The sequence below is a fragment of the Pelomonas sp. V22 genome (assembly GCF_030014915.1).
Lineage (GTDB): Bacteria > Pseudomonadota > Gammaproteobacteria > Burkholderiales > Burkholderiaceae_C > JAUASW01.
This window is the reverse complement of sequence record NZ_JAGIXS010000001.1, coordinates 620,830-732,077: the sequence shown is the minus strand read 5'-3', so window position 1 is coordinate 732,077 and position 111,248 is coordinate 620,830. Positions and strand designations below refer to the sequence as shown.

General features: G+C 67.4%; 105 protein-coding genes and 3 tRNA genes (2 of these 108 only partly in view). 68 read left to right on the top strand and 40 right to left on the bottom strand.

Translation table 11 applies throughout. The features are described from left to right. The 3 genes from J7U46_RS03265 to J7U46_RS03255 form a co-directional block, all read left to right on the top strand. Positions 1–19, top strand: the end of a protein-coding gene (locus tag J7U46_RS03265) for a biopolymer transporter ExbD (protein ID WP_282823396.1). It extends 407 nt beyond the left edge of the window; 19 of the gene's 426 nt are visible here — the last part of the coding sequence; its start codon lies off the left edge, out of view; the stop codon is at positions 17–19. Positions 20–34: 15 nt separating this feature from the next. Then, positions 35–472 carry a biopolymer transporter ExbD gene (locus J7U46_RS03260; protein ID WP_282823395.1) on the top strand — a complete coding sequence of 146 codons (438 nt, stop codon included), beginning with the start codon at positions 35–37 and terminating at the stop codon, positions 470–472. A 70-nt stretch (positions 473–542) separates the two neighbouring features. After that, positions 543–1,799: a hypothetical protein gene (locus tag J7U46_RS03255; RefSeq protein ID WP_282823394.1), complete on the top strand. Its 1,257-nt coding sequence runs from the start codon at positions 543–545 to the stop codon at positions 1,797–1,799. An 89-nt stretch (positions 1,800–1,888) separates the two neighbouring features. Here the strand turns inward: J7U46_RS03255 and J7U46_RS03250 are convergent, their stop codons facing one another. From J7U46_RS03250 to J7U46_RS03220, 7 genes are all read right to left on the bottom strand, one after another. Next, the gene (locus J7U46_RS03250) at positions 1,889–2,647 is read right to left on the bottom strand and encodes a 3-hydroxyacyl-CoA dehydrogenase (RefSeq protein WP_282823393.1); all 759 of its coding nucleotides are present in this window, start codon (positions 2,645–2,647) and stop codon (positions 1,889–1,891) included. Positions 2,648–2,737: 90 nt separating this feature from the next. Next, on the bottom strand, positions 2,738–3,391 hold the full coding sequence (adk, locus tag J7U46_RS03245) for an adenylate kinase (protein ID WP_282823392.1): 654 nt from the start codon (positions 3,389–3,391) through the stop codon (positions 2,738–2,740). A 146-nt stretch (positions 3,392–3,537) separates the two neighbouring features. Beyond that, positions 3,538–4,293, bottom strand: coding sequence for a 3-deoxy-manno-octulosonate cytidylyltransferase (gene kdsB / locus J7U46_RS03240; protein WP_282823391.1), 756 nt, complete (start codon positions 4,291–4,293; stop codon positions 3,538–3,540). After that, on the bottom strand, positions 4,290–4,493 hold the full coding sequence (locus J7U46_RS03235; protein WP_282823390.1) for a Trm112 family protein: 204 nt from the start codon (positions 4,491–4,493) through the stop codon (positions 4,290–4,292). Before J7U46_RS03235 ends, kdsB begins: the two co-directional genes overlap by 4 nt. Continuing rightward, complete coding sequence (lpxK, locus tag J7U46_RS03230) at positions 4,486–5,514, bottom strand: tetraacyldisaccharide 4'-kinase (RefSeq protein ID WP_282823389.1); 1,029 nt, start codon at positions 5,512–5,514, stop codon at positions 4,486–4,488. The genes J7U46_RS03235 and lpxK overlap by 8 nt, the downstream gene beginning before the upstream one ends. Continuing rightward, positions 5,511–5,927, bottom strand: coding sequence for a biopolymer transporter ExbD (locus J7U46_RS03225; protein WP_282823388.1), 417 nt, complete (start codon positions 5,925–5,927; stop codon positions 5,511–5,513). Before J7U46_RS03225 ends, lpxK begins: the two co-directional genes overlap by 4 nt. Before the next feature lie 3 nt (positions 5,928–5,930). Then, positions 5,931–6,608, bottom strand: a complete 678-nt coding sequence (locus tag J7U46_RS03220; protein ID WP_282823387.1) for a MotA/TolQ/ExbB proton channel family protein — start codon at positions 6,606–6,608, stop codon at positions 5,931–5,933. Between the two features lie 334 nt (positions 6,609–6,942). Between J7U46_RS03220 and xseA the strand changes: the two genes are divergently transcribed. Beyond that, positions 6,943–8,235 (top strand): exodeoxyribonuclease VII large subunit, encoded by a 1,293-nt coding sequence (xseA, locus tag J7U46_RS03215; RefSeq protein WP_282823386.1) that lies wholly within the window; start codon positions 6,943–6,945, stop codon positions 8,233–8,235. Between the two features lie 60 nt (positions 8,236–8,295). Further along, positions 8,296–8,877 (top strand): Fe-Mn family superoxide dismutase, encoded by a 582-nt coding sequence (locus J7U46_RS03210; protein ID WP_282823385.1) that lies wholly within the window; start codon positions 8,296–8,298, stop codon positions 8,875–8,877. Between the two features lie 43 nt (positions 8,878–8,920). Here J7U46_RS03210 and J7U46_RS03205 read toward each other — a convergent pair whose 3' ends face one another. Continuing rightward, a complete protein-coding gene (locus J7U46_RS03205) occupies positions 8,921–9,373 on the bottom strand; it encodes a DUF192 domain-containing protein (protein WP_282823384.1) in 453 nt (150 codons plus the stop codon). Between the two features lie 59 nt (positions 9,374–9,432). Here J7U46_RS03205 and J7U46_RS03200 point away from each other — a divergent pair, with 59 nt between their 5' ends. From J7U46_RS03200 to J7U46_RS03160, 9 genes are read left to right on the top strand one after another with little or no spacing between them, the layout of a single operon-like run. After that, on the top strand, positions 9,433–11,646 hold the full coding sequence (locus J7U46_RS03200; protein WP_282823383.1) for a cation-translocating P-type ATPase: 2,214 nt from the start codon (positions 9,433–9,435) through the stop codon (positions 11,644–11,646). Between the two features lie 14 nt (positions 11,647–11,660). Beyond that, entirely contained in the window at positions 11,661–11,831 is a 171-nt protein-coding gene (ccoS, locus tag J7U46_RS03195; RefSeq protein ID WP_282823382.1) for a cbb3-type cytochrome oxidase assembly protein CcoS, read from the top strand. Positions 11,832–11,887: 56 nt separating this feature from the next. Further along, positions 11,888–13,327 (top strand): cytochrome-c oxidase, cbb3-type subunit I, encoded by a 1,440-nt coding sequence (gene ccoN, locus J7U46_RS03190; RefSeq protein ID WP_282823381.1) that lies wholly within the window; start codon positions 11,888–11,890, stop codon positions 13,325–13,327. A gap of 12 nt (positions 13,328–13,339) precedes the next feature. Then, the gene (gene ccoO, locus J7U46_RS03185) at positions 13,340–13,957 is read left to right on the top strand and encodes a cytochrome-c oxidase, cbb3-type subunit II (protein WP_282823380.1); all 618 of its coding nucleotides are present in this window, start codon (positions 13,340–13,342) and stop codon (positions 13,955–13,957) included. Between the two features lie 17 nt (positions 13,958–13,974). Continuing rightward, positions 13,975–14,136: a CcoQ/FixQ family Cbb3-type cytochrome c oxidase assembly chaperone gene (locus J7U46_RS03180; protein ID WP_282823379.1), complete on the top strand. Its 162-nt coding sequence runs from the start codon at positions 13,975–13,977 to the stop codon at positions 14,134–14,136. Then, a complete protein-coding gene (ccoP, locus tag J7U46_RS03175; RefSeq protein WP_282823378.1) occupies positions 14,129–15,037 on the top strand; it encodes a cytochrome-c oxidase, cbb3-type subunit III in 909 nt (302 codons plus the stop codon). Before J7U46_RS03180 ends, ccoP begins: the two co-directional genes overlap by 8 nt. A gap of 7 nt (positions 15,038–15,044) precedes the next feature. Continuing rightward, a complete protein-coding gene (gene ccoG / locus J7U46_RS03170; RefSeq protein WP_282823377.1) occupies positions 15,045–16,451 on the top strand; it encodes a cytochrome c oxidase accessory protein CcoG in 1,407 nt (468 codons plus the stop codon). A gap of 20 nt (positions 16,452–16,471) precedes the next feature. Continuing rightward, positions 16,472–16,705 (top strand): hypothetical protein, encoded by a 234-nt coding sequence (locus J7U46_RS03165; RefSeq protein ID WP_282823376.1) that lies wholly within the window; start codon positions 16,472–16,474, stop codon positions 16,703–16,705. Beyond that, positions 16,702–16,983, top strand: a complete 282-nt coding sequence (locus J7U46_RS03160; RefSeq protein WP_282823375.1) for a hypothetical protein — start codon at positions 16,702–16,704, stop codon at positions 16,981–16,983. Before J7U46_RS03165 ends, J7U46_RS03160 begins: the two co-directional genes overlap by 4 nt. Before the next feature lie 211 nt (positions 16,984–17,194). Here the strand turns inward: J7U46_RS03160 and fnr are convergent, their stop codons facing one another. Continuing rightward, positions 17,195–17,938 (bottom strand): fumarate/nitrate reduction transcriptional regulator Fnr, encoded by a 744-nt coding sequence (gene fnr, locus J7U46_RS03155; protein ID WP_282824948.1) that lies wholly within the window; start codon positions 17,936–17,938, stop codon positions 17,195–17,197. Between the two features lie 125 nt (positions 17,939–18,063). On the opposite strand from fnr, the gene hemN reads away from it, so the two are divergent. The 4 genes from hemN to icd all read left to right on the top strand — a co-directional run bounded on the left by hemN (position 18,064) and on the right by icd (position 23,868). Beyond that, complete coding sequence (hemN, locus tag J7U46_RS03150) at positions 18,064–19,467, top strand: oxygen-independent coproporphyrinogen III oxidase (protein WP_282823374.1); 1,404 nt, start codon at positions 18,064–18,066, stop codon at positions 19,465–19,467. A gap of 4 nt (positions 19,468–19,471) precedes the next feature. Then, positions 19,472–20,158 carry a sulfite exporter TauE/SafE family protein gene (locus J7U46_RS03145; protein WP_282823373.1) on the top strand — a complete coding sequence of 229 codons (687 nt, stop codon included), beginning with the start codon at positions 19,472–19,474 and terminating at the stop codon, positions 20,156–20,158. A 120-nt stretch (positions 20,159–20,278) separates the two neighbouring features. Next, a complete protein-coding gene (locus J7U46_RS03140) occupies positions 20,279–22,516 on the top strand; it encodes an NADP-dependent isocitrate dehydrogenase (protein WP_282823372.1) in 2,238 nt (745 codons plus the stop codon). A gap of 98 nt (positions 22,517–22,614) precedes the next feature. Beyond that, positions 22,615–23,868, top strand: coding sequence for an NADP-dependent isocitrate dehydrogenase (icd, locus tag J7U46_RS03135; protein WP_282823371.1), 1,254 nt, complete (start codon positions 22,615–22,617; stop codon positions 23,866–23,868). 90 nt (positions 23,869–23,958) lie between these two features. Here the strand turns inward: icd and J7U46_RS03130 are convergent, their stop codons facing one another. Then, a complete protein-coding gene (locus tag J7U46_RS03130) occupies positions 23,959–24,222 on the bottom strand; it encodes a cold shock domain-containing protein (RefSeq protein WP_282823370.1) in 264 nt (87 codons plus the stop codon). Between the two features lie 214 nt (positions 24,223–24,436). Between J7U46_RS03130 and clpS the strand changes: the two genes are divergently transcribed. Continuing rightward, a complete protein-coding gene (clpS, locus tag J7U46_RS03125; protein ID WP_282823369.1) occupies positions 24,437–24,793 on the top strand; it encodes an ATP-dependent Clp protease adapter ClpS in 357 nt (118 codons plus the stop codon). Next, positions 24,790–27,114 carry an ATP-dependent Clp protease ATP-binding subunit ClpA gene (clpA, locus tag J7U46_RS03120; RefSeq protein ID WP_282823368.1) on the top strand — a complete coding sequence of 775 codons (2,325 nt, stop codon included), beginning with the start codon at positions 24,790–24,792 and terminating at the stop codon, positions 27,112–27,114. The genes clpS and clpA overlap by 4 nt, the downstream gene beginning before the upstream one ends. 23 nt (positions 27,115–27,137) lie before the next feature. On the opposite strand, the gene J7U46_RS03115 is transcribed toward clpA, so the two are convergent. From J7U46_RS03115 to J7U46_RS03095, 5 genes are all read right to left on the bottom strand, one after another. Continuing rightward, on the bottom strand, positions 27,138–27,905 hold the full coding sequence (locus J7U46_RS03115; RefSeq protein WP_282823367.1) for a M90 family metallopeptidase: 768 nt from the start codon (positions 27,903–27,905) through the stop codon (positions 27,138–27,140). Between the two features lies 1 nt (position 27,906). Next, positions 27,907–28,677: a UDP-2,3-diacylglucosamine diphosphatase gene (locus tag J7U46_RS03110; protein ID WP_282823366.1), complete on the bottom strand. Its 771-nt coding sequence runs from the start codon at positions 28,675–28,677 to the stop codon at positions 27,907–27,909. Then, complete coding sequence (locus J7U46_RS03105) at positions 28,664–29,167, bottom strand: peptidylprolyl isomerase (RefSeq protein WP_282823365.1); 504 nt, start codon at positions 29,165–29,167, stop codon at positions 28,664–28,666. Before J7U46_RS03105 ends, J7U46_RS03110 begins: the two co-directional genes overlap by 14 nt. Beyond that, a complete protein-coding gene (locus tag J7U46_RS03100; protein WP_282823364.1) occupies positions 29,164–29,751 on the bottom strand; it encodes a peptidylprolyl isomerase in 588 nt (195 codons plus the stop codon). The genes J7U46_RS03105 and J7U46_RS03100 overlap by 4 nt, the downstream gene beginning before the upstream one ends. 66 nt (positions 29,752–29,817) lie before the next feature. Continuing rightward, positions 29,818–30,360, bottom strand: coding sequence for a tetratricopeptide repeat protein (locus J7U46_RS03095; RefSeq protein WP_282823363.1), 543 nt, complete (start codon positions 30,358–30,360; stop codon positions 29,818–29,820). A gap of 237 nt (positions 30,361–30,597) precedes the next feature. Between J7U46_RS03095 and cysS the strand changes: the two genes are divergently transcribed. The 6 genes from cysS (at position 30,598) to J7U46_RS03065 (ending at position 36,507) form a co-directional block, all read left to right on the top strand. After that, entirely contained in the window at positions 30,598–31,977 is a 1,380-nt protein-coding gene (gene cysS / locus J7U46_RS03090) for a cysteine--tRNA ligase (RefSeq protein WP_282823362.1), read from the top strand. A gap of 4 nt (positions 31,978–31,981) precedes the next feature. Further along, positions 31,982–32,632, top strand: a complete 651-nt coding sequence (locus J7U46_RS03085; RefSeq protein ID WP_282823361.1) for a DNA-3-methyladenine glycosylase — start codon at positions 31,982–31,984, stop codon at positions 32,630–32,632. 79 nt (positions 32,633–32,711) lie between these two features. Next, positions 32,712–33,683, top strand: coding sequence for an acetyl-CoA carboxylase carboxyltransferase subunit alpha (locus J7U46_RS03080; protein ID WP_282823360.1), 972 nt, complete (start codon positions 32,712–32,714; stop codon positions 33,681–33,683). 4 nt (positions 33,684–33,687) lie between these two features. Further along, entirely contained in the window at positions 33,688–34,986 is a 1,299-nt protein-coding gene (gene tilS / locus J7U46_RS03075) for a tRNA lysidine(34) synthetase TilS (RefSeq protein WP_282823359.1), read from the top strand. 110 nt (positions 34,987–35,096) lie between these two features. Beyond that, positions 35,097–36,368 carry an aspartate kinase gene (locus J7U46_RS03070; RefSeq protein ID WP_282823358.1) on the top strand — a complete coding sequence of 424 codons (1,272 nt, stop codon included), beginning with the start codon at positions 35,097–35,099 and terminating at the stop codon, positions 36,366–36,368. A gap of 46 nt (positions 36,369–36,414) precedes the next feature. Continuing rightward, positions 36,415–36,507, top strand: a tRNA-Ser gene (locus J7U46_RS03065). 35 nt (positions 36,508–36,542) lie between these two features. On the opposite strand, the gene J7U46_RS03060 is transcribed toward J7U46_RS03065, so the two are convergent. Together J7U46_RS03060 and J7U46_RS03055 are read right to left on the bottom strand one after the other, a co-directional pair. Next, positions 36,543–37,430, bottom strand: coding sequence for a methyltransferase domain-containing protein (locus tag J7U46_RS03060; RefSeq protein ID WP_282823356.1), 888 nt, complete (start codon positions 37,428–37,430; stop codon positions 36,543–36,545). 2 nt (positions 37,431–37,432) lie between these two features. After that, positions 37,433–38,245: a class I SAM-dependent methyltransferase gene (locus tag J7U46_RS03055; RefSeq protein WP_282823355.1), complete on the bottom strand. Its 813-nt coding sequence runs from the start codon at positions 38,243–38,245 to the stop codon at positions 37,433–37,435. Positions 38,246–38,452: 207 nt separating this feature from the next. On the opposite strand from J7U46_RS03055, the gene J7U46_RS03050 reads away from it, so the two are divergent. The 3 genes from J7U46_RS03050 to J7U46_RS03040 all read left to right on the top strand — a co-directional run bounded on the left by J7U46_RS03050 (position 38,453) and on the right by J7U46_RS03040 (position 42,710). Then, positions 38,453–38,986, top strand: coding sequence for an OsmC family protein (locus J7U46_RS03050; RefSeq protein ID WP_282823354.1), 534 nt, complete (start codon positions 38,453–38,455; stop codon positions 38,984–38,986). 9 nt (positions 38,987–38,995) lie between these two features. After that, positions 38,996–39,985 carry an AraC family transcriptional regulator gene (locus tag J7U46_RS03045; protein WP_282823353.1) on the top strand — a complete coding sequence of 330 codons (990 nt, stop codon included), beginning with the start codon at positions 38,996–38,998 and terminating at the stop codon, positions 39,983–39,985. Between the two features lie 112 nt (positions 39,986–40,097). Continuing rightward, complete coding sequence (locus tag J7U46_RS03040) at positions 40,098–42,710, top strand: diguanylate cyclase (protein WP_282823352.1); 2,613 nt, start codon at positions 40,098–40,100, stop codon at positions 42,708–42,710. Positions 42,711–42,716: 6 nt separating this feature from the next. Here J7U46_RS03040 and J7U46_RS03035 read toward each other — a convergent pair whose 3' ends face one another. From J7U46_RS03035 to J7U46_RS03025, 3 genes are all read right to left on the bottom strand, one after another. Further along, on the bottom strand, positions 42,717–44,864 hold the full coding sequence (locus tag J7U46_RS03035) for a penicillin acylase family protein (protein ID WP_282823351.1): 2,148 nt from the start codon (positions 44,862–44,864) through the stop codon (positions 42,717–42,719). 5 nt (positions 44,865–44,869) lie between these two features. Beyond that, positions 44,870–45,667: a DUF72 domain-containing protein gene (locus J7U46_RS03030; RefSeq protein ID WP_282823350.1), complete on the bottom strand. Its 798-nt coding sequence runs from the start codon at positions 45,665–45,667 to the stop codon at positions 44,870–44,872. Between the two features lie 97 nt (positions 45,668–45,764). Then, positions 45,765–47,237, bottom strand: a complete 1,473-nt coding sequence (locus J7U46_RS03025) for a PLP-dependent aminotransferase family protein (RefSeq protein WP_282823349.1) — start codon at positions 47,235–47,237, stop codon at positions 45,765–45,767. A gap of 74 nt (positions 47,238–47,311) precedes the next feature. On the opposite strand from J7U46_RS03025, the gene J7U46_RS03020 reads away from it, so the two are divergent. Both J7U46_RS03020 and J7U46_RS03015 read left to right on the top strand, forming a co-directional pair. Further along, complete coding sequence (locus J7U46_RS03020) at positions 47,312–47,926, top strand: FMN-binding negative transcriptional regulator (RefSeq protein WP_282823348.1); 615 nt, start codon at positions 47,312–47,314, stop codon at positions 47,924–47,926. After that, positions 47,926–48,366: a GNAT family N-acetyltransferase gene (locus J7U46_RS03015; protein WP_282823347.1), complete on the top strand. Its 441-nt coding sequence runs from the start codon at positions 47,926–47,928 to the stop codon at positions 48,364–48,366. The genes J7U46_RS03020 and J7U46_RS03015 overlap by 1 nt, the downstream gene beginning before the upstream one ends. Before the next feature lie 59 nt (positions 48,367–48,425). Here J7U46_RS03015 and J7U46_RS03010 read toward each other — a convergent pair whose 3' ends face one another. Continuing rightward, a complete protein-coding gene (locus J7U46_RS03010) occupies positions 48,426–50,111 on the bottom strand; it encodes an electron transfer flavoprotein-ubiquinone oxidoreductase (protein WP_282823346.1) in 1,686 nt (561 codons plus the stop codon). Between the two features lie 212 nt (positions 50,112–50,323). On the opposite strand from J7U46_RS03010, the gene J7U46_RS03005 reads away from it, so the two are divergent. From J7U46_RS03005 to J7U46_RS02995, 3 genes are all read left to right on the top strand, one after another. Next, positions 50,324–51,106 (top strand): SDR family oxidoreductase, encoded by a 783-nt coding sequence (locus tag J7U46_RS03005; protein ID WP_282823345.1) that lies wholly within the window; start codon positions 50,324–50,326, stop codon positions 51,104–51,106. Between the two features lie 4 nt (positions 51,107–51,110). After that, positions 51,111–51,758, top strand: coding sequence for a YceH family protein (locus J7U46_RS03000; RefSeq protein WP_282823344.1), 648 nt, complete (start codon positions 51,111–51,113; stop codon positions 51,756–51,758). Between the two features lie 95 nt (positions 51,759–51,853). Next, on the top strand, positions 51,854–51,991 hold the full coding sequence (locus J7U46_RS02995) for a hypothetical protein (RefSeq protein ID WP_282823343.1): 138 nt from the start codon (positions 51,854–51,856) through the stop codon (positions 51,989–51,991). Positions 51,992–52,028: 37 nt separating this feature from the next. Here the strand turns inward: J7U46_RS02995 and J7U46_RS02990 are convergent, their stop codons facing one another. Next, a complete protein-coding gene (locus J7U46_RS02990; protein WP_282823342.1) occupies positions 52,029–53,579 on the bottom strand; it encodes a hypothetical protein in 1,551 nt (516 codons plus the stop codon). Between the two features lie 164 nt (positions 53,580–53,743). Beyond that, entirely contained in the window at positions 53,744–56,542 is a 2,799-nt protein-coding gene (locus tag J7U46_RS02985) for a TonB-dependent receptor (RefSeq protein ID WP_282823341.1), read from the bottom strand. A gap of 283 nt (positions 56,543–56,825) precedes the next feature. Between J7U46_RS02985 and J7U46_RS02980 the strand changes: the two genes are divergently transcribed. The 7 genes from J7U46_RS02980 to J7U46_RS02950 all read left to right on the top strand — a co-directional run bounded on the left by J7U46_RS02980 (position 56,826) and on the right by J7U46_RS02950 (position 64,734). Next, positions 56,826–58,124, top strand: coding sequence for a cyanophycinase (locus J7U46_RS02980; protein ID WP_282823340.1), 1,299 nt, complete (start codon positions 56,826–56,828; stop codon positions 58,122–58,124). Positions 58,125–58,136: 12 nt separating this feature from the next. Next, the gene (locus J7U46_RS02975) at positions 58,137–59,252 is read left to right on the top strand and encodes a succinylglutamate desuccinylase/aspartoacylase family protein (protein ID WP_282823339.1); all 1,116 of its coding nucleotides are present in this window, start codon (positions 58,137–58,139) and stop codon (positions 59,250–59,252) included. Between the two features lie 18 nt (positions 59,253–59,270). Beyond that, on the top strand, positions 59,271–60,659 hold the full coding sequence (locus J7U46_RS02970) for a YfcC family protein (protein ID WP_282823338.1): 1,389 nt from the start codon (positions 59,271–59,273) through the stop codon (positions 60,657–60,659). After that, positions 60,646–61,656: a helix-turn-helix domain-containing protein gene (locus J7U46_RS02965; RefSeq protein ID WP_282823337.1), complete on the top strand. Its 1,011-nt coding sequence runs from the start codon at positions 60,646–60,648 to the stop codon at positions 61,654–61,656. Before J7U46_RS02970 ends, J7U46_RS02965 begins: the two co-directional genes overlap by 14 nt. Further along, positions 61,653–62,711: an arginine N-succinyltransferase gene (locus J7U46_RS02960; protein WP_282823336.1), complete on the top strand. Its 1,059-nt coding sequence runs from the start codon at positions 61,653–61,655 to the stop codon at positions 62,709–62,711. The genes J7U46_RS02965 and J7U46_RS02960 overlap by 4 nt, the downstream gene beginning before the upstream one ends. Then, the gene (locus J7U46_RS02955) at positions 62,708–63,448 is read left to right on the top strand and encodes an arginine N-succinyltransferase (protein ID WP_282823335.1); all 741 of its coding nucleotides are present in this window, start codon (positions 62,708–62,710) and stop codon (positions 63,446–63,448) included. Before J7U46_RS02960 ends, J7U46_RS02955 begins: the two co-directional genes overlap by 4 nt. A gap of 80 nt (positions 63,449–63,528) precedes the next feature. Then, positions 63,529–64,734: an erythromycin esterase family protein gene (locus J7U46_RS02950; RefSeq protein WP_282823334.1), complete on the top strand. Its 1,206-nt coding sequence runs from the start codon at positions 63,529–63,531 to the stop codon at positions 64,732–64,734. Between the two features lie 13 nt (positions 64,735–64,747). On the opposite strand, the gene J7U46_RS02945 is transcribed toward J7U46_RS02950, so the two are convergent. Then, on the bottom strand, positions 64,748–65,293 hold the full coding sequence (locus J7U46_RS02945; protein WP_282824946.1) for a LuxR C-terminal-related transcriptional regulator: 546 nt from the start codon (positions 65,291–65,293) through the stop codon (positions 64,748–64,750). Then, a complete protein-coding gene (locus tag J7U46_RS02940; RefSeq protein WP_282823333.1) occupies positions 65,290–65,691 on the bottom strand; it encodes a PaaI family thioesterase in 402 nt (133 codons plus the stop codon). The genes J7U46_RS02945 and J7U46_RS02940 overlap by 4 nt, the downstream gene beginning before the upstream one ends. Positions 65,692–65,848: 157 nt before the next feature. Between J7U46_RS02940 and J7U46_RS02935 the strand changes: the two genes are divergently transcribed. Next, positions 65,849–66,556 carry a CoA transferase subunit A gene (locus J7U46_RS02935; RefSeq protein WP_282823332.1) on the top strand — a complete coding sequence of 236 codons (708 nt, stop codon included), beginning with the start codon at positions 65,849–65,851 and terminating at the stop codon, positions 66,554–66,556. A gap of 2 nt (positions 66,557–66,558) precedes the next feature. Then, positions 66,559–67,197 (top strand): 3-oxoacid CoA-transferase subunit B, encoded by a 639-nt coding sequence (locus tag J7U46_RS02930; protein ID WP_282823331.1) that lies wholly within the window; start codon positions 66,559–66,561, stop codon positions 67,195–67,197. A 70-nt stretch (positions 67,198–67,267) separates the two neighbouring features. On the opposite strand, the gene J7U46_RS02925 is transcribed toward J7U46_RS02930, so the two are convergent. Next, entirely contained in the window at positions 67,268–67,789 is a 522-nt protein-coding gene (locus J7U46_RS02925) for a PEP-CTERM sorting domain-containing protein (RefSeq protein WP_282823330.1), read from the bottom strand. A 274-nt stretch (positions 67,790–68,063) separates the two neighbouring features. On the opposite strand from J7U46_RS02925, the gene J7U46_RS02920 reads away from it, so the two are divergent. The 4 genes from J7U46_RS02920 (at position 68,064) to ggt (ending at position 73,720) form a co-directional block, all read left to right on the top strand. Next, positions 68,064–69,821 carry a DUF1800 domain-containing protein gene (locus J7U46_RS02920; RefSeq protein ID WP_282823329.1) on the top strand — a complete coding sequence of 586 codons (1,758 nt, stop codon included), beginning with the start codon at positions 68,064–68,066 and terminating at the stop codon, positions 69,819–69,821. A gap of 7 nt (positions 69,822–69,828) precedes the next feature. Next, entirely contained in the window at positions 69,829–71,220 is a 1,392-nt protein-coding gene (locus tag J7U46_RS02915) for a DUF1501 domain-containing protein (RefSeq protein ID WP_282823328.1), read from the top strand. A 261-nt stretch (positions 71,221–71,481) separates the two neighbouring features. Next, on the top strand, positions 71,482–71,931 hold the full coding sequence (locus J7U46_RS02910; RefSeq protein ID WP_282823327.1) for a hypothetical protein: 450 nt from the start codon (positions 71,482–71,484) through the stop codon (positions 71,929–71,931). 7 nt (positions 71,932–71,938) lie between these two features. Next, positions 71,939–73,720 (top strand): gamma-glutamyltransferase, encoded by a 1,782-nt coding sequence (ggt, locus tag J7U46_RS02905; protein WP_282823326.1) that lies wholly within the window; start codon positions 71,939–71,941, stop codon positions 73,718–73,720. Here ggt and ubiM read toward each other — a convergent pair. From ubiM to J7U46_RS02890, 3 genes are read right to left on the bottom strand one after another with little or no spacing between them, the layout of a single operon-like run. After that, positions 73,707–74,912: a 5-demethoxyubiquinol-8 5-hydroxylase UbiM gene (ubiM, locus tag J7U46_RS02900; protein WP_282823325.1), complete on the bottom strand. Its 1,206-nt coding sequence runs from the start codon at positions 74,910–74,912 to the stop codon at positions 73,707–73,709. The genes ggt and ubiM overlap by 14 nt on opposite strands. A 55-nt stretch (positions 74,913–74,967) precedes the next feature. Beyond that, entirely contained in the window at positions 74,968–75,453 is a 486-nt protein-coding gene (locus J7U46_RS02895) for a disulfide bond formation protein B (protein WP_282823324.1), read from the bottom strand. A gap of 3 nt (positions 75,454–75,456) precedes the next feature. Continuing rightward, positions 75,457–75,927 carry a RidA family protein gene (locus J7U46_RS02890; RefSeq protein WP_282823323.1) on the bottom strand — a complete coding sequence of 157 codons (471 nt, stop codon included), beginning with the start codon at positions 75,925–75,927 and terminating at the stop codon, positions 75,457–75,459. A 74-nt stretch (positions 75,928–76,001) separates the two neighbouring features. On the opposite strand from J7U46_RS02890, the gene J7U46_RS02885 reads away from it, so the two are divergent. Continuing rightward, positions 76,002–78,395 carry a DNA internalization-related competence protein ComEC/Rec2 gene (locus J7U46_RS02885; RefSeq protein ID WP_282823322.1) on the top strand — a complete coding sequence of 798 codons (2,394 nt, stop codon included), beginning with the start codon at positions 76,002–76,004 and terminating at the stop codon, positions 78,393–78,395. Between the two features lie 74 nt (positions 78,396–78,469). On the opposite strand, the gene J7U46_RS02880 is transcribed toward J7U46_RS02885, so the two are convergent. From J7U46_RS02880 to J7U46_RS02860, 5 genes are all read right to left on the bottom strand, one after another. Then, the gene (locus J7U46_RS02880; RefSeq protein WP_282823321.1) at positions 78,470–79,729 is read right to left on the bottom strand and encodes an amidohydrolase; all 1,260 of its coding nucleotides are present in this window, start codon (positions 79,727–79,729) and stop codon (positions 78,470–78,472) included. A 144-nt stretch (positions 79,730–79,873) separates the two neighbouring features. Then, positions 79,874–80,989 (bottom strand): lytic murein transglycosylase B, encoded by a 1,116-nt coding sequence (mltB, locus tag J7U46_RS02875; RefSeq protein ID WP_282823320.1) that lies wholly within the window; start codon positions 80,987–80,989, stop codon positions 79,874–79,876. 24 nt (positions 80,990–81,013) lie between these two features. Then, the gene (locus tag J7U46_RS02870; RefSeq protein WP_282823319.1) at positions 81,014–83,047 is read right to left on the bottom strand and encodes a DUF3488 and transglutaminase-like domain-containing protein; all 2,034 of its coding nucleotides are present in this window, start codon (positions 83,045–83,047) and stop codon (positions 81,014–81,016) included. Further along, positions 83,044–84,024: a DUF58 domain-containing protein gene (locus J7U46_RS02865; protein ID WP_282823318.1), complete on the bottom strand. Its 981-nt coding sequence runs from the start codon at positions 84,022–84,024 to the stop codon at positions 83,044–83,046. Before J7U46_RS02865 ends, J7U46_RS02870 begins: the two co-directional genes overlap by 4 nt. Further along, positions 84,024–84,971 carry a MoxR family ATPase gene (locus J7U46_RS02860; protein WP_282823317.1) on the bottom strand — a complete coding sequence of 316 codons (948 nt, stop codon included), beginning with the start codon at positions 84,969–84,971 and terminating at the stop codon, positions 84,024–84,026. The genes J7U46_RS02865 and J7U46_RS02860 overlap by 1 nt, the downstream gene beginning before the upstream one ends. Positions 84,972–85,000: 29 nt before the next feature. Here J7U46_RS02860 and J7U46_RS02855 point away from each other — a divergent pair, with 29 nt between their 5' ends. The 4 genes from J7U46_RS02855 to J7U46_RS02840 all read left to right on the top strand — a co-directional run bounded on the left by J7U46_RS02855 (position 85,001) and on the right by J7U46_RS02840 (position 89,686). Next, positions 85,001–85,936, top strand: a complete 936-nt coding sequence (locus J7U46_RS02855) for a histone deacetylase family protein (RefSeq protein ID WP_282823316.1) — start codon at positions 85,001–85,003, stop codon at positions 85,934–85,936. A 49-nt stretch (positions 85,937–85,985) separates the two neighbouring features. Continuing rightward, positions 85,986–87,248 (top strand): mechanosensitive ion channel domain-containing protein, encoded by a 1,263-nt coding sequence (locus J7U46_RS02850; protein WP_282823315.1) that lies wholly within the window; start codon positions 85,986–85,988, stop codon positions 87,246–87,248. Positions 87,249–87,276: 28 nt separating this feature from the next. After that, a complete protein-coding gene (locus J7U46_RS02845) occupies positions 87,277–88,020 on the top strand; it encodes a hypothetical protein (RefSeq protein ID WP_282823314.1) in 744 nt (247 codons plus the stop codon). A gap of 142 nt (positions 88,021–88,162) precedes the next feature. After that, on the top strand, positions 88,163–89,686 hold the full coding sequence (locus J7U46_RS02840; protein ID WP_282823313.1) for a methyl-accepting chemotaxis protein: 1,524 nt from the start codon (positions 88,163–88,165) through the stop codon (positions 89,684–89,686). Between the two features lie 11 nt (positions 89,687–89,697). Here J7U46_RS02840 and J7U46_RS02835 read toward each other — a convergent pair whose 3' ends face one another. From J7U46_RS02835 to J7U46_RS02820, 4 genes are all read right to left on the bottom strand, one after another. Continuing rightward, positions 89,698–90,717, bottom strand: coding sequence for an NAD(P)-dependent alcohol dehydrogenase (locus tag J7U46_RS02835; RefSeq protein ID WP_282823312.1), 1,020 nt, complete (start codon positions 90,715–90,717; stop codon positions 89,698–89,700). A gap of 85 nt (positions 90,718–90,802) precedes the next feature. Continuing rightward, positions 90,803–91,687: a c-type cytochrome gene (locus J7U46_RS02830; protein ID WP_282823310.1), complete on the bottom strand. Its 885-nt coding sequence runs from the start codon at positions 91,685–91,687 to the stop codon at positions 90,803–90,805. Between the two features lie 123 nt (positions 91,688–91,810). After that, positions 91,811–93,355, bottom strand: coding sequence for a fumarate hydratase (locus J7U46_RS02825; protein WP_282823309.1), 1,545 nt, complete (start codon positions 93,353–93,355; stop codon positions 91,811–91,813). 75 nt (positions 93,356–93,430) lie between these two features. Beyond that, entirely contained in the window at positions 93,431–94,063 is a 633-nt protein-coding gene (locus J7U46_RS02820; protein ID WP_282823308.1) for a TIGR00645 family protein, read from the bottom strand. Between the two features lie 154 nt (positions 94,064–94,217). Between J7U46_RS02820 and acs the strand changes: the two genes are divergently transcribed. From acs to J7U46_RS02805, 3 genes are all read left to right on the top strand, one after another. After that, complete coding sequence (acs, locus tag J7U46_RS02815) at positions 94,218–96,179, top strand: acetate--CoA ligase (protein ID WP_282823307.1); 1,962 nt, start codon at positions 94,218–94,220, stop codon at positions 96,177–96,179. A gap of 115 nt (positions 96,180–96,294) precedes the next feature. Continuing rightward, a complete protein-coding gene (locus J7U46_RS02810; RefSeq protein WP_282823306.1) occupies positions 96,295–97,839 on the top strand; it encodes a hypothetical protein in 1,545 nt (514 codons plus the stop codon). A 272-nt stretch (positions 97,840–98,111) separates the two neighbouring features. Beyond that, positions 98,112–100,064, top strand: coding sequence for a hypothetical protein (locus tag J7U46_RS02805; protein WP_282823305.1), 1,953 nt, complete (start codon positions 98,112–98,114; stop codon positions 100,062–100,064). Between the two features lie 66 nt (positions 100,065–100,130). Here the strand turns inward: J7U46_RS02805 and J7U46_RS02800 are convergent, their stop codons facing one another. Beyond that, complete coding sequence (locus J7U46_RS02800; RefSeq protein WP_282823303.1) at positions 100,131–100,454, bottom strand: c-type cytochrome; 324 nt, start codon at positions 100,452–100,454, stop codon at positions 100,131–100,133. A gap of 120 nt (positions 100,455–100,574) precedes the next feature. Here J7U46_RS02800 and J7U46_RS02795 point away from each other — a divergent pair, with 120 nt between their 5' ends. Further along, positions 100,575–100,823 carry a TIGR04438 family Trp-rich protein gene (locus J7U46_RS02795; RefSeq protein WP_282823302.1) on the top strand — a complete coding sequence of 83 codons (249 nt, stop codon included), beginning with the start codon at positions 100,575–100,577 and terminating at the stop codon, positions 100,821–100,823. 21 nt (positions 100,824–100,844) lie between these two features. Here the strand turns inward: J7U46_RS02795 and ilvD are convergent, their stop codons facing one another. Continuing rightward, on the bottom strand, positions 100,845–102,524 hold the full coding sequence (gene ilvD / locus J7U46_RS02790; protein ID WP_282823301.1) for a dihydroxy-acid dehydratase: 1,680 nt from the start codon (positions 102,522–102,524) through the stop codon (positions 100,845–100,847). Positions 102,525–102,623: 99 nt separating this feature from the next. On the opposite strand from ilvD, the gene J7U46_RS02785 reads away from it, so the two are divergent. From J7U46_RS02785 to soxX, 12 genes are all read left to right on the top strand, one after another. Beyond that, positions 102,624–103,550 (top strand): LysR family transcriptional regulator, encoded by a 927-nt coding sequence (locus J7U46_RS02785; protein ID WP_282823300.1) that lies wholly within the window; start codon positions 102,624–102,626, stop codon positions 103,548–103,550. A gap of 72 nt (positions 103,551–103,622) precedes the next feature. Further along, positions 103,623–104,621, top strand: a complete 999-nt coding sequence (locus J7U46_RS02780; RefSeq protein WP_282823299.1) for a tetratricopeptide repeat protein — start codon at positions 103,623–103,625, stop codon at positions 104,619–104,621. Between the two features lie 60 nt (positions 104,622–104,681). Beyond that, entirely contained in the window at positions 104,682–105,491 is an 810-nt protein-coding gene (gene lgt, locus J7U46_RS02775) for a prolipoprotein diacylglyceryl transferase (protein ID WP_282823298.1), read from the top strand. A gap of 3 nt (positions 105,492–105,494) precedes the next feature. Next, a complete protein-coding gene (dnaQ, locus tag J7U46_RS02770; protein WP_282823297.1) occupies positions 105,495–106,211 on the top strand; it encodes a DNA polymerase III subunit epsilon in 717 nt (238 codons plus the stop codon). Between the two features lie 83 nt (positions 106,212–106,294). Then, positions 106,295–106,369 (top strand) — tRNA-Val (locus tag J7U46_RS02765). An 86-nt stretch (positions 106,370–106,455) separates the two neighbouring features. After that, positions 106,456–106,530: transfer RNA gene (locus J7U46_RS02760), tRNA-Val, on the top strand. Between the two features lie 161 nt (positions 106,531–106,691). Next, the gene (gene soxC, locus J7U46_RS02755) at positions 106,692–108,068 is read left to right on the top strand and encodes a sulfite dehydrogenase (protein WP_282823296.1); all 1,377 of its coding nucleotides are present in this window, start codon (positions 106,692–106,694) and stop codon (positions 108,066–108,068) included. Further along, entirely contained in the window at positions 108,052–109,122 is a 1,071-nt protein-coding gene (locus tag J7U46_RS02750) for a c-type cytochrome (RefSeq protein ID WP_282823295.1), read from the top strand. Before soxC ends, J7U46_RS02750 begins: the two co-directional genes overlap by 17 nt. Positions 109,123–109,163: 41 nt before the next feature. Beyond that, on the top strand, positions 109,164–109,634 hold the full coding sequence (soxY, locus tag J7U46_RS02745) for a thiosulfate oxidation carrier protein SoxY (protein ID WP_282823294.1): 471 nt from the start codon (positions 109,164–109,166) through the stop codon (positions 109,632–109,634). Between the two features lie 45 nt (positions 109,635–109,679). Further along, the gene (gene soxZ, locus J7U46_RS02740) at positions 109,680–109,991 is read left to right on the top strand and encodes a thiosulfate oxidation carrier complex protein SoxZ (RefSeq protein ID WP_282823293.1); all 312 of its coding nucleotides are present in this window, start codon (positions 109,680–109,682) and stop codon (positions 109,989–109,991) included. A gap of 75 nt (positions 109,992–110,066) precedes the next feature. Continuing rightward, a complete protein-coding gene (gene soxA / locus J7U46_RS02735) occupies positions 110,067–110,876 on the top strand; it encodes a sulfur oxidation c-type cytochrome SoxA (RefSeq protein WP_282823292.1) in 810 nt (269 codons plus the stop codon). A gap of 22 nt (positions 110,877–110,898) precedes the next feature. After that, a protein-coding gene (gene soxX / locus J7U46_RS02730) for a sulfur oxidation c-type cytochrome SoxX (protein WP_282823291.1) crosses the window boundary here: on the top strand, positions 110,899–111,248 show its 5' portion. It continues 286 nt past the right edge of the window; only the first 350 of its 636 coding nucleotides appear in the window; the start codon lies at positions 110,899–110,901; its stop codon lies off the right edge, out of view.

Here is a 111,248-nt window from a genome sequence, read left to right as displayed (position 1 = left end):
GCCTCCGGCTCGCAACTGAAGCTAGGAGCCAAGCATGGGAATGAATGTAGGTAGCTCTTCGGGTAGCGACGAACCCGAAGTCATGATGGACGTCAACACGACGCCCCTGATTGACGTGATGCTGGTGCTGCTGGTGATGCTGATCATCACCATCCCCATCCAGCTGCACTCGGTGAACCTGGACATGCCGCCGCCGAACAACCAGACGCCCCCGAAGGAGCCGACGGTCGTTGAGCTGTTCATCGACTTCGACGGTGTCGTCAGCTGGAACGGCGTGCCGGTGGCCAGCATGGCCGAACTCGACAGCCGCCTGGGCGAACAAGCCCAGATGGCCGTGGCCGATCAAGCCGAAATCCACATCAAGCCGAACAAGCTGGTGGAGTATGGTGTGGTCGCCGCGGTGATGGCCTCGGTGCAGCGCCATGGTTTGACCAAGATGGGCATGGTTGGCAACGAACAGTTTGCCAAGTGATTGCCATCAAGCTTTGATGAACGCGCTGCCCGCAAGGGCCGCGCGTTTTTACTTTCGGGAGATATTCGAGATGAAACTCAAGACTCTGGCCGCAGTCGCCGTTGGCGCCGCAGCCTTCGTGATCGGCGCCACGCCTGAAGGTGGCGTCGGCTTTGCGCAAGCCCAGGCCCAGGCTGAAGGCGTGCGCCCCGAGGTCGGCAAGCACCTGAAGGATGCCCAGGCCCTGATCAAGGCCACCAAGTACAAGGAAGCCCTGGCCAAGGTGCGTGACGCCGAAGGCGTGGCCGGCCGCAACGCCACGGAGAACGCCACCATCGAGCAGATGCGCATGGCGGCTGCCTCGGGCGCTGGCGATGCCGACCAGGTCGTCAAGGGCTTCGAGGCCCTGAAGGCCGCCGGCAAGATCGACGCCGCCAGCCAGGTCCGCACGATGGAAACCATCGCCGGCACCTACCTCCGCGCAGGCAATTCGGCCAAGGCGCTGGAATGGGCCAACAAGTACTTCGCAGCAGGTGGCGCCAGCCCCGCCATGAAGCAGGTGCAGCTGAACGCTCAAGTGAAATCGGGCGACATGGCCACCGTGTTGAAAGACGCCATGGCCGACCTGAAGGCCGATGAAGCCGCCGGCCGCATGCCGTCCAAGGACAAGCTGGACCTGGCCCACTTCGCAGCGCTGAAGCAGAAGGACAACGCCGCTGTTGCCCTGATTGAAGAGAAGAAGCTCAACTTCTACCCGACCAAGGAAATGTGGACCCAGGTCCTGGCCGGCCTGACCCAGAAGAAGTACTTCTCCGACAAGTACACGCTGGACGTCTACCGCCTGAAGCTGGTCACCGGCAACATCAGCAAGGCCGACGACTACATGGAAATGGCCCAGCTGGCCGCCCAGGCCGGTTATCCGGACGAAGGCAAGAAGATCGTCGAGAAGGGCATCGCCGCTGGCGTGCTGGGTCAGGGTGCCGAGGGTGCCCGCCACAAGCGCCTCGCCGACCTGCTGGGCAAGAAGATCGCCGACGCCAAGGCCGCTTCGGCCGAAGCCGAGAAGGTGGCTTCCGAGTCCAAGGACGGCACGCCGCTGGTGTCGCTGGGTCTGGCCACGGCCTTCCGCGGTGACACGCTGAAGGGCACTCAGCTGATCAAGTCCGCCATCGACAAGGGCGTCAAGAGCACCGAGGACGCCAACCTGTACCTGGGCCTGGCCTACTACAACGGTGGCGAAATCGGCAAGGCACAAGCCGCATGGAAGGCTGCCTCGCGCGGCAGCTCCAACAATGCCGCTTCCGAGCTGGCCCGCCTGTGGGTGATCCAGACGCGCGGCGCCAAGTAAGCAGCTCGCCTTAGACAGGCAAGACGCTGAAATGCAAACGGGCCCCTCGGGGCCCGTTTTTCATTGTCGCGCTGTCGCGGCTTCTGGCATCACTTCGGCGCCAGGCGGATCGCGCCGTCCAGGCGGATCACTTCGCCGTTCAGCATCTCGTTGGTGACAATCTGGTGCACCAGCTTGGCATAGTCGGCCGGCGTGCCCAGGCGCGAAGGGAAGGGCACGTTAGCGGCCAGCGCGTCCTGCACTTCTTGCGGCATGCCGAACAGCATCGGCGTGCCGAAGATGCCGGGAGCGATGGTCATGTTGCGGATGCCGTTGCGGGCCAGATCGCGGGCGATGGGCAGGGTCATGCCGACCACGCCGCCCTTGGAGGCGGCATAGGCCGCCTGGCCGATCTGGCCGTCGTAGGCGGCCACCGAGGCCGTCGAGATCAGCACGCCGCGCTCTCCGGTGGCTTCTGGCTCGTTCTTGGCCATGGCTTCGGCGGCCAGGCGGATCATGTTGAAGCTGCCGATCAGGTTGACCGTGATGGTCTTGGTGAAGCTGGCCAGCGGATGGGCGCCGTCCTTGCCCACGGTCTTGGTGGCGGGCGCGATGCCGGCGCAGTTGACGAGGCCCATCAGTTTGCCCAGCGACAAGGCCTTGGCGACGACGGCCTGGCCGTCGGCCTCCTGGCTCACGTCGCAGCGCACGAAGGCGCCGCCCAGCTCGGCCGCAATGGCCTCGCCGCGTTCGGCCTGCAAGTCGGCGATCACGACCTTCGCGCCTTCGCGCGCCAGCATGCGTGCCGTGCCTTCACCCAGGCCCGAGGCGCCGCCGGTGACGATGAATACTTTGCCTGCGATGTCCATGTCTCTTCCTTACGTTGACGTAAACGTCAATTGTCGACCAATAAAAAGGCCGCTGGAAGGCGGCCTTTCGGATTTCGATGCGGGGGCGACTCAGGCGAGCGCTGCCAGCGCGCGGCCGGTGATCTCGTCGACCGTGCCAATGCCTTCGATGCGGCGGTACTGCGGCGCCTGGGTGTCGCCCGCTGCGGCCCAGCCCGAGTAGTAGTCCACCAGCGGGCGCGTCTGGGCCGAGTAGACCTCGAGGCGCTTCTTGACGGTCTCTTCCTTGTCGTCGTCGCGCTGGACCAGGTCCTCGCCGGTGACGTCGTCCTTGCCTTCAACCTTGGGCGGGTTGAACTTGACGTGGTAGGTGCGGCCCGAGGCCGGGTGCGAGCGGCGACCGCTCATGCGCTCGATGATGGCCTCGAAGGGCACGTCGATCTCGAGCACATAGTCCAGCTTGACGCCGGCGGCCTTCATTGCGTCGGCCTGCGGAATGGTGCGAGGGAAGCCGTCGAACAGGAAACCCTGGGCGCAATCAGGCTGGGCGATGCGTTCCTTGACCAGGCTGATGATCAGGTCGTCGCTGACCAGGCCGCCCGACTTCATCACGGCATCGGCCTGCAGACCCAGCGGCGTGCCCGCCTTGACCGCCGCGCGCAGCATGTCGCCGGTGGAGATTTGCGGGATGCCGAACTTTTGGCAGATGAAGGCTGCCTGGGTGCCTTTGCCGGCGCCGGGGGCGCCCAGAAGAATCAGTCGCACGGGGTCTCCTCAATACTCAGGGCAGGGCGCCATACAGGTAAAGCGCCCCGCAAAACTGCGCGCGAGGATAGCATGGGCCGCCCTGCACCAAGCTGACGCGCGCGCCGATTGACGCTGGCTGGAAACTCGCCCGCCAGCCGCTCGGTTCAATGGCCGGCCGTGATCAGGGCGCGCACGCGCTCCAGGTCTTCGGGGGTGTCGACGCCAGGGCCGGGGCGCTCGCTGCTCACATGCACCGCAATGCGCTCGCCGTGCCACAGCACCCGCAGTTGCTCCAGCGATTCGATGCGCTCGAGCGGGCTGACCGAGAGCGTCGGGAAGCGGCGCAGAAAGGCCGCGTGATAGGCGTACAGGCCCACATGGCGCAGCGCGGCGCCGGGCTGCGGGCCGGGCGGCGAGGCCGCATCACGCCACCAGGGGATGGGCGCGCGCGAGAAGTAGAGGGCCGTGCCACGCAAATCAGTCACCAGCTTGACCACATTCGGATTCGCGAACTCGGCCGCGTCCTCGAGCGCATGGGCCACGGTGCTCATCACACAGTCGGTCCGGGCCTGCAACTGGGCAGCGCAGGCATCGATCATGGCGGGCGCGATCAGTGGCTCGTCGCCTTGCACGTTGACGACCAGGTCCGTGCCATCGAGGCTCAGCAACTCACAGGCCTCGGCCAGGCGGTCGCTGCCCGAGGGATGGTCGGCCCGCGTGGCGATGGCCTCGACGCCATGGGCCGTACAGGCCGCCAGCACCTCGGGCGCATCGGTGGCCACGACGACGCGACTGGCCTTGGAGAGCGCCGCACGGCGTGCCACGCGCACGATCATCGGCAGGCCGGCGATGTCGGCCAGCGGCTTGTTGGGCAGGCGCGTGGACGCGAGCCGGGCAGGGATGACGACGGTGAAGCTCATCGCGCGGCGTTGAGCGCTTCCATCTCGGCCGCGTCGATGGCGCGGGCCTCGTTTTCCAGCATCACCGGAATGTCGTCGCGCACCGGGAACGCCAGGCGGTCGGCGTGGCAGATCAGCTCGCGCTGGCCTTCGCTGCGGTGCAGGGTCAGCGGGCCCTTGCACAGGGGGCAGACCAGCAGTTCCAGCAATCGGTTATCCATGATTCGAAAGTCTCGGCTTGAGGCGTTCGAGCAAGGCCTGCTCGAACGCGGGTTCGGGTCGGAAGTCTAGCGCCACCACCCAGACCCGCGTGCTGCCCACAGCCTCCCGGCGCAGCTTGACGGCATCCTTCTCGGTGACCAGCACCTCGGCCGTGTCTACAGGCCAGGGCAGGGGGCTGAAGCTGGCGTGATCGGGCAAGGGCAACTCGGCGATCTGCAGCTGCTGCTCGCGCAGCATCGCAAAGAAGCGCTGCGGCTGGGCCATGCCGGCGGCGGCCAGCAGTGGCCGGCCTTGCAACGATTCCAGCGTGGCCATCTCAGCCGGCTGGCCCTGCCACCAGTCCTGCAGGCTGACCGCGCCGCTGAGCCTGCGCCGGCCCAGGAAGCCGGGCAGCGCGGTGCTCGGCGCGGCGGCGTTGTAGAGCACGAGGCTGTTGTCCGGCACTTGCTCGCAGGCCGGCTGGCGCAGCGGGCCTGCGGGCAGCAGGCGGCCGTTGCCGATACCGCGCTCGTCGAACACCAGCACCGACAGCGCGCGCGGCAGGCGCAGGTGCTGCAGGCCATCGTCGCTGATCAGCACTTGCAGTTGTGGATGGGCGGCGAGCAAGGCCTCGGCGGCGGCCACGCGGTCGCGGCCCACGGCTACCGGCACCTTGCCTCGCAGATGGATCAGGAGCGGCTCGTCGCCGACCTCTGTGGCGAGGCTGTCGCTGCCAATCAGCCTCGTGCCTTCTTCATCGCTGCGGCCATAGCCGCGCGAGATCACGCCGGCTCTGATACCTTCACGTTGCAGCAGGTCGAGCAAGCCCAGCGTGGTCGGTGTTTTGCCTGCACCGCCGACGATCCAGTTACCGACGACGATGACCGGCACGGGCAGTTCCGCGACCTTCTTGACGCCGAAGCGGTAGAGCCCATTGCGCAGTGCCAGCAGGCCGCCATAAAGCCAGCCCAGCGGCCGCAGTGCCAGCGCGAGCAGCCCGCCCTCGCTCCAGGCGCGCTGGACCCGCGCCTCCAGACTCACTGCGTCGAGCCCTGGGTGGCGAAGCTCAGCCGGTTGAGACCGGCGCGGCGCGCCCCGTCCATCACATTGATCACCGACTGGTGGGCCGCGGCCGCATCGGCCGAGACGATCACCACCGCATCAGCATTGCCATTGGCGGCGGCGCGCAAGGCGGCCGCCAGCAGTTCGGGCGTGCGCCCGTCCACCAGCTGCTTGTTGATCGCATAGCGGCCATCAGCTGCCACGGCCACGATGACTTCGGTGGGCCGGTCCTTGAGCTTCTCCGCATTGGCCGTCGGCAGATTGACCTGCAGCTCGGTGAACTTGCTGTAGGTGGTCGACAGCATCAGGAAGATCAGGATCACCAGCAGCACGTCGATGAAGGGGATCAGGTTGATCTCCGGCTCCTCGGCGCGACGATGTCTGAACTTCATGGCTCAGCCCTTGTTGTTGCCATTGCCATTGCCATTGCCGTTGCCAGGGGCCACAGGCGGCTGCTGGATCGCAAAGCGCATCAGGTGGCCGAGCATGCGGTCACTGGACTGTTCCAGCTCCAGGATGATTTCCTCGACCTGGCCCCGGAAGTAGCGGTAGAACATCAGCGAGGGGATGGCCACGATCAGGCCGAAGGCCGTGTTGTAGAGCGCGATCGAGATGCCATGCGCGAGCTGCGCCGGGTTGCCGCCGCTCGGGCCTTGGCTGCCGAAGATCTCGATCATGCCGACCACCGTGCCCAGCAGGCCCAGCAGCGGTGCCGCCGTGGCGATGGTGCCCAGCGTGTTCAGGTAGCGCTCCAGTTGGTGGATGGCGCTGCGGCCGGCCAGCTCGAAGACCTGGCGCAGCTTGTTCTCGGTGATGCGCGGTTCGACGATGACGGCGCGCACACCGCTGGCCAGCACCTCGCCGAGCACGGAGTTGTCGGCCAGCTTCTCCACCACATCCGCGCTGGGCAGGCTGTGGCTGGTGACGCTCAGCACCTCGTCCAGCAGGCGCGGCGGCGTGACGCGGCGGCGGCGCAGGCTGGAGATGCGTTCGATGACCAGGGCCAGGGCCACCACCGAGCACAGCAGGAGCGGGTAAATCGGCCAACCAGCGGCTTGTATGATCGAAAACAAGGGCGTCCCTCCGAGGCTTGCGATGCAGCTGCCGGCCCGGTGCCGGCGTTCAGCGCGCGATTATGGGCCCAAGCCGCAGCCGCTTTCGGCCGGGTGAACCCGCCAACAATCCACCGATGCTGTGGATAACTTTGTGGGCAAATTTGCGCGCAACTGTCGCGAAGCACGCAGGAATGCGCCCTGGAACAGAATGCCTCATTCTTGAGCAGGAAAAAGGTCTTGAGATTCAAGCAGTTACCCCCTCGTGACAAGTCCGTGACACCGGACATGGCCCGCCAGCCCAGTATTGGCGCGGCTGTGGAGTTCTGGACCCGCGCCAGCAATGGCTTTGCGCATGATTGAGCCCTTCAAAGCCGCGCCGCAACGTGTGGTCTGGGGGGTGGCGGGCCTCCTGGCGGCCGTCTCGGACAGCCTGCAGGCGCGCTTCTCCGTCGTCACCGTGCAGGGCGAGATCTCGGGTTTTACCCGGGCGGCCAGCGGCCACTGCTACTTCAGCCTGAAAGACGCCGAGGGCAATGCCCTGATGCGCTGCGCCATGTTCCGCCGGGCGGCCGGCATGCTTGGCTTTGTGCCGCGCGATGGCCAACTGGTGGAGTTGCGCGGCCGCCTGGCCTTGTACGAGCCGCGCGGCGAGCTGCAGTTCGTGGCCGAGGCCATGCGCCAGGCCGGTGCCGGCGCGCTCTTCGAGCAGTTCCTGCGGCTCAAGGCCCAGCTGGAAGCCGAAGGCCTTTTCGACGCCAGCCGCAAGCGCGAGCTGCCGGCCTTCCCCCGCCGCCTGGGCGTGATCACCTCCACCGCCGGCGCAGCCCTGCATGACGTGCTGACGGCGCTGGCCCGGCGCGCGCCGCAAGTCGATGTCATCATCTATCCGAGCCCGGTGCAGGGCGCGGAAGCGCCGGCCGCCCTGATCAAGGCCCTGCGCACGGCCAATGATCGAGCCGAGGTTGATGCCCTGATCCTGTGCCGTGGTGGCGGTTCGATGGAAGACCTCTGGGCCTTCAACGACGAGCGCCTGGTGCGCATGGTGGCGGCCTCCGACATGCCGCTCATCTGCGGCGTCGGCCACGAGACCGACATCACGCTTTGCGACCTGGCGGCCGACTTGCGCGCGCCCACGCCCACGGCCGCTGCCGAGCTGGCAGCGCCGGAGCGCGAGGTCTGCCTGGCCGAGTTGGCCGGCCTGGCCCGCGCGCTGCAGCGCCGCGTGCAGCAGCGGCTCGACGGTGCGGCCCAGCGGCTCGACCGCGCCGGCCTGCGGCTCGCCCGTCCCGGCCAAGCGCTCGGACAGCAGCGCCGCCGCCTGGCCTTGCTGGCCCAGCGCTGGGGCCAGGTCTTGCCCACGCGCCAGCAGATCCAGCAGCAGAAGCTGGAGGTGCTGGACGCCCGTCGCGGTCGCGCCTTGCCGACGCATCTGCAAACGCAGGAGCGCCGGCTGGACAGCCTGCAGGCCCGCCTGGCCGCGCTCGACCCGGCCCGCGTACTGGCGCGCGGCTATGCCTGGCTGGACGACGGTTCCGGCAAGGCGCTGACCTCGGTCACTCAGCTGCAGCCAGGCCAGCAGGTCAAGGCCGTGCTCGCCGACGGCACGGCCGACCTCGATGTCGTCCGTACAGACAAAAGGGTTTGAGGATCGCTGCCTACAATCGGCGCCGACCTGCGTCACCCCCCAACATCACAAGGAGTTGATATGGAACACACCCTGCCCGCACTGCCCTATGCCAAGGACGCCCTGGCACCGCACTACAGCGCCGAGACGCTGGAGTTCCACCACGGCAAGCATCACAACGCCTATGTGGTGAACCTGAACAACCTGCAGAAGGGCACCGAGTTCGAGAGCAAGACGCTGGAAGAGATCGTCAAGACCTCGAGCGGCGGCATCTACAACAACGCCGCCCAGATCTGGAACCACACCTTCTTCTGGAACTGCATGAAGCCGGCGGGCGGCGGTGCTCCGAGCGGCGCGCTGGCTGATGCCATCAACGCCAAGTGGGGCAGCTACGACGCCTTCAAGGAAGCTTTCGTGAAGAGCGCCGTCGGCAACTTCGGTTCGGGCTGGACCTGGCTGGTGAAGAAGGCCGACGGCTCGGTCGACATCGTCAACACCGGTGCCGCCGGCACGCCGCTGACCACCGCCGACAAGGCCCTGCTGACCGTCGACGTGTGGGAACACGCCTACTACATCGACTACCGCAACCTGCGCCAGAAGTTCGTCGAGACCTTCCTCTCGAACCTGGTGAACTGGGAATTCGCTCAGGCCAACTACGCCTGATCGGGTTTGCCCCAAAAGAAAGCCGGCCTCGCGCCGGCTTTCTTCATTGCCCCCAGGGCTTGCCGCGCAGCTTCGTGCCGGGCTTGATGCCCTTCTTGGCAAACCAGCCGGTGTTCATCTCGAGCGCATAGCGCACCGGCTTGGCCGAGCAGTGCGAGTCCAGCGTCTGGGCCTTCATCTCCTCGATGTTGACGATGGTGCCGTCGTCGGCGATGAAGGCGATGGACAGCGGCAGCAAGGTGTTCTTCATCCAGAAGCACTGCGGCTGCGGCTGCTCGAACACGAAGAGCATGCCGTTGTTGGCGGGCATGCTGGGCCGGTGCATCAGGCCGATGGCGCGCTGCTCGTCGGACTGCGCCACCTCGGCCTGGATCAGGTGCATGCCGGCGCCGAGCTGGATGCTGGGCAGTTGCTGGGCATGGTCCTGGGCCGACACCCCGCTGCAGGCCAAGGCGAGGGCGAGGCCGGCCCCGGCGCGAGTCTTGATTTGAATCATGTGGAAATCATGCAGTTTGTGTAGATTATGGAGCGACGCACTTGTTGCGTTCGCCCTCAATGACTGCACCCAGCATCGCCATTCCAGCCCCTCCTGACGATCCGGCCCTGCTGGCGCCCTTCACGCGCTGGGAGGGTGAGCAGGCGCTATCTGCCTTGCAGCTCTCGGGCCTGCATTGCGCGGCCTGTGCCGGCATCGTCGAGCGGGCCTTGCTGGCCGAGCCCGGCGTGTTGGCCGCCACGGTGCATGCGGCCGCAGCGCGGCTGAGCCTGCGCTGGCAGCCCGGCCAGACCACGCTGGCCCGCTTGGTGGCGGCCATAGAGAAAGCCGGCTATGGCGCCGTGCCCGATGTGGCCGCCGAGGCCCGCCAACTGCGCCAGCGCGAGCAACGCCAGGCGCTGTGGCGGCTCTTTGTGGCCGGCTTCATGATGATGCAGGTGATGATGCTCGCCGCACCCATCTACTGGGCCGAGCCCGGCGAGATGGCGCCCGACCTGGTGCGCCTCTTGCAATGGGGGGAATGGGTGCTGAGCCTGCCAGTGCTGTTGTTCTCGGCCACGCCTTTCTTTAGCGGTGCCTGGCGGCAACTGCGCCAGCGCCAGCTGGGCATGGACGTGCCCGTGGCCCTGGGCCTGATCGTGGCCTTCGTGGCCAGCAGCGGCGCCACCTTCGAGCCCGGCGGTTTGTTCGGCCACGAGGTCTATTTCGATTCACTGACCATGTTCGTCAGCTTCCTGCTGGCCGGGCGCTACCTCGAGTTGCGCTGGCGCCATCGCGCGGCTGAGGAGCTGGAGCGTACGGCGGTCAAGCTGCCCGAGCTGGCCGAGCGCCTCGATGCCGAAGGCCGCAGCGAGCAGATCCATCCGAGCCGGCTGCGCGCCGGTGACCTGCTGCGCGTCTGCGCGGGCCAGGCTTTTGCGGCCGATGGTCGGGTGGAGCAGGGCTGCAGTGCCGTGAACGAGGCCTTGCTCAATGGCGAGTCCTTGCCGGTGGCCAAGGGCCCGGGCGACGGCGTGGTCGCCGGCAGCCTCAATCTCGATGCTCCGCTGCTGGTGCGCGTGGAGCGCGTCGGTACCGACACCCGCTATGAGGCGATCGTGCAGTTGATGCGCGAGGCGCTGAGCCAGAAGCCGGCCGGCGTGGCGCTGGCCGAACGCGTGGCCGGACCTTTCCTGTGGGTCGTTTTGCTGCTGGCCGCGTTGGCGGCAGCCTGGTGGTCGTGGCATGAACCGGGGCGTGCGGTCTGGGTGGCGGTTTCGGTGCTGATCGTCACCTGCCCCTGCGCACTGTCGCTGGCGGCGCCGGCGGCCCGCGTGGCAGCCACCGGCGCGCTGGCGCGACGCGGCTTGCTGCTGCGCCGCACCGAGTTGCTGGAGGCGCTGGCGGAGATCGACATGCTGGTGCTGGACAAGACTGGCACACTGACCGAGGAGCAACTGCAGCTGCGCCAGCAATGGCTGGCCGAGGGCGCCGACGCCGGCTTGCCCGCGCAGGCTGCGGCACTGGCGGCACAGTCGCGCCATCCGCTGTCGCAGGCGCTGTCGCGGGCCTGGCCCGAAGCGCAGGCCGACTGGCGCGACGTGCGCGAACTCCCGGGCCGAGGTCTCGAGGCTTTTGACCTGAGCGGCCGTCTCTGGCGCCTTGGCGCGCCAGCCTGGGTGGGCGAGGGGCGCGATCCCTCGGACGGTCGGGCGCAGTTGGCATTCGGTAAAGAGGGTCAGGTCTTGCTGTGGCTGCAGTTCGATGAACAGTTGCGAGCCGGCGCCGCCGAGGCCATGGCGGCCTGGCATGCCGCCGGCGTGCAAACCCTGCTGCTGTCGGGCGACGCGCCCGAGCGGGTCGAGCGTGTGGCGGCGGCGGCCGGCGTGCAGCGCTGCATCGCCGGCGCCAGCCCCGAGCGCAAGCTGGCTGTGGTGGCCGAGCTGCAGGCCGCTGGCCACAAGGTCTTGATGGTCGGCGATGGCATCAACGATGCGCCGGTGCTGGCGCGTGCAGATGCCAGCGTGGTGATGGGGCAGGGCGCCTTGCTGGCCCGGGCCGAAGCCGATGCCGTCTTGATCAGCGAACGGCTGGCCGAGCTGCCGCGCGCGCGCCTGCTGGCCCTGCGCATGCGCCGCGTGGTTGTACAAAACCTGGCCTGGGCGGCGCTCTACAACCTGGCTTGTGTGCCCTTGGCGCTCACCGGCTGGCTGCCGCCCTGGGCGGCGGGCCTCGGGATGGCGCTGAGCTCGCTGGCCGTGGTGGCCAATGCCCTGCGTCTGAGCAGAAACTGAACTGGAAGCGAGCGATGGAATCCCTTTACCTGCTCGTCCCACTGTCGGTGCTGTTGGTGCTGGTGCTGATCGGCTTGTTCGGCTGGGCGCTCAACAGTGGCCAGTTGGACGACCTGGAGCGCGAAGGCGGGCGAATTATTGACGATGACTTGCCGGTGGTTGATGGCGATCAAGGCTCGCGCTGAGCGGCCACCGAACAATTCCTTTCATTGAAGCGCATTGACTGAAAAGGAGTGTGGCAATGGCCCAAACTGCGCCGAGTACGGCGATCAACTACGAGGACGGACCGGTCCGCGCATTCGCGCTGGCGGCGGTCCTCTGGGGCGTGGTCGGAATGTTGGTGGGCGTGATCATCGCCGCCCAACTGGCCTGGCCCGATTTTCTGGGAGGCATCTCCTGGCTCAGCTACGGCCGCCTGCGGCCGCTGCACACCAATGCGGTGATTTTTGCCTTTGGGGGCTGCGCGCTGTTCGCCACGTCCTACCACGTGGTTCAGCGCACCGGCCAGACGCGGCTGTTTGCGCCTGGCCTGGCCTGGTTCACCTTCTGGGCCTGGCAGTTGGTGATCGTTGCTGCAGCAGTTTCGCTGCCACTGGGCATCACCAGCGGCAAGGAGTATGCAGAGCTGGAGTGGCCGGTTGATCTTTTGATCACCGTCGCCTGGGTCAGCTATGCCATCGTGTTCTTCGGCACCGTGGGCACGCGCAAGATCCGCCACATCTACGTGGCCAACTGGTTCTTTGGCGCCTTCATCATTGCCGTGGCGCTCCTGCACCTGGTCAACAGCGCGGCACTGCCTGTGAACCTCTTCAAGAGCTACTCCGCCTACGCCGGCGTGCAGGACGCGATGGTGCAGTGGTGGTACGGCCATAACGCCGTCGGCTTCTTCCTGACCGCCGGCTTCCTCGGGATGATGTACTACTACATCCCCAAGCAGGCTGGCCGTCCGGTCTACAGCTACCGCTTGTCCATCGTCCACTTCTGGGCGCTGATCTTCACCTACATGTGGGCGGGCCCCCACCACCTGCACTACACGGCGCTGCCGGACTGGGCGCAGAGCGTGGGCATGGTGTTCTCGCTGGTGCTGCTGGCGCCGAGCTGGGGTGGCATGATCAACGGCATCATGACCCTGAGCGGGGCCTGGCACAAGCTGCGTGACGACCCCATCCTGAAGTTCCTGATCGTCTCGCTGTCCTTCTATGGCATGTCGACCTTCGAGGGTCCGATGATGTCGATCAAGACGGTCAACGCGCTCTCGCACTACACCGACTGGACCGTCGGCCACGTGCACAGCGGTGCGCTCGGATGGGTGGGCCTCATTTCGATGGGCTGCCTGTACCACCTGATCCCGCGCATGTATGGCCGCACCGAGATGTTCAGCAAGCGCGCCATCGAGCTGCACTTCTGGATCGCGACCCTGGGCATCGTGCTCTACATCGCCGCGATGTGGATTGCCGGCGTGATGCAAGGCCTGATGTGGCGTGCGGTCAATCCGGACGGCACCCTGGTCTACACCTTCGTCGAGAGCGTCAAGGCCACCTATCCGTTCTATGTCGTGCGCCTCACCGGCGGCCTGCTGTACCTCAGCGGCATGCTGATCATGGCCTGGAACGTGGTGAAGACCGTGCAGGCTGGCAAGACCACGCCGGTGGCCGTGCCGCCCGTGCTGGCCCACGCCTGAGGAGAACAATCAATGGCAAGCAAAACCGTTTCCGGTCACGAGAAGATCGAGACCAGCAATTTCCTGATGATCGTGTTGGTGCTGCTGACGGTCATCGTCGGTGGCATCGTCGAGATCGTGCCGCTGTTCTTCCAGCGTTCCACGACGCAGCCTGTAGCCGGCCTCAAGCCCTACACGGCGCTGCAGGTGGCAGGCCGCGACATCTACGTGCGCGAAGGTTGCTACAACTGCCACTCGCAGATGATTCGCCCTTTCCGCGCCGAGACGCTGCGCTATGGCCACTACTCGCTGGCCGGCGAGTTCGTCTACGACCGGCCATTCCAGTGGGGCAGCAAGCGCACCGGACCCGATCTGCAGCGCGTGGGTGGCAAGTACAGCGATGAATGGCATCGCATCCACCTGACCAACCCGCGCGACCTGGTGCCCGAGTCCAACATGCCGGCCTACCCCTGGCTCGCCAAGAGCCCGGTCGACGCGAGCGACATGGGCAAGAAGCTGAGCGTACTGCGCACCCTCGGCGCGCCTTACAGCGACGAGGAAGTGGCCGGTGCTGCCGAAGCCGTCAAGGGCAAGACCGAGCTGGAAGCCGTGATCGCCTACCTGCAGGTGCTGGGCACCTCGGTGAAATAAGCAAGCGAGGCCCTGTCATGGATCTCAACCAAATTCGAATCGTCGTGACCCTGCTGTCGCTGGCCTGCTTCGGCGCCATCGTGTGGTGGGCTTACCAGCGCGCGCGCAACTTCGATGAAGCTGCCGCACTGCCGTTTGCCGACGAACAGCCGGGCTCGCAAGGAGCAAGCAATGAGTGATTTTGTTTCTGCCAGCTGGTCCTGGTTCGTGGCTGGCGCCACGATCGTGGGTCTGGTGCTGTGCCTGCTTTTGCTGATCATCGCGGCGCGACGCCGTGTGATGGCCAATGACAACACCACCGGCCACGTCTGGGACGAAGACCTGCGTGAGCTGAACAACCCGCTGCCGCGCTGGTGGATGGGCCTGTTCGTGCTGACTGTGGTGTTCGCCGGTGTCTACCTGGCGCTCTATCCTGGCCTCGGCGCCATGGCCGGCAGCCTCGGCTGGAGCAGCGAGGGCCAGCACCAGCAGGAGATGAAGAAGGCTCAGGAAGCCATGGCCCAGGTCTACGCCAAGTACCAAGGCCAGCCTGCTGAGAAGCTGGCCCAGGATCCGCAGGCGATGGGCATTGGCGAGCGCCTGTTCGCCAACAACTGCGCGGGTTGCCATGGCTCCGACGCCAAGGGCAGCAAGGGCTTCCCGAACCTGACCGACGACGACTGGCTCTATGGCGGCAGCCACGAGACCATCGTCCAGACGATCGGCAAGGGCCGCCAGGGCCAGATGCCGCCCATGGCGGCAGCCGTGGGTGGTGCCGAAGACGTGAAGAACGTCGCCAACTATGTGCTGAGTCTCTCGGGCAGCCCGCACAACTCGATCGCTGCGCAACTGGGCAAGGCCAAGTTCGGTGCCTGCGCCGCCTGCCATGGCATGGACGGCAAGGGCAACCAGGCCCTGGGCGCCCCCAACTTGACCGACAAGATCTGGCTGCACGGCTGGGGCGAAGAGGCGGTGATGCGCATGATCAACGAGGGCAAGACCAACCAGATGCCGGCCCACGAGTCGCGCTTGAGTCCTGACCAGATTCACGTGCTCGCAGCCTATGTCTGGTCGCTCTCGCACAGCGGGGCCAAGCAGTAAGTTCCCGATGAATCAGTCCGAAGATTCCAGCGTCCAGGTCATCTCGCTGTACAAGGCCCAGGACAAGATCCATCCGCGTGCCGTCCACGGCTGGTTCGCGGCCTGGCGCTGGGCGCTGGTGTGGGGCACGCAGCTGCTGTTCTACGGCCTGCCTTGGCTGGAATGGAACGCCCGCCAGGCCGTGCTGTTCGACCTCGGCAGCCGGCGCTTCTACATCTTCGGCCTGGTCCTGTATCCGCAGGACTTCATCTACCTGACGGCGCTGCTGATGATCTCGGCCTACGCGCTGTTCCTGTTCACAGCGGTGGCCGGGCGACTGTGGTGCGGTTATGCCTGCCCGCAGACGGTCTACACCGAGATTTTCATGTGGGTGGAGAAGCTCTTCGAGGGTGACCGCCAGGCCCGCATCAAGCTCGACAAGTCGCCCTGGAACTTCAACAAGCTCTGGCGCAAGAGCGGCAAGCAGGTCGCCTGGATAGGCCTCGGCTTGTGGACCGGCTTCACCTTCGTCGGCTACTTCACGCCGATCAAGCTGCTGGCGGCCGAGGTGATGGGCTTCGGCCTCGGTCCCTGGGAGACCTTCTGGGTGCTGTTCTACGGCTTCGCCACTTACGGCAATGCTGGCTACATGCGCGAGCAGGTCTGCAAGTACATGTGCCCGTACGCACGCTTCCAGAGTGCGATGTTCGACAAGGACACGCTGATCATCAGCTACGACGCCGAGCGGGGCGAGCCGCGTGGCTCGCGCAGCAAGAAGGCGGATCCCAAGGCCGAAGGCCTCGGCTCCTGCATCGACTGCACGCTGTGTGTTCAGGTCTGCCCGACTGGCATCGACATCCGCAAGGGCCTGCAATACGAGTGCATAGGCTGCGCGGCCTGCATCGACGTCTGCAACGACGTGATGGACAAGATGAGCTACCCGCGCGGCCTGATCCGTTACGACACCGAGAACGGTCTGTCGCAGCACCTGACCAAGCTGCAGCTGATACGGCGCATGTTCCGGCCGCGCGTGCTGGTCTATTCGGCCGTGCTGCTGCTGGTCTGTGCCGCCCTGGTGTACAGCCTGGCTACGCGCGCCCCGGTGCGCATGGACGTGGTGCGTGACCGCGCCAGCCTGGCCCGCATCGTCGAGGATGGCCTGGTCGAGAACGTGTACCGCGTGCAGCTGATGAATGCCACCGAACAGCAGCAGACGCTGCGGCTTGATGCGCGCGGTCTGCAGGGCCTGAAGCTCGCAGCACCGATGAATCTCACGCTGGCGCCGGCCGAGGCGCGCTGGGTCACGGTGTCCCTGCGCCTGCCGCCCGAGGCCGCCGCAGCGGCGGGGGCTGGCGCTCAGCACATCGAGTTTGTCCTGGACGGCGCGGGTGCGGCCCCGCTGGCCGAGAAATCCACCTTCGTGGTGCCACGATGAGTGCAAAACAAGGAGTCCCCATGTCCGACGCAACGACTGCAGCTCAGCCCTGGTGGCGTTATCGATTCATGTGGCTGGTGCTGGGTGGTCCGGCTGCGGTGGTGGTGGCGAGCTTCGCCACGCTGACCCTGGCCATCACCCATCCCGACCCGGTGATCGAGCAGGCCTCGCGGCCCTCGGCCGACGGTATCGACGATGCTGCCCAGCAGCCGGCGATGCGGGCGCGCAACCACGCGGCCACGGGCGGCCAATGAGCACCGAGCCGGTCAGCGGGCGGGGCCTCGCCATGGTCGTGCTGTGGCCGGCCTTTCTGATGGCCGGCGTGCTGGAGGCGCTGATCTTCGCCGGGGTCGATCCCAGCGACCTCTGGGTCAGCGAACGGCTGGGCCTCTCAATCCAGGGCACCTACACGCTGTGCTTCCTGGTGCTGTGGCTGGTGATCAGCATCGCCTGCGGCATCAGCGTGCTGCTGGCTCGCTTGCCGGATGAAGAAGAAAAGGGGCGCCGAAACGCCCCTCACTGGCCCCGCTGAAACGGAGCCCCTCGTCGAAGGTGTACCTTGGCCGGCCAACCGGCAAGCATGCCGGTTGGCGCTTGCCAGCCGCGATCGAGCGCGCAGGCGCTTGATCGGTGCGAGCTCGCTCCCCCGAGGGGACGGCGATGCTCGCCGGATCGACCGGCAAGCACATCGCCAATGCGGGCCGGCTTGGGAGCGGCCCGGCGCTCGGTCCGCGAAGTTTCCGCTAGTTGGCGGCGCAGTTCGTGCCGTTGACCAGCTGTTGCAGGCCCGGCAGGTTGACGATGCGGATCTGGCGCTGCTTCACCTCGAGCAGGCCGTCTTCCTGGAACTTGGAGAAGGTGCGGCTGACCGTCTCGAGCTTGAGGCCGAGGTAGCTGCCGATTTCTTCGCGCGTCATGCGCAGCACCAGGCTGGAGGCCGAGAAGCCGCGGGCCTGCAGGCGCTGCGTGAGGTTCAGGAGGAAGGCGGCGAGGCGCTCTTCAGCGCGCATCGAGCCGAGCAGCAGCATCACGCCATGGTCGCGCACAATCTCGCGGCTCATGATCTTGTGGAACTGGCGCTGCAGCTCGTTGAACTCGCGCGAGAGTTCTTCCAGGCGGCTGAACGGAATCACGCAGACCTGCGAATCCTCCAGCGCCACGGCGTCGCAGCTGTGGCGGTCGCCGCTGATGCCGTCGAGGCCCAGCAGCTCGCCGGCCATCTGGAAGCCGGTCACCTGGTCGCGGCCGTCTTCCGAGGACACGCAGGTCTTGAAGAAGCCGGTGCGCACCGCAAAGATCGACTGGAAGACGTCGCCGGTGCGGAACAGGGCCTCGCCGCGCGGCACCTGCTTGCGCTGGCCCACGAGGCTGTCGATCTGGTCGATGTTTTCCTGGCTCAGGCCCACCGGCAGGCACAGCTCGCGCAGATTGCAGCTGGAGCAGGCGACCTTGAAGGGTTCGGGCTTGATGGGGCTGGTGGCGGTCATGGCACTCGTGGCGGTGTCGGTCAACATGATGATCCTCAATGTGTGGGCCATTGTTCGTTGCCGCACCCGCAGGGAGATTGATGCGGATCAAGTCTCATCCCTGTGCGCTTGGCAGAGTAGCGTTCATGGTCAAGACGCTTCATGAAACACCCGCCGGCATCGATGCCGACCTGCTGCGCCGCTTCGACGTTGCCGGGCCCCGCTACACCTCCTACCCGACCGCTGATCGCTTTGTCGAGGCCTTTGGCGAGACCGAGTACATCCAGGCACTGGAGCAGCGCAAGGCCATGGTCGGCGGCAGCGCGCCGCTGTCGGTCTATGTGCACATTCCGTTCTGCGAATCGGTCTGCTATTACTGCGCCTGCAACAAGGTGATCACCAAGCACCACGAGCGGGCCGGCGAGTATCTGGTGGCCCTGCGCAAGGAGCTGGCGCTGACGCTGCGCCACCTGGACCGCCAGCCGCAGGTGTCGCAACTGCACTTCGGCGGCGGCTCGCCGACCTTTCTGAATGATGGCGAGCTGGAGGCCTTGATGGCCGACCTGCGCCAGGCCTTCCGCCTGCAGCCGACGGCAGAGGTGTCCATCGAGGTGGACCCGCGCACCGTCAACGCGGAACGCCTGGCTCATCTGCGCAAGATCGGCTTCAACCGCCTGTCCTTCGGTGTGCAGGACTTCGATCCCGAGGTGCAGAAGGCGGTGCACCGCATCCAGAGCCATGACAGCGTCGTGAGCTTGATGAAGGAGGCGCGCGCGCTCGGCTTCGAATCGATCAACGTGGACCTGATCTACGGCCTGCCGTTGCAGACGCCAACCTCGTTCGCCCGCACGGTGGCCCAGGTGTCGGCCCTGAAGCCGGACCGCATCGCGCTCTACGGCTATGCTCATCTGCCGCAGCGATTCAAGCCGCAGCGCCGGATTGACGCGGCCGAGCTGCCGCAGGCGGCCGACAAGATCCAGATGCTCGCTGGCGCCATCGGCGGCTTTCTTTCGAACGGCTACAGCTACATCGGCATGGACCACTTCGCGCTGTCCACCGATTCGCTGGCCGTGGCCAAGCGCCAGGGGCGGCTGCATCGCAACTTCCAGGGCTACAGCACGCAGCCGGATTGCGACCTGATCGGCCTTGGCGTCTCCAGCATCGGCCGCGTGGGCGCCACCTACAGCCAGAGCGTCAAGACGCTGCCCGAGTACTACGACGCGCTGCGGCAGGATGAGCTGCCGGTCACGCGCGGCCTCGCGCTGAACCGGGACGACCTGGTGCGCCGCGCCGTCATCATGGCGCTGATGTGCCAGGGTCGGGTGGAGTTCGAGTCCATCGAGCTGGCGCATCTGGTCGACTTCAAGCGTTACTTCGCACCCGAGCTGGAGCGGCTGCGCGCATTGTCCGAGACTGGCATGGTGGAGCTGGAAGACGGCGCCATCCAGGTGACGGCCCTGGGCTGGTACTTTGTGCGCGCCGTGGCCATGGTGTTCGACCGCTATCTGCAGGCTGATCAGCAGCGCGCGCGGTTCTCGCGCATCATCTGAACCCATGCTCGATCTCGCACTCGCCGGCTCGGCCCTGATGATGGGCCTGGCCGGCACGCCCCATTGCCTGGCCATGTGCGGCCCGGCGGCTGCGGCCTGCGGAAGCGGCGGGCGCAGTGCGGCAGGCGCGTTCCAGCTGGGCAGGCTGCTCAGCTATGCGCTGGGCGGTGCCGTGGTGGCGGCGAGCGTGGGCGCCCTGGCCTGGCTGGGCGGCGCAGCGGCCTGGTTGCGGCCGTTGTGGCTGCTGGTCCATGGCGCGGCCCTGTTGCTCGGCCTCTATTTGCTGGTGTTCGCACGGCAGCCGGCCTGGCTCAGCCGGATCGGCCGGCAGGCCGAAGTGGCGACGCTGGCGCCGCCGGGGGCAGGGCGGGTCGTGCTGTCGGCGCCGGCACGCTCGGGCCTCGTGGGCCTCGCGTGGGTGGCCTGGCCCTGCGGTCTCTTGCAATCGGCGTTGCTGACAGCCGGCCTCGCCAGCGGACCGGCGGCGGGTGCCCTGGTGATGGCCTCTTTTGCTGCGGCTTCGGGCGCGGGCCTGGCGCTCGGCCCGGGCCTGCTGCTGAAGGCCGTGGGCGCCCGGGGCATGGCCTGGGCGGTGCGTGCTGCCGGCCTGGCGCTGATCGCGGCCTCCGGCTGGGCCCTGGGGCACGGTGTCTGGCTGCAGGTCGCGGCGCTCTGCGGCCTGCCCGTCTGAGCTGCCGATCAAGGCCAAGACTTATATAAGACTTGGACCCGCAGCCCACGCACCTGCCCTAGAATCGCCGCTCTAGTTGTTCACCCTCGGGCCTGTTTGATGGGCCGATCTGGATACCTCATGACTACTCAGCAACCGACCATCATCTACACCCTGACCGACGAAGCGCCGCTGCTGGCCACGGCCTCGTTCCTGCCCATCGTCCGTGCGTTCGCGGCACCGGCGGGCATCAACGTCGAGACCAGCGACATCTCGGTGGCCGGCCGCATCCTGGGCCAGTTCCCCGAATGCCTGTCCGAAGACCAGCGCGTGACCGACAACCTGGCGGCCCTCGGCAAGCTGACGCTCAAGCCCGAAGCGAACATCATCAAGCTGCCCAATATCAGCGCTTCGGTGGCCCAGCTGAAGGCCGCCATCAAGGAGCTGCAGGACAAGGGCTACAAGATCCCCGACTTCCCCGAGAAGCCCGAGACCGACGAGCAGAAGGACATCCGCGCCCGCTACAACAAGTGCATCGGGTCGGCCGTGAACCCGGTGCTGCGCGAAGGCAACTCCGACCGCCGTGCTCCCAAGGCTGTCAAGGAATACGCCCGCAAGAACCCGCACAGCATGGCCGACTGGAGCCAGGCCTCGCGCTCGCATGTCTCGCACATGCATGCCGGCGACTTCTATCACGGCGAAAAGTCGATGACGCTGGACCGCCCGCGCAACGTCAAGATGGAGCTGATCACCAAGAGTGGCAAGACCATCGTCTTGAAGCCCAAGGTGGCCCTGCTGGACCGCGAGGTGATCGACAGCATGTTCATGAGCAAGAAGGCCTTGCTGGACTTCTATGAGAAGGAAATCGAAGACGCGCGCCAGACCGGCGTGATGTTCTCGCTGCACGTCAAGGCCACGATGATGAAGGTCTCGCACCCCATCGTGTTCGGCCACTGCGTGCGCATCTTCTACCGTGAGGCTTTCGAGAAGCACGGCAAGCTGTTCGACGAACTGGGCATCAACGTCAACAACGGCATGGTCGATCTGTACAACAAGATCGCCACGCTGCCGCAGAGCAAGCAGGACGAGATCAAGCGCGACCTGCACGCCTGCCACGAGCACCGCCCCGAGCTGGCCATGGTCGACTCGGCCAAGGGCATCACCAACTTCCACTCGCCTAATGACATCATCGTCGACGCCTCGATGCCCGCGATGATCCGCAACGGCGGCAAGATGTGGGGCGCCGATGGCCGCCTGAAGGACGTGAAGGCCGTGATGCCGGAGTCGACCTTCGCCCGCATCTACCAGGAGATGATCAACTTCTGCAAGTGGCATGGCGCCTTCGATCCGAAGACCATGGGCACGGTCCCGAACGTCGGCCTGATGGCCCAGCAGGCCGAGGAATACGGCTCTCACGACAAGACCTTCGAGATCTCCGAAGACGGCGTCGCCAACATCACCGACCTGGACAGCGGCGAAGTGCTGATGAGCCAGGACGTGGAGCAGGGCGACATCTGGCGCATGTGCCAGTGCAAGGACGCCGCGATCCGCGACTGGGTCAAGCTGGCCGTCAACCGCGCCCGCAATTCGGGCATGCCGGTGGTGTTCTGGCTGGACCAGTTCCGCCCGCACGAGGCCCAGCTGATCACCAAGGTCAAGATGTACCTGCATGAGCACAACACGCAGGGCCTGGACATCCAGATCATGAGCCAGGTGCGTGCGATGCGTTACACGCTCGAGCGCGTGATCCGTGGCCTCGACACCATCAGCGCGACCGGCAACATCCTGCGCGACTACCTGACCGACCTGTTCCCCATCATGGAGCTGGGCACGTCGGCCAAGATGCTGTCCATCGTGCCCTTGATGGCCGGCGGCGGCATGTACGAGACGGGTGCTGGTGGCTCGGCTCCTAAGCATGTGCAGCAGCTGGTGGAAGAGAACCACCTGCGCTGGGATTCGCTGGGCGAGTTCCTCGCCCTGGCCGTGAGCCTCGAGGACCTGGGCCTGAAGAACAACAACGCCCGCGCCAAGCTGCTCGCCAAGACGCTGGACGCCGCCACAGGCCAGCTGCTGGACAACAACAAGAACCCCAGTCCCAAGACCGGCCAGCTGGACAACCGCGGCAGCCAGTTCTACCTGTCGCTGTACTGGGCCCAGGCCCTGGCTGCGCAGACCGAGGACGCCGAGCTGGCCGCCAAGTTTGCGCCGCTGGCCAAGACCTTGGCCGAGAAGGAAGCCGCCATCGTGGCCGAACTGGCGGCGGTGCAGGGCAAGCCGGTCGACATCGGCGGCTACTACCTGCCCGACATGGCCAAGCTGTCGGCTGTGATGCGCCCGAGCGCGACCTTCAACGCTGCGCTGGCCTCGGTGGCTGGCTGATCGCGCGCTGATCGCCAGATGCAAGCCGGCCCTCGTGCCGGCTTTCTCATATCAGGCCCGCGCTAGAATTTTTTCGATCATTTCGGAGACGCTTCCCCATGTACCAGCACATCAAGGTCCCTGAGCAGGGCGCCAAGATCACCGTCAACGCCGACATGTCGCTTAATGTGCCGGACGAGCCCATCGTTCCCTACATCGAGGGCGACGGCACTGGCTTCGATATCACGCCGGTGATGCTCAAGGTCGTCGATGCGGCCGTGGCCAAGGCCTATGGCGGCAAGAAGAAGATCCACTGGATGGAGGTCTACGCTGGCGAAAAGTCGACCAAGGTCTATGGCCCTGACGTCTGGCTGCCGGAAGAAACGCTGGCCGCGCTGCGCGAGTTCGTGGTCTCGATCAAGGGCCCGCTGACGACGCCGGTGGGCGGCGGCATCCGCTCCTTGAACGTGGCGCTGCGCCAGGAACTGGACCTCTACGTCTGCCTGCGCCCGGTGCAGTACTTCAAGGGCGTGCCCTCGCCGCTGAAGGAACCCGAGAAGACCAACATGGTCATCTTCCGCGAGAACTCGGAGGACATCTACGCCGGCATCGAGTACGAGGCCGAGAGCGCACAGGCCAAGAAGCTGATCACGTTCCTGCGGGAGGAGATGGGCGTCAAGAAGATCCGCTTCCCCGAGACCTCGGGCATCGGCATCAAGCCAGTCTCACGAGAAGGCACCGAGCGCCTGGTGCGCAAGGCGATCCAGTACGCCATCGACAACGACAAGCCCAGCGTCACCATCGTGCACAAGGGCAACATCATGAAGTACACCGAGGGTGGCTTCCGTGACTGGGCCTATGCGCTGGCGCAGAAGGAATTCGGTGCCGAGCTGATCGATGGCGGCCCCTGGTGCCGTCTGACGAATCCGAAGAGTGGCAAGACCATCACGATCAAGGATTCGATTGCCGACGCCTTCCTGCAGCAGATCCTGCTGCGCCCGGCCGAGTACTCGGTCGTTGCCACCTTGAACCTGAACGGCGACTACATCTCCGACGCGCTGGCGGCCCAGGTGGGCGGCATCGGCATTGCGCCGGGCGCCAACATGTCGGACTCGGTGGCCTGCTTCGAGGCCACGCATGGGACGGCACCCAAGTACGCCGGCAAGGACTACGTGAACCCCGGTTCCGAGATCCTGTCGGCCGAGATGATGCTGCGCCACATGGGCTGGACGGCAGCGGCCGACCTGATCATCAGCGCGCTGGAGAAGGCCATCGCCAGCAAGAAGGTGACCTATGACTTCGCCCGCCTGATGGACGGCGCGACCCAGGTGTCTTGCTCGGGCTTCGGCCAGGTCATGATCGACCACATGTGAGTCGCAGGCAGCCCGCTCTCGTGGGTTGCGATTCGCCAGCAAAAAGGCCCGCTTGCAGCGGGCCTTCGTCTTGATGCCTGACTTCTCGCCTCAGGCGGCGGCGCTCAGGCTGGACTCCTGCGCAGTGGGCGGTGGCATCTCGCCTTCGCCTTCCACCGGCGTGATGTTCTGCGCCAGCTGGCCCTTGGGGCCTTGCACCAGCTCAAAGGTCACGCGTCCACCCTGTCGCAGCGTGCGGAAACCCTCCATCTTGATCGCCGAAAAATGAGCGAAAACATCTTCGCCACCTTGTTCGGGTTCAATGAAGCCAAAGCCTTTGGCATCGTTGAACCATTTGACGGTTCCTGATTGCATACTTTCTCCAATTCTCCATCCCGGTGTCTAACGCACCGAGGCGGATTCTCAAAGGCTTGTCAGCGTCGTGTCAATCTCGTAGCGACCCGGAGGGCCCACCCGTATGGGTGGTGCGAAAGCTGGCTATCGACACTTGTGCCTAAGGCCGGCGTCCCCAGATGGGTTAGCAGCCGGTGGCGGGCGGCGCCCTGGCCCAATCGATAGAATTGAAGCCATGTCAGAGACCCCCCGTCAGCCGCCTGCGCCCCCTGTCGTCAAACCCGGCCGGGAGGACGTGGACGGCACGACCACGCTGGAGCGCGTGCCGCAGAAAACCGAGCCGCCGCGCCTCTACCAGGTGCTGCTTCTGAATGACGATTTCACGCCGATGGAGTTTGTCGTGATGGTGTTGCAGGAATTTTTTCGCCACGATCTGGATACGGCGACCCAGATCATGCTCAAAATCCATCACGAGGGGCGGGGCGTCTGCGGTGTGTTCACCAAGGACGTGGCCGCTACGAAAGTTGAATTGGTGCTGGCTGCCGCGCGGCGTGCAGGCCATCCCTTGCAGTGCATTATGGAGGCCGCATGATTGCCCAAGAGCTTGAAGTCAGCCTGCACATGGCGTTTGTCGAAGCACGCCAGCAGCGCCACGAGTTCATCACCGTGGAACACCTGCTGATGGCCCTGCTGGACAACCCCAGCGCGGCCGAAGTGCTGCGCGCCTGTTCGGCCAATATCGAAGACCTGCGCAAGAGCCTGTCGCAGTTCATCAAGGAAAACACGCCTACGGTGGGCGGTACCGATGAAGTCGATACCCAGCCCACGCTTGGATTCCAGCGCGTGATCCAGCGCGCCATCATGCATGTGCAGTCCACCGGCTCCGGCAAGAAGGAAGTGACCGGCGCCAACGTGCTGGTGGCCATCTTCGGCGAGAAGGATTCGCACGCCGTCTATTACCTGCACCAGCAGGGTGTGACGCGCCTGGACGTGGTGAACTACATCGCCCACGGCATCAAGAAGAGTGAGCCGCCCGAGCCCCCGAAGGGCTCGGAAGGCAATGGCAGCGGCCAGGAAAGCAGCGAGCGCGAGGAAGCTGAGCCGCAGGGCAAGGGCTCGCCGCTGGAGCAGTTCACGCAGAACCTGAACCAGCAGGCCAAGGAAGGCAAGATCGACCCGCTGATCGGCCGCGAGCCCGAAGTCGAGCGCGTGGTGCAGGTGCTGTGCCGCCGCCGCAAGAACAACCCGCTGCTGGTCGGCGAGGCTGGCGTGGGCAAGACCGCCATTGCCGAAGGCCTGGCCTGGAGGATTACCGAAGGTGATGTTCCGGAGGTCCTCGCCGAGTCGGTGGTCTATTCGCTGGACATGGGCGCGCTGCTGGCCGGCACCAAGTACCGCGGCGACTTCGAGCAGCGCCTCAAGGCCGTGCTGAAGCAGCTGAAAGAGCAGCCGCATGCCATCCTCTTCATCGACGAGATCCACACGCTGATCGGCGCCGGTGCGGCCTCGGGCGGCACGCTGGACGCGAGCAATCTCTTGAAGCCCGCGCTGAGCTCGGGCGCGATGAAGTGCATTGGCGCCACCACCTTCAGCGAGTACCGCGGCATCTTCGAGAAGGATGCGGCGCTGTCGCGGCGCTTCCAGAAGGTCGATGTGAACGAGCCCTCGGTCGAGCAGACCATCGAGATCCTCAAGGGCCTGAAGTCGCGCTTCGAGGAGCACCACAGCGTCAAGTACGCGCTGGGTGCCTTGCAGGCGGCTGCTGAGCTGTCCGCCAAGTACATCAACGACCGCCACCTGCCGGACAAGGCCATCGACGTGATCGATGAGGCCGGTGCCGCCCAGCGCATCCTGCCAAAGAGCAAGCAGAAGAAGACCATCACGCGCGCCGAGGTCGAGGACATCGTCGCCAAGATCGCGCGCATCCCGCCCGCCTCGGTGTCGACCGACGACCGCGGCAAGCTGAAGAGCCTGGACCGCGATCTGAAAAGTGTGGTGTTCGGTCAGGAACCGGCTATCGATGCGCTGGCCGCCGCCATCAAGATGGCGCGCTCGGGCCTTGGCAAGCCGGACAAGCCGATTGGCAGCTTCCTGTTCAGCGGCCCCACCGGCGTCGGCAAAACCGAGGTGGCCAAGCAACTGGCCTACATCCTCGGCATCGAGCTGATCCGCTTCGACATGTCGGAGTACATGGAGCGCCATGCCGTCAGCCGCCTGATCGGCGCGCCGCCGGGCTATGTGGGCTTTGACCAGGGCGGTCTGCTCACCGAGGCCATCACTAAGAAGCCGCATGCGGTGCTGTTGCTCGACGAGATCGAGAAGGCGCATCCCGACGTTTTCAACGTCCTGCTGCAGGTGATGGACCATGGCTCGCTGACCGACAACAACGGACGCAAGGCCGACTTCCGCAACGTCATCATCATCATGACGACGAATGCGGGCGCCGAGACCATGAACAAGTCGACCATAGGCTTCACCAACGCCCGCGAGCAGGGCGACGAGATGGCCGACATCAAGCGCCTGTTCACGCCCGAGTTCCGCAACCGGCTGGATGCCATCGTGTCCTTCCGCGCGCTGGACGAAGAGATCATCCTGCGCGTGGTCGACAAGTTCCTGCTGCAGCTGGAGAGCCAGTTGGCCGAGAAGAAGGTCGAGGTCACCTTCAGCGATGCCTTGCGGCAGCACCTGGCCAAGAAGGGCTTCGACCCGCTGATGGGCGCGCGCCCGATGCAGCGCCTGATCCAGGACACCATCCGCCGCGCGTTGGCAGACGAGCTGCTGTTCGGCAAGCTGGTCGACGGCGGCCGCCTGAGCGTGGATGTGGATGCCGAGGGCAACACCACGCTCGACATCCAGCCGCTGAAACCAGCCAAGGACAACAAGCCCAAGGCGGAGCCGGCGACCACGAACTGACGGACTGAAGGAGGGTTGAAACTTCAGCCCTGCTTGAAGAACCCAGCGAGCAGCGCGTGCAAACGCGGCTGCTCGTTTTTCATTTCCAGCGGCGCGACGAAGAAGGCCTCCACGGCCACGGCGAAGAATTCTTCCAGGCTCTCGGCGCCGTAGGGATCGATCAGCGTCACCTCGCCGGCATCGACGCGCTCGCAGAACTCGGCCCATTCGGGTTCGATCACGTCCAGCCAGGCCTCGCGCTCGGCGGTGCTGGCGAGCGGCGGCACGCCGTCTGCCCAGCCATCGCGCATGTCGATCACATGGGCGAACTCGTGGATGACGACGTTGTAGACGCTGTCGCCCGGCTCGATGCTGGCGTCGGCCTCGCTCCAGGCCAGCATCAGCGGGCCGCCTTCCATGGCCTCGCCGGCCAGCAGCTCCTCGTACTGGTGGACGACGCCGTCCTCATCCATGGACTCGCGCTGCGCCAGCACCTCGTTCGCATGGACGACGATGCCGACGAAGCCGTCGTACCAGGAGAGCCCCAGCTTGAGGATGGGCAGGCAAGCCTGCGCCGCGATGGCGAGGGCCACCTCGTCGGTGACCACGAAGCCGGCGGCGCCGTGGAATTCCTTTTGCGCGAGGAACAGGGAACAGAGGCGGCGCAGCTCGATCAGGTCGTCCGGGCTGCGGGCGTTCACGAAGGGATAGCGCGCCAGCGTCAACTGCCAGAGCGGCTCGGGGATGGCGTGGCGTTGCAGTAGCGCGGCCTCGCGGCGCTGTTGCCAGGCCTTCAGGAGGCGGCCGAACATCTCAACTCAGCTGGATGCGCTGCAGGCCGGCGGCGCTCAGGCGCAGCACGTCGCCACGCGGCGACTCGTCATCGAAGTCCCAGTCGGACAGCACGTGGCGCTGCAGGCCTTGGCCCAGCTCATGCGTCATCGGCCGGTGCGTGTGGCCATTGATCATCTGCGTGCAGCCGGCCGCTTGCAGCCAGGCCACGCAGGCCTCGGTGTCGAGGTCTGCGTAGGTTTCCTGTGCGGCCTGCTTTTGCTGGCTGGCATCGCGCAGTTGCTTGGCCAAGGCCTGGCGCACGGCCAGCGGCTGGGCCAGCGTGCGTTGCTGCCAGGCCGGGTCGCGCACCATGGCGCGGAAGTGCTGGTACTCAAGGTCAGCCAGGCACAGTGCGTCGCCATGCGTCAGCAGGATCTCTTGTCCGAAGGCGCGGAGCACCGTCGGGTCGGCCAGCGCCTGCATGCCGCAGTCGGCCAGCATCTGCTCGCCGACCAGGAAGTCGCGGTTGCCGATCATGTAGAACAGCGGACGCTGCTGGGCGGCTTCGCGCAGCAGGGCGGTGATCTCGGCTTCGAAGCCTTCGAAGCGGGCATCGTCGCCGAGCCAGACCTCGACGATGTCGCCGAGCAGCAGCACCGCCGAGGCCGGCGTTTCAGCCAGATGGCGACGCAAGCGCTCAACCGTGCGGGGCAGGGCGGGCGAGAGGTGCAGGTCCGACAGCAGATCAATCGCCGTCCAGCTGGACGGCGCGATCAGGCTGGCGAACGCCGGCGTCTCAATTGACTTCAACCGCGCGCTCGATCACCACATCTTCCAGCGGCACATCGTCATGGAAACCGCTGCGGCCGGTCTTGACCTTCTCGATCGCGTCGACGATGTCCTTGCCCTCGACCACCTTGCCGAACACGGCATAGCCCCAGCCCGAAGGCGATTCGGACTTGAAGTTCAGGAAGCCGTTGTTGGTGGTGTTGATGAAGAACTGGCTGGAGGCCGAGTGCGGCGCATTGGTGCGTGCCATGGCCAGCGTGTAGTGATCGTTGGTCAGGCCGTTGTTGGCTTCGTTCTGGATCGGCGCGTCGGTGGACTTCTGCTTCATGCCGGCTTCCATGCCGCCGCCCTGGATCATGAAACCCTTGATGACGCGGTGGAAGATCGTGCCGTCGTAGTGGCCCTTGCGCACGTAGCTCAGGAAGTTGGCGACGGACAGCGGCGCCTTCTCGACATCGAGTTCGATGCGGATCACGCCCTTGTTGGTATGCAGTTCGACGGTATGGCTCATTTCTTGGACTCCACAATGGCTTTGGTGATCAGGATGGGGGTGAGCGGCAGGTGCTGGAAAGCATCGCTCTTGGCCGCCACGGGCACGGCACGGATCTGGTCGACGACCTCCATGCCCTCAATGACGCGGCCGAACACGGCATAGCCCTTGCCGTCGCGGGCGTTCTCGGCGTCGAGGCCGGGGTTGTCGACCGTGTTGATGAAGAACTGCGAGGTGGCCGAGTCGGGATTGCTGCTGCGCGCCATGGCGATGCTGCCGCGCACGTTGTTCAAGCCGTTGGCGCTCTCCAGCGGGATCGGTGCCTTGGTCGGGCGGCCTTCGAGCTTGGTCGTGTAGCCGCCGGTCTGGATCATGAAGTTTTCGATCACGCGGTGGAAGATCAGGCCGTTGTAGTGGCCGGCCTTCACGTAGGCGATGAAATTGGCAACAGTCTTGGGCGCTTTCTCGGCATCGAGCTCGACGCGGATGTCACCGACGGTCGTCGTCAGCTTGACCACGGTCTGCGCCAGCGCGCCAGCACTGAAGGCCAGGCTGAGGCTGAGGGCGGCCAGGGCTTGCAGGCTCTTGGAGGCGAGGCGTTTCATCGGCGGTCTGGTCTCTGAGTGGATGGGCATGCCGCCAGGCTGGGCCGGCGAGAGAGTGATTGTGGCTCAGCGCTTGCTGTCGTTGTTGCGTGCGTTGCTGGCGATCAGCTCGCGCGAGCGGCTCAGCTTCAGGCTCGCCTGGGCCTGCGTGGGGCTGGTCAGCTTGGCGGCCTGCTCATAGGCACGAGCGGCCAGGCGCAACAGCACGTCGCCCAGGTTCTCCTGCGCCAGCGCATGGTCGGGCTGCAGGCGCACGGCCTGTTCCAGGGCCAGGCGGGCGGCATCGAGCTCGCCACGGCCGGCCTGGATCACGGCCAGGTTGTTGAAGGGGTCGGCGAGGTCGGGGAAGTCCTGCGTCAGCGCGGTGAACAGCTTGGCGGCCGCGTCGAGCTCACCGAGTTCCATGCGCATCACGGCCAGTGCGAAGCGCGGCTTGGCGTCGTTGGGCGACTGGCTGACCAGGCGCTCGACAGCGGCGATGGCCTGGACTTGCTTGCCGGCGTGCCAGAGGGCCTGGGCTTCATCGAGCGGCGCGATGGCGAAGCTCGCCAGGGGCAGGGCGAGGACCAGGAGGGCAAGAAGCCGCGCGGGGCGCCGGAGGGTGGACATCGTGGTGATTCTTCGGGTTGCGGTGCGGATGCGCACGCCGGGGCAGGGTCAGTGCTGGCGCGATGCCAGACCCCTGTCGGTATACTGGATTGGCATTCTAAGGCGCTGCCGCCAAACGCGCCCTGGTGCATCCAGGGCCGGCGCCAGCCGCCCCCGCACCCAGAAGAAGCACCCAAGCATCGAAGAATTCCCGCGCCGCCGGCTTTCGCAGCCGAGGCCGCGGTCACCAGAAGTCCCATGTCCCTGCGCATCTACAACACGCTGACCCGCGCGGTCGAGCCTTTTGCCCCCATCGACCCTGGCCATGCGCGCATGTACGTCTGCGGCATCACGGTCTACGACCTCTGCCACATGGGGCATCTGCGCATGAACATGGCGTTCGACGTGATCTACCGCTGGCTGCGTGCGAGCGGCCTGAAGGTCACCTACGTGCGCAACATCACCGACATCGACGACAAGATCATCAAACGCGCCGTCGAGCGCGGCATCACCATCCGGCAGCTGACCGACGAGATGAGCGCGGCCATGCACCAAGATTTCTCGGCTGTGGGCCTGCTCTCGCCCGACCAGGAGCCGCGCGCCACCGACTACGTGCCGCAGATGCTGAGCCTGATCGAGCGCCTCGAGCAGCGCGGACTGGCCTACCGCGCGGCCGATGGCGACGTCAATTTCGCGGTGCGCAAGTTCGAGGGCTACGGCAAGCTCAGCGGCAAGAGCCTCGACGACCTGCGCGCCGGCGAGCGCGTGGCCGTCGATTCGGGCAAGCAGGACCCGCTGGACTTCGTGCTCTGGAAGGCCGCCAAGGCCGAGGAGCCGGCCGATGCCAAGTGGGCAGGCGGCCCCGCCGGCTTCCATGAAGGCCGTCCCGGCTGGCACATCGAATGCTCGGCCATGAGCTGCGCGCTGCTGGGCGAGAGCTTCGACATCCACGGTGGCGGTGCCGACCTGCAGTTCCCGCACCACGAGAACGAGATCGCCCAGAGCCAGGGCGCGGGCTATCCGTTCGCCCGCTACTGGCTGCACAACGGCTTCCTGAATGTCGACGGCGAGAAGATGTCCAAGAGCCTGGGCAACTTCTTCACCATCCGCGACGTGCTGCATAAGTTCGACGGCGAGTCGCTGCGCTTCTTCATGCTGCGCACGCACTACCGCCGCCCGTTCAACTTCAGCGACGCCCACCTGGAAGATGCGCGCACGGCGTTGACCCGCCTGTACACGGCGCTCGACGCTGTGGCGCCGGCCGAGGTGGCGATCGATTGGAGCGAGCCCAGCGCCGCCGCCTTCAAGGCCGCGATGGACGAAGACTTCGGCACGCCGGGCGCCTTGGCCGTGCTGTTCGAACTGGCCGGCGAGGTCAACCGCGAACGCTCGGCCGAACGCGCCGGTCTCTTGAAGGCCCTCGGAGGCGTGCTGGGTATTCTTCAGCAAGAGCCCAAGGCCTATCTGCAAGGCGGTAGCGGCCTCGATGAAGCCGCCATCCAGGCGCAAATCGACGCCCGTGCCGCCGCCAAGGCCGCCAAGAACTTTGCCGAGGCCGACCGCATCCGCAAGGAGCTGGCCGCCCAGGGCATCGAGCTGAAGGACACGCCGCAAGGCACCTCCTGGGTGAAGGCCTGAGCGGATGGCACGCGCATCGGCGGGGGTGACCCCGGAGTATTGGGATGAGGCCTGCCGCCACCTGGTCAAGCGCGACCGGGTGATGAAGAAGCTCATCCCCCAGTTCGGCGAGGCCAGGCTGCAGAGCAAGGGCGACGCGTTCACGACGCTGGCCCGCTCGGTCGTCGGCCAGCAAATCTCGGTCAAGGCCGCCCAGGCGGTCTGGAACCGTTTTGCGGCACTGACCGATGGCCCGTCTTCAAAGATCCAGCCGGCGGCGGTGCTCGGCTTGGCCGTCGAGACCTTGCGGGCGGCCGGACTGTCGGCCCGCAAAATCGAATACCTACGTGACCTGGCGCAGAACTTCGAGGCTGGCAATGTTCATGTGCGCCAATGGCAGCAGATGGACGACGAAGCCATCATCGAGGAGCTGGTGGCGATCCGCGGCATCGGCCGCTGGACGGCCGAGATGTTCCTGATCTTCCACCTGATGCGGCCCAATGTGATGCCGCTGGACGACCTGGGCCTGCTCAAGGGCATCAGCGAAAACTACTTCTCCGGCGAGCCGGTATCGCGGGCCGAGGCACGCGAAGTGGGCGAGGCCTGGGCTCCCTACCGCTCGGTAGCCACATGGTACATTTGGCGCAGCCTCGATCCGCTGCCTGTGGATTACTGACGCCCTGGCAGCCTCCCGCGCCCGGCTCCATTGAGCCGCCCGCCGACAAGGCCCATCATCACTGAGAGACCCTAGCAGGATGAGCAAGAAACACTTCCTCGAATTCGAGCAGCCGATCGCCGAGCTCGAAACCAAGATCGAAGAGCTGCGCTACGTGCAAAGCGAGTCGGCCGTCGACATCTCCGAAGAGATCGACCGCCTCTCCAAGAAGAGCCAGCAGCTGACCAAGGACATCTACGGCAATGTGATGCCCTGGCAGGTCTACCAGATCGCCCGCCATCCGCAGCGCCCGCAAACCCTGGACTACTGCGCAGAGGTGTTCACCGAGTTCCAGGAACTCCACGGCGACCGCCATTTCGCTGATGACCCGGCCATCGTCGGCGGCCTGGCCCGCTTCAATGGCCAGCCTTGCATGATCGTCGGCCATCAGCGCGGTTCCGACGCCAAGGAGCGCACGCTGCGCAATTTCGGCATGCCGCGCCCCGAGGGTTACCGCAAGGCCCTGCGCCTGATGAAACTGGCCGAGAAGTTCGGCCTGCCGGTTTTCACCTTCATCGACACCATGGGCGCCTATCCAGGCATCGGTGCCGAGGAGCGTGGTCAGTCCGAGGCCATTGGCAAGAACATCTTCGAGATGGCCCAGCTGGAAGTGCCCATCATCGCCACCGTGATCGGCGAAGGCGGCTCCGGCGGCGCCCTGGCCATCGGCGTGGCTGATCAGGTGCTGATGCTGCAGTTCGCCGCCTATTCGGTGATCTCGCCGGAAGGTTGCGCCTCCATCCTCTGGAAGTCTTCCGCCCGCGCCTCCGAGGCGGCCGAGGCCCTGGGCATCACCGCCCACCGCCTGAAGGCCCTGGGCCTGATCGACAAGATCGTCAGCGAGCCGGTCGGCGGCGCCCACCGCGATGCCAAGCAGATGGCTTCCAGCCTGAAGCGCGCCCTCGGCGACGCCCTGCGCCAGGTCAGCGACCTGAAGCCGGACGCCCTGCTGGAGCGCCGCTACGAGCGCCTGCAGGCCTATGGCCGCTTCGGCGACACCAAGAACCGCTGAGTCCTTGCCGGATAGTCCGGTCGTTGCCGTTGCCTACAGCGGCGGCCGTGATTCCACTGCGCTCCTCCATGCGACAGCCCGCAGCGCCCAAGACCTGGGTCTGCGGGTTCTTGCTTTGCATGTCCACCATGGCCTGAGTGCCCATGCCGACGACTGGCTGGCGCATTGCCGCGAGCAATGCGAGGCCTGGGCGGCGTCGGGGCTGCCGGTGCAGTTCCTGTTCCGTCGGCTGGACGGCCAGCCCGGTGCGGCGCAAAGCATCGAGGCCTGGGCCCGAGAGGGTCGGTACGAGGCACTGCAAGCGATGGCCAAGGAGCAGGGCGCCGACCTGCTGCTGCTGGCCCAGCATCGGCGCGACCAGGCCGAGACCTTCCTGCTGCAGTCGCTGCGCGGTGCCGGCGTGGCCGGCCAGGCGGCGATGCCGGCTTTGCAGCAGCGTGGTGGCCTCACCTGGGTCCGCCCCTGGCTCGGCCGATCTCGCGAGGCTGTCGAGGCCTATCTGCAAGCCCATGGCCTTGGTTTCATTGACGACGACAGCAATTTGGATCCCCGCTACGCCCGCAACCGCCTGCGCCTGCAGGTCTGGCCGGTCTTGAGCGAGAGCTTCCCGCAGGCCGAGGCGGCGCTGGCCCAGTCCGCGCAATGGGCGCAACAGGCGCTGGATCTGCAGCGAGAGATGGCCGCGCATGACCTGGCCCTGCTGGCCAGCGAGGCGGGCCTGGACCTGCGACAACTTCGCCAACTCTCGCCGGCCCGCGCCAGCAACGCGCTGCGTGCCTGGCTGTTGCAGGTGCTTGACGACCCCGCACCAGCCAGCTTGGTCCTGCGGCTGCTGGAGGAGGCCGAAGTCCACGGCCGCTGGCCTTGCGCCGCCGGTGAGCTGCATCTCTATCGCGGCCTGCTGAGCCTGCAAGCGGTGGCGCCAGCGTCGCCTGTATCGCCCCGATCCAGCCTGCAACTCGACCTCAGCCGCCCCGGCCTCTATCCTCAGCCCGGGTGGCAGGGCGCCTGGCAGGTCGAGCTGGTGCAGAACGAAGGGGCTTCGGAAGATGTCTTGCGATGCTTGACGATGCGCGAACGCAGCGGCGGCGAGCAGTTCCAGCCGCATGTCAAAGGCCTGCCACGCAGCCTCAAGAAATGCTTTCAGGATCAGGCGGTTCCGGCCTGGCTACGCCAGGGGCCGCTGCTGTTTTGTGGTGATGAGCTGGTCTTCGTTTCGGGCCTTGGAATGGACGCGCGCCGCCTCGCCGAACCAGGCGCGCCGCAGCTCCGCCTCAGCTGGATTCCTGACGCCCGCCTGTAATCGTCATCAGGGTTTTGCTGCATTGCGATAGCTAGAATCGACGGCTCGCATGCATGCGGCGCTTCGCTGCGACGCATCCCCCGAATTCCGCGCATCCCAGAAGAATTCAAATGGCACTGATCGTTCACAAGTACGGCGGCACGTCGATGGGTTCCACCGACCGCATCCGCAACGTCGCCAAGCGCGTCGCCAAATGGGCGCGAGCCGGCCATCAGATGGTGGTCGTGCCCTCGGCCATGAGCGGCGAGACCAACCGCCTGCTGGGCCTGGCCAAGGAACTGCAGCCCGCCAGCAGCAGCCCCGAGCTGATGCGCGAGATGGACATGATTGCCGCCACCGGCGAGCAGGTCTCGGTCGGCTTGCTTGCCATCGCCTTGCAAGCCGAAGGCATGGACGCCGTCAGCTACACCGGCTGGCAGGTGCCCGTGGCCACCGACTCCTCCTACACCAAGGCCCGCATCGAGAGCATCGACGACAAGCGCGTGCGCGCCGATCTGGCGGCCGGCAAGGTCGTGGTCATCGCCGGCTTCCAGGGCGTGGACGAGGACATGAACATCACGACCCTGGGTCGCGGTGGTTCGGACACTTCTGCCGTGGCCATCGCCGCTGCGATGAAGGCCGACGAATGCCTGATCTACACCGACGTGGACGGCGTTTACACCACCGACCCGCGCATCGTGCCCGAGGCGCGCCGCCTGCACACGATCAGCTTTGAAGAGATGCTGGAGATGGCGAGCCTCGGCTCCAAGATCCTGCAGATCCGCTCGGTCGAGTTTGCCGGCAAATACCGTGTGCCGCTGCGCGTGCTCTCGAGCTTCACGCCCTGGGATATCGACATCAACGAGGAAGCCAAGTCCGGCACCCTGATCAGTTTTGAAGAGGACGAAAACATGGAACAAGCCGTCGTGTCCGGCATCGCCTTCAACCGCGACGAAGCCAAGGTGACCTTGCTCGGCGTGCCCGACAAGCCCGGCATCGCCTTCCAGATCCTCGGCCCCGTGGCCGACGCCAACATCGACATCGACGTCATCATCCAGAACGTCTCGCAAGACGGCAAGACCGACTTCTCCTTCACCGTGCACCGCAACGATTACGCGCGCACGATGGAACTGCTCGAGAAGGTCGTCGGTCCGGCCGTGCAGGCCGCGCGCGTGATGGGCGATCCGAAGATCTGCAAGGTCTCCATCGTCGGCATCGGCATGCGCTCGCATGTCGGCGTGGCCTCGAAGATGTTCCGCGCGCTGAGCGAAGAGGGCATCAACATCCAGATGATCTCCACGAGCGAGATCAAGACCAGCGTCGTCATCGACGAGAAGTACATGGAACTCGCCGTGCGCGCGCTGCACAAGGCCTTCGATCTCGACCAGGAAGTTTCGGCCTGATTCGCCGGAGAGCCAGAAAAACGCTGCTATACTGCGAGGCTCTTCTGGAGACGTGACCGAGTGGCCGAAGGTGCTCCCCTGCTAAGGGAGTATGTGGGCAAAACCTGCATCGAGGGTTCGAATCCCTCCGTCTCCGCCAGAAAGTATGGAAACCCGCCCTTGTGGCGGGTTTTTCTATTTCCGGCCCGCTTTCTCCCGAGCCTCCACACGTCGCACCACAGCGATCAGATATTCCGCCGGCACGCGATAGCCGCTGCCGTCGGCCCAGGGCTTGATGGCGTCGAGATAGCGGCCCTGTACGCGGGTCCGTGTCTCAGCATCGAAGCGCGACCAGGCCAGGGCGACCGGGCCGCCGGCAAAGGCGGCTGCGCAGGCCGCGTCAGCATCGGGGTAGCGCAACGCGTCGCTGCGGCGCCGTTGCAGGCTGACCTGCAAGCCGACGGAGGCGCACAGCCGGGCCAGCGCATCGCCTTGCCCCAGGCTGAAGAACAGCGGGCAGACCTCGCTGCGAACCTCGACATCGACGATGCCGAACAGCGGCGCCCAGCCACAGCGCACGCGCTCACCCCAGACCGCCAGCACCGCTCGGCCACCCGGGCGCAGCACGCGATGCAGCTCGCGTAATGCGGCCGCCGGGTCCGGCACGTACATCAGGCCGAGGCAGCACAGCGCGAGATCGAAGCCGGCGTCCACACCGGCGTCGGGCAAGGCAAGTTGCTCCGCATCCATGCGTGCAAAGCCGGCCTGAACAAGACCGAACGCCTCGGCCTGCTGGCGGGCCGCCTTCACCATGGCCTCCGACAGGTCGACGCCCAGCACGCGGCCGGTCGAGCCGACGGCGCGGGCGGCCGCAGCCGAGAGCAACCCGGGCCCGCAGGCCACGTCGAGCACGGCCTCGCCCTGCGCCGGTGCGGCCAGCGCCAGCAGCTCGTCCTGCAGGCCGGCCAGCGGGCCGTGCCAATGGCGCGCATAGGCCTCGGCCGCGCGGTCCCAGCCGTAGCGCTGGATGCGGCGCTGCAGGCGATCGTCCGCATTCACGCCGGTCATCACGCCGGTGGTCACCTTCAGGCGCGCGTGATGACGACTTCGAGGTAGTCGGCCGGCACGACCAGGGAGCTCGGGCCCGCGCGGTTCAGCCCCTCCAGCAGCTCGATCAATTCGCTCGCCAGGGCCTCCGCCTTGTCGGGCGTCTGGGCCGCGAAGGCCTTGTTCACCGGCCCGTACCACTGGCGGAAGACCTCGACGTAATGTGGCGCCGAGCGGTAGCGGAACACGAACTGGCGCGGTGTGATCTGCAGCCGGGCCGCCTTGTTGCCGAACAGCTCGCGCAGATGCGCCTCCGTGCCCCACAGCGATGGAGGCTGCACACCGGCTGGCGGCGGTACGTAGCGGCCGAGCAGCTTGAAGATGCGGCCGACCATGCTGTCGGGCGTCCAGTTCGCGAGGGCGATGCGGCCGCCGGGGCGCACCACGCGCGCCAGTTCATCGGCCGCGCGCCGGTGGTCGGGCGTGAACATCACGCCGAAAGTGGAGAGGGCGGCATCGAAGCTGCCGTCAGCAAAGGGCAGGGCCTCGGCGTCGGCCACCTGGAACTGCACGTCGAGCCGCTCGGCGCGTGCGCGTTCAGCGCCTCGCTCGAGCAGGCTGCCGACATAGTCCGTCGAGGTGACGAGGCAGCCGCGCCGCGCGGCGGCCAGCGTGGCATTGCCGTTGCCGGCGGCGACGTCGAGCACCCGCTCGTTCGTCCTCAGGTCGGCGGCTTCGGCCAATGTCTCGCCGACGATCTGCAGCGTGGTGCCGATCACGGCGTAGTCGCCGCTGCCCCAGGCGGCTTGCTGGCGGGTCTTGAGGGCGGCGAGGTCAAGCGGTGCATTCATGTGGATCTCCGGTGGCGGTTGCAAGGAGGGAGGGCTGCGCAGCGGCGTGGCAGGCCACTGTCGTGGCGGTGGCATGCCGCCGTCCTGTCTGATCGTCGCCCGCTCTTGCCCCAGCGTCCGCCAATCGCCAGAGACAGGCTTGCGGTGCTGGTGGTGGCGGGCCTGTCGCCGCAGAATCGCCGCAGCTGTTGTCAGGGGAGAGACGCCATGAGCATGGACAGGATCGCCGCCTCGATGGAACGGGTGAGCGCCGTGTTGCGCCGCAAGCCGCAGGCCGGCATCGGCCAGGACTCGGCTGCCACGGCGCGCTGGGACGGCGGGCTGCGCACCAGCGTGCACAGCGACACCGGCCGTTCGGTCCTGACCGACATGCCGGCCGAGATCGGCGGCGAAGACAGCGCGATGACGCCCGGCTGGCTGTGGCGTGCCGGCCTTGCGTCTTGCGCCGTGACCCGCATTGCGATGGCGGCGGCCGCCGAGGGCATCGTGCTGCAGACGCTGGAGGCGCGCGCCACCAGCCGTTCCGACCAGCGCGGCGTGCTGGCCATTCCCGATGCCGATGGCCACGCCGTGCCGGCCGGACCACTGGCCGTGGAGCTGCGGGTGCGAATAGGCGCGCCGGGCGTGCCGGCCGAGCGGCTGCAGGCCCTGGTGGCTTCGGTGGCCAGTTGCGCGCCGGTGAGCGGCCTCGTGGAGCAGGCCACGCCGCTGAGCTTGAGTGTCGACGTGATGGCGATCTGAGGCCGGCCCATGGATGCCTTGTCGCAGACGCTACGCGTGGTCCGCCTGGTCGGTGCGATCTTCCTGCATGGCCGCTTCACCGCGCCCTGGTGCTACCAGGCGCCGCATGCCGATGCGGCGGCACCGTTTCTGGAGCCCACGGCCGAGCGGGTCGTGATCTTCCACATGATCACCGAGGGCGAATGCTGGGTGGAGCTCGGCGAGGCTGAGCCGCTGCGCCTGGTGGCTGGCGACGTGGTGGTGTTTCCGCAGGGCCATGCGCACCGCATGGGCTCGGCGCCCGGCCTGCCGCCGGCCACGGGCGCGCGCCTGCACGAGGTGCTGGCCCGGCGGCCGCGCCTGCTGGCCTATGGCGGTGGCGGTGCCACGACCAAGCTGGTCTGCGGCTACCTCGCCTGCGACGCAAGGCTGGCGCGCATGCTGCTGGCCGGCCTGCCGCCGGTGCTCAAGGTCAGCGTGCGAGGCTCGGATGCGGGCCTGTGGCTGGAGGCCTCGGTGCGCTATGCGCTGGCCGAGGCGCGCTCGCCCCGGCCGGGCGGCCAGGGCCTGCTGGCCAAGCTGGCCGAGGTGCTGTTCATCGAGGTGCTGCGCATCCACATGAACGAGCAGTCGGGTGAGCGCACCGGCTGGCTGGCCGGCGTCAACGACCGCATCGTCGGTGCGGCCTTGCGCGCCCTGCATGCCGAGCCGGCGCGCGCCTGGACGCTGGAGGCGCTGGCCCAGGAGGCCTGCAGCTCGCGTTCGGTGCTGGCGGAGCGCTTCTCGCAACTGGTCGGCCAGTCACCCATGCAGTACCTGGCGCAATGGCGGATGCTGCTCGCCACCAACCTGCTCGCGCGCAGCAATGCGCCGCTGGCGCAGATTGCCGAGGAGATCGGCTACCAGACCGACACCGCCTTCAGCCGCGCTTTCCGGCGCGAGTACGGCATGCCGCCGGCCGCCTGGCGGCGTCGACAAGCCGGGGCTGCGATGGCGGCTGGAGCACCTGCTGGCGGATAGGGCCGATCCTCGGTGTCAGGTCGTGCGGAATCGGCAGCAGATACCGCAGAATCGCTGCAAGCGGTTGCCGACACCGCAGGATGCTTGAACCGAGATGCCGCTGGGCCAGTCTTTGCCTTCCGTCCAACAGGAGCGCCAGAGGCGCCACCGCCTGGTCATGGCGCTGGCCCTGGCCAATCTCGCCGTGGCCCTGCTGCTGGCCGGCCTGGTCGCTCTGCTGCTGCACACCAGCCACCGCGCCTTTGACGCGAGAGCCCGCGAGAGCGCCGATGCCCTGGTCGCCATCGCGCGGGCCAATGTGGCCTCCGAGTTCGCCCGTGTCGACGCCATGATGCAGGCCACGCTGGAAGGCATTGCGGCGCTGCGCCGGCGCGGTCCGCTCCGCGATGCCGAGGTCAACGAGACGCTGAGCTCGCACCAGCGCTTTCTGCCGGCCGTCGAGGGCTTTCGCATGGCCGATGCCGAGGGCCAGGTGCGCTGGGGCAATCAGCTGAATGAAGGCGCGGCGGTCAGCATTGCCGACCGCGACTACTTCATCCGGGCGCGCCAGCAGCAGGACCGCGTGGTGCTGGTCGGTCCCGTGAAGTCGCGCGTGTCGGGTCACTGGGTCGTGGGCCTGGCACGGCCGGTGATGGTTGAAGGCCGCTTCGCCGGCCTGCTCTATGCGAGCGTGACCACCGAGCATTTCAGGCAGCTCTTTGCCCACTACCAGCTCGAGCCGGGCGACGCCATTTCGCTGCGCACCGAGGACATGCGCCTGGTGGCTCGCCATGTGTCGGGCAACCCGACCGTGCCGGCCATCGACACCCACCCGATCTCGGCCGAGCTGCAGCAGGCGCTGCGCCTGAATACTGAACATGGGCTGGTGGTCTCGCGCCTCGCGTCCGATGGCGTGGAGCGCACCAGCGCCTACCGCCGCGTCGAGGGCTGGCCTTTCGTGGTGCTGGCGGGCCTGGACAACCAGCGCTTCTTCGCGCCTTGGCGCGCCCAGGTCTGGCAGGTCTCGCTGCTCGCCCTGCTGGCCTGGCTGCCGATACTCGGGGCCACGCTGGCCATCTATGCCGCTGGCCGGCGCGAAGCGCGCAGCGTGCGCGAGCTGGCGGCTGCCACGCGGCGCACGCTCGCCTTGCAGCGCGTGGCCGGCGACGGCATCCACATCGTCGACAGCCAGGGCCGCCTGGTGGCCATGAGCGATTCCTTCGCCGAGATGCTGGGCTCCACGCGCGAGCGTTTGCTCGGCCGCCATATCAGCAGCTGGGACGCCAACCAGGACGAGGCGCAGATCTCGGCCTGGCTGGCCAAGATCAAGGCCGGCGACAAGCAGCGCGTCGAGGTGCAGCACCGCCGCGACGACGGAAGCCTCATCGACGTGGAGCTGCATCTCAGCGTGGCCGACATCGACGGCCAGCGCTTCATCTTCAGCTCCGCCCGCGACGTGACCGAGCGCAAGCGCATGCTCGCCGCCATCGAGAGCTCGGCGGCGCAGATCCGCGACCTCTACGACAACGCCCCCTGCGGCTATCACTCGCTCGATGCAGCAGGCGTGATCGTCCACGTCAACGCGACCATGGCCGCCTGGCTGGGCCGCAGCAAGGAGGAGCTGATGGGCCGCGCGCACATGAGCGAATTCCTCGACGAGAGCGGGCGGGCCGAGTTTGCCGTGCGCTTTGAGCGGGCCAAGGCGCAAGGGCGTCTCGATGGCGTCGAGGTCCGCATCGCGCCGCCCGGCGCGCCCTCGCGCATCCTGCGCATCACGGCCGATGCCATCCGAGGGCCGGATGGCGAGTTCCTGATGAGCCGCAGCGCCAGCCAGGACGTCACCGCCCAACATGAAGCCCGTCACGAGGCCGCGCGCCTGATGCGCGAGCAGAGCGCCATGCTGGACAGCGAGATCGTCGGCATGATCAAGCTGCAAGGGCGCATCGCCGTCTGGAAGAACCGGGGCCTGGACCGCATCTTCGGCTACGCCCCGGGCGAGCTGGACGGCCAGTCGGCGCGCCTGCTCTATCCGGACGATGCCTCCTTCGAGGCGCTGGGTGCGGCCGCCTATCCGCTGCTGGCACAGGGCCTTCATTTCCGCACCCAGCTGCAGATGCGGCACAAGGACGGTCATCTGCTGTGGATCGACCTCAGCGGCGTCAGCATCGAAGGCGATCAATCGTTCTGGACCATGGTCGACATCAGCGCGCTCAAGCAGATGCAGGCGCAGATCGAGCACATCGCCTTCCACGATGCACTGACCCAGTTGCCCAACCGCCTGCTGCTGTCGGACCGGATGGCGCAGGCCATCTCGGCGGCACAGCGCGCCGGAACGCACGTGGCAGTCTGCTACCTCGACCTCGATGGCTTCAAGCAAGTGAACGACCAGCATGGCCACGACGCCGGCGACGCGCTGCTCGCCCAGATCGCGCAGCGGCTGCAGCAGGCGCTGCGTGGCCATGACACGGCCGCGCGCGTAGGTGGTGACGAGTTCGTGCTGCTGCTCACCGTGCTCAGCGAGGCCGAGGAATGGCGGCCCATCGTCGAGCGAGTGGTCGAGGCCATCGAACAGCCGGTGGACCTGGGCGGCGTCCTCTCGGTGCAGGTCGGCACCAGCGTGGGCGTGGCCCTGGCACCGCAGGACGGCGTCGATGCGCAAGAGCTGCTCACCCTGGCCGACCAGGCCCTGCTGAGGGCCAAGCGCGCTGGCAAGGGCCGTATCGTGCGGGCCTCGGCAGGACGCTAGTGGCCCTCAGTCGCCTGGTCTGTAGCGCCTGGCCACCTGGCCTGCCAGCTGATCCGGATGGAACAGTACCTCGCGCAGCCGGCCATCGAGGTAGCGCTGCGTCTGGTCCTTGAAGTGCGGCGAATCAGCATGGCCGCTCTGGCCGCCGGCGCTGATGGCAATGGCGCGCAGGCGCGGGCCGAACTCCACGGCAGCGAGGAAGCTGTTGCCGCTGTTGCCGTAGAAGCGCTTGGTGCCGGGATACCGGTTGGCGCCGAATGAGGCCAGCGAGCCCCAGCGCGCCGAGGTGAAGGGCGCGGCCATGCTCGGCTTGTCGTCGCTGAAGGGCTGCACGATGGCGCTGCTCTCGCGCTGGAAGCGGTTGATCTCGCCCCAGGGTTGGCGCCAGTTGCCGAAGTCGGCCTGCAGGCGCTCGACCACGGCCGTCAGCGAGGCCAGCAGCTCTTCGTTGGTCGCATGCTTCTCGATGTACGGGTAGATGCCCATGCGGCGCTTGCGGGCTGGCTCCGAGGTGCGCGACCACAGGTCGTCGGCCCATAGATTGCCAATCGTGTTGGCCACCGATTCGTTGGACCAGCGGTGGTCCCAGCCGCGCAGCAGGGCGATGGGCTCGGCCAGCTTCTCCTTGAGCGCCGGCGTCTCCTCGAAGGCCTTGAACAAACGCGGCAGCATCCATTCGAAGGCGGGCTGGTCCGGGTCGAAGGCGAGGGCCGCCAGCGACTCAGGCGTCAAGCCGCTGCGCTGACTCAGCAGGCGCACCGCATGCACGCCGCGCGGCTGCTCGCTGCCGGCGTCCACATAGGCCGGAAAGTCCTGCTGGCGAGGGCTGTGCTCGGGCCCGGCGGCTGACCAGGGCCAGTCGTTGACGTTCTGCACCCAGCCGCTACCCGGGTTGATGGCCTTGGGGCTTTGATCCACGCTCAGTGGCTTGCCCCAGTCGGTCGCCGGGTCGCTGCCGTCCACCGGCTGGGTCCAGTCGAAGCGGGTGTCGCGGCGCGGGATGAAGTTGGCGTGGAAGTAGGCGATGTTGCCGTCGGCATCGGCATAGACGGTGTTGTTGGATGAGTTGGTGTGCAGGTCCAGCGTGGCGCGGAACTCCTTCAGATTGCGCGCCTTGGTGCGCAGAAAGCTCTGCATCAAGGCCTTTTGCGGCGCTTCCATCAGGGCCACGCTGACCCAGCGCTCGCCATCCTGGCGCACCACCGGGCCATGGTGGCTGCGGTAGGTCGTGAAGCGACGCGTGGCCTGCGAGCCGTCGGCTGCCTTGTAGCTGAGCGTGATCTCTTGCTGCTGCAGCGGCTTCTGCGCGCCACCATGGCGGTAGTGCCAGCGGCCGCCTTTCAGCGCCACGGTCTCCAGGTATTCGTCGATGTTGTCGACCTGGCTCGAGGTGTGCATCCAGCCAACGCGGGGGTTGAAGCCCTGGTAGATGAAGAACTGGCCCCAGGTGGCGGCGCCATAGGCGTTGAGGCCTTGATCGCTGGTCACCTGCTGCTCGGAGCGGAAGAAGAACGAGGTGTGCGGATTGATCCACAAGAGGGCATGACCCGAGGCGCTGCGCGAGGGCGCGACCGCGAAACCGTTGGAGCCGGTCGGCTCCACGGTGACGGGCATGGCCTCGGCGGCCAGTGCCACTTGCTGGGGTCGGGTCTTGCCATAGAAGGCTTCGAGCTGCTTGAGGTTGACGCGCTCGATGTCGCCGCCAATGCTGCCCTCGCTGAAGGCCAGAGCCATCCAGGGCTCGAAGCGGGTCAGCACGCGTGGCTTCACCTCGGGGTGCTTGGCGAGGTAGAGGTTGAGGCCTCCGGCCCAGGCGTTCATCAGCGCCTTCAGCCAGGCCGGGCTGCTGGCGTAGTCGCGCTTCAGCTGGGCCGGGTTGATGAAGAGGCGTTGGCGCAGGTCGCGGTACAGCGCCGACTCGCCTTCGGCCTCGGCCAGGCGCCCGAGGGCCTGCAGGAAGTTGGTCTCTATGCGGTTGAAGTCGTCCTCGGCCTGGGCGTACATCATGCCGAAGACCGCGTCGGCGTCGGTCTTGCCGTGGATGTGGGCGATGCCCCAGTTGTCGCGGGTGATGGTCACGTCGCGCTTCTCCGCAGCCTGGGCGGTGGGCGAGAGCAGGGCGGCGCAGAACAGGGCGAGGCAGAGTCGTTTCATGGGGCTCATTTCAGGCGATCAATCAGGGCCATGGCAGCGGCCGGCGCGCGCTCCTTGGCGCCGCTGATGAAGAACAGGAAGACGTCGCGGGCGGCACCGTCGGTCCCTGCAGGCTCGACCAGCGGCAGGCCCGTGGGCTGGCTACCGTCGTGCCACGCGCGGCAGCTGGCGGCCAGGCCGTCCAGCACCTCGGGCGTGCAGCCTGCGGGCAGCTCGGAGGCGGTGCGCATCACGCGGCTGTAGATGAAGGGGCCGGTCGCATCGGCGATGGCTGGGTAGTCGTCGGATTCGGTGAACACCGTGGCCACGCCGTAACGGCGCGCCAAGGCGACGTAGGCCGGGCTCTTGAAGCTCTCATGCCGCACGTCCATCGCGTGGCGCAGCGCAATGCCCCCCACGGCTGCTGGCAGCAGCTTCAGGAAAGCCTCGAAGTCGGCCGCATCGAACTTCTTGGTCGGTGCGAACTGCCAGACGATGGGGCCCAGCTTGTCCCCGAGCTCGGCGATGCCGCTCTCGACGAAACGCTGCACCGATTCGCCGGCCTCGGCCAGCACGCGCCGGTTGGTGGCGAAGCGCGAGGCCTTCAGCGAGAACATGAAGCCGGCGGGTGTCTCGGCCCGCCACTTGGCGAAAGTGGAGGGCTTTTGCGAGCTGTAGTAGGTGGCGTTGATCTCGATGGCCGTCAGCTGGCGGCTGGCGTACTCGAGCTCGCGGGCTTGCGACCAGCCTTTGGGATAGAAGTTGTCGCGCCAGGGTTCGAAGTTCCAGCCGCCTATGCCGACGCGTATCCGGGGTTCGCTCATCGTGGTGCCTGCTGCCTTGTGTGGAATTGCGGGTGGGATCGAGCGCGTGTTCGCGGAGCCCGCAATCTATAGGCGGCTGGCGCTGGGTGCAAGCGCATCAGCCCTTGTTCCAGGCCTTGTGCAGGCTGCGCACCGCCCCACGCAGCTGCGCGGGTGCCACGGCCGCAAAGCCAAACACGATGCCGGCGCGGCTGCTGTGCGAGGGCAAGCCGCCGACTTCGCGCAGGCCGGCCAGCTCCAGCCCGGCGGCGCGGCCCAGCTGCACCAGGCGCGCCTCCTGCGCCGGCGTCTCCAGCGGCAGCAGTGCATGCAGTCCGGCATCAATGGGCGCCAGCGGCAGGGCGCTGCCGAACTCGCGCTGCCAGGCTTCGAGCAGGGCATCGCGGCGCTGCGTGGCGGCGCGCCGGGCGCGGCGCAGGTGGCGCAGGAAATGGCCTTGCTCGATGAAGTCGGCCAGCACGGTCTGCTCGGCGATGGGCGAATGGCGGTCCAGCAGGCCGCGCAAGCGCGTCAGCACGGTGGCGAAGCCGGCCGGTGCCACCAGGTAGCCGAGACGCAGGCCCGGCGCCAGCAGCTTGGAGAAGCTGCCCACATAGAGCGTGCGCTGGCTGCGGTCCAGCGAGGCCAGCGGCGCCAGCGGCAGGCCGGCGTGGCGGTACTCGCCGTCGTAGTCGTCCTCGAGCAGGAAGGCGTCCTGCCGCTCGGCCCAGTGGATCAGCGCGAGCCGGCGCGGCAGGCTCATGGCGACACAGGACGGGAACTGGTGCGAAGGCGTCACATGGACCAGGCGGCAGGGACCGAGCGCCTCCAGCGCCGCCACCTGCAGGCCCTCGGCATCGACCGGCACGCGCAGCAGTTCGGCGCCGGTCAATGACAAGGCCGCCGCCGCCGCGCGGTAGCCAGGCGACTCCACGGCCACGCGGTCGCTGGGCTTCAGCAGGGCCAGCGCGGCCAGCGAGATCGCCTGCTGGGCGCCGCTGGTGACGATGACCTGCTCGGCCGTGCAATGCAGGCCCCGGCTGTGGCTCAGGTAGGCGGCGATCAGCTCGCGCAAGCGCGGCAGGCCGGCGGCCTCGGTGTAGCCCAGCAGGCCGGCATCGCTGCGCCGCCAGAAGCGCGCCAGCAGGCGCGACCAGGTCTCGGCAGGGAACAGTTCCAGCGCCGGCACGCCATGACGGAAGGCGCGCGGCGGGCCCTCGACCCGCCGGGGCGGCGTGAAGGCCTGGACCCGTGCCCACATTGGCGTGTCGGGCGGCGCGGGTTCGGTGGGCAGATGAACCACGGTGCGGGATGGCGTGGCCCGCAGGGCAGCGACGTAGGTACCGTCGCCCACGCGGGTCTGCAGATAGCCTTCTGAAAGCAGCCGCTCATAGACCCGCACCACGGTATTGCGCGAGATGCCGAGCGCCTCGGCCAGGGCCCGCGTCGTGGGCAGGCGCAGCGCCGCCGGGAGCTGGCCTTGCAGGATGCGCGCCTTCAGCTGCTCATGCAGCTGGGTGCCGAGCTGGGCACCGGGCAAGAGGGCGATGCCGGCGGCGTCGAGGCCGAGACTGGCGTCGATTGGTTCCATGGAATTGGCGGATATTGGAGCTTTCATCGTACCAAGCAGCGCCCTACAGTCGGTTCACTTTGACGAGAGGAGCCATGTACAACCCCACCCATTTCCAGTTGAACGATCTGGCCCTGGTGCGCCAGTTGATCGAGGAACGGCCGCTGGCCGCGCTGATAGGCCCGGATGCCGACGGTCGCCCCTTTGTCAGCCATTTGCCGCTGTCCTGGGGTGAGGACGAAGGGGGCTGGTGGCTGGAGGGCCACATGGCGCGCGCCAATCCGCACTGGGGCTGGCTGGAGCAGCAGGGCGAGGTGCTGGCCGTGTTCGGTGGCCCCGACGGCTATGTCTCGCCGAGCCACTACGCCACCCACCTCGCCGTCCCGACCTGGAACTACCTGGCGGCCCATGTCTATGGCCGGATCGAGCTGGTCGACCAGCCGCTCGCCAAGGACCATCTGCTCAAGCGGCTGATCGCGCGCCACGAGCCGGGCTATGCAGCGAAGTGGATCGCGCTGCCCGAGGACTTCAAGGAAAAGCTGCTCGGCGCCATCGTCGGCTTCCGCATCCGCGTCACGCGCTGTGAGGCCAAGGCCAAGCTGAGCCAGAACCGCGCGGCGGCCGAGCGCGAACGGGTGCGCGCGCATTTCGCCGGGCAGGGCGCGCGTGGGCAGGAGATGGTGGACTGGATGGAAAGGCTGGGACTGTGATGAGCGATTTCGAGATCCGCCCGCTGCAGGCCGGCGACCGTGCCGGCTGGGAGCCGCTCGCTCGCGGCTACAAGCAGTTCTATGAAACCGAGCTGGACGATGCCGGCTATGAGCGCGCCTGGCAGAAGCTGCTGGCGGGCCAGGAGGCTCACGGCCTCGTGCTGCTGCAGGGCGGCCGCGTCATCGGCCTCGCGCATTACCTGATGCATGCCTCGACCTGGAGCGACAGGGTCTGCTATCTGCAGGACCTGTTCGTGGCCGAGGACGCGCGGGGGCAGGGCGCTGCGGCGGCGCTGATCGAGGCGGTGGCCGCCGTGGCGCGAGGCCGGGGCGCGGCGCGCTACTACTGGCTGACCCACCACACAAACGCACGGGCCCGCCGCCTCTACGACCGCGTGGGCCAGCATGGAGGTTTCCTGCGCTACGACTACAAGCTGTAGACGGAAATAAGGGCGACCGCGGTCGCCCCTTCTACGATTGCCTTGCGATCACACGGCGATCACATGCCCGCGTAGTTCGGCCCGCCACCGCCCTCGGGCGTGACCCAGACGATGTTCTGCGTCGGGTCCTTGATGTCGCAGGTCTTGCAGTGCACGCAGTTCTGCGCGTTGATCTGCAGCTTGTCCTCGCCGGCATCGGTCTTGACGAACTCGTAGACCCCGGCCGGGCAATAGCGGCTTTCGGGGCCGGCGTACTTGGCCAGATTCACCGCCACCGGCACGCCCTCGTTCTTCAAGGTCAGGTGGGCCGGCTGGTTCTCTTCATGGTTGGTGTTCGAGATGAACACCGAGGAGAGCTTGTCGAAGCTGAGCTTGCCGTCGGGCTTCGGGTAGGCGATCGGCTGGCATTCGGCGGCGGGGCGCAGGCATTCGTTGTCGCGCTTGCTGCCATGCAGGGTCCAGGGCGGCGAGGCCACGCCGATCTTGGGCAGCAGCCATTGCTCGATGCCGGTCATCAGCTGGCCGGTGAGTTTGCCCTTCTTGAACCAGAGCTTGAAGTTGCGTGTCTGCTGCAGCTCTTCGTTCAGCCAACTGGCCTCGAAGGCCGTGGGGTAGGCGGCCAGCTCATCCTGCGCGCGGCCGGCGAACAGCGCGTCCGCCATCGCATCGGCGCACAGCATGCCGGACTTGATTGCCGCATGGCTGCCCTTGATGCGCGCAGCATTCAGGTAGCCGGCATCGCAGCCGACCAGGGCGCCGCCCGGGAACACGGTCTTGGGCAGGGCCTGCGGCGTGCCGTTGTTGATCGCGCGGGCGCCGTAGCCGATGCGCTTGCCGCCTTCGATGTGGGCGCGGATCGCGGGGTGCGTCTTCCAGCGCTGCATTTCCTCGAAGGGGCTCATGTAGGGGTTCTGGTAATCCAGGCCGATCACGAAGCCGAGGGTGACCTTGTTGTCCTCCAGGTGGTAGAGGAAGCCGCCGCCGAAGGTGTCGTCCGTCATCGGCCAGCCTGCCGTGTGCACCACCAGGCCGGGTTTGGCCTTGTCGGCCGGCACTTCCCACAGCTCCTTGATGCCGATGGCATAGGTCTGCGGGTCCTTGCCGGCGTCGAGCTGGTACTTGGCAATCAGCTGCTTGCCGAGGTGGCCGCGTGCGCCTTCGGCGAACACCGTGTACTTGCCGAGCAGCTCCATGCCGAGCTGGAAGCCGTCATGCGGTTGGCCGTCCTTGCCGATGCCGAGGTTGCCGGTGGCCACGCCCTTGACGCGGCCCTGCTCGTCGTACAGCACCTCGGCCGCGGTGAAGCCGGGGAAGATCTCCACGCCGAGTGCCTCGGCCTGCGTGGCCAGCCACTTCACCACATTGGACAGCGAGACCACATAGCAGCCGTCGTTGTGGAAGTTGCGCGGCACCAGCCAGTCGGGCGTGCGCGTGCTGCCGGTCTCGGACAGGAAGAGGATGTCGTCGCCGGTCACGGCCTGGCCGAGCGGCGCGCCTTGGGCCTGCCAGTCGGGGATCAGCTCGCTCAGCGCGCGCGGGTCCATCACCGCGCCGGAGAGGATGTGGGCGCCGGGCTCCGAGCCCTTCTCGAGCACCACGACCGAGATCTCCTTGCCCTCGGCGGCGGCGCGCTGCTTCAGCCGGATGGCCGTGGCCAGGCCAGCGGGGCCGCCGCCGACGATGACGGCGTCGTAGTCCATGCTGTCGCGGGGGCCGTATTGGGCGAGGAGTTCTGCGGAGGTCATTGGGGTCCTTTGGGCTTGCGGCAGGGGCCTTTGTTGGCGGGCGATTCTACTGGTGGGATTTCAAAAAAGAACGATCGTGCTATTTAACTTGGGAGCCCCTCCTAAATCCCGCCGGCGGCGCCTCGCTGCCGTGGGATCCGCGAGGCTTGGCGCCAGAGGCCGCGTGCTATCGTTTCCACCAGGTTTTTCTCCCGATTCCTGAAGGACAGACGATGAGCTATCCCATAGACCTCGAGGGCCGCGTGGCCCTGGTGACCGGCGCCTCCAGCGGCCTCGGCGCCCAGTTCGCCCGCACGCTGGCCAAGGCCGGTGCCGGCGTGGTGCTGGCGGGGCGCCGCGTCGAGCGGCTGAAGACCCTGCGTGCCGAGATCGAAGGCGCCGGCGGCGATGCCCATGTGGTGCAGCTGGACGTGACCGACCTGGACAGCATCAAGTCGGCCGTGGCCCATGCCGAGACCGAGATGGGCACCATCGACATCCTCGTCAACAACAGCGGCGTCAGCACCACGCAGAAGCTCACCGACGTGAGCAGCGACGACTACGACTTCGTGATGGACACGAATGTGCGCGGCGCCTTTTTCGTGGCCCAGGAAGTCGGCAAGCGCATGCTGGCCCGAGCTCGCGGCGCGGCGCCCGGCACCTTCACCGGCGGTCGCATCGTCAACATTGCCTCGATGGCCGGCCTGCGTGTGCTGAGCCAGATCGGCGTCTATTCGATGAGCAAGGCCGCCGTCATCCACATGACCCGCGCGATGGCGCTGGAATGGGGCAAGTACGGCATCAATGTGAACGCGATCTGCCCCGGCTACATCGACACCGAGATCAACCACCACCACTGGGACACCGAGCAGGGCAGGAAGCTGATCGAGCTGCTGCCGCGCAAGCGCGTGGGCCAGCCGCAGGACCTGGACACGGCGCTCTTGATGCTGTGCGCCAACGAGAGCCATTTCATCAATGGCGCGGTGCTGCAGGCCGACGACGGCTTCGGAGTGTGAATCAATGAGCTTGAGAGTTCTGACCGCGCTCGAAGCGCGCGTGCTGGCCGTCCTGGTCGAGAAGCAATTCACCGTGCCCGACAGCTACCCGCTGTCCCTGAACGCCCTGACCATGGGCTGCAACCAGAAGACCTCGCGCGACCCGGTGATGAACGCCGGCGAGAACGAGGTGCTGCGCGCGCTGGACGAGTTGCGCGGCATGAGCCTCGTCAACCGCGTCAGCGGCAGCCGGGTCGAGCGCTACGAGCACAACTTCCGGCGCGGCATCAATGTGCCCGGCCAGGCCGAGGCCCTGCTCACGCTCTTGATGCTGCGCGGCCCGCAGACGGCGGCCGAGCTGCGCAGCAACACCGAGCGGCTGCACCGCTTTGCCGACATCTCCTCGGTCGAGGCCTTCCTCGCCGAACTGGCCGAGCGTCAGCCGCCGCTGGCCGTCAAGCTGGCGCGAGCACCCGGTGCGCGCGAAAGCCGTTGGGCCCACCTGCTGTGCGGCGAGGTGCTCGACGCCGCACCAGCCGCCGCTGCAGGCGACCCAGCTTCACGCGACGACGAGATCCTGCAGCTGCGCGCCGAGCAGGCCCGCCAGGCCGCGGAGATCGAGGGCCTGAAGGCGCAGCTGGCGCAGATCAAGGCCGAGCTGGGTCTGGCCTGAGGACGGCGCTGGCGACGGCGCCTGGCCGCTGATCGCGCCAGACCAAGGCTTGGGCGCCAGCATTGCCCCGGTTACTGCATCACAAGGGGATGGCTATGGTGATACGCGTCGCGCGTCTCGGTAGTGATCGCGTCGAGGGCGAAGGCCTCGCGGCCTCGACGCAGGCGGCACCGAGGAGCATTGGCAAGGAAGCGCTGCGCGAGCTGCAGCCGCGAGCGCCAAAGGCGACCTGAACCCTGCCCACACATTGCCCGTGCCTCGCTGGCACGCTCAGAGGCTGGGCACCGAGAAGCGGTAGTCCATCCCGAGGCCCAGGTTGTTCGCGCTGAAGCGTCCACCGCCGGCGCTGGTGGCCCGTGTCTGCCCGAGGCTCACTTGCAGCGCGAGCCGCTCGTCGAGCAGATAGCGCAGGCCGACGCCCGCCTTGAGCGTGCGGCCATGCACGTTGGCGCCGCCCAGCAACTGCCCGAACGCTTGCAGGCGCTCGCCCGGCCCCGTGCGGGTCTGCAGACCGAGGCCCGCCAGGATTTCCGCGTAGCCCGGATAGCCCAGGTAGGCGTTGTAGGCGCCCGAAGCTTGCAGGGGCAGGTAGAGATGCGGGCTGAGCGGCAGGTCCAGCTGCAGGCTGACCATCTTCAAGCCCGGCCGCTCGATGCCGCGGTAGCGCAACTGGTCCGCGCTCTGGTGGAACACCGACAGGCGCAGCCCCTGATAGCGGCCCGCCCCGGCGGTCGCACCGCCCGAGCCCGAGCCCGAGCCTGAGCCCAGATGCCGGATCAGGGCCAGGCCATAGCTCGCATTGCGTGAACTGCCATCGGGCGCCGCCATGTAGCCCAGCGTCGCGGCCAGGCCGAGGTCGCGGCTCAGCCGGTACTCGGCCATCAGCCGTGGATAGAGCAGCAGGCCCGAGCCGGTGGCCATCACCGTGGGCGCATAGCCGCCCGAGCCCAGGCCCAGTTGGCCGTAGAGCGTGAGCCCGCCGTCCAGCCGCCAGCGTCGGCCGAGACCACCCAGCAACTGGTTGTACAGCGGCAGGCCCCGGTAGCCCATGCCCAGCGAGGCAAACCAGTAGGTGTCGGCGCCGAGGAAGTGCGCGAACTGCAGGTCCGCGAGGCCGATGTTGCGCTGGCTCGTGCCCTGCGGATCGATCTGCTTGTAGTTGTCGAACGAGAAGCTCAGCAGGGTCTCGCCCATCTGCGACCGGGCCAGGCCCTCGTCGGCGGCGCTGAGGGTGTGGCCGTGGTCCGCATGGCGCCCGGTCAGGTAGCGGAACGGGATTTCCACGTAGGCATTGAGCTGCGTGCCGTCGATCAGCGACTTGCGGAACTTCATCCGGGACAGGCCGGCACCAAGCGTGAACTCGCCGAAGTCGTAGGCCAGGCCAGCGTGGGCGCGCAGCAAGCCGCCGGTGCCTGACAGCAGCTTGCTGTGCTCGACACTGCGCCCACCGCCACCCGCGCCGAAGGACAGGCCGGCTGTGGCAAGCAGCGAAGCGCTCAGCCGACGTCGCACATGCAGCCCGACGTCGGCAGCGACGAAGCCGCCGTAGTCGCCCTTGAGCGCCGGGGCATAGAAGCCGCCGCCCAGGTACAGGCCATCCAGCACCCGGGTGTAGGCATGGATTCCCAACAGATCAAGTGCGCGGTCGCCCGGCACCTTGATGGCCTGATAGTCCAGCGTCAGCAGGGCGTCGTTGGAGCGAAGCCTGGCCGGAGTCGGACCGGTGGCGGGTTCCGTGGCTTGTTGCGCTCCGGCAGCCGCAGCGGCGATCGACAGCAGCAGGGCACAGGCGGATTGGTTGGTGAACGCGGAAAGGGCCATGCGGCGTGGTCGGCGCAGGCGTGCAGGGGATGGAGAGCGGTGCATGGGCCGCATCATCCATCAGTCAGGATCCGGCAAGGCCAGGTCAGGCTGCATGGCGGAGCCGGCCAACAAAAAGGCCGCCCCAGGTGGGGCGGCCGCAGCGCCGTACTATGCAGTGCCGCTCAGCGGAAGCTGTAGTTCACGCTGGCGAAGAACGAGCGGCCGCGCGGGTCGCCGTAGGTCGGATCCCAGGTCACCTGGAAGTAACGCGACTGGTTGGTGAAGGGCGGGGCCGTGTTCAGCAGGTTCAGCACGCCGACGCGCAGGCGCAGCTCGGGCGAGAACTTGTAGACACCGCTCAGGTCCCACAGCGAGTAGGCCGACACGTCGCGGTTGTTCCAGGCCTCGGCGGCCAGGCCTGGCGTGTTCTGGTCCCGGTAGCCGGCCATGTAGTTGTTGGTCAGCGTGAGGGTCAGCGGGCCTTGCTCCCAGTCCAGGCTGACCTTGTGGCGCCAGCGTTGCACGGCCTTGTCGTCGCGGAACTTGCCGAGACCGTCGACCAGGGGCGAGCGCGGGTCGGTGCTGAATTTGTATTCGGTCACCAGGGTGCCCGAGACGCTGGCGCCGAAGCGGCCCCAGTCGGTCTGGTCGCCGCGCCAGGCCAGCGAGATGTCGAAGCCCGAGGTGTTCAGCTTGCCGCGGTTTTCCTTGGTGACGACGACGTTGCTGACGAAGCCGTCGCTGTCGCGCTCCACGATGGCCGGGTTGTTGTAGTAGACCGGGTTGGTGAAGATGGTTTCCTCACCGATGTCCGAGATGATGTCGGACTTGCGGATGCGCCAGTAGTCGACGCTGCCGTTCCAGTTGCGCGAGGGCTCGAACACCACGCCGAGGCTGGCCTGCTTGGAGGTCTCGGGCTTCAGCGAGGGGTTGGAGTAGCGGTCGATGGGCATCTGCGCCACTTCACCCGAGACCGGGTCGCGCACATAGCTGTTGGTGGTGCTGGAGCGCACCGGCAGGAACAGCTCGGACACCGAGGGCGCGCGGAAACCCGTGCCATAGGAGGCGCGGGCCAGCAGCTGCTTGCTGGGGCGGTAGCTCAGGCCGAGCTTGGGATTGGTGGTGCTGGTCTTGGGCGAGGTGACGCCGGTACGTTGATCGAAGACGCCGCCGTAGCTGTCGTGGCGGATCGCGAACTGGCCCTCGAGCGTCTTGGTGAACGGAGCGCTCAGCTCGGCGAACATGCCGCTGACGTTGCGGGTGTGGCTGTCGTCGGCCAGCAGGGCGCCGGAGCTCGAACGGTCGCCGTTGACGTCGTTGGCCTTCAGCGCGTCGGTGGCGCTGAACTCCACCTTCTCGCGGCGCAGCTCGGCGCCCAGGGCCAGCATCAGGTCGCCGCCCTCCAGCGTGGCCAGCGAGCGTGTCAGCTTGCCGTCCAGGCTGGTCGAGGTGCCCTTGGAGAAACGGGTGGCGTCGTTGATGCGGATCGACTCCATGAAGGCCCGCCCGGCGCTGTTGTCGGTGGCGCGTACGAAGGGGTTGTACTTGCCGTCGCGGATGCCGGCTTCGAGCTTGCTGAACGACACCCAGCCCGACAGGTCGGCGTCGGTGGCCTTGTTGCTGCTGTAGTTGAGTGCCGTCGTGTAGTCCCAGCTGCCGAAGCGGCCTTCGGCACCGGCCACCAGGCGGGAGGATTCGCTCTCGACACGGCTGGTGCGCCGGCCGGCGTCTTCCAGGCGGAAGCGGAAGTCCAGCGGCCCGGTGACGCCGGTCACGGCCTGCAGCGAGGTCGGCAGGCTGATGCCGGAGGCAACGCGGAAGCGCACCGTGGCCGGCGAGGCCGCGTAGTCGGTGTTGGCCTGGGCCAGCAGCACCTCGGTGAACAGCTGGTGGTCGTCGGCGACCTGGAAGGTGGCGCGGCCGAGCAGGCTGCGCTTGTCGCTGTTGGGATAGAGCTCGGAGCCCTTCACATAGTCGTAGGAGCAGCCCTCGCGGCCGCCGAAGCCATCAGGCACGACCGAGTTCGGGTTGTCGCCACCGGTGCAGGAGGCGCGGCCGAAATTGACGCGGCGTGCACCCGAGTTCGGGCCGCCCGGATTCCAGGTGCCGTTGGTGTTCGTGCCCTTGATGGCCGTGCCGGGGTTGGCCAGCACGAAGGCGTTCAAGGCCGCCAGCTGGGCGGTCGAGAGGTCCACGTTGGCCGGGAAGGTGGTGCTGGAGGTTTGTGGCGGCAGGCGGCCGGGCAGGTCGTACTCCTTGACGAAGTCGCGCTGCGTGGCCTCCAGGCGGTCGGTCTTCTGCAGGTCCAGGCTGATGAAGGCGTTGTAGCGGTCGCGCGCCAGGTCGCCGATGCCGGCTGAAGCACTGAAGCTGCGCTTGCCCGCGCCGCCTTGCTGCGTGCCGAGCACATAGGCCGAGAGGTCGGCGCCCTGGTAGTCCTTGCGGGTGATGAAGTTGATCACGCCGCCCATGGCGTCGGTGCCGTAGATGGCGGAGGCACCGTCCTTGAGCACCTCGACGCGCTGGATGGCGCCCGCCGGGATGCTGTTCAGGTCCACGCCAGCGTTGTCGCCGGGCGAGGCGAAGTTGGCAAGGCGGCGGCCGTTCAAGAGCACGAGCGTGGACGAGGTGCCGAGGCCGCGCAGGTTGGCGCCGTTGAAGCCGCGCTGGCCGCCCATCACATCGCTGGTGCTGGCGCCGTCGGTCAGGCCGCCGACGTTGGAGGTGATCTTCTGCAGCAGTTCAGCGGCGGTGGTGACACCGGTCTTGGCGATGTCTTCGCGCTTGATCACCTCGACCGGCAGTGCGGCCTCGCCGTCGAGGCGCTTGATGCTGGAACCGGTCACTTCGACCCGTTCCAGCTTGTTGTCCGGGGTCGGGTTTTGAGCCTGGGCCTGGGCTGTGCTGGCAGCGGCCAGCATCAGCAGCGCGGCATGGGCCATGCGTTGCAGCTCGAACGGGGCGGACTTGCGTCGTGTCATTGTGAACAGCCTTGTGGTTGGAGAGAGAGGGGGAGGGAGACAGGGGAGGAGGGCAAAACCTGGAATGCAATTCACTCTAGGAGCGCGCCAAGCCGGCTGCCTACCGGGTAATTTCGCAAGGGTCACATGCGTGCAAGATCGCGTCGCTTTCCTGCAATGAGCCGCCGACACCCCTGTTGCAGCCTTGCTTCAAAGCGACATGCAATTGCGCCGGCCGCCCGATAGGGGCGGGCTGCGGCCTTTCCCGATGGCGAGGGCTGAGGGCCGCTGCCAAGATGGCGCCATGCCCGACCTCTTGAGCCCCCGCCTCCCACGCCTCAGCCGCCGCTCGCTGCTGTCTGTGCTGTCTGTGCTTTCGCTGGCGCTGGCCGTGGCCGCTCCGCTGCCGGCCGCTGCTGCCACTGTCGCCGCCGAGCCTGCGCGTGGCACCGTGATCGCCATCGGCGGCGCCTTGAAGGCCGACAACACCGCCGTCTGGCAGCGCGTGGTTGCGGCGGCGGGTGGGCCGGGCAGCCGCATCGCGGTCTTCGCCACGGCGGCAGCCAATCCGCAGCGGGCGGCCGAGCAGATCGTCGAGGTGCTGGCCAAGCACGGCGCCGTGGCCGAGCTGATCCCGGTGGCGCCCAAGCTGGCCGATGTGGACATCAAGGCCAGCCTGAGCGACCCGGCCCTGATCCAGAAAGTGCAGGGCGCCACGGGTGTCTATTTCTCCGGCGGCTCGCAGGAGTACATCGTCGACACGCTGCAGCCCGGCGGCGAGCCGACCGAGATGCTGAAGGCGATCTGGTCCGTCTACCGCCGGGGCGGCGTGGTGGCCGGCTCCAGCGCGGGCGCTGCCATCATGAGCCGCACCATGTTCCGCGACGCTCCCGACGGCATCGCCGTGCTGCAAGGCCGCATGCGCGAAGGCCGCGAATGGGACCGGGGCCTCGGCTTCATCGAGAGTGAGGTCTTCGTCGACCAGCATTTCCTCAAGCGGGGCCGCATAGGCCGCATCCTGCCGCTGATGCAGGCGCGCGGCCTCAAGCTGGGCCTCGGTGTGGAGGAAGACAGCGCCGTGGTCATGCGCGGCCCTGAGGTCGAGGTGATAGGGGCGCGCGGCGCCCTGCTGGTCGATTTGCGCGAGGCGCGCAGCAACGAGGCCCTGGGTGCCTTCAACTTGCGCAATGTGCGCCTGAGCTACCTCGACCATGGCGACCGCCACGACCTCGCCACCGGCATCAGCACGCCGTCCAGCCAGAAGCTGGCCGGCCCCCAGGTCAACCCGCGGGCGGCGGACTTCAAGCCGCGCTTCCAGGCCGAGCCCTTCTTCATCGACATGCTGGCCGACAATGTGATCGTGCGCGCCATGACCCTGCTGATCGACAGCCCGCACGCCGAGCTGCGCGGCCTGGCCTTCCGTGGGCGCGCATCGCCGCAGGATCCGCAGCCCGACCTCGGTTTCGAGTTCCGCCTCTACAAAGCCGCCGACAGCCTGGCCTGGTCCGGTGGCGACGACTACACCTTGCTGGGCCTGAGGCTGGATGTGCAGCCGGTCAAAATCACGCGCCCTTTCTACTCGCCGATCACGGCCACTCCCTGAGAGACATCACGAATGCGTATCGAGCATCACGCGCTGCCATCACCCAGCACCGGCGTCCAGCGGACCCTGCGGGTCCTGCATTTCGGCACGGCCACCAGCGGCCGCAAGGTCTACATCCAGGCTTCGCTGCATGCCGACGAAATCCCCGCCATGCTGGTGGCCCAGCACCTGCGCGAGCAGCTGCAGCAGCTCGATGCCGCCGGGCTGATTGCCGGTGAGATCGTGCTGGTGCCCATGGCCAACCCTATCGGCCTGGCGCAGGACATCCAGGGCACGCTGTTCGGCCGCTTCGACCTGGCCACCGGCGTCAACTTCAACCGGCTCTACAAGCACCTCACGCCGCCCTTGCTCGCGCGGCTGCAAGGCAAGCTCGGTGCTGATGCGGCGGCCAATGTCGCCACCATCCGCCGCGAGGGCCTGGCCGTGCTGGCCGATTGGGAGGCGCAGACCGAGACCGAGGCGCTGAAGAAGCTGCTGCAGACCCTGGCCACCGATGCCGACATCGTGCTGGACCTGCACTGCGACAACGAGGCCGTGCTGCACCTCTACACCGGCACGCCGCTCGCAGAGCCGGTGATGCAGCTGGCCACGCGCATGGGCGCCGAGGCCGTGCTGCTGGCCAAGGTCTCGGGCGACGACCCCTTCGACGAATCGCTGTCCCGCCACTGGTGGGAGCTGGCCGAGCAGTTGCCCGGCCATCCGATCCCGAACGCCTGCGTCTCCGTCACCGTGGAGTTGCGCGGCGAGCACCAGGTCGAGGACGGCCTGGCGCGCCAGGATGCTGCCGCCCTGGTGGCCTGGCTGCAGGACCAGGGCCACGTGGCCGGGCCCGCGCCGGCCATGCCGGCTGCACGCTGCGAGGCCACGCCGCTGGAAGGCGTGGAGCCCCTCGCGGCGCCGCATGCCGGGCTCATCGTGTTCAGCAAGGCGCCGGGCGATGCCGTGCAGGCGGGCGAGCTGGTGGCCGAGATCGTCGACCCGCTGAGCGACCAGCGCAGCGAGTTGCGTGCCACGGTCTCCGGCGTGCTGTTCGCTCGCGTGGCGCGGCGCTATGCCTCGCGCGGCATGCGCGTCGCCAAGATCGCCGGCGCCAAGGCCTTCCGCAGCGGCAAGCTGCTGTCGATGTAAGCCGCGGGGCCGGACGCAATGAAACTGAAGTTCCCCAACACCTTCGTCCTGCTGTTCGGCCTCCTGGCCCTGATCGCGCTGTCCACCTGGTTCGTGCCGGGCGGCCAGTACGACACGCAGATGCTCAATGGCCGCAAGGTCATCGACCCGAACTCCTTCCGCTACATCGCCAGCAACCCGCAAGGGCCGGTGGAGCTCCTGATCGCGCCCATCAAGGGCTTCGTCGAGGCGGCGCTGATCATCGGCTTCGTGCTGATCGTCGGCGGCGTGTTCAACGTGCTGCACAAGACCCAGGCGATTGACTCGCTGATCAAGTCGGTGGCCAAGGCCCACACGCGTTCTGCCTTTGTGCGCGCAGCCACCATCCCGGCCTTCGTCACGCTGTTCTCGCTGGGCGGGGCCAGCTTCGGCATGGCCGAGGAGGCGATTCCCTTCGTGCTGATCTTCATTCCGCTCGCGCTGGCGCTGAAGTACGACACGGTGGTGGGCATCTCGATTCCCTTCGTCGGCTCCCAGGTCGGCTTTGCCACCGCCTTCCTGAACCCCTTCAACGTGGGCGTGGCGCAGGGCATTGCCGGCGTGCCGCTGTTCTCGGGCATAGGCTTCCGGCTGATCTGCTGGTTCGTGGCGACCACGGTGACCATCGCCTTCCTGATGTGGTACGCGGCGCGCATCAAGCGTCAACCCACGCTCAGCCCGACCTACGAGATGGACCTGGAGAAGCGCCGCACGCTGAACCTGGCCGAGTTCGACAACTTCGCCGGCATGACGCTCACGCACAAGCTGGTGCTGTTCCTCTTCGCCGGCAGCCTCGGCGTGATGATCCTCGGCGTCGTCAAGTTCGGCTGGGACATCGACAAGATCGCTGCGCTCTTCCTGGTGATGGCCATCGGCGTGGGTGTGGTGGCGCGCCTCTCGGCGGACGACTGGGTCAATGCCTTCCTGCAAGGCGCGCGCGACCTGGTCGGCACGGCCCTGGTGATCGCCCTGGCCAAGGCCACGGTGGTCGTGATGCGCGACGCCCACATCGTCGACACCATGCTGCATGCGCTCGTGCCCTATGTGCAGAGCGAGAGCCCGACCTTCTCGGCCCAGAAGATGTTCCTGATCCAGTCGGTGATCAACTTCTTCATCCACTCCGGCACCGGCCAGGCGGCACTGACCATGCCCATCATGGGCCCGCTGGCCGACCTGGTGGGCGTGAGCCGCCAGACGGCCATCCTGGCCTTCCAGTTCGGCGAGCTGACCACGCCGATGATCCCGACCTCGGGCATCACGGTGGGCGTGCTGGCCCTCGCTGGCATTCCCTGGACCAAGTGGGCCCGCTGGATGCTGCCGCTGCAGGGGCTGTACCTGGTGATGGCCCTGGCCTTGCTCGCGATTCCGCACCTGATTGGCTGGCAGTGATGTGAACACGGTGGCCTTGCCCCGGCGCTGCTGCGGCCTGCTGCTGCTGCCGGGTTGCTCGCTGCTGGCCGTGGCCGGCGCGGTGGAGGTGCTGCAGGCGCTGAACGAACTGCAGGACGAGGCACGGTACGAGAGCCGGCTGCTGTCTGAAAGCGGCGGCCTGCTGGCGGCCGCAGGTGGCGTGCAGCTGGACACCCGCATGCTGGCGCCGCAAGAGGCCTGGCATCTGCTTTTCGTGATCGCTGGCGAAGCAGCGCCCGCGTCGCCCTGGCTGCTGGACGCGCTGCGCTCGCAGGCAGCGGCCGGCGCAGTGCTGGCCGGCATCGACGGCGGCGCCGCACTGCTGGCCGGGGCCGGCCTGCTGGACGGCCAGCGCGCCACCATCGCCTGGCCGCTCGCCGACGCGGCGATGCAGGACCATCCGGCCGTGGTCTGGTCCACCCACGTGTGGGAAATCGCTGCCGAAGGCCGCATGCTCAGCGGCGCCGGCGGCACCTCGGTGCTGGACCTGCTCGTGGCCTGGTCGGCTCGTCAGCATGGCGAGCGCGTGGCGCAGGAGCTGGCCCTGATGCTCGGCATGGAGCGCGCGCGCGGTGCGGCCGAACGCCAGCGCCAGCCCATCACCGAACGCCTGGGCGCCGGCAGCGCCAAGCTGACCGAGGCGCTGGCCCTGATGGAGGCCAACCTTAGTGAGCCCCTGCCTACCGAGGATGTGGCGCGTCTTGTCGGACTGTCGCGCCGCCAGCTGGAGCGCTTGTTCAAGCAGCACCTCGATGCGCTGCCCTCGCGCTATTACCTGGAGCTGCGGCTCAAGCGAGCCCAGCGACTTTTGCAGCAGAGCAGCCAGTCCATCCTGCAGATCGGCCTGTCCAGCGGCTTCGCTTCGGGGCCGCATTTCTCCAATGCCTACAAATCCCATTTCGGCCACACGCCGCGCGACGAGCGCAGCCAGCGGGCCGCAGCCTGGCGCGAACGCGCGCCGAAAGAGCAGCCATGAGCAGCCCTGAAGACTTTCTCTTGCGCTCGGTGGCGCCCGGCGACCTGGCGGCGCTGGAGCGCCTGGCCGCCGCCTCGGTAGACGGCATCAGCTCGCTGCCGAACGACCGCGAGAAGCTGCGCGCCCGCATCGAGCAATCGCTGCAGGCCTTTGGCAGCGAGGACGCGGCCAGCGGCGAGGAGACCTATCTTTTTGTGCTGGAGGATGTGCGCGCCGGCCGGGTGATCGGCTGCAGCGGCATTGCGGCCAGCGCCGGCTTCCACGACCGCTTCTACAGCTACCGCAACGAGTTCGTGGTCCATGCCTCACGGGCGCTGCGAGTCAGCCAGCGCATGCACACCCTGCACCTGTGCCACGACCTGACCGGCTGCACGCTGCTGACTTCCTTCTACATCGAGCCGGCCTACGAGCAGGGCCTCGCGCCGCAGCTGCTGTCGCGCGCGCGCCTGCTCTTCATCCGCCAGCACGCCGAGCGCTTCAGCGAGCGCATCGCGGCCGAGCATCCCGGCCTCGTCGATGCACAAGGCCAGAGCCCGTTCTGGGATGCCGTGGGCCGGCGCTTCTTCAACATGGACTATCCGCAGGCCGAGGCCTTGACAGGCGGCCGCAGCAAGGCCTTCATCGCCGACCTGATGCCGCATTCACCGATCCACGTGACGCTGTTGCCCGAAAGCGCGCAGTTCGCGCTGGGACAGCTGCATCCGGTGGGCGAGCTGCCGTTCTCCATCCTGCTGGACGAGGGCTTCGATGCCGACAGCTATGTCGATATCTTCGACGGTGGCCCCACGGTCGAGGCCAGCCTGGCCTTGCTGCGCAGCGTGAGGCAGGCGCGGGAGCTGCAGCTTCGCGCCGGCAGCGTGGTGCTGGGCCCGGGCCAATGGCATGTGGCAGCGCGGCGCGACCGCGCGGGCTTTCGCGCCGTGCTCGCGGCCTTGCCGACGGTGGTGCAGGCGCTGCCGCCCGACCACGAACTTGTCCAGCGCCTCGGCCTGGACGAGGGCGGGCGCCTCACCGTGACGCCGGTGGCCGCTGCGGCCTTGGAGGACCTGGCATGAACGCGATCAGGATCCGCGCCGCCGTGCCGGCCGATGCGGCGGCCCTGGCTGGCTGGCTCAACCAGGCCGGTGCGCCGGTCGACACCGACACGGCCGTGGCGGGCGAGGGCCTGTGGCTGGCCGTCGACGCTGATGATCGCGCGCTGGCCTGCCTGCGCTTGCGTGAGCAGCTGGGCCTCACGCTGCCGCGCTACAGCTACCACGTGGGCCAGGCCGTGCATGCGGCGGCCGAGCTGGGCCTGTTCCAGCGCCAGGCCACCTTGCTGCTGGGCAATGACCGTACCGGCGATGCCGAGCTGGCCGACATCGCCTGCGCGCCCGGCCTGCCCGAGGCGCTGCAGCAGCAGGCGCTGCAGCGGCTGATCGATGCCGCGTTCGAGCGCATCGCGGCCGCGCCGCAGCGCTTTGGCGAGCGCCTGGTGGTCGAGCTGGCCGGCTGGCGCGATGCGGCTGGCCGCTCGCCGTTCTGGCAGGGCCTGGGCGCGCATTTCTGCCCCTGCGACCCGGCAGCGGCCCAGGCCGAGATGGGCGAGGCCTGGCGCAGCCATCTGGCAGCCCTGCTGCCGCGCCAGCTGCTCTACCTGTCCTTTCTCGACGCGGCAGCGCAGTCGGCCGTGGCGCAGGCGGGCGACGTGCCGCCGGCCTTGCTGCGGGTGCTGAGATCGCGCGGGTTCGCTGCGAGCCAGCATGTGCGCATCGACGATGCCGGGCCGATCTGGTCGCGGGCCCGACCCTAGCAGGCCGCTGACGCAGACTTTCGGCTGCGGGTTGCGTGCCGCCTATGCTGCGCCCTCCACAGGAGGAGCGGGTGCAGACGATGACGAGAACATGGGCCTTGTTGGCAGCTTTTCTGCTGCTGCAGCTGCCGCTGGCGGCAACGGCCGCCGACGAGGCGATGGCGCAGGTGAGGCAGCGCATGCGGCCCATGGAGGCCGGGCGGGCGGCCGAGCTGAGCGATGCGCAATTGCAGGCCTTTGGCGATGCCGTGGGCAGGGCTCGCGTCGTGGCCCTCGGCGAGCAGACGCACGGCGGCCGCCAGGAGTTCGAGCTCAAGACCCGGCTCCTGCGCTACCTGCATGAGCAAAAGGGCTTCGACGTGCTGCTGCTGGAGAGCGGCGTGTTCGACATCGCGCAGCTGCAGCAGGCCATGCAGCGCGGCGAGAAGCTCGATGCGCTGGCCTCCGGCAACGTGTTCTACATGTATGCCAATAGCGATGCCGGCCGGGGGCTGCTGCGCTACCTGGACGAGCAGCAGGCTGGTCCGCGGCCGCTGCTGCTCTCCGGCATCGACAGCCAGCTGAGCGGCGGCTACAGCCGTGCCGAGCTGCTGCCGCGCCTGCGCGCAAGGCTGCAGGGCGATGCCGCCGACTGGCCGCTCTTCGTGCGCCTGGCCGACCCGCTGATGCAGATGAAGCGCGAGGCACCGCCAGCCGCCGAGCAGCAGGTGTTCGAGGCGCTGGCCCGGCGCCTTCGCCAGACGCTGTGCGCCGCTCCGGGCGGGGACGAGCTGCTGTGCCGCAGTCTGGCCGGCCTGCAGGCGCAGGCGGTCAACTTCTGGCGCGGCGACTACCAGCGCGACCACGAGATGGCCGAGAACGTGCTGTGGCAGCTGGACAAGCTCTACCCCGGCCGCAAGGCGGTGATCTGGGCCCATACCATCCACGTGGCGCGGGGCGTCCGGTTCGACGACCAGCACCGCTACGCCGGCGATGTGCTCGGCGAGAAGCTGGGGCGCGACTACTACGTGCTCAACCTCACGGCGCTGCAGGGCAGCTTCCTGGAGTTCGCTTCCGGCGAGGTGCAGGTGATGCCGCCGGCCTATCCGCGCAGCCTGGAGTCGGCCTTTGAAACCGGCAAGGCCGCGTTCGCCTTCCTGAACGCGCCGCAGCCGCTGAAGTCCGGCCTGGCCGAGCGCAAGATGGAGTTTGGCTACTCCATGCCCTATGCAGGCTCGGGCCTCGGCCATCAATGGGATGGCGTGTTCTACATCCGCGACATGGACCCCGTGAAGATGACGCGCTGAAGCGCGCCAGCGCTCAGGCCATCAAGAGCTTGTGCACCAGCTCCGGTGTCGTGGCTGCTTCGTATTTCTTCATCAGCCGCGCTCGGTAAACGTCCACGGTGCGCGGGCTGATGCCCAGCTTCTTGCCGATCAGCTTGCTGGTCAGGCCGTCGATCAAGAGGGCGGCGATCTCGCGTTCGCGCGCGGTCAGCGTGGCGGTCAGCTGGCGGTGGCTGGACAGGTCTTCGAAGCTCCAGATGCCGCTGGCATGGGGGTCCTCGCGCTGCAGTGCGCGGCCGGTCACATGGCACCAGAACAGCTGGCCGCCGGCGCGCTTCATGATGCGGTCGTCGGCGTAGTAGCCCTCGGCGTCGAGGCTGGCGAGGATGCGCTCGCCGGTGCGCTGGAACTCGGCCGGGGAAGGGTAGAGCAGCTCGAAGCTCTGGCCTATCAGCTGCTCGCGCTCGGCCTCGAACATGGCCAGCACATGCTGGTTGCAGTCGCGGATGATGCGCTGCTCGGAGAGGATCAGGCCTATGGGCGCGAGATCGAAGGCCGTGCGGTAGTCCAGCGACATCAGAGCAGCGCGTAGGTGGTGGTGGCCTGGACGGCCAGCCGGCCTTGCTCATCCGCGATGTCGATGCTGCCGAACGCGAGGCTCTTGCCCGAGCGCAGCACCGTGGCGCGGACCGTGCAGGCGCTGCCCGAGATCGGGCGCAGGAAGCTGGTCTGCAGTTGCACCGTGGTCATGGGCCTGAAGCCCCCCAGCTTGCTGGCCAGGGCCAGCACCATGGCGGTGTCGGCCGCCGCCATGGCCGCCTGGCCGCACATCACCCCGCCGACGTGGATGTAATCGGGGCGCACCGGCATGCGCAGCAGCACGAAGTCGTCGCCGGCGTCTGCCACCTCGAAGCCCATGGCGATGATCCAGGGCGCGAAGATGGCGGGGATGCTGTCTTGCAGGGCTTGGGGCGTCATGGGCCGTAATGTATAGGGCGCCGGGCGGGGTGTGGATCAGCCAGCGAACGCTGCAGGCTTGTCTGCTGGGGCCGCTGCGTAGGCGAATTTACGTAACGACCCGAGCCGCGCCTGCGTAGTACGCTAGCCGGCGTTCCGAGTCCCTGGAGACAAACCCATGAACAAGCTCTATCCCAGCGCGGCTGCAGCGCTGGACGGCATCGTCCGCGACGGCCAGTTGCTGGCCGTCGGCGGCTTCGGCCTCTGCGGCATTCCCGAGGCCCTGATCGCTGCGCTGCGCGACAGCGGCGTCAAGAACCTCACGGTGATTTCCAACAACGCCGGCGTCGACGGCTTCGGTCTCGGCCAGCTGCTCGAGACGCGCCAGATCAAGAAGATGATCTCGAGCTATGTGGGCGAGAACAAGGAGTTCGAGCGGCAGTACCTGGCCGGCGAACTGGAGCTGGAGTTCACGCCGCAAGGCACCCTGGCCGAGAAGCTGCGCGCCGGCGGTGCCGGCATCCCGGCCTTCTTCACGCGCACCGGCGTGGGCACCATCGTGGCCGAGGGCAAGGAGCTGCGCGAGTTCGATGGCCAGACCTATGTGATGGAGCGGGCCCTGGTGCCCGAGGTGTCCCTGGTCAAGGCCTGGAAGGCCGACGAGAGCGGCAACCTGCTGTTCCGCCGCACGGCGCGCAACTTCAATCCGGCCGCCGCCATGGCCGGCAAGATCACGGTCGTGGAAGTGGAGGAGCTTGTGCCCACCGGCACGTTCGATCCGGACTCCGTCCATCTGGCCGGCATCTACGTGCACCGCATCGTGGTGAACGCCAATCCCGAGAAGCGCATCGAGAAGCGCACTCTGTCTGAGAAGAAGGGGAACTGACCATGGCCTGGACCCAAGACCAGATGGCGGCCCGCGCCGCCCAAGAGCTCGAAGACGGCTTCTACGTCAACCTCGGCATCGGCATCCCTACCCTCGTGGCCAACCATGTGCCGGCGCACAAGGAAGTCTGGCTGCAGAGCGAGAACGGCATGCTGGGCATCGGCGCCTTCCCGACCGAGGACGAGGTCGACGCCGACCTGATCAATGCCGGCAAGCAGACGGTCACCACCATTCCCGGCTCCTCGATCTTCGGCAGCCATGATTCGTTCGCGATGATCCGTGGCGGCAAGATCAACCTGTCCATCCTTGGCGCCATGCAGGTCACGGCCACGGGCGACCTGGCCAACTGGATGATCCCCGGCAAGATGGTCAAGGGCATGGGCGGCGCCATGGACCTGGTGGCCGGCGTCAAGCGCGTGATCGTGCTGATGGAGCATGTGGCGCGCAAGAAGGACGGCACGGAAGACCTGAAGATCCTGCCGCAATGCACGCTGCCGCTGACCGGCAAGGGCGTGGTCAACCGCATCATCACCGACCTCGCCGTGATGGACGTGACGCCTCAGGGCCTCAAGCTCGTGGAACTGGCCGAGGGCGTGACGCGCGAGTTCGTGCAGAGCAAGACGGGCGTGCCGCTGGTCTGAGTTTCGCGGCGGTGCCAGCAACGACAAAGGCCGGCAATGCCGGCCTTTGTTTTGGCGGGAGTCGGGAGACTCAGGCCTTGCGGCGGCGGGCGGCGCCAACGCCGACCAAGGCCACACCGACCAGGGCCAGCGAGACCGGCTCGGGCACGGTGCCGGCGTCCGAGAACGTCAGGTTGTCGAAGGTGAAGTGGCTGTCCAGCACGGCGACGCGGAACTCGTTGATGACGTCGAAGTCGATGCTGAAGTTGTAGTGACCGGCATTGCCGGCGATGTCGACCGAGGCCACCTGGGCGCCGTCGTAGTAGGCCGTGAAGCGGGCGTTGCCAGAACCACCGGCAGCGATCATGTCGACGCCGTCCAGATTGAAGTAGCCGCCGCTGGCCAGCTTGAACACGGCCGTGCCGTTGTCCATGTGGGCCATGCCGGCACCCGGCCAGTTCCAGACGGTGTTGGCCGTCATGGCCATGCCGGCCTCGGTGTAGTTCGTGTAGTTGGTCAGCGAACCAAAGGTCACGACACCAGCTTGGGCTGCCGGAGCAGCGGCAGCGATCAGAGCGGCCAGACCGAGAACGCGGGTGAGTTTGTTCAGCATTTTTTGCAATCGAAGAGGTGAGGGATGGCTTTAGCTCAGCAGATTCCGTGCCAAGGAGCTAAGTCGTTGATTTGCAATAAATCCTGACGATCTGCCGGAGTCCGTGTAAACCCTAGCGACAAGCCCGCCGGTATTAATTCACGGACGGCGGCCTGGCTTGGGCGATGGTCGCGCAACTTGGCGGACGCAGGAGCTTGCATTTCTTTACGGCTGGTTTTGCGAGGAGGCATCGGGCCTGCCGTCTAATCGCCGGTACCGCATGTCGAGGTCGAAGATGGCTAAAGAATCGCTGCAGACCATGGTGCCCGTCCCCGAAAACGCGGTGACGTGCGACTGTCCGCCACCCGCCGAGCAGCCGGTCATCGATGCCGGCGAGGCTGGTTCCGCGTCACTGCCGGTCTGGTCCAGCGCCGCCTTGCTGAGCGCCTGCGGAGGTGGCGGCGGGGGCGGCAGTCCAGCGCCCGTGCCCACACCCAGCCCTCCGCCGCCACCGCCTCCCCCACCTCCACCAGCACAACCCACCGAGGCCGAGGCCGCGCGCTTCCTGGCCCAGGCCGGTTTTGCCGCCAGCACGGCCGACATCGCCACCGTGCGTGCCAGTGGCTACGCAGCCTGGGTCGACGCCCAGCTGGCGATGCCTCGCAGCCGAGGCCATTACGACTGGATGGTGGACAAGGGCTATGCGGTGGCCGCCAACATCAACAGCTTCAACGGCGCCGACAACACGATCTGGCGCAAGCTGATTGCCTCGCCCGACCAGCTGCGCCAGCGCATGGTGCTGGCGCTGTCGGAGATCTTCGTGGCCTCGATGAACGGCATCCCGGTCAGCTGGCGTGGTTTCGTCACGGCGGCTTACGTGGACTGGCTGGAAGAAAACGCCTTCGGCAACTACCGCGACCTGCTGAACGCCGTGACGCTGTCGCCGGCCATGGGTGTCTACCTGAACATGCGCGGCAACAAGAAGGAAGACACGGCCACCGGCCGTGTGCCCGACGAGAACTATGCACGCGAGGTGATGCAGCTCTTCACCATCGGCCTGGTTCAGCTCAACCTTGACGGCACGCCCACCCTGGGCGCCGATGGCAAGGCCATCGACACCTACAACCAGACCAACATCACCGACCTGGCTCGCGTGTTCACCGGCTGGGAGTTCGACAACGCCCAGGCCGCCGATCCTGGCTACGCCAAGCGGCCCATGGTCCACATCGCCAGCCGCTTCTCGACCGGCGCCAAAAAGGTGCTGAACGTCGACATCCCGGCCTCGGCCGATGGCCCGACGGCGCTGAAGACGGCGCTGGACACGCTGGCCAACCACCCCAACGTCGGTCCCTTCATCGGCCGGCAGCTGATACAGCGCCTCGTGTGCTCCAACCCGAGCCCGGCCTATGTGCAGCGGGTCGCCACGGTGTTCAACAACAATGGCAGCGGCCAGCGCGGCGACCTGAAGGCCGTGCTCAAGGCCATCCTGCTCGACACCGAGGCCCGCAGCGCCCCGAGCGGCAACGCGAGCGGCAAGCTGCGCGAGCCGGTGCAGCGCTTCGTGCAATGGGCGCGCAATGCCGGGCTGACCTCGCCGACCGAGCTGTGGAACGTGGGCAATCTCTCGGACCCGGCCACGCGCCTCGGCCAGAGCCCGATGCGCAGCCCCTCGGTGTTCAACTTTTTCCGGCCCGGCTATGTGCCGCCCAACTCATCGCTGGGCACGGCTGGCATCACGGCGCCTGAGTTCCAGCTCTGCAACGAGAGCACGGTGGCCGGCTACCTGAACTACATGCAGATCCTGATCGCCAGCGGCGTGGGGGAGCTCAAGCCCAATTACACGGCCGAGCTGAGCGTGGCCAACGATGCAGGCAACCTCGTCGACCGCTGGGCCCTCTTGCTGGCCGCCGGGGCCTTGAGCACTGCCACGCTGAACACGATCAAGACGGCGGTCGGCAGCATCACGGCCAGCAGCGACACCGCGCGGCTCAACCGCATCCAGGCCACCATCCTTCTCGTGATGGGCTCGCCCGAATATCAAGTACAGAAATGAGGCCGGCATGAGCAACATCTCCCACCTGAAAAAGATGCAGCGCCGCGAGTTCCTGCGCCGTGCCTCAGCGCTCGGCGTCACCGGCGTGGCCGCACCCTGGGCGTTGAATCTGGCGGCCATCGGCGAGGCTGCGGCGCAGAGCGCGCCAGCGGACTACAAGGCCCTGGTCTGCATCTTCTTCTACGGCGGCAATGACTATGGCAACACCCTGGTGCCCTATGACCAGGCGAGCTACAACGCCTACGCCACGATCCGCCAGACGATTGCCACGCCGCGCGACCAACTGACCGCCACCGCGCTCACGCCGTCGGTGGCCCTGCCCGACGGCCGCCAGATGGCGCTGGCGCCGCAACTCGGCCCCTTGAAGCGGCTGTTCGATGCGGGCCACCTGGGCGTGCTGCTGAATGTGGGCACCCTGGTGCAGCCGACCACGCTGGCCCAGTACAAGGCGCAGAGCGTGCCGCTGCCGCCCAAGCTGTTCTCGCACAACGACCAGCAAAGCGTCTGGCAGGCCTCGACGCCCGAGGGCGCGGTCTCGGGCTGGGGCGGCCGCATGGGCGACCTCTTCATGGGCGGCAATGGCAATGCCACCTTCACCTGCATCAATGTCTCGGGCAACGCCGTCTTCATGTCGGGCAAGCAGGCCGTGCAGTACCAGCTCTCGACCAGCGGCGCCGTGGCCATCAATGGCGTCACCAAGCCCATGTACGGCTCACAGGCCTGTGCCGATGCCCTGCGCAGCCTGATCACGGCTCAGCGCACGCACTGGATGGAGGAGGAGCTCAACCGCGTGGTCAGCCGCTCGGTCAGTGCGCAATCCATCGTCAGCACGGCGCTGGCCGGCCTGCCGGCGCTGAAGACCACGTTCGACAGCGCCAACAGCCTGGCGACGCAGTTGCAGATGGTGGCCAAGCTGATCGCTGCGCGCTCGAGCCTGGGCGCGAGCCGCCAGGTCTTCTTCGTGTCGCTGGGCGGCTTCGACCTGCATGACTTCCTGCCCGACCAGCATCCGGGCCTGCTGACCAATATCGGCAACGCCATGGCCAGCTTCCACGACGCCATGGTCGAGATCGGCGCCAACGACCAGGTCACGGCCTTCACCGCCAGCGACTTCGGCCGCACGCTGACCAGCAATGGCGACGGCTCCGACCACGGCTGGGGCAGCCATCATTTCGTGATGGGTGGCGCGGTCAAGGGCGGACGCTTCTTCGGCCAGTTGCCCTCGGTGTCCGTCAACGGACCCGATGACGTGGGCCAGGGCCGTTTGCTGCCCACCACCTCGGTGGACCAGCTCGGCGCCACGCTGGCGTCGTGGATGGGCGTCAGCGCGACCAACCTGCCGCTGGTGATGCCGCAGATCGGCAATTACTCGCTGAAGAACATCGGCATTTTCGGCTGAGCGGCGGCCTCGCCGCCGGCCGGAAGTCATGAGAGCCGGCACGACTCGTCGGCGCGGGCCGTCGTTCGTCGCGGCGTTCGTCGCAGAGCTTCGCGGGGTTCCGTCGTTCGGTACCGGAAATCCGTGCTTCGTGCCGCTTCGCGTGGAGTTGCTCGCCATCGCTTCCTAGCATTGACTGCACGCGGTTTCGCAAGACGCGCCATCAAGGTGTCAGGCGACCGTGACTTCCCACATGTCTCACGTCAATCAAGGAGCGACCCCATGAAGAAGATCCCATCACTGGCCCTGGCCGGCCTGCTGCTGGTCAATGCCGCCACCATGGCGGCCGACCTGCAACGCGTCGAGGTCGAGGGGAAGTCCAAGTCCCCTGCGCGGACCGACGTCGCCAAGGCCTGCCCGACGGTGCTGGCCGATCTTGAGGAGGCGATGACGGCGGCCTTTGCCCGCGAAGAGCAGAGCGGTCTGGTCGATGTGCGCTTCCGCGTGCAGGACGGTGTGGTGCGTCAGGTCAAGGCCAGCGGCGGGCCGCGCGCCTACCGGCCGGCCCTGCAGCGCGCGGTCAGCAGCCTGGACTGCCAGGGCAACGGCACGAGCGGCGTGCAGGACTATGCCTTCCAGGTCGAGATCCTGGCTCCCGGCCAGCTTGCCAGCGGCGGCCGTCGCCTGGCTCTGAAGCAGTTGCCGAAAGAGGAAGCCGTTCGCTCACTATGATGGGCCGATGCATCACCCCGCCCTCCGAACCTGTAGCGCCCTGCTGGCGCTGAGCCTCAGCCTCATCGCCCGAGCGGACACGCCGGACGCCCTGCCCGAGGGCGCGACGGGCCTCGTGCCCAAGCCGGGTTGGGCCTACAAGCAGGAGGCGGTCGCCGCCGCCAATCCGCTGGCCGCTGCGGCCGGCGCGCGCATCCTGCGCGAGGGCGGCAACGCGCTCGATGCGGCCGTGGCGGTGCAGATGGCCCTGAACCTGGTCGAGCCGCAGAGCAGCGGCATAGGCGGCGGCGCCTTCCTGATGCTGTTCGACGGTGCCAAGGTCGTGGCATGGGACGGCCGCGAGACCGCTCCGGCCGCCGCCACAGCCGACATGCTGCTGCGCCCCGATGGCCGGCCGATGAACGTGGCGGACGGCGAAGGCCGTGTCGTGGCCACGCCGGGCGTGCTGGCCATGCTGCAGGCGGCCCATGCCAAGCATGGCCGCCTGCCCTGGGCCCAGCTGATGCAGCCGGCCATCGAGCTGGCGGAGCAGGGCTTTGCGGTGAGTCCGCGCCTCAACAAGCTGCTGGCGCAGGACCGCCTGCTGGTCAAGGACGAGCAGTCCAGAAGCTACTTCTTCGACGCCGAGGGCAAGCCCTGGGCGGTCGGTCATGTGCTGAAAAACCCCGCCTTCGCGGCCGTGTTGCGACGCGTGGCCGAGCTGGGGGCAGCTGCGCTTCAGCAGGGTGTCGTGGCGAAGGACATCGTGCGTCGCGTGCAGGCGCGTCAGGGCGTGCTGACCGCCGAGGATTTGCAGGCCTACCAGCCGCTGCAGCGCGAGGCGCTCTGCGCCACCTGGCGCCAGCAGTACAAGGTCTGCGGCTTCCCGCCGCCGTCGTCGGGGCAACTGACCTTGGTGCAGGTGCTGAAGCTGTTGGACTACGGTGGCGCCCCCAGCACACCGCTGCAGGCCAACGGACTGCCGAGCGCCGAATGGCTGCATCGCTATGCCGAGGCCTCCAAGCTCGCCTTCGCGGACCGCGCGCTCTACATCGCCGACCCGGCCTTCGTGCCCGCACCGGCGGGGGATTGGCAAAGCCTGCTCGACGATGACTACCTGAAGCGGCGCGCCGCCCTGATAGGCACGCAAAGCATGGGCCAGGCGGTGGCCGGCCAGCCGCGCAGCGCCGTCACCGCGCTGGCGCCGCAGCGCGATCAGCCGGAGTTCGGCACCAGCCACATCAGCGTGATCGATGCGCAAGGGCGGGGCGTGGCCATGACCACCACCATCGAGGCGGCCTTTGGCGCCCGCATCATGAGCGACGGCGGCACGGGCTTGGCCGGCGGTTTCCTCCTCAACAACCAGATGACCGATTTCTCCTTGCGCCCGCGCGAGGCCGACGGCCGTCTGGTGGCCAACCGCATCGAGCCGCTGAAGCGCCCGCGCTCCAGCATGAGCCCGACCCTGGTGTTCGACGCCAAGAGCGGCCGCCTGCTGATGAGCCTCGGTGCGCCGGGTGGGCCGGCCATCATCTCGTTCACGGCCAAGACCGTGCTGGCCACGCTGGCCTGGGGCTTGACGCCGCAGCAGGCCATCGACCTGCCCAATGTGCTCAGCATGAACACGGGGCCGCTCTACCTTGAACTCGGCCAATGGCCCGCCGAGCTGCAGCAGCAATTGCGGGAGCGCGGCCACCAGGTGCAGCAGAGCGAGCTGACCAGCGGCCTGCAGGCCATACGGCGCATGGCCGATGGCCGCCTGCTGGGCGGTGCCGACCCGCGCCGCGAGGGCATCGTCAGCGGCCGCTGAGGCTGGCGAGAGTCACAGGCCCGCGTGCCGTCAGCTGGGCCGTGATCAAGGACTTCAAGGGCGGCAGCCGCTCGGCCAGCGCGATCACGCCCTGGCGCAGCAGCCGGGCCGGTGGCCGTTCATCGGTGAACAGGCGCACGACCGCGTTCGTGCCCTGGTAGATGGGCCAGCTGGTGCGGCGGTGCTCGTCGGCGTAACGCGCGAGCCGCGTCGCATCGCCGGGGTCGGCCGCCCCCTTCAGGCAGCGGGCGAGGGTCTCGATGCCGTAGAGCCCGAGGTTGTAGCCATGGGCCGTGACCGGGTGCATGCCCACGGCGGCATCGCCGATCAGGGCAAAGCGCGGCGCCACGAAGCGATGGGCATAGGTGGCGACCAGCGGATAGTGGTGGCGCGGCCCAGCCAGGCGCAGCGTGCCGAGGCGGTCCTTGCTGTGCTGCTGCACCCAGGCCAGCCACTGTTCGTCGTTCCAGCGGAGCTGGGCCTCAGCCTGGTCGGTGGGCAGCGTCAGCACCAGCGAACTGAGGCGCGGCGACTCGGCGCCCAGAGGCAGCCAGGCCATGGTGTGGCCATGGTGGAAGCACTCCAGCGCCTGGTCCTGGTGCGGCTTCTCATGCTCGATGCGGCACAGCAGCACGCTGCGGCCGAAGTCGCGCATCTCGGCGCCTATGCCGGCCTGGCGGCGGCTGGCGGAGAAGCGGCTGTCGGCAGCGATCACGAGTGGCGCCCGGAACTGCTCGCCACCCGCCAGGCTCACGAGCGCATGGTCTTGGGCGGACAGGTCCAACGCGGTGACGCGGGTCTCGGTCCGCAACTGCACCAGTGGGCGGCGCTGCGCGCCTTGCCAGGCGATGCGGCGCAGCCAGTGGTTGGGCACCAGCGATCCGAGGCGCTCGGCGCCACCGCCATCGAAGTGCAGGGAGTTCGAAGCACTGCCGTTGAAGACGCGGGCCTGGCGCAGCGGAGAGATCGCCTCGGGCGGCAGGTCTTGCCAGGCCTGCAGCGACTGCAGCACGGCCATGCCGCGGTGGCTGAGCGCAATCTCGCGGCCGTCTTCGGGCGGATTAGCGAGTTCCGCCTCCGAGGCGGCCTCCAGAACGGTGGTGGCGACGCCGGCATCGGCCAGCGCGGCGGCCATGGACAGGCCGGCCGGGCCGGCGCCGATGATGAGGACGGGGTCTTGGAGATGAGCCATCCCGCCAGACTAAGGCGCCTGCGCGCCCGCCATGTTGAGCCGGGTCAGGCTTGCATCAACGCGAGCGCGATTTCAGGGCCCACATCAGCAGGGCAATGAAGAGGCCGTACAGCGCGCCGCTCCAGATCTCGTAGGGCAGTCCGAGCAGGCGGTAGCCGGCGGCATCGGCACAGGAGGCCGTGACCATGAAGACCTTGGGCCACAGTTCCTCAAGGCCCAGATCCGTCAGCACGCGGTCGGCGAAGGTGCGGTCGCAGGAGGCCATCTTGCTGGCCACGTCATGCTGGTACCAGGCCGAGGCCAGGCCCGCCAGGGCCAGCAGCGGCACGGCCACGAGGCTGGCCAGCAAGGCCGGCTTGAAGCGCTGCAGCAGCCAGCCGAGGCCCGCCACCACGCCGATCACGATGAAGATGAAGCGCTGCAGCACGCACCAGGGGCAGGGCCGCACCTTGAAGCCATGCTGGGCAATCAGCGCGGCGGCGACGCCGGCAAACGAGAGCAGGCAGATCAGCAGCAGGACGCGGGCAGGCTTCAGCGTCATGGCTTACTCGACCTCGGCCACCATGTCGATCTCGACGCAGGCGCCCATCGGGATCTGGGCCACGCCGAAGGCGGCGCGTGCATGGGCGCCGACCTGCGGGCCGAAGACCTGCGCCATCAGCTCCGAGGCGCCATTGGTCACCAGGTGGTGCTCGGTGTAGTCGCCGGTGCTGTTGACCAGGCTCACCAGCTTGACGATGCGCTTGACCTTGTTCAGATCGCCAACGGCCGCGTGCAGCGTGCCCAGCAGGTCGATGGCGATGGCGCGCGCGGCGGCCTGGCCGGTGGCGGTATCGGTGTCGCGGCCCAGCTGACCGACCCAGGGCTTGCCGTCCTTCTTGGCGATGTGGCCCGACAGGAACACCAGCTTGCCGCTCTGCACGAAGGGCACATAGGCCGCGACCGGCGCTGCCACGGGCGGCAGCGTGATGCCCAGTTCGCTCAGCTTGTCATAGACATTGTTGGTGTTGCTCATGGCGCCCTCGTTGACTTGAAATTGGCCGGCATCCTACACCGGGGGAGGAGATGGGGAGCCGCGCACAGACGGCCATGACGGCCATGGACTTGGCCGGCCCACTGATGGGCTGGCTGCTCGGCCTGCGGCTGCTGCAGGCGCTGCCGCGCCTGCCGGGTGAAGGCGAGTTCGCCCTGCTGGTGCTGCTGATCGCCGGTTTGGCGGTACTGGCATGGCGGTGGCGATGGTGGGGGCTCAGCTTGCTGCTCGCCGCGCTGGTCGCGCTGGCCTTTGGCAGTTGGCGCGCTGAGCAGCGATTGGCCGAGGAGCTGCCGGCCGCCTGGGAGGGGCGCGATGTCTGGCTGAAGGGCCAGGTCACCGCCTTGCCGCAGGCCGTGCCGGGGCAACTGGGGGCACCCGGCTGGCGCTTTCGCTTCAGCGTCGAGCAAGCGCGCGATGAGCGGGGCCAGGTCTTGCCCACCATCCCCCGCGAGCTGCTGCTGAGCCAGTATGCCCAGGAGGGCGGAGGGGCCGCCTTGCAGCCGTGGCGAGCGGGCCAGCGCTGGGAGCTGGTGGCGCGGCTGCGCCGGCCCCATGCCTTGTCCAATCCCCATGCCTTCGACTACGAGCTGTGGCTGCTCGAGCAAGGCATTCGCGCCACCGGCGTGCTGAGGCCCGTGCTGCCGCAGCGCCTCAGCGATTCACGCTGGTCGCAGATCGACGGCCTGCGGCAAGACCTGCGCGAGGCTATCCAGCGCCGCATTGCCGATCCGGGCCATGCGGCGCTGCTGGCAGCGCTGAGTCTCGGCGACCAGGCCGCGATAGGCCGGGGCGATTGGGCGCTGTACCGGGACACGGGTATCGCCCATTTGGTCGCGATTTCAGGCATGCACGTCACCATGCTGGCCTGGGCGTCGCAGGCCCTGGTGCTTGCGCTTTGGCGGCGCAGCAGCCGGGCCTGCCTGTGGCTGCCGGCGCCCGTGGTGGCCTGCTGGGCGGGCGTGATCACGGCGCTGGCCTACGCCATGTTCGCCGGCTGGGGCGTGCCGGCCCAGCGCACGGTCTGGATGCTGGCCGGCGTGGCCCTGCTGCGCAGCGCCGGCCTGCGCTGGCCCTGGCCCTTGCAGTTGCTGGCGGCTGCGGCCCTGGTGACGCTGGTCGACCCCTGGGCCGTGGCGCAAGCGGGCTTCTGGCTGTCGTTTGCCGCCGTGGGCTTGCTCATGGCAGGCGGCCAGGCGCCACCCAAAGGTTGGCGCGCGCACCTGCTGGCGGGCCTGCGAGCCCAGGGCGTGGCCACGCTGGGCCTGGCGCCGCTCACCTTGCTGTTCTTCCAGCAACTCTCTGTCGTGGGCCTGCTGGCCAACCTGGTGGCGATACCGCTGGTCAGCCTGGTGATCACGCCACTGGCCCTGGCGGGCGCGTTGCTGCCTTGGCTCTGGCAGGTCGCTGCCTGGTGTGCCGAGGGACTGCGTTGGTATCTGCAAGGGCTGCAAGGCCTGCCCGGCGCCGTCTGGTGGCTGCCGGTGGCGCCACTCTGGGCCCAGGCGCTGGGCTTGCTGGGCGGCACGCTGCTGGTCCTGCCGCTGCCCTGGCGCTTGCGCCTGTTCGGGCCGCCGCTGGCCCTCGCCTTGTTGTGGCCAGCGCCCGAGCGGCCGGTGGCAGGGCGCTTCGAACTGCTGGCACCCGACGTGGGCCAGGGCATGGCGGTGCTGGTGCGCACGCAACAGCATGCCTTGCTCTTCGACGCCGGCCCGCAATGGGGGCCGGAGAGTGACGCGGGCCAGCGCGTGCTGCTGCCGCTGCTGCGCGCGCTCGGCGAGCGGCGGTTGGATGTCTTGATGCTGAGCCACCGCGACAGCGACCATGTGGGCGGCGCTGCCGCGTTGCTGAGCGGCCTGCAGGTCGTTTCGCTCAGCAGTTCGCTGGAGGCCGGCCATGCGCTGCTGCGCGGCCGCGAGACGATCCGCTGCCAGGCCGGCCAGCGCTGGCAATGGGATGGCGTGAGTTTCGAAGTGCTGCAACCTGCGGGCGGTGATTACCGCGCTTCCGTCAAGAGCAATGCCCTGTCCTGTGTGGTCCGTGTGGTCGATGCCGAGGGCCGCTCGGCCCTGCTGACCGGCGACATCGAGGCGGCGCAGGAACGTGACTTGCTGGAACGAGGGGCAGGTCTTGCCAGCACGCTGCTGCTGGTACCGCACCACGGCAGCAAGACCTCGTCGACGGCAGCTTTCCTCGCGGCGGTCGCACCGGACATGGCCTTGGTCCAGGCCGGCTACCGCAACCGCTTCGGCCACCCGGCCCTCGAGGTGCTGGCGCGCTACCAGGCCGAGGGCATCAAGGTCTGGAACTCAGCGGATTGCGGTGCGTGGCGCTGGCGCAGCCAGGACGCGTCACCAAACTGTCAGCGTGACAGCCAGCGGCGCTACTGGCAGAGCCGGCCGCTTGAGGGCGAGGCGCTTGGCCCCGAACTTGGCGAGGCGGGCGGCTGAGGCGCGGCGAACGCCCGGCCGTCGAGTGCGCTGTTGAATCCACAAGGCAAGGCGACCTCAGTATCTCTGGCGGCCTAGTTTTTCTTGGCGTTCAAATAGTCCACGGCCAGTTGGGTCAAAGCCTCGACCCCGGTTGTCAGCGCCTCTTCGTCGGGATTGAACCGGGGAGAATGGTTTGCAAACCATGCGCCCTGCGCATCGCTGCTTGCCTTTCCATTCACCCCCAAAAAGAAGAAGAGCGATGGCACGCGCTGCGTGTAATAGGCAAAATCTTCCGACGTCGGGCTCGCCGAAACATTTTCGTCAAAGCCGTTCCTGGCGACCCGTTTGAGGGTTCCGGCCATTTGCTGCACCAGGGCCGGATCATTCCAGTTGATGGGGTAGCCGGGATCGAAAGTCACCACGGCTTCCGCATTGGAAGCCTGCGCAATGTATTTGGCGGTATCGCGCACGCGCTGCAGTATTTGTTGCCGCATCGCGGGGTCGAATGTGCGAATGGTGCCATTCATCTGCACCGATTCCGGAATCACATTGCCGCGTTGCCCGGCATGAATCGCGCCCACGCTGATCACTGCAGGTGCCCGGGTCAAATCGATATTGCGACTGACAATGGTTTGCAGGGCCAAAACCGTTTGTGCCGCAATCACGATCGGATCGTTCCCCTGCCACGGCAAGGCACCGTGTGTCTGGCGACCTTTGATTTCGATATTGAAAGAATCGCCGGCGGCCATGATGCCATTGGAGCGCCACGACAATTGGCCGCTGCGTGCGGGCGTGATGCCGACATGCAAACCGAACATGGCGTCGACCTTGGGGTGGTCCAGGACGCCGTCGGCCACCATGCGTTCGGCGCCGCTGCTGGTGTTCGGCAATCCTTCTTCGGCGGGTTGAAACAGCAGTTTGACTTGCCCGCGAAAGTGTTGGCGGTGCGTTGACAACCATTGAGCGGCGCCCAGCAACATGGCCATGTGCATGTCGTGGCCACAGGCATGCATGGCCGATATTTTCTTGCCGTCGACCGTGGTTTGGGCTTTGGCTGCAAAGGGCAGGCCGGTTTGCTCCTCGATTGGCAGGGCATCCATGTCGGCGCGCAATGCAACGACGGGCCCCGGTCGGCCGCTATCGATGATGGCGACGACACCCGTGCCGGCAATTCCGGACTTGGGCGACAGCCCCATTTTCTTCAACTCAGCCGCAATGTACTCAGCGCTGCGCCTTTCAGCGAAAGCGAGTTCTGGATTCTCATGAAAATGTCGCCGCCAAACTTGCAGTGTCGGCAGCATTTGCTGAAAACCCGCATCGGGTCGCTCCGCATTGCGGGCCACTGCAGACATGGAAATGGCTGCAAGGAACAGGCATGCAACTGATCTTGAATGAAACGACATGTCAATCTCGCTGAGCTGGTCAATGACTGGTGAGCATAAATTCCCGCGCTGGCGGTTCCTGGCCATCTGCCAAAACCCTGCCGGCCTGCCGGCTCACGAGTTTGGCGAAGCCGGCGGCTGCGCCGTGCCCATCATCCGCATCGCCTGCAGCTCCCGCCCCAGCTCGATCACCGTCATTGCGTAGTAGGACGACTGGTTGTAGCGGGTCAGCGCATAGAAGTTCTGCGTGCCGAGGCGGTAGACCGGGGCGGCCTTGTCGCCCATCTGCAGCTCGATCACCGCCATGGGGCCAGCGTGCTGCAAGGCGGCGTCGGAGGGCTGGGCGCCCAGCTCCTGCAGCTGGGCGGCGCTGAACGTGGGGCGGATGTCGGGCGCCAGCAGTTGCGCGATTTGCGCGCGGGCCGTGGTCTCGCTCGGCATCTGCAGCGTGTAGTCGCTGGCCTGTCCGCGTTGCCAGCCATGCTCGGCCAGGAAGTTGGCCACGCTGCCGATGGCGTCGACCGGGCTGCCGATCAGGTCGATCTGGCCGTCGCCATCGAAGTCCAGCGCATAGCGGTTCCAGCTGCCCGGCATGAACTGGCCGTAGCCCATGGCGCCGGCGTAGGAGCCCTTGAAGCCGGCCGGGTCCAGGCCTTCGTGGCGGGCCAGCAGCAGCAGCTCCACCAGCTGCTGGCGGAAGAAGGCGCTGCGGTCGCTGCGGCCCTTGGGGAACTCAAAGCTGAGCGTGACCAGGGCGTCGAGCGCCGAGAAGCCGCCCATGATGCGGCCGTAGAAGGTCTCGACGCCAAGGATTCCCATGATGACCGAGGCCGGCACGCCGAAGCGCTCCTCGGCCCTTGTGAGGGCGGCCTCGTGCTGGGCCCAGAAGGCGAGGCCGGCCTGCAGGCGCAGCGGCTCGATGAAGCGGGCGCGGTAGGCGCCCCAGTCCTTGGTCGCGCCCACCGGCGCCGGCATGATCAGGCGCTGCACGGCCGGCACGATTTTGGCGGCGGCCAACTGGCGGCGCAGCAGGGCCGCGTCGAAGCCCTGCTCGGCGGCCAGCTCGGCCGCGAACTGGCGCATGTCGGCGCGGTCACCGAGCGGGCGGGGCGCGGCGTCGCGGACCTTCTTGGCAAGCGGCTTGGACTTGGAGGGCTTCTGCGTGGCGGCTTCAAGGGGCGCGGCAGCGAGCGCGAGGGCGACGCTCAGCGCGAGGATTCTCAGGATCATGGAGGGACGGGCAACAGCAAGGGCTCAGCGATTGGCCCGCAGCATACGTCCTGCCGCGCGCAGCCTGGCCCACCAGCGCCGCCGCGCCCGCCAATCCTGCGCGACTGCGGAACTGCCGTAGCGCGAAGCCTCCAGCGCCAGCAACAGCTCCACCAGCGGCCGTGCCGCCTCGCCATGGCGCTGCTGCAAGAGCGTCGCCCATTGCCGGGGGCCTTGGTGCGCTTCGGCCTGCACGTCCAGCCGGCGCAGCAGCGTCAGTACACGACTGCGCTGACGGCTCCAGGCGTCGTGCGGCCTTTGCTGCCAGCGCATCCAGCCCCAGCCAATCAGCGTGGCCGTGAGGATCAGGCCGGCGACGAGCTGACCCAGCGCGGTCCAGTCGGGCTGCTCGAAGCCCAGGCCCTTCAGGAGATTGAACTGCTCGCCACGCGAATAGTTCAGCACCAGTTGCTGCCAGCGGTTGTTGAGGGTTTCCCAACTGCTGCGCAGGCCGCGCCAGAGCGCGGGGCTCATGCTGCCGATCACGCCCGCAATCGCGCCCGGCGCGGGCTGCAGTGAGCGGCCGGCGTTGATGCGCTCCGGCGCGACGGCCGCCGTGGGGTCGGCGCGAACCCAGCCGCGGCCGGGCACCCAGTATTCAGCCCAGGCGTGAGCATTGCTGTTGCGCACGATGAGGTAGCCGTCCTGCGGAATCGGGTCCACGCCCTGGAAGCCGGTGACCACGCGGGCCGGCACATCCATGGCCCGCATCACGACGACGAAGGCAGCGGCGAAATGCTCGCAAAAGCCCAGGCGCCGGTCGAACCAGAACTCGTCGATCAGGTGCGGGCTCTGCTCGCCATAGCGGCCCGGCTCCAGCGTGTAGATGAAGTCGGCTGTGCGGATGTGCTGCATCACGGCTTCCACCAGTGCTGGCGTGCTGGCGTCCTGGCCCATGCGATTGCGCAGTGCCAAGGCCCAGCCCAGGGTGCGTGGGTTGAGGCCTGGTGGCAAGGCGGTGTACTCGCGCAAGGTGGGCGTGCGGGCCAGCGGCCCATGCTGATGCTGGAGCCAGACCTGCTGCGTGAAGCGCAGCCTTTCGGTCACTGGCCGGCTGGCCAGCCATTCGAGCTCGGCGCCCCGGCGCAGCTGCATCTGGTCGAGCGACCAGGCGGCACCCGGAGGTTCGCGGCCCAGTTCCAGCAGTGGCAGCACCGGGATGCGCAGCGGTTCCAGCGTCACCTCGACGCTCAGTGGCGCGCCCTCGACCCGGGGCGCTGCATCGCGCATGGGCATGGCGCGCTTGCTGGGCCGCCAGCTGCGGCCGTCGAAGCTGGAGAGCACCGGCCCGCGGAAGTACAGGGCCGAACTCGGCGGCACCGCACCTTCGAACTTCAGGCGCATGGCGACGCTGTCGTCGTTGGCGATCTCGCTCATGGCGCCGAAATCCATGCGGTCCGACAGCCCGGTCTTGCCCACGGCATCAGCCGGCACGCCCCACAGCGGCGCGATGCGCGGGAACAGGAAGAACAGCGCCAGCATCAGCGGCAGGCCCAGCAGCGTGTTGCGCGCGGCCTGCTTCGCGGCCAGCAGCAGCGAGGGCTGACCTATGGGCATCTGGGCCAGCACGACGGAGCTGAGCAGGGCCCAGACCGTGAGCAGCATCCACAGCGCGGTCAGGAGCGACTGCGAGTAGAGAAAGCCGGTCAGGACCAGGAAGAAGCCGAGGAAGAACACCACAAAGGCATCGCGGCGGGCCCGCAGCTCCAGCGTCTTCAGCGCCATCAGCAGGGTCAGCATGGTGATGCCGGGCTCGCGGCCTATCAGGCTGCGGAAGCTGAGCCAGGTCAGGCCAGCGGTGATCACCAGCAGGGCGACCAGGCCCCAGCGCCCGGGCAGGGCGGCACCGCGCCAGGCCAGTTGGCCGCGCCAGAGCAGCACCAGCGCCGTCATCAGGCTGCACCACCAGGGCAGGTGGTCGGCATGGGGTAGCAGCGTGGCGGCGATGGTGGCGAGCAGGAACAGGGTGTCGCGGGTGTCGCGCGGCAGCCGGGCGAGGCGCTCGGAGAGCCAGCTCATGAGGACCGCCCCGGCGCCGCCAGCGCCAGCAGTTCCAGGCAGGCGCGGCGGTGCTCGGCGCCCTGCGCCGGTGCCAGGTCTTGCCCGGCGAGCTTCAGGCCATAGGGGTGGCCCTGGCTCTCGGCCGCCAGCACCCAGGCGCAGAGGCGCGAGAGCCGGGCCTCCCAGTCGCGGCCGGCGGTGTCGGCAATGTCCAGCCAAAGCCGCTGGCTGGCCGGCGCGCGGGTTTCGCGCACCCACAGCGTGCCGCCTTGCTCTAGCGCGAGGGCGGCCTTCTTCCAGACCACCTGGCGCAGGCTGTCGCCGCGCCGGTAGGCGCGCACGCCCTCGAAGTCCTGGCCCGGCACCAGGGCGGCACCGCTCACCTCGCCGGCCTCGGCCGTCTGGGCGCTGGGCGCGAAGGGCACAGCCGGGCTTTCGGGCGCCGGATAGACCCAGACCTTGGCCGCCGGCCGCCAGATGCTCCAGGCGCCGAACAGGCCGAGCGGGAAGCGGGTCTCGATGCGCAGCGTCGGCAGCTCGCACAGGCCGCGCCCTGGCGCCTTGAAGCGCACATGGACGAGGGCGTGGCCTTTCTCGGGCACATCGCACCAGGCCGTCTCGCCGTCTTCCTGCACGCGGATGCCGACGCCGTAGCGGGCCCGCCCGCTGTTGTGCACACGGACCTCCAGCTGCAGGTCGCCGCCGGCAAAGCCGGGCGCGGGCTCGCGCAGGTCCAGCTGCAGGCCGCGCAGATTGCCGTGCGTGCTGTGCATGGAGGCAAAGCCGGCACCGGCCAGAAGAAAGGTCAGCATGTAGCCAAGGCTCAGCTGGTCGTTGATCGACGCCACCAGCAGCACGCAGAGCGTGGCGCAGAAGGCGAGGCCCGGCCGGCTGGGCAGGATGTAGATGTTGTTCTGCCCCATCAGGTGCACATCGCGCCGCTGGTGGCGGGCGGCCCACCAGGCGTCGATGCGCTGGCGTATCGAGCCGGCCATCAGGGCAGCGGTATTGCTTCGATCATGGCGCGCACCTGCTCGGTCGCACCCCGACCGGCACCGGCGCGCGGCCGCAGGCGGTGGGCGATGGTCTGCGGCAGGATGGCCTGCACGTCGTCGGGTGCCACGAAGTCGCGCTGGTCGAGCAGGGCGCGTGCGCGTGCGGCTCGCAGCACGCCGAGGCCGGCGCGCGGGCTCAGGCCCTCGCTGAACCACTGGCCCGAGCGCGTGGCGGCGATCAGGGCCTGCAGGTAGTCGAGCAGGGCCGGCGAGGCATGGATGGTCTTGACCGCCGCCTGTGCGGTCAGCACATCGGCCGGCGTCATCAAGGGCCGCAGCGCGCGGATGGCTTCGCGGCTGTCCTGGCCCATCAAGAGTTCGCGTTCCGAGGCGCTGTCGGGGTAGCCCAGCGAGATGCACATCAGGAAGCGATCCAGCTGCGATTCGGGCAGTGGATAGGTGCCGAGCTGCTCGCTCGGGTTCTGCGTGGCGATGACGAAGAAGGGCTGCGGCAGGGCATGGCTCGCGCCATCGATGCTGACCTGGTTCTCTTCCATCGCTTCCAAGAGCGCGCTCTGGGTCTTGGGGCCGGCACGGTTGATCTCGTCGGACAGCAGCACCTGGGCGAATACCGGGCCGGGATGGAAGACGAAGCCGGCCTTCTCCCTCTCGTAGATGCTCACGCCCAGCAGGTCGGACGGCATCAGGTCGGCCGTGAACTGCAGGCGCGAGAACTTGAGGCCCATGGACACGGCCAGCGCATGGGCCAGCGTGGTCTTGCCGACGCCGGGCAGGTCTTCGATCAAGAGGTGGCCACCGGCGATCAGGCAGGCCACGGCGTCGCGGATCTGGCCGGGTTTGCCCTTGATGATCGTGCTAATCTGGCGTTGCAAGTCGCCGAGTTGCCGGGCCACCTGGGCTTGAGACTCTTTCGTTGATTGCGTCATGCGGCGACCTTAACCGAATCCAGCCCAGCATGCCGACCGCCTACTTCAGCCATCCCGCCTGCCGCCGCCACGACATGGGAGGCGGCCACCCTGAATGCCCGCAGCGCCTGGACGCCATCGAAGACTGGCTGTTGGCGAGCAGCATCGACTTGGCGCTGGAGCGGCACGAGGCAGAGCCGGCGCGGCTCGCTGACCTGGAACTGGCCCACACCCACCGCTACGTGGCCGAGCTGAGCGAGCTGCTGCAAGGCCTGGCCGCGAGCGGCGAATCACGCGCCGTGGACCCCGACACCGTGGCCGGCCCGCATACGTGGGCCGCCGCACTGCGCGCCGCCGGCGCCGCCGTGCAGGCCACCGACCTGGTGATAGACGGCAAGGCGGACAACGCCTTCTGCGCCGTGCGCCCGCCCGGCCACCATGCGACGCGCGACCAGAGCATGGGCTTCTGCTTCTTCAACAACGTGGCCGTGGCGGCCCGCCATGCACTGGACGTGCGCGGCCTGAAGCGTGTGGCCATCGTGGACTTCGATGTGCACCACGGCAATGGCACGGAAGACATCATTGCCGGCGACGAGCGCGTGCTGATGGTCAGCATCTTCCAGGACCCGCTCTATCCCTACAGCGGCGCCGTGCCCAAGGGCGAGAACATGGTCAACCTGCCCATCCCGGCCTACACCCGGGGCGGCGAGGTGCGCGAGATGATCGAAGCCCAGTGGATGCCGGCGCTGGAGGCCTTCCGGCCCGAGATGATCTTCATCTCGGCCGGCTTCGACGCCCACCGCGAGGACGACCTGGGCCAGCTCGGCCTGGTCGAGGCCGATTACGAATGGATCACCCAGCGGGTGATGAGCGTGGCCGAGCGCCATGCCAAGGGCCGCATCGTCTCCTGCCTGGAGGGTGGCTATGCCCTCGGCGCGCTGGCCCGCAGCGTCGGCGTGCACCTACGCACGCTGGCCGGTATCTGATTTCCCTCCTGCCCCCCTGTTTCTTGTCTCGATGAATCAACCGCTCAGCATGAATGAGCTGCAAGAGCTTCTTGCGGCCCTGCTCAAACCCGCCGCCCTGACCGAGCTGGCCTCGCTGCTGGCCTGCCTCGGCCTTGCCTGGCTGATCGTCTGGCGCGTGGCCAGTGCCCGCGCGGCCAACCAGCAGCGGCCGCTGTCGGTGCTGTTCGGGCGCCATGTGATCGATGGCGTGCTGTTCCCGGCCCTGGCCTTGCTGCTGGCCTTTGGCGCGCGGCGCCTGCTCATCCACTTCGGCGTGCACCTGGCCTTGTTCAAGCTGGCCATTCCGGTGCTGGTGTCGCTGCTGGCGATCCGCTTCACCGTGCGGGTGCTGACGGTGGCCATGCCCGAATCGACGGGCATGCGCCTCGTCGAGCGATTTGTCTCCTGGGTGGCCTGGCTCGGCTCCATCATCTGGATCACCGGCTTGTGGCCAGACCTGCTGAAGGAGCTGGAGAGCTATGCCTGGAAGATAGGCGGCAAGCCGGTCACGCTGCTGGACATGCTGCAGGGCGGCCTCGCGGCCACTGTGGTGCTGGTGCTGTCGCTGTGGATCTCCTCGGTCATCGAGGCGCGGCTGATGCAGAGCAGCAGCATCGATTTGTCGATGCGCAAGATCGCGGTCAGCCTGACGCGTGCGGCCCTGCTCTTCGTCGGCATGCTGGTGGCGCTGTCGGCCGCTGGCATTGATCTCACGGCCCTTGGCGTGCTCGGCGGTGCGCTGGGCGTGGGCATTGGCTTTGGCCTGCAGAAGCTGGCGGCCAACTATGTGAGCGGCTTCGTCATCCTGGCCGAGCGCAGCTTGCGCATTGGCGACATGGTCAAGGTCGACGGCTTCGAGGGCCGCATCAGCGACATCAAGACCCGCTACACCGTGATCCGCGCACTCAATGGCCGCGAGGCCATCGTGCCCAATGAGACCCTGATCACCACCCGCGTCGAGAACAGCTCGCTGGCCGATCCGCAGGTGCTGCTCAGCACCGTCGTGCAGGTGGCCTATGGCTGCGATGTGGAGCAGGTGATGAAGAGCCTGGCTGCCGCCGTGGCCAGCGTGCCGCGCGTGCTGGCCACGCCCGAGCCGGGCGTGCAGCTCAGCAACTTCGCGGCCGATGGTCTGGAGCTCACGGTCACGTTCTGGATCGGTGATCCGCAAAACGGCCAGGGCGGCGTGCGCTCGGACGTCAACCTCGCCGTGCTCCGGACGCTGCAAGGCCTCGGCGTGGAGATTCCCTATCCGCAACGGGTCTTGCATCAGGCGGCGAGCGGCTCCTAGACTGCGGCAAACACGCAGGGAGACCAGCATGCGCAATGCCGTGCGGCGGTGGGTGGGAGCGATGGCCGTGCTGGCCTTGATGGTGCCGGCCGCACAGGCCGTGACGCTGCGGCTCTGCACCGCCGACAGCTCCTTCTATCCCTACACCCTGCCGGACGGCAACGGTCTGTTCCAGCAGGCGGTGCGGGCCGCCGCGCGCGAACTCGATCTGCAGGTGGACAACCGCATCGCCCCGCGCGCCCGCTGCCTGCAGGACACGAGGAGCGGTCAGGCCGACGCCTTGGTCGGCATCTACGCGCCCGAGCGCAGGGCCTGGCTGGCCTATCCGATGCGCGGCGAGCCGCCGCAGCCCGATGCCGAGCGCGGCCTCGGCGCGGTGCGCTTCCTGGTCTACCGCCGCATCGGCAGCCCGGTGAGCTGGGACGGCCAGCGCTTCCTGCAGGTGGGCGACGAGCCGGTGGGTGTGCAGTTCGGCTTTGCCTATGGCGTGCCGCTGGACCGGCTCGAGGTGCTGATCGACGACAAGGCCACCTCGGCCGACCAGCTGTTCGCCAAGCTGGACCGGGGTCGCATCGCCGCCGTGGTCATGCAGGAGGCGCAGGGCCGCCAACTGCTCGCCCGTCAGTACGGCGCCCGCATCGAGCCGCTGGAGACGCCGTTCAACGTGCTGCGCTTCTACCTGATCGTCAGCCGCGACTTCCAGTCCCGCCATCCGGAGCTGGTGAACAAGCTCTGGCGCAATCTGGGCGCGCAGCGCCCGGCCGGGCGCTAGGCGCTTCGAAGGACCGGCGGCCGCCGTGCGGCTGCGGCTGCGGGCGCGCACAAATGCCCGCGTTCGCGATGCTGTCATGTGCCCTCAAGGCCGCAGCTCACTAGCATTGCCGCGCATCGCAGTTCAGCGGGAGAGCAAAATCATGGGTTTCATGCAAAGAGTGATGGTGTCGCAGCTGGTGCCGGCGGCACTGGTGCTGGTACTCGGCGCCGTGGTGGGCTTGGGCACGTCCAGCCTGGAGACGCGCCTCGGCGACTACTTCAGCCGGCAGGACGCCCTGGCCAGCGAGGTGGCCGAGATGTACGCCCAGGGCCTGCAGATGGGCCAGGCGCTGCGCAATGTGGCGCTGGACTCGGCCAACAAGAAGGCCTACGAGAACCTGGACAACGCCGCCAAGGCCTATGACAAGGCGGCGCAGGGCGCCACCGCTGCAGCCGGCGACGAGCACAAGAAAAAGCTGGCCGCCATGGTCGACATGCGGCGCAAGCTGGCGCAGGTGCAGGCCGAGGTCGTGGCCCTGGCGCCGCAGGACGGCGCAGCGGCCGTGCAACTGATCAACAAGCAGGAGACGCCTGCCTGGCGCGAGCTGCGCGGCGAGCTGCTGGAGCTGAAGAAGAGCAGTGCGGCCGACAAGGAAGCGGCCCGCGTGGAAGCCGGTGCCGCCATGGGCAAGGCGCGCGCCTGGGTGCTGGGCCTGGTCGCCCTGTGCCTCGCAGTCTGTGCCTTCCTTTTCCTGCAGCTGCGGGCCTCGATGCGCCGAGAGCTGGGCGGCGACCCGGCCCTGGCCCGCGAGGTGCTGGAGCGCGTGGCCGCCGGTGACCTGCTGGCCGAGGTGCCGGTGGCCGCGGGCGATCAGCACAGCATGATGTTCTCGCTGGCGCGCACGCGAGATTCGCTGCGCTCGCTGGTGTCCGACGTGAACCAGAGCGCCCAGTCCATCACCGGCGCCACCGGCGAGATCGCGGCCGGCAACCAGGACCTGTCCAACCGCACCGAGCAGCAGGCCAGCAGCCTGCAGGAAACCGCTGCGTCGATGGAGCAGCTCGCCTCCACCGTGCGCCACAACGCCGACTCCGCGGCCGAGGCCAGCAACCTGGCCAACCGTGCCAGCGGCGTGGCAGCCGAGGGCGGTGCCGTCGTGCAGCAGGTGGTGCAGACCATGGACGCGATCAGCGCGCAGAGCCGCAAGATCTCGGACATCACCTCGGTGATCGACTCCATCGCCTTCCAGACCAACATCCTGGCCTTGAACGCGGCCGTCGAGGCGGCGCGTGCCGGTGAGCAGGGCCGTGGCTTTGCCGTGGTGGCGAGCGAGGTGCGCTCGCTGGCCCAGCGCAGCGCCCAGGCGGCCCGCGAGATCAAGAGCCTGATCGCCGAGAACGTCGAGAAGGTCGAGGGCGGCAGCCAGCAGGTGCAGCAGGCCGGCCAGACCATGGCCGAGCTGGTACAGCAGGTGCAGCGCGTCAGCAGCCTGATCGGCGAGATCTCGGCGGCCACGCGCGAGCAGAGCAGCGGCCTGTCCCAGGTCAGCCAGGCCGTGGGCCATCTCGACGAGGTGACCCAGCAGAACGCCGCTTTGGTCGAAGAGAGCACGGCTGCCGCCATGAGCCTCAACGAGCAGGCCGCGCGCCTCGGCGGCCTGGTGGGCGTATTCAGGGTGCGCTGAGCGCGCTGCGCTTAGAAGTCCGCGTCCAGCACGATGCGGTAGCGCGCCTTGCCGGCGCGCAGGTGGTCCAGCGCTTCGTTGACGCGGCTCATGGGGAAGCGCTCGACCTGGGGCAGGATCTGGTGCCGCGCGGCGAAGTCCAGCATCGTGGCCAGGAGGCGCGGCGAGGGCGTGGGCGAGGCCGAGAGGCCGCGCTGCCAGGAGAGCAGGGCACCGCTCTTGAGCTGCAGCTTGTCGGTCACCACACCCACCAGGTGCAGGCGGCCCTTGGGCGCCAGCGTGCCAATGAGCGCGTCCCAGTCCAGGCTGGCGCCCACGGTCACCAGGAGGAAGTCCAGCGAGCCGGCGGCGGCTTTCAGCTCGGCCTTGTCGATGCTCGAGACCGTGCGGTGCGCACCGAGCGACAGCGCCTCCTCGCGCTTGCTCGGCGACGAGGTGAAGGCCGTGACCTCGCAGCCCCAGGCCCGCGCGAACTTGACGGCCAGATGGCCGAGGCCACCGATGCCGACCACGCCGACGCGGTCGGTCGGCTTGATTGAGTTGATGACGAAGGGCAGGAAGACCGTGCCGCCGCCGCACATCAAGGGGCCGACGGCCGCTGGGTCGAGGCCCTCGGGAATCGGCACGGCCCAGCTCCAATGCGCGCGCAGGCGGTCGGCAAAACCGCCGTGGCGGCCGATGATGGTGGGCTGGCGCTGGTTGCAGAGGTTTTGCTCGCCGCCCAGGCAGAAGTTGCAATGGCTGCAGCTGGCCGTGTGCCAGCCTATGCCCACGCGCTGGCCGACCTGGCGGCCCTTGGCGTGGGGCCCTACGGCGGTGACGATGCCCACCACCTCATGGCCGGGCACGACCGGGTAGTTCGTGGGGAACCATTCGCTCTCGATCATGGCGAGGTCGGAATGGCAGATGCCGCAATGCTCGACGCGGATCTCCACCTCCTCGTCGCCGAGCGGGCCTGCCTCGTAGCTGTAGGGCTGCAGCGGCTGGTCCTTGGCATGGGCCGCCCAGGCCTGGATTTGGGTGTCGCTCATCGATGGCTCCTCGCCGAGAAAACAATGCCGGCCATTGTGGCCGGCATCGTGCAGCAGCAGGGTCGCCTGCGTGTCAGAGCGGGCCTCAGCGCTGGCCGGCCGGGCGTGCCGGCAGCGAAGCGAGGTAGAGCCGCAGCGCGCCCAGGTCCAGGTCGTTCAACTTGCCGAAGGACTCGAAGGGCATGACGGCGATCTTCGTGCCGTCGGGCCGCTGGCCGCTGCGCATCATGGCGCTGAAAGAGGCCGCATCCGGGTAGCGGCCCATGGCACTGCCTTCGCCCGGTGTGAGGTTGGCCGCAGCCGGCCAATCGGGCGGGCCCCCGGGGACCTTGCCGCCCGAGAAATGCTCGCCATGGCAGCCCACGCAGGTCGTGGCGATGTAGCGGCCATGCTCGGGGGTGAGCGCTTCCGGCACCGGTTGCTGCACCGGCAGCGCGTGGTCGATCTTGGCGGCCGCATCCTGGATCAGGCCGAGGCCGTAGAGGATGCGCACCGGCGGCGGGATCTTGATCTCCACGCCCGTGCCGCCTGCCGCAGGCAGCGACTGCACATAGCCGACCAGGGCCGCGAGGTCGGCATCGGTGAGCCGGTTGTAGTCCTCGCTCGGCATGATGAAGGCGGGCCGGCCATCGGGCTTGACCCCGTGGCGCAGGATGCGGTCCCAGTCCTCCGGTCGGTAGGCCTTGGCGGCGCCGCCCGTGCTGATGTCGGGGCCCTTGACGCGCATGTCCGGGCTGTCGATGAAGGCTCGGCCCGCCCCCGTGGCGCCATGGCATTCGGCGCAGCCCCGGGTCTCGTACAGGTAGCGGCCCCGTGCCAGGTCGCTGGACGCCGTGATCGGGTAGGGCTTGACCTCGACGACGCGTTGCATGCGCCGCTCGCTCTGCCAGAACCCGAAGGCGGCCACGGCCACCATCAGCAAAACCAGGCCGATCACTGCCGTCAGGCTGCGCTTGATCCAGGGCTGCATCGCGTACTCCCGCTTGCAAAGGCGGCGCGAGTATAGGAGCGGTCCTATGGACCCAGCCATAGGCGAATTGCCCACCCCCTAAAGCAAAGCCGCCCGAAGGCGGCTTGCGTGAGTGGTGGGGACTCAGGCCTGCACGACCGGGATGCCAACCGGCTTGCCGGCAGCGATCTTCTGCTGCCACTCGGCCGGGCCGGTGATGTGGGCGCTGGTGCCGCCGGCATCGACGGCTACCGTCACCGGCATGTCGACCACGTCGAACTCGTAGATCGCTTCCATGCCGAGATCGGCAAAGCCGACGACCTTGGCGGCCTTGATGGCCTTGGAGACCAGGTAGGCCGAGCCGCCCACGGCCATCAGGTAGGCGCTCTTGTGCTTCTTGATCGACTCGATGGCGACCGGGCCGCGCTCGGCCTTGCCGACCATGGCGATCAGGCCGGTCTCTGCGAGCATCATCTCGGTGAACTTGTCCATGCGCGTGGCCGTGGTCGGGCCGGCCGGGCCCACCACTTCGTCGCGCACCGGGTCGACCGGGCCCACGTAGTAAATGATGCGGTTGGTGAAATCCACGGGCAGCTTCTCGCCCTTGGCCAACATGTCCTGAATGCGCTTGTGGGCAGCATCGCGGCCGGTCAGCATCTTGCCGTTGAGCAGCAGGGTCTGGCCCGGCGTCCAGCTGGCCACTTCGGCCGGGGTCAGCGTGTTGAGGTCAACGCGCTTGCTCTTGTTGTAGTCGGGCGCCCAGTGCACGTCGGGCCAGAGGTCGAGGCTCGGCGGCGTCAGGTAGCTGGGGCCGCTGCCGTCCAGCACGAAATGCGCATGGCGGGTGGCCGCGCAGTTCGGGATCATGGCGATGGGCTTGCTGGCCGCGTGCGTCGGGTAGGTCTTGATCTTGACGTCCAGCACCGTGGTCAGGCCGCCGAGGCCCTGCGCGCCGATGCCGAGGGCATTGACCTTCTCGTACAGCTCGATGCGCATCTCTTCGAGCTTGTTCTGCGGGCCGCGCTGCAGGAGCTCGTACATGTCGATGTCGTCCATCAACGATTCTTTTGCCAGCAGTGCCGCCTTCTCGGCCGTGCCGCCGACGCCAATGCCCAGCATGCCCGGCGGGCACCAGCCGGCGCCCATGGTGGGCACGGTCTTGAGCACCCAGTCGACGATGTTGTCGCTGGGGTTCAGCATGTAGACCTTGCTCTTGTTCTCGGAGCCACCGCCCTTGGCCGCGACGGTCACGTCCAGCGTGTTGCCCGGCACGACTTCCATGAAGACCACGGCCGGCGTGTTGTCCTTGGTGTTCTTGCGCTCGAAGATCGGGTCTGACAGCACCGAGGCGCGCAGCTTGTTGTCCGGATCGAGGTAACCGCGGCGCACGCCTTCGTCGACGGCTTCCTGGATGGAGCCGGGGAAGCCTTCCCAGCGCACGTCCATGCCGATCTTCAGGAACACGTTGACGATGCCCGTGTCCTGGCAGATCGGGCGGCGGCCTTCGGCGCACATGCGCGAGTTGGTCAGGATCTGGGCGATCGCGTCCTTGGCGGCGGCGCTTTGCTCACGCTCATAGGCGCGGGCCAGGTGGGCGATGTAGTCGGTGGGGTGGTAGTACGAGATGTACTGCAGGGCAGCGGCGACGCTGTCGACCAGGTCGGCGTACTTGATCGTGGTGGTGCTCATCGTGAATACCTCAGGAATCGATGCGGGAAGTGTAGGCAGGCAGCATTGCCCATGCCTGACGCAGTGCTTGTTCGTTCAGTGCTTGTGCTCGTCCGCGCCATGGCTGGCGCTCAGCAGGCGGTCGGTGTAGGCGATGGCCATGGCCGACAGCAGGAACACGACGTGGATGACCGTCTGCCACAGCAGCACCTTCTCGGTGTAGTTGTCGGCATTGATGAAGGTCTTGAGCAGGTGGATGGACGAGATGCCGATGATGGCCGTGGCCAGCTTGACCTTAAGCACGGAGGCGTTCACATGGCTCAGCCACTCCGGCTGGTCAGGATGGCCTTCGAGGTCCATGCGGGAGACGAAGGTCTCGTAGCCGCCGACGATGACCATGATCAAGAGGTTGGAGATCATCACCACGTCGATCAGGCCGAGCACGACCAGCATCAGCACGGTTTCGTTGAGTTTGGTGAGAGGCTCGTAGCCCGTGATGTTGCCGAGCGCATCCTTGATGGGCGCCGCCTTGTAACCAATGCTCTTGACCAGGGTGGCCAGCGCGTCCTGGTTGCCAAAGGCGGCCTCGACCAGATGCACGAGTTCGGTCCAGAACTGGAACACATAGACCGCCTGCGCCAGTATCAAGCCCAGGTACAGCGGCAGCTGCAGCCAACGGCTGGCAAAGATCAAGCGGGGCAGGGGGCGCTGGGGGCTGGGAGAGCTCATCGGCAGGGTCCGTTACGAGGGGGTTTCAAGAGTCCCGCCGATTCTAGGTGGAGCCCTGGATGGTCATTCTTCACGGTTAGAGTAAGCGGTTCGTCAGAGACGACACGCAAAGTGCGCAGCAGTCCGCATTCAAATCCCCCGAGGAGACAAATTCATGAGCGAGCTCAAGAAGTACCCGCCCAGCGCGGCCTGGATGGCCGAAGCCCATGTGAAGGGCCCTGCTGGCTACCAGGCCCTGGTGGCCGAGGCCGAGGCCGATCATGAGGCCTATTGGGGGCGTCTGGCGCGCGAGCTTTTGAGCTGGAAGAAGCCCTTCACGAAAGTGCTGAACGACAGCGATGCGCCGTTCTTCAAGTGGTTCGAAGACGGCCTGCTCAACGTCTCCTACAACTGCCTGGACCGCAACATCGAGGCCGGCCTCGGCGACAAGACGGCCATCATTTTCGAAGCCGACGATGGCTCGGTCGACAAGGTCTCCTACAGCCAGCTGCTGGCCAGGGTGAGCCAGCTGGCCAATGCGCTGAAGGCGCGCGGCGTCAAGAAGGGTGACCGTGTCGTCATCTACATGCCGATGTCGGTCGAGGGTGTGGCCGCGATGCAGGCCTGCGCTCGCATCGGCGCCACGCATTCGGTGGTGTTCGGCGGCTTCTCGGCGCAGTCGCTGCGCGACCGCGTGCAGGACGCCGGCGCGGTGATGGTGATCACAGCCGACGAGCAGCAGCGCGGTGGCAAGTCGCTGCCCCTGAAGTCCATCGTCGACGAGGCGCTGGCCGACAACAGCTGCCCCACGCTGAAGGACGTGATCGTCTACAAGCGCACCGGCGGCAACATCGCCTGGGTGGCCGGCCGCGATTTGTGGCTGCATGAGCTGACCGCCTCCCAATCCACCAGTTGCGAGCCGGAATGGGTGGAGGCCGAGCATCCGCTGTTCCTGCTCTACACCTCGGGCTCGACCGGCAAGCCCAAGGGCGTTCAGCATAGCACCGGCGGCTACCTCCTGCACGCGGCGCTAACGACCAAGTGGACCTTCGACCTGAAGCCGAACGATGTGTTCTGGTGCACGGCCGACATCGGCTGGGTGACCGGCCACACCTACATCAGCTATGGCCCGCTGGCACTGGGTGGCACCGAGGTCGTGTTCGAGGGCGTGCCGACTTATCCGGATGCCGGCCGCTTCTGGCAGATGATCCAGAAGCACAAGGTCACCATCTTCTATACGGCGCCGACGGCGATCCGCTCGCTGATCAAGGCCGCCGAAACCAACGAGGCCGTGCACCCGAAGAACTACGACCTCTCGAGCCTGCGCCTCTTGGGCTCGGTGGGCGAGCCCATCAACCCGGCCGCCTGGGAGTGGTACCACCAGCATGTGGGCGGCAGCAACTGCCCCATCGTCGACACCTTCTGGCAGACCGAGACCGGTGGTCACATGATCACGCCGCTGCCTGGCGTCACCACCCTGGTGCCGGGCTCCTGCACCTTGCCCTTCCCGGGCATCACGGCCGCCATCGTCGACGAAACCGGCAATGATGTGCCGAACGGGCAGGGCGGCATCCTTGTCGTCAAGAAGCCTTGGCCTTCGATGATCCGCACGATCTACGGCGACCCGGAGCGCTTCAAGAAGAGCTACTACCCGAGCGAGCTGAAGGGCTACTACCTTGCGGGCGATGGCGCGATCCGTGATGCCGAGACCGGCTACTTCACGATCACCGGCCGCATCGACGACGTGCTGAACGTCTCGGGCCACCGCATGGGCACGATGGAAATCGAATCGGCCCTGGTCAGCTGCACGGAGCTGGTGGCCGAGGCGGCCGTGGTGGGCCGCCCCGACGACACTACCGGCGAGGCCATCTGCGCCTTCGTGGTGCTGAAGCGCCCGCGCCCCAGCGGCGACGAAGCCAAGGCCATCGCCAAGCAGCTGCGCGACCATGTGGCCAAGGAGATCGGCCCCATCGCCAAGCCCAAAGACATCCGCTTCGGCGACAATCTGCCCAAGACCCGCTCGGGCAAGATCATGCGGCGTCTCTTGCGCTCGGTGGCGAAGGGGGAGTCGGTGACGCAGGACACGAGCACCCTTGAGAATCCGGCGATCCTTGAGCAGCTCGGTCAAGCATATTGATCGGTGTTGCATGAGCAGAAAAGCAGGCCCTACGGGGCCTGTTTTCATGTCAAGCCCCAAATTCGCTTTCCATTGCTTGCAGCTTGGCCTGTAAGTTTGTGTTCCAGTACGGTCCATGGAATTTGATGAAGACGAAAAGGCGCGCAACCGGCGTGTTTTTCTGGCCCGCCTGGGCGCGTTGGCCGGCTCGGGTGCGCTGAGTGCGTGTGGTGGTGGCGGTAGCAGCGCAGCAGCCGTGCCCAGCCCGACTCCGGCGCCAGCGCCCACGCCGGCTCCGACGCCTGCACCCACGCCTGCTCCCACACCGGCGCCGACCCCCGCACCCACGCCCGCACCCACCCCGGCACCGACGCCAGCACCCGCGCCTGCTCCGACACCGGCCCCCACGCCCGCGCCAACGCCCGGCCGCGTCAAGCCAGACCCCTTGCCGCCCGCCGTGCCGCCCAGCGTGCCCAGTGCCATCGCGGCCTATGTGCCTGGCCCGGGGCAGAGTGCCAACATCAGCCTCAACGACCTGTCGTCCTTCAACCCTTGCCCGGCCAACAACTGCTGGTACTCGGGCTCCACCAAGCAGTCGGCTGGCTGGCGCAACTGGACCGGCGCGGCCTTTGCGCCCGGCTTTTCACCCCATGGCGCGTTGATCTTCTACGGTGGCGGCCATGGCGGTGGCAATGACAGTGGCCTTTACCTTTTCGACTTCACGACGGGCAAATGGTCGCGTGTCGGGCCAGCCATGCCGGCGACCAGCTATCTTGCCTCCGATGAAATGACCGGCCTGGATCCTCAGTTCTACGACTATCTCCATGAAGGCAGCTACATCGTCCCCGGCCTGCACACCTACAACTACCCGGCCTATGTGCCGCCGGGCGTGTCGGGCAGCGGCGCCAAGGGCTCCTGGGTGTTGCCTCAACTGATAGGCGGCAGCACCTCAGGCGCCAAGCCGCATGCGGTGGACCTGGCCAGCGGTGTCTGGTCGCGCTTCGCCACCGGCACCGGTGCCAGTGCCCAGTCGCCCTATGCCGGCAGCATCGAGGACACGCGGCGCCAGCGCCTGTGGTGGGCCGCCATGGAGCAGCCGACGATGAACATGCTGGACTGGACGCAGTCGCACCCGCGCACCATCCAGTCCTTCGCTGTGCAACCGGCCGGCAATGTCTATGCCTTCGGCGGCTATTACGCGCGCCATGTCTACGTGGCCGAGACAGACATGGCCGTCGGCTTCTGGTGCCAGTACGGGCAGACGGCGGTGCTCGGCGAGGTGCTGGACTTCAGCAGCGGACGCCCCGTGCGCATGGCCGGCAACCGTTGGCCGGCCATGACGGTGCGTGGTGCCGGCTTCGGTGTGGACTGGTGCGGCGTCACGCAGGCCTTCTACATCTACGAGGGTTACGGCGCCAACCGCGTGCTCAAGCTCACACCGAGCAGCCTCGAGTTCCATGAGTGCAACTGGACCTGGAGGGAAGAGCCCTTTGCCAACGCCGCCTGGGAGACGCCGCCGCCGGGCGACGACCGAGGGGGCGCCCAGGCGCTTTCACGCTGGCGCTACATCCCCTGGCTGCGCTGCTTCGCCTGGAGCGACGGGCCGGGCTACAAGGCCTTGTGTGCCGATGGCATGGTCCATGACGGCGTGATGCAGCTGTGGCGGCCGCTGGGAACCTGACGATGACGAAGATAAGAGCAACGCGGTCCGGCCGGCGCGACTTTTTGCGGCTGATGTCCGGCAGCCTGGGGGCTGCCACGCTGAGCGCCTGCGGCGGCGGAGGAGGAGGGGCTGCGCCCACGCCAGCCCCTGCTCCTGCCCCCACGCCAGCACCGGCGCCCACACCCGCCCCCACGCCGGCGCCGACGCCTGCTCCTACGCCGGCCCCTGCACCGGCGCCAACGCCGGCCCCAGCCCCAGCCCCAGCCCCAGCCCCTTCGCCGGTCGGCGCCATGCAGTTCAGCCTGCAGGCACCGAGCGCCGGCACGCATCCGTTCACGCTGGGTTTTGCCTTCCGCGCTGGCGATGTGCCAGCCGGCCAGGTGCCGGTGCTTTCGATCGCGCAGAGCCAGTGCGTGGTCAAGAACCGCTGGCCGGACGGCAGCGCCAAGTTCGCCGTCGTGTCGGGTCGCTGCAGCCTGCAGGCCAACCAGGCCTCGACGCTGAGCTTCACGGCCCAGGCGCCGACTGCGGCGGCCACGGACCTGGGGCTGGCCGAACTCAAGGCCACGGGCCTGAGCGCCAGCATCGACGCCGGCAGCCTGGGCTCGGCCGCCTGGTCGGGCAGCGACTGGGACAGCCCCTTCCTCGCCTGGGTGGCCGGGCCCGAGATGTCGTCCTGGATCTACCGCAAGCCGGTGGGCAGCGATGCCCATCTGGTGGCCTGGCTGGAAGTGCGCCTGTATGCCGGCGGTGCCGTGGAGGTCCTGCCCTGGATTGAGAACGGCTACATCCGCGTGGCCGGATCAACCAACAAGAGCGCCAGCTACAACTTCAGCCTGGGCGGCAGCAGCCGCTTCAGCCGCAGCATCGATCTGCCCCACCATTGCCGCACGCCGCTGCTCGATGGCGCCGGGCTTTCACACTGGCTGGGTAGCGATCCGCAGGTCAGCGTGCGGCATGAACCGCTGTACTTGCAGTCGACGCGCCTGGTGCCCAGCTACTCGGCCACGGTGCCGGCCACGGCCGCCGCCGTGGCGCGCCTGCCCGCCACGTTCACGCCGCTGCAACTGGGCGGCTTCACGGCCGGCATGAGCACAGCGGGCTATCAGCCCACCATCGGCCTGCTGCCGGAATGGGACGTTCTGTACTTCTGCACCGAAGCGCCGGGGCTCTGGGCCGGCTTGCAGCGCAACGGCTACAGCGCCGGCCGCTGGAGCATCCATTACCGCGACGAGAAGACCAACCGCCCGCTGCTGTTCAGCAGCTACCCCAAGACCAGCCTCAACGCCTCGACGACGGACGATCATCCGGTGGCCGGCAGCGGCACGGCCGCGCCGGCCTGGGCCATCTCGCACCACCCCTCAGTCGGCTTCCTGGCCTACCTGGTCAGCGGGCGCTGGTTCTTCATGGAGCAGCTGCAGTTCGCGGCCACCTACAACTACCTGAACAATGTGGATGGTGGCCCCTACCCGAACCGCAATGGCAGCGCGGGGCTGTTCAAGTCCAATGCCGGGGCCAACACCGTGCGTGGCGCCGCCTGGGCGGTGCGCACGCTGGCCCAGGCCGCCAGCCTGACGCCGGATGCCGACACCGCGCTGCGGGCCGAGTTGATCCGCTCGCTGGAAGCCAACATCGACTTCAATCACGCCACCTTCGTGGCTCAGCCCAATCACCCGTTCGGTATCGTCACACCCTATGGCGACGCCTATGGAACGGCCACCGATGGCAAGGTCACGGAGGCGGCCTGGATGCAGGACTTCTACACCGCAGCCTACGGCTACACGCTGGCAATGAATCCGTCGATCAGCGAGGCGGCGCGCACGCGGCTCGGGGAGTTTTTCGCCTGGAAGGCGCGCAGCATCGTCGGCCGCTTCGGCGGTACCGGCGCGAGCGAGTGGCTGTACCGCGATGCGGGTGTCTACAACATGGTGGTGGCGCTGGTCGATCTGCCCGACTGGGATGGGGGCAAAGGCCCTTGGCCCGCCAGCATGGGCGCGCTGTACGACGCCACCTTCAGCGCCGGCCTGCCGGGGCCGCGCAGCGAGGGCGATCTGCGCGGCGGCAACTACCCCGAGTCCACCAGCTACTGGGGCAATCTGCAGCCGGCCCTGGCCTATGCAGTGGAGCATGGCGCCTCCGGCGCGCAGGCGGCCTACGACCGCATGCGCGCGGCCTCGAACTGGGGCCAGATCGCGACCGACTTCAACGCCAACCCGGTGTGGTCCGTGCGCCCTCGGCGCTGAGCTGCGCCCACAAAAAAGGCCGTGCTGAGCACGGCCTTCTTGTCATTGCGGCGAGTGCCGCGAGCCTCACTTGATCGACAGCACCCAGGTGGCCAACTGCTTGGCTTCGGCCTCGGTCACCTGAGCGTTCGGCGGCATGCCCATCGGGCCGCCGAAAACGATCTTGCCGGGCACGCTGCCCTTGAGGATGCGTTCGGTCAGGTAGGCGACCGCATCCTTCTGGCCTTTGTACTTGGCGGCCACATCCTTGTAGGCGGGGCCGACAACCTTCTTGTCGACCTGGTGGCAGCTCATGCAGTTTTTCTTCTGTGCCAGGTCCGCGTTGGCGAAGGCGGCGGGGGCGGCCAGCAGGCTGGCGGCGAGGGCAATCAGGCAGGAGGAGCGCTTCATGATTTCCTTTCGGGGGAGGGTGATCGTTCTGGACTACAGTCTGCCCAGAGAAAGAACTGCGAACGATTGTATGCACGCGTCAGCGCCGATGCAGCGCAGTTCAGCAGGGGAAAGAACATCATGTTGTTTATCGCTATCGGCGTGCTCGGGATCGTGCTGAAGCTGATCGGCTTCGGGCCGGTCGAGCACATCAGCTGGCTCTGGATCCTGTCACCCTTTGGTCTGGCCGCCGTCTGGTGGGCCTGGTCGGACAGCAGCGGCCGCACCCAGCGGCTCGCCATGGACCGCCTGGAGCAGCGCAAGGAAGCGCGGCGCCAGAAGCAGATGGAAGCGCTGGGGCGCGGCGACGAGCAATCGCGCCGCAAGTGAGCCGCTACCTGCCTTCGCGCCTTATTCGAAGCGGTCCAGCACCGCGCCCGAGCTGGCGCTCGACGCGTTCTTGGCGAACTTGGCCAGCACGCCTCGGGTGTAGCGCGGCGCCGGCTTGACCCAGGCGGCGCGGCGCTTGGCGATCTCGGCCTCGCCGACATTCAGCTGCAGCAGCAGCTGGTGGGCGTCGATGGTGATGGAGTCACCTTCCTGCACCAGGGCAATGGTGCCGCCTTCGTAGGCCTCGGGCGCCACGTGGCCGACCACCATGCCCCAGGTGCCGCCGGAGAAGCGGCCATCGGTGATCAGGCCCACGCTCTCGCCGAGGCCTTGGCCGATCAGTGCGCCGGTGGGGGCCAGCATCTCGGGCATGCCCGGGCCGCCCTTGGGGCCGAGGTAGCGCAGCACCATGATGTCGCCGGCCTGGATCTGCTTGGCCATGATGGCGGCCAGCGCCGATTGCTCATCTTCGAACACGCGGGCCGGGCCGGTCATCACCGGGCTCTTCAGGCCGGTGATCTTGGCCACGCAGCCTTCGGGCGAGAGGTTGCCGCGCAGGATGGCCAGGTGGCCTTGCGCGTAGATGGCCTTCTCGACGGGGCGTATCACTTCCTGCTCGGCGCCGAGATCCGGCACCGAGGCCAGGTTCTCGGCCACGGTCTTGCCGGTGATGGTGATGCAGTCGCCATGCAAGAGGCCGTGCTTGAGCAGCTCCTTCATCACGGCCGGCACGCCGCCGGCCTTGTGCAGGTCCACGGCCAGGAAGCGGCCGCTGGGCTTCAGATCGCACAGCACCGGGATCTTCTTGCGCATGCGCTCGAAGTCATCGATGGTCCAGTTGACCTCGGCCGCATGGGCGATGGCCAGGAAGTGCAGCACGGCATTGGTGGAGCCGCCGGTCGCCATGATCACGGCCACCGCGTTCTCGATCGCCTTCTTGGTGACGATGTCGCGCGGCTTCAGGTCGGCCTTGACCGCCTCGACCAGGACCTCGGCCGCCCGCTTGGTGTTCTCGACCACCTCGTTCTCTACGTTGGACATCGAGGAGGAGTAGGGCAGGCTCATGCCCAGGGCCTCGAAGGCCGAGCTCATGGTGTTGGCCGTGTACATGCCGCCGCAGGAACCGCTGCCGGGGATGGCGCGCTTCTCGATCTGGCAGAAGTCTTCCTCGCTCATCTTGCCGGCGCTGAACTGGCCCACGGCCTCGAACACGCTGACGATGTTGAGGTCCTGACCCTTGTAGTGGCCCGGCTTGATCGTGCCGCCGTAGATGTAGATGGCCGGCACATTGGCGCGCAGCATGCCCATCATGCCGCCGGGCATGTTCTTGTCGCAGCCACCGATCACCATCACGCCGTCCAGCCACTGGCCGCCGACGCAGGTTTCCACGCAGTCGGAGATCACCTCGCGCGAGACCAGGCTGTACTTCATGCCCTCGGTACCCATGGCCATGCCGTCGGAGATGGTCGGCGTGCCGAACAGCTGGGCATTGGCACCAGCGGCCTTCAGGCCGATGACGGCGGCGTCGGCCAGCTTCTGCAGGCCGGAGTTGCAGGGCGTGATCGTGGAGTGGCCGTTGGCGATGCCGATCATCGGCTTGCCGAAGTCGCCTTCCTCGTAGCCCATGCCGTAGTACATGGAGCGGTTCGGGGCGCGGGCAACGCCCTCGGTGATGTTCTTGGAGCGGCGGTTGTAGCTCATGGCGTGCGGCTTTCAGCTGTGGACAGGCGGCAGTATCCCGGCCGGCGATCTGCTGATCAAATATATTCTTTGGCCTGGATTGATTCGCGGGAGGTATCAATGATCGAGCTGCGCAGCCTGCGCCAATTCGTCGCCGTGGCCGAGGAGCTGCATTTCGGAAGGGCTGCCGAGCGCCTGCACATGACCCAGCCACCGCTGACCATGGCGATACGCAAGCTGGAGGCCGAGCTCGGCGCGGCGCTGTTCGAGCGCACCAGCCGCTCGGTGGCGTTGACACCGGCCGGTGCGGCCTTGCTGGCGCCGGCCCAGCGCCTGATTGCCGAGAGCCTGGCGCTGGCGCCGCTGGTGCAGGCGGCGGCGCAAGGCCAGCGCGGCCGGGTGCGCCTCGGCTTTGTCTCGACGGTGGGCTATGGTGAATTGCCGCGCTGGCTGCGGGCTTTCCGCGAGCAGCATGCCGAGATCGAGCTGAGCCTGCGCGAGGCCACGCTGGACGTGCAACTGCGCGAGTTCGCCGCCGGCGACCTGGACGCAGGCTTCATCATCCATGCGCCCGGCGCCTTGCCGGCCGGTTTCGAGGCGCTGACGGTGGCGCGCGAGCCCCTGGTGCTGGCCATGAGCGCCGAGGAGCCGCTCGCCGCTCGCCAGCGCCTCGCCGCCAAGCAGGTGCTGGCTTTGCCGCTGGTGATCTTCCCGCGCGAGATCGCGCCATCGCTGTTTGATGCGGTGCTGGCCTTCTACCGCGACCATGGCGCCACGCCGCGCATCGTGCAGGAGGCCATACAGATGCAGACCATCGTCAACCTCGTGTCGGCGGACATCGGCGTGGCCTGGGTGCCCGAGGGCCTGATGGGCTTGCAGCGCAGCGGCGTCGTGTACAAACGGGTCCGCGACGCGGCACCGGTGTGCGAGACCAGCTTGATCTGGCGACCCGATGCCGCACCGGCGGTGCAGCGTTTTGTCGCTCATGCGAAATCGCAGCTGCGGTCGCAGGAGCAAGTGTCCAAAGTCAGTCGGAGGGCTCGGTAGTTTCCCGGGCAACGACGGAGGGCGAAGGCCGTTGAGTCACGGCAAGAAAACAAACCGGAGGAGAAAACCCTGATGAACCACAGCAGATGCCGAAGGAGCGCGCTGGCAGCGTTGCTGGGCCTGGCCCTGGGAACGGCGCAGGCGCAATTCAAGGACGCGCAGCTGCAGTCGCTGCTCGATTCGGGCAAGACCCTGGAGCTGGAGCGTGTGGCGCAGGCGCGGCTGGCAGCCAAGGCGGGCGACGCCGAGGCCATTGCGGCCCTGGGCCTGGTCGCCATGAACCTCGGTGAAGAGAAGAAGATCGATGTGGCCGTCAACCGGCTGGAGCAGTGCACGGGCAAGCAGTCGCCGTCAGCGCTCTGTCACTATGTGCTGGGCTCGCTGGCGGGCACGCAGGCCATGAATGCCAGCGTGTTCCGCATGCCCTCGCTGGCCGGCAAGTCGCGTGACAACCTCAAGCGAGCGGTCGAGCTGGACCCTCAGCTCTACGAAGCGCGCGAGGCCTTGCTGCAGTACTACCTGATGGCGCCGGGCATCGTGGGCGGCGGCGTCGACAAGGCCCAGACCCTAATTGCGGAATCCGAGAAGCTCAACCCGGAACATGCCAAGTTCCTGCGCGCCAAGCAGGCCTCGGCCGACAAGCAGTGGGCCGTGGTCGAGCGCGAGCTGGCGGCGGTCAAGCCCGGCCAGGACCTGGAGCTGCGCAAGATGCTGCGCAAGTCCTGGTCGCAGCTGGGAGCGGCGCAACTGAGCGCCAAGCAGGCCGATTCGGCCCGTGCCACGTTCGAGCGCCTGCAGCACGACTTCCCCGAGCATGCGGCCGGCCCCTATGGCCTGGCCCGCGTGCTGACCGAGCAGAACAAGCCCGACGAAGCGCTGGCGCTGCTGGAGCGCGCCCGCGGCCTCGAGGGAGGCGCGACCTACCCCATCGACTACCGCCTGGGCCTGGCCTGGCTGGCCAAGGGCGACAAGGCCCAGGCCAGGGCAGCGCTGCAACGCTACGTGGCTGACAAAAGCGCCAACGCGCGCAACCTGGAAGACGCGAAAAAGCGCCTGGCCGAGCTGGGCTGAAGGCGGGGAGGGTGGGGCGCGCTGGCTATGATGCGCGCCTTGCCCCGACCCTGAAGCCCCATGCCGCTGGTTCATCCGCAGTTCAATCCCATTGCCTTGCAGTTAGGGCCGTTGGCCATCCACTGGTATGGCCTGACCTACCTGGCGGCTTTCGGCCTCTTCCTGTGGCTGGCCAACCGTCAGGTTGCCAAGCCCTGGCATGCCGCCGCAGGCTGGACGCGCCGGGACGTGGACGACCTCCTGTTCTTCGGCGTGCTCGGCGTGGTGCTGGGTGGGCGCCTCGGCTATGTGCTGTTCTACAAGCCGGCCTTCTACCTGGAGCACCCGCTCGATGCGCTCAAGGTCTGGGAGGGCGGCATGTCCTTCCATGGCGGCCTGCTTGGCGTGATCGTGGCGATGATTCTGTTCGCCCGCTTGCGCGGCCGCCGCTTCTTCGAGGTGACCGACCTGATCGCCCCTTGTGTGCCCACGGGCCTCGGGGCCGGCCGCATCGGCAATTTCATCAACGGTGAGCTGTGGGGCCGTCAGGCGCCCGCAGACCTGCCCTGGGCCATGGTGTTCCCGCAGGCTCACGAGGCCGTGCCGGTGGCGCGCCATCCTTCGCAGATCTACCAGCTGATCGGCGAGGGTGTCTTCCTCTTCCTGTTGCTGTGGTTCTATGCCCGCGCGCCGCGCCGTACCGGCCAGGTTTCGGGCCTGTTCCTGATCGGCTACGGCGCCCAGCGCTTCGTCACCGAATTCTTCCGCGAGCCCGATTCCTTCCTCGGCTACCGCGCGCTGAACCTCAGCCAGGGCCAGTGGCTGTCGGTGCCCATGATCGTGGCCGGCATTGCGATCTGGGCGTGGGCCTCGCGCAAGAAGGGAGCTTGAGCCATGCGTCAGATCTTTTTCGACACCGAAACCACCGGCCTGCATGCCGAGGGCGGCGACCGCGTCATCGAAGTGGGTTGCGTGGAGATGGTCAACCGCCAGCTGACCGGCAACAACTTGCACCTCTACATCAACCCCGAGCGGGCCAGCCATGAGGACGCGCTGCGTGTCCACGGCCTGACCGAGGCCTTCCTGTCCGACAAGCCCAAGTTCGCCGAGATTGCCGAGCAATTGCTCGGCTTTCTGGCAGGCGCCGAGCTGGTCATCCACAACGCGCCTTTCGACATCGGCTTCATCAATGCCGAGCTGAAGCGCCTGAAGAAGCCGCCGATCACCGACATCGTGGGCAGCGTGCGCGACACGCTCTTGATGGCGCGCGACATGTTCCCCGGCAAGGCCAATTCGCTGGATGCGCTGTGCCGCCGGCTCGAGGTCGACAACAGCAAGCGCGAACTGCACGGCGCCTTGCTGGACGCGGAGCTGCTGGCCGAGGTCTACATCCGCCTGACCCGCGGCCAGGACGCGCTGCTGATGGACGAGGCGTCCGACAGCAATGCGACTGGTGCGGATGATCTGGGCCCGGTCGCCATCGACTTCAGCCGCTTCGAGCTGCCGGTACCGCAGGCTTCTGCCGACGAGTTGGCGGCCCACGACGCGGTGCTGGCCGACCTGGACAAGGCCTCAGGCGGCAAAAGAATCTGGCAAGTTGCTGGCGCTTGAAATTTTCCATGGCATAATCGCGGGCTTCCCGGTTGGTGGCTGATGACGAGTCAGCTGCTAGTTGAAAAAGACGCGACAAAACCGGGCGGTTAGCTCAGCGGTAGAGCACTGCCTTCACACGGCAGGGGTCGCAGGTTCGAACCCTGCACCGCCCACCAGAATTCAAGAGTCCGGCAATCGTATCGGCCTCACCAGTTCTGAAATGTGTCGCATCAGTTGTCGTAATTCCCGGTACCCAATACCGGGGCGGTTAGCTCAGCGGTAGAGCACTGCCTTCACACGGCAGGGGTCGCAGGTTCGAACCCTGCACCGCCCACCAAGGTCTCAAGCCTTTGAAACGCCCCGACGGTCTCTGACCGCCGGGGCGTTCTTCATTCCGGGCTCGGTACAAACCCCCGCACGCTGTCGGTGGGTTTGAAGTCAATATCCGTCCATGGTGATATTTGAATTCAATGCCTTGGACCAGGCCTGGAGTTGCCGGTGAGTGCCGAGCACGAGCCGGGCCGCACGGGGCGCCTGATCAAGGCGCCGGAGAATTTCATTGACGCGGCTGGCGTGCGCCAGGTCTTTGCCGAGGCCAAGGCGAGCCGGCGCGGCTTTCTGCGCCAGGCCTTCACGGCGGCGGCAGCAGCCGGTGCAGCGCCTCTGGTCTTGGCCCAGTCCAAGCCGGCGGGCGAGGGCGATCCCAACATCCTCGAGTTGCCCGAGCACAGCAAGGGCCTGGGCCAGCCGGTGGTGACCGATGGCTATGGCAAGCCCTCCAAGTACGAATCCAATGTGCAGCGGCGCCAGAGCCCGGGCCTGACGCAAACGGCGCAGGCCTCCGTGTCCTTCGCGCCGCTGCAATCGCTGTTCGGCATCGTCACGCCCAGCGGCCTGCATTTCGAGCGCCACCACCAGGGCTGGTGGGACATCGACCCCAGCAAGCACCGCCTGATGATCAATGGCTCGGACGCCAAGCTCTTGAAGCAGGCCCTGGTGTTCACCATGGACGAGCTGATGCGCCTGCCCTCGGTTTCGCGCTTCCACTTCATCGAATGCGGCGCCAACACCGGCATGGAATGGGGCAATGTGGCCGTGCCGACGGTGCAGTACTCGCATGGCATGCTGAGCTGCAGCGAGTTCACCGGCGTGCCGCTGCGCGTCCTGCTCGACATGGCCGGCGTCGACTACAAGCGTGCCCGCTATGTGCTGGCGGAGGGTGCCGACGGCTCTTCGATGTCACGCACCATCCCGATGGAGATGGTGGAAAGCGGCGAGGTGCTGGTGGCCTATGGCCAGAACGGCGAAATGCTGAGGCCGGAGAACGGCTATCCGCTGCGCCTCGTGGTGCCCGGCGTGCAGGGTGTGAGCTGGGTGAAGTACCTGCGCCGCATCGAGGTGGGCGACCAGCCCTGGGCGACCAAGGACGAGGCCATCCACTACATGGACCTGATGCCAGGCGGCCAGCACCGCCAGTACACCAGCATCCAGGAATGCAAGAGCGTGGTGACCACGCCTTCCGGGGGCCAGGTCTTGCTCGACAAGGGCTTCTACAACATCAGCGGCCTGGCCTGGTCGGGCCGGGGCAAAGTGAGGAAGGTCGATGTCTCGGTCGATGGCGGGCGCAACTGGCGCACGGCACGGCTGGAGGGTCAGGTGATGAGCAAGTGCCTGACCCGCTTCAACATCGACTGGACCTGGGATGGCCAGCCGGCGCTGATACAGAGCCGGGCGACTGACGACACCGGCTTCGTGCAGCCCAGCTACCGCCTGCTGCGCGAGGTGCGCGGCAGCCGTTCGATCTATCACAACAATGCGATCCAGACCTGGCTGGTGCAAGCGGATGGCGAGGTGCGCAATGTGCAACTGGGCTGATCTGCGCCGCCTGGGTGCCTTGCTGCTGCTCGGCCTGTTCGCTGGCCTGGCGGCGGCTCAGGCCAAGGTCTACGAAGGCATTGGCCGACCGGCCACACCCAAGGAAATTGCGGCCTGGGACATCGACGTGCGGCCCGACTTCAAGGGCCTGCCCAAGGGCAGCGGCACGGTGGCGCGCGGCCAGGCGGTCTGGGAGGGCAAATGCGCCCAATGCCATGGCACCTTTGGCGAGAGCAGCGAGGTCTTCAATCCGCTGGTCGGCGGCACGACGGCTGAGGACGTCAAGACCGGCCATGTGGCGCGCCTGAACGACAAGGCCTACCCGAGCCGCACCACGCTGATGAAGGTGGCCACGGTCTCGACGCTGTGGGACTACATCAACCGCGCCATGCCCTGGAACGCGCCCAAGTCCCTGAAGCCCGACGAGGTCTATGCGGTGACGGCCTATTTGCTGAACCTGGGCGATGTGCTGCCCGCCGACTACGAGCTGTCGGACCGCAACATCGCCGAGGTGCAGGCCCGCATGCCCAACCGGCTCGGCATGAGCCTGGACCACAAGCTGTGGCCGGGCAGCATGGCGAAAGCCAAGGGCCCCGACACGCACAACAGCGCTTGCATGAAGGACTGTCCTGTCGAAACGCGGCTCGCCTCGTCCTTGCCCGAACACGCCCGCAATGCCCATGGCAACCTGGCCGAGCAGAACCGAGGCGTGGGTGCGCAGCGCGGCGCCGACACCAGCCGCCCGGCCGGCAGCCCGGTCCTGCCCGCGCCGCCCAAGCCGGCAGCTGCAGCACAAGCGGCCATGCCAACGGCGCTTCTCAACAAGCACAGCTGCAGCGGCTGCCATGGCCTGGAAAGCCGCGTGGTCGGCCCCTCGTTCCGGGAAGTGGCCAAGCGCTATGCCGGCCGTGCCGACGCCGAGAGCTATCTGGCCGGCAAGATCCGCAGCGGCGGTACGGGCGTCTGGGGCAGCATGCAAATGCCCGCCCAGTCGCTCGGCGAGGCCGATGCTGTCATGATTGCGCGCTGGCTGGCGGCGGGCGCACCGCGCTGAACCGCCGGCCCTGAATTCGATTCCAACGAAGGAGACTGACGATGATCGCTAACCGCCGAGAAATGCTGGCGACCAGCGCCAAGGTGGCCTCGCTGATGCTGGCCTCTGGCCTGTTCGGCAAGGCGGCTGAAGCCGCTGGTCCGATGGCCGGCAAGGGCGTGTTCGAGGCCAAGACCCTGGCCGACGTGGCCCGTCTGCTCGGCTATGCCGCACCGGTCGAGAGCCGTGACGTGACGATCACGGCGGCCGACATCGCCGAGAACGGCGCCGTCGTCCAGATGGCCGTGGCCAGCACCCTGCCCAACATCAAGCAGCTGATGCTGCTGGTCGAGAAGAACCCCGCGCCCCTGGTGGCGGTGTTCAATCTCACGCCCGAGGTCGAGCCCTCGGTCAAGGCGCGCGCCAAGATGGGCCAGTCTTCCAATGTGTTCGCTGTGGCGGTGACCCACGACAACAAGGTCTTGTTCGCGCAGAAGGAAGTCAAGGTCACGCTCGGGGGATGTGGCGGCTGAGCCCCACTTCCTTTAGCACAACGCAACACATATCAGGAGAACACCATGGCAGATCCGATGCGCATCCGCGCCCAGGCCAGTGGCGACAAGGTCAATGTGAAGGTGCTGATGGCCCACGAAATGGAGTCCGGTCAGCGCAAGGACAGCGCGGGCAAGACCATTCCCGCCTGGCACATCAACGAGGTCACGGCCTCGCTCAACGGCAAGGTGGTCATGACGGCCGAATGGGGAGCTTCGGTCTCCAAGAACCCGTTCACCGAGTTCACCATCAAGGGCGGCAAGGCCGGCGACAAGGTCAGCATCAGCTGGACCGACAACAAGGGTGACAAGCGCACCGACGAAGCCGTCGTGACCTGAGCCTGCGGCTCCCGAGACATTGCTCGAACAACAAGAGCGCCGGGCCACGCGCCTCGCGTCAAACGGAGACAAGCGATGAAGTTGAGAACGCTGATTCATGCGGCACTGGCAGTTGGCCTGGCCGGTTCCTTCGGCGCGGCCCTCGCGCAGAAGAGCTCGGCCGAGGCGATTGCCGAGTACCGCGCCATGCTGGCCGACGGCAACCCCGCCGAGCTGTTCGAGGCCAAGGGCGAGGCGCTCTGGAAACAGAAGCGCGGCGCCAAGAACGCATCCATGGAGCGCTGTGACCTGGGCAAGGGCCCGGGCGTGGTGAAGGGCGCTTTTGTCGAGCTGCCGCGCTGGTTTGCCGACACGCAGAAGGTGCAGGACCTGGAGTCACGCCTCCTGACCTGCATGAGCACGCTGCAGGGCCTGGATGCGGCCGAGATTGCCAAGACGCCGTTCGGCAAGGGCGAGCAGGCCAACATGGAGGCCCTGGTCGCCTGGATCTCCTCCGAGTCGCGCGGTTCGCGCATGAACCTGCCGCAAGCCCATGCGCAAGAGCGGCGCATGTATGAGCTCGGCAAGCGCGCCTTCTTCTTCCGCGGCGGGCCCATGGATTTCTCCTGCGCCTCCTGCCATGGCGAGGACGGCAAGCGCATCCGCATGCAGGACTTGCCCAACCTCACCAAGAACCCGGGCGACGGCATTGGCTTCGCCGCCTGGCCGGCCTACCGCGTCTCCAGCGGCGAGCTGTGGAGCATGCAACGGCGCCTGAACGACTGCTACCGCCAGCAGCGCTTCCCCTATCCGGGCTATGCCTCGGAAGTGACCGTGGCCCTCGGGGTCTACATGGGCGTCAATGCCAAGGGGGCCGAGTCCATCGCCCCGGGCCTCAAGCGCTGATCAAGCCACAAGGAGACAAGCGATGAAGACCCTCCCATCCCTGGTGCTTGGCGCGGTGGCCCTGGCCGGTTGCGCCAGCCTGCCGGGCTCGGCCGAGCTCGATGCGCAGGCACTCGCCATGCTGCAGGCCTCGTTCCGCGACGAAGGCATTGCCACCACCCAGCGCCTCAACCAGGACCTCGGTCAGCAGGCCTGTTCCAGCGACCAGCAGCCCAGCGAGGCCGTGGCCAAGCAGATCGAGACCGAGGCCCTGGCCTCGATCAAATGGCCGGCCGGCGGCCAGTACATCGGCGACTGGAAAGAAGGCGAGAAGCTGGCCCAGAACGGCCGTGGCATGACCTGGACCGACAAGTCCGCCGCCCCCGCCAGCAA

Bases quoted from the DNA above. Each gene is read 5' to 3' on its own strand.
- J7U46_RS03205 (WP_282823384.1), bottom strand. From the start codon at position 9,373: ATGATTCAAATCAAGACTCGCGCCGGGGCCGGCCTCGCCCTCGCCTTG.
- J7U46_RS02810 (WP_282823306.1), top strand. From the start codon at position 96,295: ATGGAATTTGATGAAGACGAAAAGGCGCGCAACCGGCGTGTTTTTCTG.
- J7U46_RS03100 (WP_282823364.1), bottom strand. From the start codon at position 29,751: ATGAAACGCCTCGCCTCCAAGAGCCTGCAAGCCCTGGCCGCCCTCAGC.
- J7U46_RS03200 (WP_282823383.1), top strand. From the start codon at position 9,433: ATGACTGCACCCAGCATCGCCATTCCAGCCCCTCCTGACGATCCGGCC.
- dnaQ (WP_282823297.1), top strand. From the start codon at position 105,495: ATGCGTCAGATCTTTTTCGACACCGAAACCACCGGCCTGCATGCCGAG.
- soxY (WP_282823294.1), top strand. From the start codon at position 109,164: ATGATCGCTAACCGCCGAGAAATGCTGGCGACCAGCGCCAAGGTGGCC.
- J7U46_RS03030 (WP_282823350.1), bottom strand. From the start codon at position 45,667: ATGAGCGAACCCCGGATACGCGTCGGCATAGGCGGCTGGAACTTCGAA.
- J7U46_RS03035 (WP_282823351.1), bottom strand. From the start codon at position 44,864: ATGAAACGACTCTGCCTCGCCCTGTTCTGCGCCGCCCTGCTCTCGCCC.
- ccoP (WP_282823378.1), top strand. From the start codon at position 14,129: ATGAGTGATTTTGTTTCTGCCAGCTGGTCCTGGTTCGTGGCTGGCGCC.
- J7U46_RS02890 (WP_282823323.1), bottom strand. From the start codon at position 75,927: ATGAGCAACACCAACAATGTCTATGACAAGCTGAGCGAACTGGGCATC.
- J7U46_RS02870 (WP_282823319.1), bottom strand. From the start codon at position 83,047: ATGAGCTGGCTCTCCGAGCGCCTCGCCCGGCTGCCGCGCGACACCCGC.
- J7U46_RS02920 (WP_282823329.1), top strand. From the start codon at position 68,064: ATGGCTAAAGAATCGCTGCAGACCATGGTGCCCGTCCCCGAAAACGCG.
- ccoG (WP_282823377.1), top strand. From the start codon at position 15,045: ATGAATCAGTCCGAAGATTCCAGCGTCCAGGTCATCTCGCTGTACAAG.
- J7U46_RS02750 (WP_282823295.1), top strand. From the start codon at position 108,052: ATGTGCAACTGGGCTGATCTGCGCCGCCTGGGTGCCTTGCTGCTGCTC.
- J7U46_RS03235 (WP_282823390.1), bottom strand. From the start codon at position 4,493: ATGGATAACCGATTGCTGGAACTGCTGGTCTGCCCCCTGTGCAAGGGC.
- J7U46_RS02800 (WP_282823303.1), bottom strand. From the start codon at position 100,454: ATGAAGCGCTCCTCCTGCCTGATTGCCCTCGCCGCCAGCCTGCTGGCC.
- ccoO (WP_282823380.1), top strand. From the start codon at position 13,340: ATGGCAAGCAAAACCGTTTCCGGTCACGAGAAGATCGAGACCAGCAAT.
- J7U46_RS02970 (WP_282823338.1), top strand. From the start codon at position 59,271: ATGAAACTGAAGTTCCCCAACACCTTCGTCCTGCTGTTCGGCCTCCTG.
- J7U46_RS02915 (WP_282823328.1), top strand. From the start codon at position 69,829: ATGAGCAACATCTCCCACCTGAAAAAGATGCAGCGCCGCGAGTTCCTG.
- J7U46_RS02950 (WP_282823334.1), top strand. From the start codon at position 63,529: ATGACGAGAACATGGGCCTTGTTGGCAGCTTTTCTGCTGCTGCAGCTG.
- ccoN (WP_282823381.1), top strand. From the start codon at position 11,888: ATGGCCCAAACTGCGCCGAGTACGGCGATCAACTACGAGGACGGACCG.
- J7U46_RS02850 (WP_282823315.1), top strand. From the start codon at position 85,986: ATGAATGAGCTGCAAGAGCTTCTTGCGGCCCTGCTCAAACCCGCCGCC.
- J7U46_RS02825 (WP_282823309.1), bottom strand. From the start codon at position 93,355: ATGAGCACCACCACGATCAAGTACGCCGACCTGGTCGACAGCGTCGCC.
- J7U46_RS02830 (WP_282823310.1), bottom strand. From the start codon at position 91,687: ATGCAGCCCTGGATCAAGCGCAGCCTGACGGCAGTGATCGGCCTGGTT.
- clpS (WP_282823369.1), top strand. From the start codon at position 24,437: ATGTCAGAGACCCCCCGTCAGCCGCCTGCGCCCCCTGTCGTCAAACCC.
- icd (WP_282823371.1), top strand. From the start codon at position 22,615: ATGTACCAGCACATCAAGGTCCCTGAGCAGGGCGCCAAGATCACCGTC.
- fnr (WP_282824948.1), bottom strand. From the start codon at position 17,938: ATGACCGCCACCAGCCCCATCAAGCCCGAACCCTTCAAGGTCGCCTGC.
- J7U46_RS02925 (WP_282823330.1), bottom strand. From the start codon at position 67,789: ATGCTGAACAAACTCACCCGCGTTCTCGGTCTGGCCGCTCTGATCGCT.
- J7U46_RS03160 (WP_282823375.1), top strand. From the start codon at position 16,702: ATGAGCACCGAGCCGGTCAGCGGGCGGGGCCTCGCCATGGTCGTGCTG.
- soxZ (WP_282823293.1), top strand. From the start codon at position 109,680: ATGGCAGATCCGATGCGCATCCGCGCCCAGGCCAGTGGCGACAAGGTC.
- J7U46_RS03080 (WP_282823360.1), top strand. From the start codon at position 32,712: ATGAGCAAGAAACACTTCCTCGAATTCGAGCAGCCGATCGCCGAGCTC.
- J7U46_RS02895 (WP_282823324.1), bottom strand. From the start codon at position 75,453: ATGACGCTGAAGCCTGCCCGCGTCCTGCTGCTGATCTGCCTGCTCTCG.
- J7U46_RS02940 (WP_282823333.1), bottom strand. From the start codon at position 65,691: ATGACGCCCCAAGCCCTGCAAGACAGCATCCCCGCCATCTTCGCGCCC.
- J7U46_RS02980 (WP_282823340.1), top strand. From the start codon at position 56,826: ATGCCCGACCTCTTGAGCCCCCGCCTCCCACGCCTCAGCCGCCGCTCG.
- xseA (WP_282823386.1), top strand. From the start codon at position 6,943: ATGATTGAGCCCTTCAAAGCCGCGCCGCAACGTGTGGTCTGGGGGGTG.
- kdsB (WP_282823391.1), bottom strand. From the start codon at position 4,293: ATGAGCTTCACCGTCGTCATCCCTGCCCGGCTCGCGTCCACGCGCCTG.
- J7U46_RS02860 (WP_282823317.1), bottom strand. From the start codon at position 84,971: ATGACGCAATCAACGAAAGAGTCTCAAGCCCAGGTGGCCCGGCAACTC.
- J7U46_RS03255 (WP_282823394.1), top strand. From the start codon at position 543: ATGAAACTCAAGACTCTGGCCGCAGTCGCCGTTGGCGCCGCAGCCTTC.
- J7U46_RS02805 (WP_282823305.1), top strand. From the start codon at position 98,112: ATGCAGTTCAGCCTGCAGGCACCGAGCGCCGGCACGCATCCGTTCACG.
- J7U46_RS03250 (WP_282823393.1), bottom strand. From the start codon at position 2,647: ATGGACATCGCAGGCAAAGTATTCATCGTCACCGGCGGCGCCTCGGGC.
- J7U46_RS03045 (WP_282823353.1), top strand. From the start codon at position 38,996: ATGGATGCCTTGTCGCAGACGCTACGCGTGGTCCGCCTGGTCGGTGCG.
- J7U46_RS03165 (WP_282823376.1), top strand. From the start codon at position 16,472: ATGTCCGACGCAACGACTGCAGCTCAGCCCTGGTGGCGTTATCGATTC.
- J7U46_RS03000 (WP_282823344.1), top strand. From the start codon at position 51,111: ATGAGCTTGAGAGTTCTGACCGCGCTCGAAGCGCGCGTGCTGGCCGTC.
- J7U46_RS02885 (WP_282823322.1), top strand. From the start codon at position 76,002: ATGACGGCCATGGACTTGGCCGGCCCACTGATGGGCTGGCTGCTCGGC.
- J7U46_RS03050 (WP_282823354.1), top strand. From the start codon at position 38,453: ATGAGCATGGACAGGATCGCCGCCTCGATGGAACGGGTGAGCGCCGTG.
- J7U46_RS02820 (WP_282823308.1), bottom strand. From the start codon at position 94,063: ATGAGCTCTCCCAGCCCCCAGCGCCCCCTGCCCCGCTTGATCTTTGCC.
- J7U46_RS03005 (WP_282823345.1), top strand. From the start codon at position 50,324: ATGAGCTATCCCATAGACCTCGAGGGCCGCGTGGCCCTGGTGACCGGC.
- acs (WP_282823307.1), top strand. From the start codon at position 94,218: ATGAGCGAGCTCAAGAAGTACCCGCCCAGCGCGGCCTGGATGGCCGAA.
- J7U46_RS02960 (WP_282823336.1), top strand. From the start codon at position 61,653: ATGAGCAGCCCTGAAGACTTTCTCTTGCGCTCGGTGGCGCCCGGCGAC.
- J7U46_RS03180 (WP_282823379.1), top strand. From the start codon at position 13,975: ATGGATCTCAACCAAATTCGAATCGTCGTGACCCTGCTGTCGCTGGCC.
- J7U46_RS03055 (WP_282823355.1), bottom strand. From the start codon at position 38,245: ATGAATGCACCGCTTGACCTCGCCGCCCTCAAGACCCGCCAGCAAGCC.
- J7U46_RS03260 (WP_282823395.1), top strand. From the start codon at position 35: ATGGGAATGAATGTAGGTAGCTCTTCGGGTAGCGACGAACCCGAAGTC.
- J7U46_RS03130 (WP_282823370.1), bottom strand. From the start codon at position 24,222: ATGCAATCAGGAACCGTCAAATGGTTCAACGATGCCAAAGGCTTTGGC.
- ccoS (WP_282823382.1), top strand. From the start codon at position 11,661: ATGGAATCCCTTTACCTGCTCGTCCCACTGTCGGTGCTGTTGGTGCTG.
- J7U46_RS03210 (WP_282823385.1), top strand. From the start codon at position 8,296: ATGGAACACACCCTGCCCGCACTGCCCTATGCCAAGGACGCCCTGGCA.
- J7U46_RS02845 (WP_282823314.1), top strand. From the start codon at position 87,277: ATGCGCAATGCCGTGCGGCGGTGGGTGGGAGCGATGGCCGTGCTGGCC.
- J7U46_RS02955 (WP_282823335.1), top strand. From the start codon at position 62,708: ATGAACGCGATCAGGATCCGCGCCGCCGTGCCGGCCGATGCGGCGGCC.
- J7U46_RS02990 (WP_282823342.1), bottom strand. From the start codon at position 53,579: ATGGCCCTTTCCGCGTTCACCAACCAATCCGCCTGTGCCCTGCTGCTG.
- J7U46_RS03020 (WP_282823348.1), top strand. From the start codon at position 47,312: ATGTACAACCCCACCCATTTCCAGTTGAACGATCTGGCCCTGGTGCGC.
- J7U46_RS03115 (WP_282823367.1), bottom strand. From the start codon at position 27,905: ATGTTCGGCCGCCTCCTGAAGGCCTGGCAACAGCGCCGCGAGGCCGCG.
- J7U46_RS03015 (WP_282823347.1), top strand. From the start codon at position 47,926: ATGAGCGATTTCGAGATCCGCCCGCTGCAGGCCGGCGACCGTGCCGGC.
- ubiM (WP_282823325.1), bottom strand. From the start codon at position 74,912: ATGGCTCATCTCCAAGACCCCGTCCTCATCATCGGCGCCGGCCCGGCC.
- J7U46_RS02880 (WP_282823321.1), bottom strand. From the start codon at position 79,729: ATGTCTGCAGTGGCCCGCAATGCGGAGCGACCCGATGCGGGTTTTCAG.
- hemN (WP_282823374.1), top strand. From the start codon at position 18,064: ATGGTCAAGACGCTTCATGAAACACCCGCCGGCATCGATGCCGACCTG.
- clpA (WP_282823368.1), top strand. From the start codon at position 24,790: ATGATTGCCCAAGAGCTTGAAGTCAGCCTGCACATGGCGTTTGTCGAA.
- J7U46_RS03145 (WP_282823373.1), top strand. From the start codon at position 19,472: ATGCTCGATCTCGCACTCGCCGGCTCGGCCCTGATGATGGGCCTGGCC.
- J7U46_RS02785 (WP_282823300.1), top strand. From the start codon at position 102,624: ATGATCGAGCTGCGCAGCCTGCGCCAATTCGTCGCCGTGGCCGAGGAG.
- J7U46_RS02910 (WP_282823327.1), top strand. From the start codon at position 71,482: ATGAAGAAGATCCCATCACTGGCCCTGGCCGGCCTGCTGCTGGTCAAT.
- J7U46_RS02780 (WP_282823299.1), top strand. From the start codon at position 103,623: ATGAACCACAGCAGATGCCGAAGGAGCGCGCTGGCAGCGTTGCTGGGC.
- J7U46_RS02935 (WP_282823332.1), top strand. From the start codon at position 65,849: ATGAACAAGCTCTATCCCAGCGCGGCTGCAGCGCTGGACGGCATCGTC.
- J7U46_RS03105 (WP_282823365.1), bottom strand. From the start codon at position 29,167: ATGAGCCATACCGTCGAACTGCATACCAACAAGGGCGTGATCCGCATC.
- J7U46_RS02835 (WP_282823312.1), bottom strand. From the start codon at position 90,717: ATGAGCGACACCCAAATCCAGGCCTGGGCGGCCCATGCCAAGGACCAG.
- J7U46_RS02930 (WP_282823331.1), top strand. From the start codon at position 66,559: ATGGCCTGGACCCAAGACCAGATGGCGGCCCGCGCCGCCCAAGAGCTC.
- J7U46_RS02865 (WP_282823318.1), bottom strand. From the start codon at position 84,024: ATGGCCGGCTCGATACGCCAGCGCATCGACGCCTGGTGGGCCGCCCGC.
- J7U46_RS03225 (WP_282823388.1), bottom strand. From the start codon at position 5,927: ATGAAGTTCAGACATCGTCGCGCCGAGGAGCCGGAGATCAACCTGATC.
- J7U46_RS02985 (WP_282823341.1), bottom strand. From the start codon at position 56,542: ATGACACGACGCAAGTCCGCCCCGTTCGAGCTGCAACGCATGGCCCAT.
- J7U46_RS02855 (WP_282823316.1), top strand. From the start codon at position 85,001: ATGCCGACCGCCTACTTCAGCCATCCCGCCTGCCGCCGCCACGACATG.
- J7U46_RS02975 (WP_282823339.1), top strand. From the start codon at position 58,137: ATGCGTATCGAGCATCACGCGCTGCCATCACCCAGCACCGGCGTCCAG.
- J7U46_RS03010 (WP_282823346.1), bottom strand. From the start codon at position 50,111: ATGACCTCCGCAGAACTCCTCGCCCAATACGGCCCCCGCGACAGCATG.
- J7U46_RS03140 (WP_282823372.1), top strand. From the start codon at position 20,279: ATGACTACTCAGCAACCGACCATCATCTACACCCTGACCGACGAAGCG.
- J7U46_RS03095 (WP_282823363.1), bottom strand. From the start codon at position 30,360: ATGTCCACCCTCCGGCGCCCCGCGCGGCTTCTTGCCCTCCTGGTCCTC.
- J7U46_RS03070 (WP_282823358.1), top strand. From the start codon at position 35,097: ATGGCACTGATCGTTCACAAGTACGGCGGCACGTCGATGGGTTCCACC.
- lgt (WP_282823298.1), top strand. From the start codon at position 104,682: ATGCCGCTGGTTCATCCGCAGTTCAATCCCATTGCCTTGCAGTTAGGG.
- J7U46_RS03085 (WP_282823361.1), top strand. From the start codon at position 31,982: ATGGCACGCGCATCGGCGGGGGTGACCCCGGAGTATTGGGATGAGGCC.
- mltB (WP_282823320.1), bottom strand. From the start codon at position 80,989: ATGATCCTGAGAATCCTCGCGCTGAGCGTCGCCCTCGCGCTCGCTGCC.
- cysS (WP_282823362.1), top strand. From the start codon at position 30,598: ATGTCCCTGCGCATCTACAACACGCTGACCCGCGCGGTCGAGCCTTTT.
- ggt (WP_282823326.1), top strand. From the start codon at position 71,939: ATGCATCACCCCGCCCTCCGAACCTGTAGCGCCCTGCTGGCGCTGAGC.
- J7U46_RS02995 (WP_282823343.1), top strand. From the start codon at position 51,854: ATGGTGATACGCGTCGCGCGTCTCGGTAGTGATCGCGTCGAGGGCGAA.
- J7U46_RS02795 (WP_282823302.1), top strand. From the start codon at position 100,575: ATGTTGTTTATCGCTATCGGCGTGCTCGGGATCGTGCTGAAGCTGATC.
- ilvD (WP_282823301.1), bottom strand. From the start codon at position 102,524: ATGAGCTACAACCGCCGCTCCAAGAACATCACCGAGGGCGTTGCCCGC.
- J7U46_RS03025 (WP_282823349.1), bottom strand. From the start codon at position 47,237: ATGGAACCAATCGACGCCAGTCTCGGCCTCGACGCCGCCGGCATCGCC.
- J7U46_RS02840 (WP_282823313.1), top strand. From the start codon at position 88,163: ATGGGTTTCATGCAAAGAGTGATGGTGTCGCAGCTGGTGCCGGCGGCA.
- soxA (WP_282823292.1), top strand. From the start codon at position 110,067: ATGAAGTTGAGAACGCTGATTCATGCGGCACTGGCAGTTGGCCTGGCC.